The following is a 115,343-nucleotide window of genomic DNA, read 5'->3' as shown; positions in this document are numbered from 1 at the left end:
TTATACTTTTAGTACCTGTATATCCAATAAATGTACCAGCCAAAAGATAAAACCAAGGAAAATACTTCAGCAGGTGGAAGACAAGTGGCGAAAAAAGAAGTAAGAGAAAAAGACTCATGGCGATACCAACAAAAATTAAACTATACGTATCGGATACATTGGTTATCAATATGACCCCATCAATGGAAAGGAAAAAATCAACTACAAGAATCGTTCCAACTGTTTTAATTACATTTGTTCTTCTTCTTCGATCAACAGCAAATTGCTTTGTGGTCATTTTAAAGGCGATAAATAAAATAAATAAACCAATTAAAATATGAATACCGGGTATATTTGTTAGTTGATGAACAAAGGAAACATAGATCGTTCTATTTAAACTAAGTATTCCAACAAAAATGGCTATAAAAAGTATAGTTGGTTTTTTCTTCAAAAAATATAGATAGATTACAATATTATCTAAATCAGTTATCACACTTATTAAGAATATCATAAGTAATTCTGTATGCATTAACATCATCCTATTTTTAGTGTCATTAAGATAATATGCAAAATTATTAATAACTTGTCTAATTTCATAACTTCCTAAGTACGTCTTAAGTCGTATAATTTCGGATATTTTCTCCGTCTAAATCCGTAGATAATAATCCAACCTCCGTCAGATTTGGATTCTTTCGGCATTATATAAAATAAAAGTATAAATTATGATGATTTAATTTATCATTATATCTTTTTTTGATAGAAGTGAAGTTTATGAAAATGTATATCTTTGTCACTTTTATTTCTATATAATGGAAAGGCATATAATAGACTTTTAAGGTGGCATGGGGTAATTGCATGGTAGTAGAGAGTATGGAATTATATTTTTATAAAGAGGTGGATTAAATTGGGTGCAAGTTTATTAAAGAAAGTATTCATTATTGGACTTATTGTGTTTACTGGTGGAGTAGTTGCTTCTTTCGCCATGGGTTACAGTGTTTTTGGAGTTGGAAGTGCATCTGTACAGTCATCAGCAAATGTTGAACTGGACGGGGCAGAAATGGTGGATGTGGATTTAGATATGAGTGTGGGTGAATTAATCCTTCAAGGTGGAACTGATTTTTTGATGGAAGGAACGTTTGTATCTCAGACAGATCCGGCAGTTGATTATAATGTGAAAGGAAATCGAGGTTATTTGAACGTGAAAGAGAAAGGTTCAAGAACATTTTTTACGATGAATTTCGATTTTTTTTCGTCTAAGAATAATAGAAATGACTGGAATATTACATTAAATGAATCCATACCGATTAACTTAAGAGTGCAGACTGGAGTAGGTACTTCAGAAATAAATCTTGAGGGATTACAGCTTACGGATTTAAACATTGACACAGGAGTTGGGGAAACCATTGTTGATCTATCGGGAGACTGGGTAGAATCATTTGATAGTAATATATCTACTGGAGTCGGAGAAACAGTCATTATTCTGCCAACTGATGTGGGAGTGAGATTGGAAATAAACCAGGGCTTAGGGAGTATTTCTGTAGACGGATTAACGAAAGATGGTATTTACTATGTGAATGATGCTTATGATGGTGGAGATGTTGTACTGACAATATTCATCGATTCTGGTGTCGGTGATGTGAAAGTTCAATAAGGAAAATACATTTAATTATGGTGATCCCATAAATTGTAATTGGGAATAAGTTTGGGATCACCAAAGTGTAGTAACGAATTAGCTGTTTGCGATTAATGTAGTCCTTGACTTATCGTATAGAATACTTCATCTAGATTTTTGTATCCATGTAAATCAATATCATCAGCTTCCTCCGTTTCAATAGCCCATTCTTGTTTAAGTTTGCCTAAATTCCCCTCTTTATTTTTCTCATAAGGGAGGTGAACGATGAATTCTTTGCCATCTTTTAATACACGATATCCCAAATAATAGTTGTTACCTTGACCCTCTTCCTCGAAAATACCGATTTCCTCCAGGTCATACTTTTCAATAAGTGGCTGTAAGGTATGAATTAGGTCGTCTAATAATATTTCCCTTGGCTGGTATTCCATGGTCATTCCCCTTTCGCATAAGACATTTATAGTTAATATGCTTCTTTTTAGTCTGTACTATTATTTTTTGCACAATTTATATTGCAACAAAATAGGAGGGCACAGAAAAAGTATCTTACAACTTTTTTAGTGTCCTCGGAGGTACTATAGTCTTTCTGAATAGGAGTTGGGAAAAATGGGAGTGATCGAACGAAATGGATACCGTTTCGAGCCAGAATTCAGTGTCATAAATTAAAATGGGGCAATCCATGTCTATAAAGATGGGAAGTTCATGGAGGAATTGCCTTTTTCCTATTCAGGCAAAAGTCCGGAAGTCAGCAAGATAGAAGAAGTAGAGAAAACATATTGTGAAAAAAGGGAACTTAATTAGACAGATGAGGAGTTAGAAGATTCATACGGTCCAAAATTTATGTTAAAATAAAGCAGTATAATCTTTCCTTTTTGACCATTTAAAAACACAATGAGTAGAATGAAAACCTCGAAGGATAAAAGTAACAAAATTGCCTTAAAAATCACAGTAGTTTTTATAATTATGAGCTATGATGAGGTTATGAAATCTTCTAGGAGGGTTTAGAATATGAGTGATTTTAGCACGTTAAGTGTCAGTGAATTGAAAGAGATTCAGTCAGATTTAAAGGGCATATATGCTACATATCAGAAACAAGGATTAAATTTAGACATGTCCAGGGGAAAACCCAGTCCATTACAGCTTGACCTATCCAATGGCATGCTTGATGTGATTCAATCAGAAAGTAATCTTAAAGCTTCTGATGGAGCAGACAGCCGTAATTATGGTGGACTTGATGGCATTCCAGAAGCTAAAGAATTTTTTGCGGAGATTCTTGAAGTAAGTCCCAAGGAAATTTTAATTGGGGGAAATTCCAGCTTAAACTTAATGCACGATACCGTCATGAGGGCTATGATCTTTGGAGTTCAAGAAGGGGAAACCCCATGGGGGAAGATACCGAAAATAAAGTTTCTTTGTCCTAGTCCAGGCTATGATCGTCATTTTTCCGTTTGCGAACTTTTTAATATTGAAATGGTTGTAGTGGATATGAAAGATGATGGACCAGATATGGATGTTGTTGAAAAACTGGTAGCAGAGGATGAATCGATAAAGGGAATCTGGTGTGTTCCAAAATACAGTAACCCAGACGGAATTACGTATTCCGATGAAGTAGTGGACAGGTTGGCAAAAATGGAGACAAAAGCCTCTGATTTTAGAATATTCTGGGATGACGCCTATACAGTACATCACTTAACGGAGGATCCAGATCAATTAAAGAATATTTTAACTGCGTGTAAAAAATTTGGAAACCCGAACAGAGTCTTTATGTTTAGTTCAACATCTAAAATTACATTTGCAGGGTCTGGAATAGGTGTGATGGCATCCACTGAAGAAAACCTAAGCTATATTAAAAAGTTAATTTCTTTTCAAACCATTGGTCCTGATAAACTAAATCAACTTCGTCATGTACGGTTCTTTAAAGATAAAGATAACTTAAAAGAGCACATGAAAAAACATGCAGAAATCATTAAACCTAAATTTGATATGGTTTTATCTAAATTAGAAGAGGAACTTTCAGATAAAAATATTGCCTTTTGGCATGAACCGAATGGTGGTTATTTTATCAGTTTAAATACACTGGATGGTTGTGCTAAGAAAGTTGTTTCCATGGCAAGAGAAGCGGGTGTAACGTTGACAGGTGCCGGCGCAACCTTCCCTTATGGAAAAGATCCAAGGGATCGGAATATCCGAATTGCTCCTACGTTCCCATCTCTAGAAGAATTAGAAAAAGCAATGGATATCCTTTGTCTTTGTGTTCAGATTACAAGTGTGGAAAAGATTTTAGAATCAAAAGCAGTGGAACAGTAATTAAACAATCAGAAGGTGGACCTAAAAGCGATTGCTTTTAGGTCCACCTTCTTTTTTAAATCTACACTCGTGTTCATAGGTGCTTGCGCTTTTCTTAAAAGATAAGAATTAATAAGTTTTGGCACCTTCGGGCAAGTTGTCTAGCTCCATCGCCTACTCTCTACGGGGCACTTCGGAAGTGACAACCGAAGTCAAAGAGCGGACTTCTGTTGTCATTCCTCCACTGTCCTACGCTCGTGTTCATAGGCGATTACGCTTTTCTTATAGGGATTTCATTCCACAATATTCAGAAATTACCTTGTTTTTCAGCAATACTTTTATCATAAACTAACCTTGAATGGAGGAGGAGTTAAAAATGCGAAAACGACATGGACAAAGGGATGCTGTTCTAACAAATAATAAAACACCGAAGGAAAGTCTTCCTGATGTAAAAGAAGAATACACCCGAAGTAACCATAATCGTCCAAAAACAGGACCTGGTTCAAAGGGATAAAAAGGGGTATACAACCAATGGATGAAAAGAAACAAACGAAAGAAAAGAAAAAGATTCCAGAAATAGAGAAAGTGGATATTCCTGAAATTGAACATGAAACTCCACATCCAGGCCAGGGGGAGTATAGTCTCCAAGATGATCATTTTGCAACAGTGAATAATGAGTACCTAAATGAATATACGAAAAAAGGGGAAATAACATAAGAGGCCACTGAAAAAGTTTAAACAACTTTTTCAGTTCCTTTTATTTGTATGGCAATGGCTTCGCTCGTCGCTCGCTTGATAGGAGAAAACCGCTCCTATCAGGCTTTTTAACGATTGCGACGGCTAGACTCATTGCTTCGAGGGCACTGTAAAAGTGGAAAAGCACCACTTTTCAGTGCCTTCTAACATAACAAGTGTTTTTTGCAGGTTGTCCTAATTCTGGGCAACCTTATTTTGAATAGTATAAGAAATAGGGGAAAAAATAAAACTAGATTTTCATAAAATTGACATAATAACTAATGATCTTAAATATAATCAAACCATAATCAAAAAAAATGTTTCTATTCTGCGGGAGGATTAACAATGAAATATCAGCCAATATCCTATTTTGAAAAATTGGAAAATCTGTATGTACTAATGGAAACGAGGGAAATGCTACAAAAAAAGTTGAACGAAGTAGAGGTAACCGATCCAGGTTATGGAATGATCCAGGAAGATTTACAGAAAATAGAAAATGAAATGATGGAATATACTAATGGACAGCATATTGAACAATTCAAACAACCTCTCAACGATTCTCTTTTTAATCCAACAGTCATGTACGAAATGGAAGACTAGGCCCTAACTAATTCATTTCCACAATCTTATATTCAAGCCATTGACCATTCACTTTGATCAGAAGGATTTCATCATCCATACTGGTCAAAGTGGAATATATCTCTGTTCCTTCTGGGAGTAAGTTGGCCATTCCATTTTTGATGGAATCTTTATTACTATACAACTCAACGATTTCACCGATTTTTTTGTCGATAATTTCCTCGTGAACAATGTCCTCCAGATGGTATCCATTATTAACCCGTTCATATGTATGATCGTTAAATATAAAAATATCAGCAGCACGATTATTGGCAATGATTGTTTCTGCCAACAGCATGTCCGATGTAACATTTGTATCTTTACCATAATGACAACCTATTACAAATAGAAAAGTAATAACGGTAACTAGTAATTTCTTCACTGCCACGTCGCCCCTTTTCATGTAATAAATGTTTCTACTCTATATAAGACGAGTGGGTTAGTAAAAATGTTTCAAAATTTTGTAAATAATAATCTGATTTTTTAAAAAATATAGGCTCCAACTTCTTTTAGTGGGTGTGTTGGAACCTAGGAATAAATACACTTATTCTTCTTTAAATTCTGTAAAGAAATAGATAAATATGATTAAAGTGATTCCTAAGGCAAATGTTGCTTTTCTAGGAAGTTTAATAGGGGGAATATCAGTTAATGCCATTCACATTCCACTCCCTTCTTTATTTAAACGATTTCGGGTCGATATTAAAAAAACGACAAAGTACATCATGGAGATTATCATACTCAGATATTATCCGGGGAATCTTCGGTTGAGTTCTAGCGGTACCCAGCAAAGGGCCTCCACAGTTTATTGTAAATCCATTATGGGTTAATACAGTACCTGTAATACGGAACTGATCAATGATTAACATTTTAGCAATAGCGATATTAATGATATCAATTATCATATTTACTACTGGGTTATTGGTGACACTTTTTATCCGACTGGACCCGGTTAAAGGTCCAGCTAATGTCACACGAAAACCCCTTGGTGTTACGAATACACCTATAATGGATAACTGTCCCATAAATATGAGAATAGCTACAACAATGGCTAAATTCCGTTGTATTTCAAAGATTCGGGCTTCAAGTTTTTCTTCATTAATCTTTCTTGCCACCATCACCACACCCTCTAAAAATATCCTATTCGGAAATGGAAACTTTGTTTGTGATTTTAAGGATAAAAATCTCTCCTGAACTTGCGATATTAAATCCATCTAGAGTATGCCTCTGGCTAACATAGATTCAGGTCTATTTCAAAATCCATAATTTCTCATCATGTGGAGGCATTTATTTTAAATCAGCACTCTTAAGTTCTTAATAAAGAACAAAGGAGGCGCGTGTATACCAGTAAATGAAAGTGATAAAGATTTAAATATATATGAATATACCTAAATCAATTGAGTTTTACTTAAGGGGTGATACATTTAACTTGTAAGTAGTAACATTTCTTGTTATTCTTAATAACGAACAAGAAGAAAAGTAAAAAATGGTCATGGAAGTGAATATAGATGAACGATAAAAAGAAATATACACTAGTCCTCTTTGTTTTTCTTGCTTTATTCAATTTTCTGGACATGCTCTTTACAGGGATTGGACTTCATTTTGGTTTTATGGAAGAAAAAAATGTATTGATGAAATATTTATGGGAGTTCAATCCAATTTATTTTTATGGGCTCAAAAGTCTGTTATCAATTTTGTTACTAACTATAGGGAATTGGTTTGTCTGCTCTTTTCAACCGAGCAGACTTATTATGGGACTTACCAGTGGTGCAACCATATTATATAGTATCGTGATAATACTTCATGGAAGGATTTATTTCTCTCTATTATTGGGGTGGATTAGTATTTAAGATAAATGTTTCGACGATGGAAGCAACCCCTTCATTATCATTAGTATCTGTAACAAAATCTGCTTTTTCCTTAATATCATCTGGAGCATTTCCCATCGCAACCCCGAAACCTGCCAATTCGATCATTTCAAGGTCGTTGTAAGAGTCACCAACTGCAATGACCTCATCTATTTTTATTCCTAACTGTTTTATAAGTTGAAGTATACTCGTACCTTTGGAAACACCTAATTCAAGAAACTCTAGAAAAAATGGCTTTGAACGCATAATATTGAACCTTCCTTGTAGCTCAAGTTTCAACTTTTTCTCCACTTGAATAAGTTTTTCCGGTTCCGCACACATCAATAGTTTAACAACGGGATCCTTTACAAATTCTAAAAAATTTGGGACTTCTTTAATAGGGAGTTTATTTAATTTCCCTTCCACTTCAGTATAAGGGTTATTTTTTTCAGTAATGATGGTTTCTCCTACAAACGTATGTAGATAAACATTTTCCCTTTGACTAATCCTATATAACTCTTGGATGTTATCCAGAGATAATCTGCTACTGAACAGTTCTTCATCACTTTGACAATCAAATATTTCGGCGCCATTAAAAGCTAAAATAAAACTGCCATTTTTTTTCAACTGCAGTTCTTGTGCATATTTTTTCATTCCTGCAGGTGGACGACCCGATGCCAGAACGACTTTTACCCCTTTTTCTTGGGCTTTCAAAAGGGCATTTTTTGTGTGAGATCCAATTGTGTTATTACTTAAAAGTAGTGTATCATCCATATCTAATACAATCATTTTATAGTTCAAATGTAAAACTCCCTTTTTGATTCTTATTTTACTTGAAAATACTCCTATTGTGAAAGGGAGTGAATCGATTGTAGTTTCTTTATTTATTTTTTTGGATCTTTTTCGATGTCAGGATCTATTTCCTCTGAAAACTCTGTCTGTAACTGTTTCTGTAACATCGGTTTTGGTTCATATCTCCTCATATTCATCATCCTCGAAATTACGAATTCATGATAAAATACTTCCACAAATGTAATACTCAAGGCTGTAAAAACAGCTGCAAAAAATCCTGTTGCAGTCATGTCTATAAAACCAAAGACGACAAACCAGAAGTATAATGTGTATAAACCAAAGTCAGCTATTCCCGCAATGAGATGGCCAAATCTAGGAAAGAGGAACAAATCCCCAATAAGATAAGCAGGAACAACAACGATCAGAGTAATTGCCAGTACCCAGGCAGTAGATGCATTTAGAATCGTTAATGCAGAAAGAGTGACGAGGACGGCAAAGGCATACTTAATTAAAAATGCTTGTAAATGTTTCATATGGTAAGGGGTACTCCTTTCAGAACAAGTTATTCTATATTTTGTACATTACAGTATTTAATATAAGTTTAAATAGAATAAATGTAATAAATATAGTATCTTGGAAAACAAAGGAGAGGTCCTTATATTATCTCCTTACTAGAAGATGTTCCATTATCCTTTCGTAAGTTCCTTTATGAAAAAACCTGCTTTTCCTAAATTACCATCCAGGTCCACAATATAAATCTCTCGATTATTTTGGATCCAAGAAACATAAATGGAGTAATAAGGATGGTCTTCAGAAAAATACTGCTCCATGTCTTTGAAATCTTTGCAGATGTCGATTACCTTTCCTTTCCCTACATACCCTGTATATCCTTGCTTATTAACGATGACATAATCCCCAATAGTAATCAACATAATCACTCCAACGTTTTAATGGTAAATGCTTTGAATACTTCAACAATAGTATAGTGTGTATGATGACATGGTTCAAACAATATAAAGGTGTATTCCCTTCGTTTGTCGAAATATATAGGAAATCCTAAAAGGAGGCTTGGATGTTATGGATCAATACGAAAAAGATGCTTATTTTGAACTGCGAGATAAATTGATTAAACGTTTGCCCGAACCGGAAAAATCGGTTTATAGCCATTTTAGAAAATTAGAAAAAGAAAACCTTAAAAAACAAGGAAGGTTAATTGTTAACGGAAGATCTGCCATAGAATCCACAGCTGAGCATTTTATGATGGAGATTTCCGAAGTAAAAGCCATATGTTTGCGGGCAACTAATCAATTAAAGGAACTTGCGCAAAAGTATTAAAAACCTGATGCCAATTAACAAAATAGTTATCATCCAATCACATACAAAATATGGTATAATTTAATTTTAAAAACAAAGATGAGAGGCGTTATATACTATGGCAAAAGTGATTTTATTTGATCTAGACGGCACATTACTTCCAATGGACACAGAACAATTTGTACAACATTATTTAAAAGAACTTGCCCCAAGAGTGGCACACATGACCGACCCCCATGAGTTTATTAAGGCATTGTTAGCTGGAACCAACGCTATGCTTACGAATTTAGAACCTGATAAAACAAATGAACAAGTATTTGAAGCGACATTTTTATCACTCCTTCCAGTTAGCAGGGAGGATATTTGGCCAATTTTAGATGACTTTTATCAAACCATCTTCCCGACTTTTTCCTATCTTTGCCAACCAACAGAGACAGCTAGAAAAGTTGTGGATGCAGCACTTGAACAAGGGTTCCGAATTGCAGTTGCAACAAATCCAGTGTTTCCTAGAGCGGCTATTTACCACAGATTAACATGGGCAGGTATCCATGATGTCCCATTTGAAATTGTCACGGTCTACGAAGAGAGTGTGTTTACTAAACCTCATAAAGAGTATTATCAGTATATTTGTGACAAACTTTCCGTAGATCCAGAAGACTGTATCATGGTTGGGAACGATAAGCAGGAAGACATGTCTGCATCTCAGCTTGGGATGAAAACATTTTTAGTGGAAGGGAATGTTATTGATCGGGGAGAACCGAAGTACACCATTGATGACCAAGGAACACTGGAAGAGTTGTATGAAAAAATAATGAAGCGTGAAGGCCTATTTGCTTGATATAAGTATAGGTAACAACACCTATTCACAAATCGAAAAAGGACAAGGATTATTCCATGTCCTTTTTCTATTGAGTTACTATTATTTTATAAAATTCTTTAAGTCCATAATTGCTTGCATATGCATACCTTCATGAAAAATGGTCCTGATTAACACCTGTTCTAAAGTGTACATACCCATTTCAGTTGGGGAAAACTCCTCATCTAGTCTTTTTCCATACGTCTCTTTAATATGTGTAGGCTGTTCCTTAAGTAATTTTTTTAGTTGCTTCAATGTGGGGGTTTGATCTGTGAATGATGTAGGGTTCGTTCCAAAGCCAAACCATGTTAGAAATTCCTTTGGTACGAGAGTTTCTTCCTTTGTTAATGATTCAATCCATAAATATTGGTCCAGATATACATGCCCAAGATTCCAGCGTATATTATTATTGAACCCTGTAGGTATAATTTCCACTTCTTTTTCAGACAAATCTTCTATGAGACTCAACAATTCATTTCGATAAGAAGCAAGTTGAATAAATAATACTTCATGACGTTTCTCCATCTGAATACCACCTTTCGTTTTCTTACCATTAATTATTCGATGATTCCTTTCTCCACTCCTCCTTGGCACATAACTAATTTTCTATTGTCAATTCACGAACTGATTACATATAGTAATAGGGCGAATGACGAATTTTTAGCAAAAAAAATGTATTGGGGTTTTGCAAATGCGAAATATATTTTACAAAGCCGTTCCTGGTCTTTTCCGCAGAAAGAAAATAGTTGAGTCTGATAATCAATCATTCTATTACAACAATACGGTAATGGAATCTTTAAATAATTTGGAAGTAACGAATAAAAAATTGGTAAATAATTTAACTGGACTAAGTAAATCTACAAATCAAATTGGTGAGAGAACAAAGGAGCTATCTGAGGCTATCAGTATGGTTGAGCACATGCAGGCTGAGGAACTGGATAAGGTTGCAGATCAAATTAACATGCTGACAGACCGACAAGTGGAGGAAATGAACGAATTAAGGGAGCACTTTCAAAACTTGCAGCAAAAACATCAGGAAAGGTTAGGGAATCAGATTGGGGAATTGGAAATATCCCTTCGAAGGTTGAAGTCAGATCATGATGTAAACCACATAAACGTAAAAAATGATCATGAAATCTTAACTGTTTCCTTAGAAAGGTTATACCAGCGTTTAGAAGATATAAAGGATAAACAGGTGGAAGAGATTAAAAAGGTATCTGAAAAGATAGATGAAACACAACAGGAACTTGCAGAACAGAGTGATATTCATATGAACAATAATAAATTGAATGCTGATCTGTTATACAAGTTAAGAGAACATTATTTTGAATATGAAAATATATCTATCAAAGAACACGAAAGACTCGAAGGATTGATGATGGATCTCCATAACGAAGTGATAAGGATAAAAGAAATGATGGCAGCGGATAATTCACTTATAAAATAACATACGATACAATAAAGTCGAGAGACAGAAGCCACTGCGGAGGCTTCTGTCTCATTTGTATAACTAAATTCTAATAGAAAGGGAGGATTAGTAAAGTTAGGATGGAAGTATTATGGTATTGGTAAGCTGATACTAAAACATCCGACCATTACAAGGAGTTATTTTATGAAAAAAAAAACAATTACAAAGCTACAATATCTATTTTCAAGAAGAGTAGTCATTATATTAGGCATAATCTTCGTTTCCTTTAATTTAAGACCGGCAATTACTGCAGTTGGACCACTTGTAAGTGATATTCGATTAGATTTAGGAATCTCTAATAGCCTAGCAGGATTAATTACTACACTCCCTTTGCTATCTTTTGCCATTTTCTCTCTCCTTGCGCCAAAACTGGGGAACCGATTTGGAAAGGAGGTAATGGTATTCGCAGGATTAATTACGTTGATGTGTGGTATTCTCATTCGTTCCACAGGGTTTACCATCACGTTATTTTTTGGTACAGCGTTAGTTGGTATTGGAATTGGTATCGCAAATGTCATCTTACCGAGCATTGTAAAAAATAGTTTTCCAGAAAGGATTGGATTATTAACAGGCATTTATACAACTTCCATGTCTTCCTTTGCCGCACTGGGATCTGGAATAAGTGTTCCATTAGCAATTAATTTAAATTTAGGGTGGCAATATGCCCTTATTATTTGGTCGGGGTTCACCATAGTGGCAATAGTGATTTGGGTTCCACAACTACGGAAAAGTGAGCATCATTCAAATCCAAACGTAACAATGCCTGGAAACTCTATTTGGAAATCAAATATCGCTTGGCAGGTCACCATATTTATGGGACTGCAATCATTCTTATTTTATTGTATGATCGCATGGCTTCCGGAAATACTGAGCAGCAGTAATATAAGTTTAGCGGCGGCAGGATGGCTTGTCTCTGCCATGCAAATTGCAGGTCTGCCGATGACGTTCCTCACCCCTATATTTGCAAACAAGTTCCAGAACCAAAAGGGGATTGTTCTATTCATTGGAATTCTATATTTGTTTGGAATAAGCGGGATATTATTTGGAAGTAACTTAGGTGTATTGACTGCAGGAATTCTTCTTATAGGAGCAGGACAAGGTGCTTCCATTAGTCTTTCCTTAACGCTGATCGGCTTAAGGGCTGCGAATGGACAAGAAGCGGTGGAACTATCAGGAATGGCCCAATCCGTTGGTTATGCTCTTGCTGCACTTGGTCCTGTTTTAATGGGATACTTACTAGATTTAACAGGGAGTTCTACTGTTCTTTTGTATGTATTTCTTGCCGTTGTCCTAATTATGATTGCTGCTGGTTTTGGAGCAGGTAGGAACCGGACGGTGTTTAATGAATAATTGTATTATTTAACGTGTACTTAAAAAGCCCAATCCATCAATGTGGAATTGGGCTTTTTATCATATCGCCTTTTCAAATGCAGGCGCATTGGATGACGTAATTTGTAGTTCATGGACTGTTATCTCCGGTCTGCTTCCTACACGAATGTTTATTCCTGTTTGTCCAAGACCCTCACTAATATAAACAATTTTCCCTTTATAATGAATGAGCCCCTTAATAAGATTTAAGCGGACTAACTTACCAAATTTCATTAGATGATATGGCTTTGGCCAGCAAATTTGTCCCCCATGAAAATGACCAGACAACATATACTCAAAGTCGTAATCATCCATTTGAAATACAATGTTAGGATCATGGGTTAATACAAGACGATAAAAAGAATCGGTGATTCCTTCATAAGCTTTACTAATTTCATGTTTCTTTGAATGGTGATCATCAATGCCGATCAACTGTAAACCATTGGAGTTACCAATAGGAATCCATTTGTTCTCATTTCTTAAAATAGAAACCTTATATTTGTTTAAAGTAGTTTCAAGTTTGATTAAATGTTTTTTCCTTAGTTTATAATCATGATTTCCATATACAGCATATATACCGTACGTTGTATCTAATTTTTGAATAACTTGTAAATAGGATTCTAGTTTCGGAATGCTTTTCGGACGATCTAGAAAATCTCCTGTTATTGCAATAATATCGAATTTTTGGTTCTTTATTTTTTGAAATAATTTATCTGGTGTAATGGAGATATGTTCTAAATGCAAATCTGACAACTGTAATACTCTGATGTAATGTGTATTCGCATCTGTTGTGGTAAATGGTGTTGGTGAAATGGTGTTTAACTTAATTTGAAGTGTATTTTGATTTGCTTTGTATATGAAATAAGTAATGAATACTGATAGTATCAACAAAAAGTAAATAATTAACAAGCTTATCTCCTCCTCTGGGTGGGATTTATTCAGTATAGGAGACAAATGGAATTCTGTAAAATGTAAATGATGGATAATTACCACGGAGGTTTATATTTCACGTACCGTATTGGAGAGGAATTAAAGTGATTTTATGAAAAATACGAGAATAGAGGTTGAAATGTCATGGTTAAAAAAGATTTTTAAATTAAACAAGATTGATCTCACTAGAAAAAAAGAAGGGGATTGGTTGACAGTATTACTGCCAGAGAGACAATATTATTTTAATGTTGATCCTAAAAGTTGGGCGTTTGGGGGCAGAGGGAGGAATTCCTATTACATTTATTGCTTTAGAAAGGACTTCTCCTATAGCCGCCCGTTGGAAACTATGAATGATAGGTGCTGAAAACGAAGGATGAACTTTCCGGTGAATACTTTTAGACTATGTTTGAATGTTGAATATGAATAAAGACAATTCAAAATGTGGATTCATTAATGATGGAACTGGTCAAATGGTCTAATGATTCGGAAACAAGTTTTTTAAGAATCTTATGGATTGAACGCAATGGTCGATTAGGTCTGGAATGTCGTCAATCTGATCTTCATTAATCTTTCGGTTAAAATCTAAGGAAATTCTATTCACCATTGATCCTTTGACATCATAATTATAGGAAATAACTTGTTTGATCATTGGACGACTATTCCAAATTAGGTTCAACTGCTCTTTAATGTACGGGCACTCTCGTTTTACATCAGTTATTTTAGTGTTAAAAAAAATTTGAATTTCACAGCCAGCTTCCTTTGTATTACCGTGAATCATTTCGTCTTTATAATCATTAATTGAAGTAGACAATTTTATTTCCCCAAAACTATCTTCTTTACTACTCCCTCTTGTTTGAAACTCCATGGAGAACTCCCTTGACATGGAAGCTAGATCAAAAATATCTCTACGGTTCGTTATGAGTATCCGTCCACCTATATCTAATTCATAAAGATACCCTTCCAAAACCACTTTTAAATTATCGTATATGGTAGGATCGAACATACGAAGAAACCTCCATTTGACATATTTTAACTATTGTACTCTTCCGTACTTCCTATAAAGTCTAAGCAAACATGCTCCTATTAAAATAAAAACGAAACCACCACATACAACAAGGTTGTTATTGATGCTGCAATTAAAGCAGGCTTCAATTTAAACCGAGCGTAATCCATTACTTTTAAGTCTAATATTTTTGCGATCGTATTCGTGTCATCACTTAAAGGAGAAGCAAAAGCTCCAAAGGATCCACTTGCAAAAACTGCACCAATAATCACTGGTACAGAAACATCTGTCACTGCGGTTAAAGATATTCCGAGTGGCATTAACATCCCCCAAGTTCCCCAAGCAGAACCAATAAAATATGATATGGCTGCCCCAAAGACAAAAAGAAGCGGAACGATAAATGCCTCAGGAATCCAGTCCGTATAGGAAGTAACAAATCCTGAAAATCCTAGATCATCTGTTACGGAGGATAATCCCCATACAACTGATAGTAACACGATGACGGACATAAGATCATTACCTCCATCCACAAAACTTGCGATCAGTTCTCCTAGTTTAAAGCGCTGTACTAAAAATAAAATGATGGAAAGAAATACTGTTATGATTAGTGCAACCACCATTGCTTCCAATACATTGGCATTAATAAATGCCTCGAAGAAGTGATAGCCTTGTACACTTCCATCCCACCAAGTTAAAAATAATGTTAAACCGATTACCAAAATGATAGGTATAAGCAGGTTTAAAGGTTTGTTTGGTAAGTCTTTTGCGACTGCCGGATGACATTCGTGCCAATCTTCTTCCACGTCGGTATCCATTTCAGTAGGTGCATCGGTGTGGGAGCGGTGGAAAAAACTCAAATAGACCCCAAGCAAAATAATAACAAAGGCAAAAAAGTTAAACGGAATGCTCTGAATAAAAAGGGAATAGGGATCCGCGCTACTGCCTACGTTTTGAATTGAGATTTGAATAACGGAAACCATGTACCCTACAAATGCAGTTGCTACAGGTATAAGTACAATGATAGGAGTGGCTGTCGTTTCAATGACAAATCCCAGTTCCTTAGTAGACATCGGTACTTTCTTAAGTAATGCTTTCATGATTGGTGCAATAGTTACAAAGCGAAAAGTAGGGGCACTGAATGTCCCAATAGTGGATAAATAGGTTAACAATAATGCTTGTTTCTTCGTAGTAATCCTTTCGGCAGCAGTCTCTACAAATCCTTTAATTCCCCCGGTTATTTTTATCATTCCAATAAGTCCTGCAAAGGAATATAAGAATACAATGATCTTAATATTATTTTCGTCAATTAAGGCTTGTACAACATAAAAAAGCATTGTTTGAACCCCGCCGATTATCGTTGGGGAAACAATGTAAGATCCCACTACTAGTCCTGCAACCAATCCAGGAAGGACCTGTTTTGTATATATGGCAATAGGAATCACAACTAAAAATGGTAATATCGATAACCAACTGGCTTCCATAATCTTCACCTGACCTCAGAAAAATTAACTACTGCCTATTAGTTTGTGTGAAGATCATCGTATTTATGTGATTCTGTCCATCAAATTACTCCATTATCAAAGAGGAATTTGTAAATTATAACTTAATTAATGACAATAGAAACTTTCCTATGTGTAAATACGTCATTACTATTAGACTTATTAGAAAACAGGGAAAGCAGGGGAGGAAATGGTTCAGATTCAGAAATTAGTAAAAATTGCACTTATTTTTTTATTTATGCTATTGATTATACCGAATGAAATCGGATATGCCGATGGAGAGGAACAAATTACAGTTTCAATGAAAGTTGGTTTTGATAATAGTGTGAAGCGTAGCCAAGGTTTTCCGGTTGCTGTTAGCTTAAAAAATAATGGAAATGATATTTCAGGAGAATTGGTCATTGCCGTCTCACCAGGGTATCGGAATAATGGGACAATCGTTAGAGAAGTGGATTTACCGGCAAATAGTGAAAAAACTATTTACGTAAGTTTACCTGGATTATCAGACTATTATGGCTCCAATACAAATAGTCAGCATATTTATTTCTATGAAGGCAGCTGGCAAGATGGGAAAGAGATACCGTTGGGAGGTCAGACAAAACTGACCCCAAGTTATCTTGTTGATGATCAGTTAATTATTGGTTTACTTACACAACATCCTGACTCTTTGAATTATATGAGAAATGTACAAAGTCAATATGGAAATTCGTACACTAACCTTTCCTTGGATGCATTAGATTTTCCAAATGATCCCCTTGGATTGTCGATGTTTAATCTAATAGTAATTGACCAGTATTCGGTTGCAGAAGAACTTTCTTTAGACCAACAGGAAGCACTTAAGGATTGGATTTCAGCAGGAGGAAAATTAATTGTAGGTGCAGACCAAGGATTACAGCAAAAAACAGGAGATATTTTACCACTTCTCCCAATGGAAACAACCTTAACTTCTGAAACAGTTTCTACGGAGTTTTTTAACAACGGGGAACGTGAATTTCCACAGCCCTCCATCGAACTGTTAACAGGAGAAATGGGTGACGGCACAAAAGTATTGCAAAAAACTAAAGATGGATTACCAGTTGTTGTCAGTAAAGATGTAGGGAACGGTGAAGTTGTTCAGCTTGCTTTTTCCTTAAGTGGACAAACTTTTTCCAGTTGGGACGGTGCACCAGACTATTGGTTAGAAACATTACAGCCGATTATGCAACTTCAGTCAATACACTATGAATCTATTTATGAACGCCTTGGTTGGGGGATTGCGGAAACAACTAGTTTATTTCCGTCCTCGTTCCTGCCTTTCTCGACACTTGTTTTAATTTTTGTGGGATATACACTTGTTATTTTTCCGGGTATATACTTTTTACTCAGGAAAATGGATAAACGGGAACATTCTTGGTGGATCTTACCTGCCCTATCGTTAGTCGTTTGTTTGGGAATATTCGGTTTTGGTGGTAAAGATAGAATCGCACAACCTCAAATAAATGAAATGTCTGTTATCCAATTAGATGGACACGGATATGGACACGGATATGGGAGTATTTCATTGCTTAGTAATAAGAACGGTAATTATGAATTGAATGTACCAGTAAGTAATTTTTCTGCGTTTCCAATTGATCGAAACTATTATGGTGGAGACACACAGATGGAACCTAAGGGAGGTATTCGTCAACAGGGGGATCAAGTGGACCTACTATTTAAAGATGTGGAATACTGGTCCATTCGGAATGCTTCTGGCCCAATCTCAAATCTAGAAGTTGGTGCAATTGTTTATGATCTACATATAGACGATAAGAATGTTACTGGAACAATCACCAATACAACAAATGTTGAATTTGAAGATTTACTTTTTATGTCTGGTCGTCAGGAAGAATCGCTAGGTTCGTTAGGAGCTGGTGAAACAATAGAAGTGTCCTTTGAATTACAGGGGGCAATTCTTCAGGCACCGACGTGGAGAAATTATAACTATTCTCAACACCAAGATTTAGATAAACAAAGAAAAGAAGATTTAATGAGAATGATATATGAATTTAATATGTTTGATCGTGGGAAGCCTGCTTTAGTAGGACTGACCAGTGATGGAGTACTAAATAGTTCCCTTAAAGATTCCAATGCATTATATACGAGAATGAATGTTGTTATTCAATCTCTTCATCTTGCGGATACCATTGTAGGACCATATTCTTTAGAAACAGATGATTTCTCCCCTTCAGTTTATATGATGGAACATTCTTATGGTTATCTGGAAAGTGATCTGGAGATGGGTGGCAGAAATGTGTTTGCATCAGATGGGATTTATGAATTTGGATATACGGTTCCAGCAGAATTACAAGGTGAACAACCTACTTATTCTGAATTAGAGGTTCGAATTCGAAACACAGGATTTAAGTATGAAATTTTCAATGTGGAAACAGAATCTTATGAAACGCTTACTGATTCTAATTCTTTTGATAATCCTGAAACGTATATTACTGAGTATGGTTATATTGCTATTCGGGTGGAAAAGGGAGATACGCCAGAGCAACTTCCAGTTCCAGAGTTGTCACTGAAGGGGGAAGTAATAAATGATTGAGACCGTTAATCTGACAAAAAAATATGGTTCTTTTACAGCGTTAAATGACTTGAATCTTTCCATTTCAGATGGTACTGTTTTTGGTTTTGTTGGTCAAAATGGGGCTGGGAAATCAACCACCTTTCAAATATTGGCTACTTTAATGGCCCCGACAAATGGAACTGCTTTTGTAAACGGAGTGGATGTGACAAAAGATCCAGAGAAAGTGAGAAAGGTCATCGGTTACATGCCGGATTTCTTTGGTGTATATGACCAGTTTAAAACAGAAGAGTACCTTGATTTTTATGGTGCTAGTTACGGCCTGTCTGCTCGGGAGCGGGAAGAAGTGATTCCCCAATTATTAGAATTGGTAAACTTGTCCAATAAGCGTGACTCGTATGTTGACCTCCTGTCTAGGGGAATGAAACAACGTTTATGTCTTGCGAGGTCGTTAATTCATGATCCAAAAGTGCTGATCCTCGATGAACCGGCATCTGGGTTAGATCCAAGAGCACGAATCGAAATGAGAGAGATTCTCAAAGAATTGAAGACGATGGGGAAAACAATTATTATTTCATCACACATCCTTCCAGAACTAGCGGAAATGTGTGACGAAATTGGCGTCATAGACAATGGAAAATTAATTGCAACGGGGACAGTCTCAGAGATTCAATTAAAACTTCAGCAGCAAAAAGTCATTATAGTTATGGTAACAAGGGATATGGAAAAAACAATCCGCTTTTTTGAAGATGATCCAGATGTGATCAATGTCCAAAGGGGATCTAACGGGTCCATCCAATTTGGATATAAAGGGTCCGATGAAGATCAACAGATGCTTATTAAAAAAGCAGTGATGGCAGATATACCAATGCTAAGTTTCAAACAGCTAGAAACCAATTTAGAAGATGTCTTTATGGAAATTACCAAGGGGGTGGAAGAAGGATGAAATCAACATTAATTAACCCTGTATTAAACAAAGAAATTCGTTTACGCTTCCGTTCTTCCAAGAGCTATATTGGAATCGCATCTTATCTGGGAATATTGGGACTTATATCCCTTGGATTCATTGGGTTGACGTTAAGTTATGATTATATGGGAACGTTCCGTCCTGAAGAAAGCAGGAGCATGTTTTTACTTATCAGTATGTTACAACTTGCGCTTGTGATTTTTATAACACCTGGTTTAACCGCAGGAGTAATCAGTAGTGAAAGGGAACGGCAAACCCTTCCAATTCTACTTACTACTGCTCAATCATCCACAGCGATTATATTAAGTAAACTCATTTCATCTTTATCATTTTTATTATTAATCGTTTTTGCAACTGCTCCATTGTATATGATTGTTTTTCTTTACGGGGGAATATCTCCTTCCAACGTAGTGGCTAGTTTTTCCCTTTATGCTTTTGCAATGCTTGTGATTGGTTCATTTGGAATTCTTGCTTCCACTATAATTAGGAAAACAATTCTCGCAATGGTCACAACGTATAGTGTAGCCTTTTTTATGACAGGTGGTCTTGCAATAATTACGTTGATGCTCACAACCTTTAGTTACCAATTTTACAATCAGGGGACAGATTACATTTGGCCATTTCTTTTTGCATCACTAAATATCCCGATCATGTTTTTTTCAGTCTTTGAGCCAAGTGTGATGATGGAATTTCAATCCATGTCAGGGTTTGGGTTCTCCCCATGGATCATCTTTTTTAGTTTTTATAGTTTGTTTATCGTAGGATGTTTAATTATTGCTATCCGTAAACTCCGTCCTAATATGAAGATAAAATCAAAATCGTAATGGAGTTTAGCAGGCCATGGAAGTAATAAAGGACGTCATAGGTATTGCTGACCTCTGACCTCCCCTTTTTCCATGGCTTCACCAAGTGTAACAAAGCGAAAATACGTAATGTTGATGTTGATTCTTAAAATGAAAGGGGGAGGAATGGTGAATGAAAAAAAACAGTTCATACTCCTTATTGGCGAGCTGAAAAATACATTGATGAAACATCACCTTTTTAGATTTGTTCAATACAATTTCTTTTTTGTGATTACAACCGTATTTTTCCTGGCTATGGCGGGGAGATGGTTTGTTATTACAAATCTTTATTTATGGATGCTACTCCTCTCCTTATTTGTCATCACAGGTGCAAGTTATTATTGGTATAAAAAACGCCCAACCAATCAGGAAGTTGTCCAACTATATGACGAAACAGTAAAAGAAAACAGGGTGTTGACTGCCTTTTCGTTTCTTAGTGACAATCGGGAAATTTCTATTTTTCAAAGAAGAGATGCAGTTCGTAGAATGAAAGATTCAATTCAGCATATTCATGAAAAGCTACAATGGAGGATCCTTTGGAAAGAGCTTAGTATATCCCTCATACTACTAGCGGGAGTTATTCTATCTTTTCTCTATCCCAGTGAGCAAATGCTTGCTGCGAGTGACTTAAATACGAATAAAGAACTTCTAAACGAACTGGAAGAGGAAGTCGAATCGATAGAGGATCAGGTAAAGGAAGAACTTCAAGATCTTTTGGATCAGCTTCAAGACCAATTGAAGGGAGTTGAAGATACAGACGAAGCTTTACAGGAGATATTACTTTCAGAAGCTCGATTAGAAGTATTGCGACTGGAATTACTAGAAAAAGAACAAGAGTTGAATCAAATGGCGGATATGTTCTATGATGCGGGTCTTACTGAAATGGCTGAAGCATTAAAAAGTTTAAATGAAGAATCTGTCCAAGATGCTCTTGAACATCTCTTCTCTAACATGGATCAATTAACGGAGGAACAAAAGAAATTACTAGTTGAATGGATGAAGAATTTAGAGATGGATAATATTGGATCTTTGGAAGACTTAACATCAGAAGAAGTTGCAGAACTTCTAGAAAAAATTGAACAACAACTCAAGGAGTTAGTCACAGCTAATTTAGATCTGGAAGCAATACAGAAACTTCAAGAACAAATTCAACAAATAGCCCAGTCGTTAAACAGGAATATGGTGAATGCAGGGCTTTCAGAAAATACTTCTTTGTCGTTCACCAGGTCACCTTCTACAAATCAATCCTCAAATGGAAACGATTCTGGTCAACAGGGAGATGGGGATCCAAAGGGATCAGGTGATGCAAATAGTGGAAATCAAGCTGGAAATAACGGACAAAATCAAGGGGGAACTGGAAATGGAGACGGTAATGGAGTTGGACAATCTCCAGATGGAGGGCGAGGAGTTGGCAATGGAACGGGTCCCGGAGGCCAGGGAGCAGGTTCAGGACAAGGGTCTCGGGAGTTAGTGACGATTCCTGAACGCCTTACTGGGGAAACAAACCTGGAAACGGACAGTGGGGAATTAGGATTCGGAGAAGGGGAAAGACAGGAATCAGAGACTGCACCAGTCCTAAAAGGGAATGTGAGGCCTTACCAGGAAGTTCTTGGGCACTATGAATCCACATACAGGGAAAGTATTAACCGGATGCAGTTACCACATCATTTAGAAGATATTGTTCGTGACTATTTTAGTGAACTTCATATGGAAGAGGAGTGAATTCAGTGCAGGAATCTCAGATACAAGTAGCAAGAGAACAACTTGAAGCAACTAAAAATACTATTCAAACGTTCATCGTTGGACAAAAAGATGCCCTGAATCAAATATTATGGTCCATGGCTGCTGGTGGACATGCTCTATTAGAGGGACTTCCAGGTGTGGGAAAAACGATGATGATTCGGACCATTTCGGAAGCCATGGAACTGACTTTTTCCCGTGTTCAATTTACTCCGGACCTTATGCCTTCAGATATTACAGGGACAATGATGATCGAACCAAATGAAATGGGTAAGCAACAATTTATTTTTCATAAAGGACCTGTTTTTACCAATATTGTGCTTGCAGATGAAATTAACCGTGCAACTCCGAAAACTCAAAGCGCCCTTCTAGAAGCGATGGGGGAAAAAACGGTGACAGTATTCGGGGAAACTAAGGAACTTCCTGCGCCATTTTTCGTGCTTGCTACACAAAATCCTATTGATCTTGAGGGGACATATCCATTACCAGAGGCACAAATGGATCGTTTTATATGCAAAATTAATATTACTTACCCTACCAAAGAGGAGTTAAAAACCATTGTGGAGAGAACAGTAACTGATAATCAACAGGAAATTTCACCAGTAATTACTGGAGTGGAAGTACTGGAAATTCAAAAAGCAGCAGCTAATATTCTAGTGGCAGAGGACATCCTGGACATAGCAGTTACTTTCATTATGGCAACGCATCCTGATCACGAGCTTGCCCCTGAATCCATTAAAAATTATGTGCGGTTTGGAGCAGGACCAAGGGGACTTCAGAGTTTAGTGAAGATAGCCAAGGTGCGAGCTTTTATGGAGGGTAGATTCCATGTGTCCATTGGGGATCTAAAACAGGCAGCTTTACCAGTTCTGCGTCACCGAATATTTTTAAATTTTGAAGGAGAAGCAACTGGTATTACCACAGATACATTAATTCTCGATGTTATTGAATCAGTCACCAACGCTATACAACGGACATGAAGGTACTTCTTCCTTCACCACTTCGTATGCAATTAACTCGGTATCAGTGGCAGACTACCCAATTAAAGCGTGGCTTTCAAATGGGGACAAGGCGGTCCAGCAAATTCGGAAATTCCCTAGATTTTTCTGATTTCCGCCCTTACCAGCCTGGGGATGATGTAAGACAAATAGACTGGAATGTTTATGCGCGGACAAATCGTCATTTCATAAAACGATATTTAGATGAGCAGGAATTATCCATCACCATTTATTTAGACTGTTCCTCTTCCATGGGATTTGAGGAAGAAAAATGGAATATGGCAAAATCTTTGGCTGCTGCTATTGGATACATGGGGTTGTCTAATGAAGACAGGGTTTCAGTTGTTCCTGTTTCATCATCCATGAAGGCTTTTTCAAATAAAAAGGGGTTTGTATTTTCCAACGAGATGTTGCGACATATTGAGAACTATCGGGCAACTAACTCTAATAATAGTTTTTTTATAGATATGCCTAACTATCGAGTGCGTAAGTCTGCCCTTAGCTTTATAATCAGCGATTGTCTTGAACCTTACGATCATGTAGTGGAGCAACTGAAAGTAGTGCAAGCTAATCAGCAATTACGACTTATACAACTTCTTAGTAAAACAGAAGTAAATCCGGAAGTTACTGGTGATGTGAGACTTATTAATGTGGAAAATGAAGTGGATACCGTGCAAGTCAGTGTGAATCGAAAGGTCATACATGGATACAAACAGCGATTAAAAAGTCATTGTCTTCATATAGAAAAGGCTTGCAGAGAACGGGGAATAGGATATTTGCAAGTTAATACAAGCCAGACTTTGGAAGAGATACTGTTCCGGGAGATGGCTAAAAAAGGTTGGTTATCATAGACTGTAGCAGGATGGCAGGTGAAAACGATGGAATTTCTTTTTCCGCAATTTTGGGGGCTCTCTATTTTTGTGGTAGGGCTTATCATTTTTTATATGTTTCGAAAACAGTATGATGATAAGCTTGTTTCCTCGAATATTTTTTGGGTACAAGTCATGAACGAATGGCAGGCTACAAAATGGTGGAGAAAATTGCAGCGAAAACTCCTCCTGTTGTTGCAGATTTTAATTCTGCTGTTGTTAATGTTCACTCTGATCCGTCCCTACACGGATATAGAAGGGATTGAAGGGGAGCATATTATTTTATTATTAGATACCTCTGCAACTATGACCGCTTTTTCAACAGAGAATAAAACGAGGTTCGAGGAAGCAAAAAATTCGATGGAAGAACTTATAAATAAACTTCACCGTGATCAAACAGTTAGTGTCATTTCTGTAGGGGAGACCCCTACACTAGTTGTGAACCGGGAAGGGAATCATAGTCTAGTACAACATGCAATCTCTAATTTGGAAGTAACTTACGAACACAGTGATTTTCAACGTGCTTTTTCCCTTGCGAACGCTTTGAGCCAGCAGCAGTCTTCCAGTATTTATGTCTATAGCGATAGAATAACCGAAGACTTACTGACTACAGAATCGATCAACATGCCTTTAAATGTAATCAATTTTGGAGAGGAAACTGATAATAACGTATCCGTTAGAACATTTGGTATCCGCAATACGAGTGAAATGACTACGGCGATAGTTACTCTCCATAATGAAAGTCCAAGAGAACAATCGGGGAATCTATCTATTCTTGCAGAAGGAGAAGAAGTGTTTAAGGAAACGGTTGTTGTGGAAGAGCAAGACCAGACGTTTGTTTCTATTGATGGACTACCGTTCGCAAATTATTATCAAGCAATCATTGAATATGATGATGATGTTTACTCTTTGGATAATAATGCATATGCTTTTTCCGCCAATCATTCTAGTCCTGTAATTTACTTACTTGGTGAAATCAATCCGTTTGTTCACCGGGTTTTACACCAATTAGGCCTTGAAATAGTACAGGCTTCTTCATTGGAAAACACTTATGACTTGCCGCCAAATAGTTTAGTCATTTCAACCGGAACAGACTTGCCTGAGATAGACAAGCCAGTTTTATTGTTAACAGGTGAAGAGGGGGAAAAGGTTTCACTTCAAGAACCTAACGTTCTAAGCACAGGGGAAGAGTTATTTGAATTTGTGGAAATGAAGGACATTTACATAAGTGAGGCATTAGATCGTCCTTCTATAGATTCAGGGGTATCGATTCTTCAAAGTGGGGATATATCTTTGATTGAAAAGGGATACCATCTTGGTCATCCGTTTATACACTTACGTTTTGATATACAAGCATCTGATTGGCCGTTACATGCCCATTTCCCTATTTTCATTTATAATGCTTTGGAGTTTTTAAAAGGGGAATCTACCCATATAGGTTATCTTTCGCCGGGGGAAAATCGACCTCTGCACCTATCTACTGAAGGTACTCATGTGGTTTTTTCTGAGGCAGGAGAGATGATTTCAGAGTTTAAGGGAGACGAATTGTTTCAGGCACCAAGAGAACCAGGCTTGTACTATATTGAGGACAAAGAGGAGCAAATCACTTACTTTGCTGTCGCCTTGGATGATAGAGAGAAACAAACTCATTCTGCCGCTTCCTTTCAACAGTCTGGAACGGAGTCGACGTTAGAATCCGGGCTTGCAAAGTATGAATGGTGGACATGGCTTCTTCTTGCTGGACTGATTGTTTTGTTCATGGAATGGGAGGTGTATCGACGTGGAATTCGAACTTGAACAACCTCTTGTTTTACTTTTACTCATTCCTGTAATCGTAACAATTCTCCTTTTTATACGGACGAAGTTATCATTATCAAAGGGAGAAAAAGGAGTATTTGTTACACTAAGAACTATCATTTTTTTCTTGTTAATCCTAGCATTGGCGCTTCCAAATCTTGTTTATACAACATCTTCGGTCCATACGGTTTTTTTGCTGGATCGTTCAGATTCGATTACAAGTGCTGATGGAGACATGACAGCATTTGTTCGCGACGCTGTTGCTTCAAAAAATCCAGAAGATTCCTATGCTATCGTGTCTATTGGCCGGGATGCTACAGTGGAAAGAATGTTAACCACTCAATCGAGTTTCAGCAGTGATTGGAATAGGATTCCAGGAGATTATACAAATATCGAAGCAGGCCTCCAATTATCGTCGAGTTTATTATCGGATGTGGGAACAGGGAGAATTGTGGTTTTATCAGATGGAAACGAAAATGTGGGAGATGCGGTTCAACAGGCAGGTTTTTTGAGAGAACAGGGAATTACAGTGGATGTTGTACCTTTCTATCGTGATAGATTAAAAGATGTTTCCTTACAAGACTTTGGAGTCCCCAGTCACATTTTTAAAGGGGAACTCGCACCTTTATCTTTGACCGTAAGTAGTACGGAGGAAACGGAAACAACAATTCGAATTTTACTAAACAATGAAACAATTATACAAGAAACGTTGTTGGTCAAGGAAGGGATTAATTCCTTTCACTATTCCTTTCCACTCAATGACAGTGGGATGCATCGATTTCGGGCAGAAGTTCTAACAGATGGTGACAGTATATTAGAGAATAATCAATTATCTGCTCTGACAGTTGTTGGTGGTGATGCAAATGTTCTATTTGTGGAGGGAGCTAGAGAGGAACAAGGGAAAAATGGTTTATATGACGCTTTAGTTTCAAGCGAATTAAATGTTACTAGAATTTCTTCCACATACTTACCAACAGAGTTGAATGGATACCTTCAATATGATTCCATTATTTTCAGTAATGTATCTAGCACAGGTATTCAACCATCCCAAATGGAATTAATTGAAAAAGCGGTAAGAGACTTTGGAGTCGGGTTTGTTATGACTGGAGGTCAATCCAGTTTTGCCCTAGGAGGGTATCGTGATACACCGATCGAGAAATTATTGCCAGTAGAAATGGAGATTAATAGTGAAGAAGAACTCCCATCCCTCGGGATGATGTACGTAATAGACCGGTCGGGAAGTATGCAAGGGATGAGATTAGAATTAGCGAAAGAAGCAGCGGCGAGATCAGTGAATCTCCTCAGGGAAGGAGATACTGTTGGTGTTATTGCCTTTGATGATCAGAACTGGCAGATCGTCGAAACATCTGAGATGACAGATAGAGATGAGGTAATGGAAAACATCTTAGGGATTACAGTGGGTGGAGGTACAGATATCTATCCAGCGTTAGAGGAAGCGTATCATCAAATTCAACCATTTGAACTGCAACGAAGACATATCATTTTACTGACAGATGGAATTTCCCCGGAAACAGGAAATTATCAAATGTTGATCGGTGGGGGATTAGAAGAAAACATTACGATGTCTGCAGTTGCTATCGGTGATGGGGCAGATCATTTTCTATTAGAACAGCTAGCCGAATATGGAGCTGGAAGATTCTATTCCGTTTATGATGAAACTACTATACCAAGTATTTTGGCACAGGAGACTATGCTTGCCACCAGGACATATATTGAAGACGAACCATTCTACCCTACTGTGGTCAGTTCTATGGAATGGACATCTCATTTATCAGAAGGGGTGCCTGAGATGAATGCCTATATCGTCACTACACCGAAAGGTCGTTCCACTTCCGTTTTAAGAAGTGAAAAAGACGATCCAATCCTTTCTCGTTGGCAATATGGACTGGGAAAAACGGTAGCATGGACGTCCGATGTGGAAGGTGTATGGTCTGGAGATTGGGCTGCATGGGATAAATGGTCCCCATTATGGAATGAAGTGGTCACTTGGACTTTTTCTGTAGCTACTCAGGAACCATTTGAAGTGTCACAAAAACGGGAAGGAATGACAAGTATTCTAACATTTATATCGGAAGACAGTTACTCCATACCTCTCGATGCAATCGTCGTTAATGAACGGGGAGAAGGAATTGATACAAATGTCAGAATGACAGCACCAGGGGAATATGAAGTGTCCTTTGATGGAAATGAAGGGATGCATTATGTTCAACTGGTGGAAAGGGATGAGGATCAAACTCCAGTTTTCCAAACTGGAATCACTGTCTCTTATCCAGATGAATATAAGCTTAAACCTACTAACGAAGCATTTCTTGAATATTTAGCTGCTTCTGGGGAGGGAATTGTACTTGAAAGGGGAACGGGGCAGGAAAAAGAGGTATTTCGACCATTACGGGAACCGCCAATTTCAAAACAGAGTATTGCTCCATATCTCATTCTAATTGCTTTTTTGTTGTTTTTTATGGAGGTGGCAATGCGGCGGTTTGGCATTCCGCACCTGTCTATTAGAAGGAGAGTACCCGAAGATAGTGGAATTGGTAAAGGGGATAATAGAAGCAAGGGGAACAGTTATTTTAGTGACTTAACGAAGAAGACAAGGAATGAGGGGCGCACAGGTGGTACAATAAAATCTGCGGAATTAAGTATTACTAGAAACGAACATAAACACTCAGAAAAAAATGATGATTCAGATGGGAAGTTGTTCTCTAATTCTAGTGTTGAATTTCCTTCAAAACCGTCTACAAGTGGCCCTTCAGACTCGCAAGATCGTATGAAACGTTTATTGAAAGCCAAAAACAGGAATCGAAAATAGACTATAGACCAAGTTATAAAACAGGAGGGTAATTCCCCCTGTTTTATTCTATAAGTTTTGGCACCTTCGGGCAAGTTGTCTAGCTCCAGCGTTTTTCTTATGTGAGGAAGGAGGTCGATTCGATAGGCCCACTCCTCCATTTCATTTTTTCTTTTAAGGAAAAATCGGTACAATATAGTAAAGCGTAAAGATAATTAACAGTAGTGAGTAAATTCACTAATTTATCAAGAATAATAAATCAAATAAAGGATGAAACAAATGAACATGGGAAATACAACAACTTCCAAAACATATATTGTCGTAGGAGCGGGAATTCTTGGGGCATCTACGGCATATCATCTGGCTAAAGAAGGGAAATCGGTAACCGTAGTTGATCGGCAAGACTTGGGACAGGCAACTGACGCGGCGGCAGGGATTGTTTGTCCATGGTTATCACAACGGAGAAATAAAGCCTGGTATCGCCTTGTGAAAAATGGAGCCCGTTATTATCCAACACTCATAAAAGAATTAGAGAAAGACGGTGAAGAGGACACAGGTTATAAACAGGTGGGGGCGATCAGTCTTCATACAGAAGAAGGAAAACTGACTAAGATGGAAGAAAGGGCGTATAAACGGAGGGAGAGTGCCCCAGAAATTGGGGAGATTACCAGACTTTCCCCAAAGGAAACAAGAGCCATATTTCCACCAATTTCAGATGGTTTTGGTTCAATACATATTAGTGGAGGTGCACGGGTGAATGGAAGAGCCCTTCGAACCGCACTTCTTAATGCCTCAGTGAAACATGGAGCGACTTTGAAAGTGGGTAATGCTGAAGCGATTTTGAATAATAGGACTATTACCGGAGTTATGGTTAATGGGGAAATCATTAATGGAGATAAGGTTATTCTAACTGCAGGAGCTTGGGCAAAGGATTTTTTGAGCAAAATGGATATACCTTTTCAAGTTTTTGCCCAAAAAGCTCAGATCATCCACCTTCAGCTAGGGGAAGGGGAAATTGCTACTGGAAATTGGCCAGTAGTGATGCCCCCCAACAATCAATACATCCTTTCCTTTGGGGGAGGGAAAGTCGTAGTAGGTGCTACTCATGAAGATGATGTTGGGTTTGATTTGAGGGTTACAGCTGGAGGAATTCATGAAATCTTAAACAAGGCATTATCTGTCGCACACGGATTAGGTGATGGTGCTATAGAAGAAATAAGAGTGGGATTCCGTCCGATTACTCCAGGATTTCTCCCCGTATTCGGGTTTGTACCACAAGTGGATGGTCTTCTAGTGGCAAATGGTTTGGGAGCATCCGGATTAACAGCTGGACCTTATTTAGGTGCAGAACTTGCAAAACTGGCACAAAATCAAAAAACAGAACTTCAATTGGAAGATTATGATGTAAGAAGTGCAATGGAAGAGGATGATTGAGAAAAAAGAAGTTTGTCTGAGCATATTACTTTATATCACCTTTAACATAGTGTTAATATTACATTTCACAAATATATAAAAAAAGGAATACAGAATGTATTTCTAATGAGGTGTTTAAGGTGAATAAGGCAAAAATACTCATACGTTTTTCCGCAATCTATGCTGTCTTAGGTGCTTTTATTGGGGGACATATGGCTGGTGCCGGATCGCACATGTTTCGGTCCATCCACGCCCATATTCTTGTAGTTGGTTGGCTATCGCTATTCGCATTCGGCGTTTTTTATGCAATTTTTAAGATACCAAAGAGTTCTAAATTGGCATTAATACATATATGGACAGCCATTTTGGGAAGTTTTGGTCTCACTTCTGGAATGTGGATGTATTATTTCCAGCCTGATTGGGCCTTAGAAGTTTTTACTCTTATATATTTTATCGTTGGTGGAACAATTCTAATGGTAAGTTTTCTATTATTTTTGTTTATGACGTTTGTTTATGGAAAAAATATATCGGACCGATCTTAAGATAAAATAATACTTATCCCCTATATTTGCTAATAATTAGGGGCTTTTTTCAATAAAGTGTGGATGATAAATTAAGAGATAAAATAAAATGACAAATCTCACCTCATATAAATTTTTCCTAACCACTCATACTGAGAACCAAATCTAACCATACTATGCATAACATTCTAGTTATTAATGGAAATGGGGTTTATGTATGAAAATGAGAAAGAATGTTATCTACATCATTGGAACATTTATCTTCCTTATCTCAATCAGTGGAGCAGGAATATTTACAGAACAAGTTGGTGCTGAAGGAACGGAGGTAGAGGGGTATTCTATCCAAGACAGTAATTATGAGCGGGAAGGGATGAATGATGCCGGCTCTGAAGATGCTTACCGTGCCCACAATCAGCAAGGAAGGACCGGAACTGTAAGTGCAAAAAATGTGGACGATGGAAGAAATGCTGGAAGTATAATGACTCTTCTCCTATTTGCAATTACTGCAGTATTGGCCTATAGTTTATTTAAACGAAAGAAACAAGTGAATTAGAGGGAATATAGGTGCCACTTCCAGACAGGGAAATGGCACTTTTTAGAATGATATGAATGTATAAGTTTTGGAACCTTCGGGCATGTCTGTTTCCATCGCCTACTCACTACGGGGCACTTCGCTCGTAACCTTAGGCGAATTCGCTTTTCTTATTAAGTGCAGTGTAGATGGATATCATATAGCATTAAATACATTAAGATATTCATCCAACGGAGGTGTAGGAGGACTTGCAATTAACATCAAAGCAACAAACGAAATATCTTTATACATTTACTTTCTATGAAGAAGAACGCTTTCTCGCAAGTCTTGAACTGCGTTCCCTTTTTCCAGATGGAGAGCTGTTAGAAGGGAATATTATCCAAACCTATCGGAAGATAAATCCCAGTAGAAGTCCTTTTATCAAGGGGCGAATGGAGATATTATTAAAACGGAATTCACTGCCGAAAATGATGATGGATCTTGGGGAACTCCAGTTGGAGGACAATTCCTATAAAATAAAATATATAAAAAATCCCAGCCTTTCTAAATCAGAAGAACGTCATTTAGAAGACCGGCGTCAAATAGAGAAACAAATTGGCTTGTCAATGTACTCTAAACAAGGCCAAGTGGACTTACATCATCCCGATCAGATCTATGGAGTTATATGTCTGCAAAATGGAATCTGGTTGTTTGGTAAGTATAAAGAAAGCAAAGCTGAATGGCATAGTCATCAACAGAAACCAAATAATTACTCTACTGCTTTGAATACTCGCGTAGCAAGGGCAGTTGTAAATATTGCAGTCCCAGAACCAGCTGGAATCAAAGTAATTGATCCATGTTGTGGAATCGGAACGGTCTTGATTGAAGCTTTGTCGATGGGGATTAAGATTAAAGGGAGTGATGTGAACCCCCTCGTAATGTCAGGAGTTAGGGAAAACATTGCCCATTTTGGATTTTCTGCTGAAGTGAAATTGAAAGATATTCGGGATGTGGAAGGTAACTATGATGTTGCGATAATCGATATGCCATACAATCTATGTTCTGTCCAAGACCCTGTTGTGCAACTTGAAATGCTCAGGAGTACAAGGTCTTTTGCTAAAAAAATGGTTGTGATTACGATCGATTCAATTGATGATTTAATTCTTAAGGCAGGTTTTGTGATTCATGATCGTTGTATTGTTAAGAAAGGAAAAAATTTTCAAAGAGAGATTTTAGTTTGTTATTAGTAGAATGGAAACGAAAAAATAGAATATCTGGGTATTTTATCACGGAATATTCTGAAATTTCATACTAGATTACTATTTTTCCCCCATTTTTTATGATAATAGTAGCAGGACATTAGCCTTTTGAAATCGGTTTCGTTACTAGCTAAAATATTTACTGTAAACAACTTAATAGTTTTGTTTACAAGTTATCAACTATTGAAAGCGCTTTATTCTTGGTCATGCTGCATTCTCAAATTACTAAAAGGGGAGGGATAAATGTCACTACTATTCCAGTAAGATGAGATATTAAGGGGAAATGGTGTTCAATGTAATGTTTAGCAGAAAGAATGGAGGAGAACAAAATCTTTTTTTGAAACAAAACGAAACCGTTTTCGTACTTGTGTTTCCTAACACTTGAGCTGATGTACACAAATGAAAAAGGGTTAAATAACTGTAACTGAATCTAAGGAGGGTTAAAATGTTAAAAACCAAATTAGCACGTGGTATTAGTATCTTATTAATCTTATTATTAGTATTCGGAAACATGATGGCAGTAGTAGCGACAGATAATTCAGGGGATGATCCCTTACTAGGAAACGATCGTGTGAAGAAACCTTCTGTGGCTGGGGCTTTAAGTTTAGGATCACTGGATGGACAGATGACATTAGTGGATCAAAATGGAGATCCGATTCAGTTACGAGGGATGAGTACCCATGGTCTTCAATGGTTCGGTGAAATTGTAAATGAGAACGCTTTCGCGGCGTTGGCTAATGACTGGGAATCAAATATGATCCGGCTTGCCATGTACGTTGGGGAAAACGGATATGCAACGAACCCTCAAGTGAAGGATCTAGTTTATGAAGGTATTGAACTAGCTTTCGAAAACGATATGTACGTTATTGTTGACTGGCATGTTCATGCACCAGGTGATCCAAGGGCCGATGTCTATTCTGGTGCTTATGATTTCTTTGAAGCACTGGCAAATCACTACAAGGACCACCCGAAATTCCATTATATTATTTGGGAGTTGGCGAATGAACCTAGTCCTAATAACAATGGTGGACCAGGGATCCCTAATAATGAAGAGGGTTGGCAGGCTGTAAAGGAGTATGCTGAACCGTTAGTAGAAATGCTTAATGAAAAAGGGGACAATATCATCTTGGTGGGTAGTCCAAACTGGAGTCAACGCCCTGACTTGGCAGCGGATGATCCGATTGATGGGGACAACATTATGTACTCTGTCCACTTCTATACTGGAACACATGAACCGCAGGATGAAAGCTATCCACCAGGTACGCCTAGTAATGAGCGATCTAACGTCATGGGCAATGCAAGATACGCTTTAGAAAATGGAGTGGCACTTTTTGCTACAGAGTGGGGTACAAGTGAAGCCAGTGGGGATAACGGACCATTTTTAGATGAAGCGGATGTATGGTTGCGTTTTCTTAATGAAAATAATATCAGTTGGGCTAATTGGTCTTTAACGAATAAAAATGAAACATCTGGTTCTTTTATTCCGTTTATCCTTAACGAATCGGACGCAACTGACCTAGACCCGGGTCCAGATCAAGTTTGGTCTATGGAGGAGTTGAGTGTTTCTGGGGAGTATGTGCGATCCCGAATTAAGGGAATAGATTACGACCCAATTGATAGAACGCCAAGAGAAGACTTTTCGGTAGTGATCTGGGATTTTGATGACGGCACAACGCAAGGATTCGGAGTGAATAGTGATAGTCCTGTTATGGATGTTGTATTATCAAATCACAGTAACACCCTTATGGTATCCGGATTAAGTGCTAGCAATGATCTATCTGAAGGGAATTACTGGGCAAATGTCCGCCTTTCATCCGATGGATATAATCCTGGAATAGATATTTTAGGAGCTGAGGAACTCACAATGGAGGTATTGGTTGATGAACCAACAACCGTGTCCATTGCTGCGATTCCACAAAGCAGTGCTTATGGCTGGGCAAATCCTGAAAGGGCTGTTCAAGTGACACCAGCAGATTTTGAATTGCAAGATGACGGCAAGTATCTTGCTCTGCTAACAATTTCAACAGATGATGCACCAAACTTAGGCAATATTGGAATGGATCCTGATGGAAGTATTTTAACAAACATGATTCTTTTTATTGGAACAGAAAATGAGGATGTCATTTACTTAGACAATATAAGTGTTTCAGGCAATCGGGAAGCGATTCCAGAACCTGTAGAGCATGCCGATCTTGGAGTAGCGACTCTCCCGTCTGACTTTGAAGATGGAACACGTCAAGGATGGACATGGAACAGTGATTCAGCAGTAAGAACAGCACTAACGATTGAAGAAGCAAACGGTTCAAATGCCATTTCGTGGGAATATGCCTATCCAGAAGTGAAGCCTGGTGATAATTGGGCGACCGCACCGAGATTGGACCTATGGAAAGAAAATTTAACACGTGGTAATAATGACTTTGTGATCTTTGATTTATATATTGATCCCGTCCGCGCAACAGAAGGTGCAATTGCCATCCATGGGGTATTCCAACCACCTGGAGGAGGATTCTGGCAACAGTCTCCTGAATCCTTTAACATTGAAATGGAACAATTAGCTAATGCTGAGGTTACAGCTGAAGGCTATTATCATTACGAAGTGATAATTAATATCCGTGACATGGGTGGTATTACTGATGACATGGAACTGAGAAATATGATGTTTGTTTTTCAAGATGTGGATAGTGACTTTGCTGGCAGAGTGTTTTTAGATAATATCCGTTTTGAACAAGAACCAATTACACCGGAAGATATTCATGGAAAAATCAATGGGTATGTTGATGATGGATCCATGAGACACCCTGCAGGTGTACAGTTAACGAATACGTTGACAACAGCTGAACGTCATTTTAATGCTGGTAGACATTCTCAAGCTCAAACCCATTTGGATAAACTTTACTCCATACTAGATAGTAAAATAATGAGTAATGTATCTGAAGAGGTAAAAGATTCTATAAGGATAGATGTAGAACGATTAAGCAGCCGATGGTTTGAATAAACATAGTTTTGAGAAGAGGCTGGGACATCATTAAAGTTTTTATTGCAACCTCTTTTCATACTATAAAAGAATAGTAGAATAGAAAAGGGCACCAGATGCATATCCTGATCTGGTGCCAATTTCTAAAATACTTTTTTCCACAATATGAAATTGATAATAATTAATATACCCCCATAAATGATTGTCCCGTAATCAATAAATGATAATCCAAAATGAATTCCGAATAATCCAACGAGTGGGAGAAAAGATGCGAAAATCAGCCATCCATCTTGCTGTTGTGCCATTTCGAAACGTTCTGCGAAAAACATTCTTCCTCCATTTACCATCTTGAAACATATAATAACATGGATGGACGATGAGAACCAAACTACAATGATATCCCAAATAATATTTGTGGAAAAAATAAGCATTAGCAGAATACTCATTATGGTGAACATTGGAAGATAAAGATGGATCATAAATGCTTTTAAAGTTCCTTTATAAATCGCACCTGTATCTTTGATTGGTATGGCCTTATAAATCCAGGCCCCTTTTGCGTACTCGGAATATCGTAGCATTAGTATGATGGTAGAAATCATCAGTGTTGATAAATAAATTGAAAAATAGGTTCTGCCTTGCCCAATCTCTTCCAAAGATCTCGTTCCAAGCTCTGTTAAGATAATTAGAAAAGGAAAGATAATTGAAAATCCAAAAGACGGATATACTTTTAGTTTAAACTGTCTTTCATTTTTCATCATGGTTCTTGCAAACTGATAAAAAGTTCGTTCTTCCCTTGTGGCACAAACGGTTTTGGCTAACCATCTTGAAATTGGACTAAAACCTTTCTTTTTCGAGGAAGATTGGTTCGTCAGTTTTTCTAAATTCCGTTCAAATGCCGGAATGGATTTAATGTAGATAAAAATAGAAACGAATGGTAAAACACAAGCTAAAACGGAAAATAGAATAAAGTATTCACTCATATTTCCACCGAAAAGTAATTCAAATAAGGCACCATACCAAATGGGTGGGATGACAATATGCCACCATACAGGATCGAAAATAATATCCAGATCAACTATTCCAAACGATCGGATGACAACTTGATAACCAATCACAATGGAAGCAGACAGAAGTATTTGAACATAATTAATGATATCTTTTAGTTTTTCTCCATCAAAAAAACGAAGAATAAGTAAATAAAGGAGAGCAGTGGCCACTACAATTAATAAGTCCACAAGAATGATTTGACCTAATAATAAAAGGAAAAATAGTATGCCCCTTGCAAATAGACTGACAATAAGTGGAATTGCTGTAATTGTAAAGGTTAACAGAAACATGTATATACTGATATGAACTATCTTCGCTGCATTAATGGTCCGTTTATCAACCGGTTTTGAACTTAGTATGTTTTTATCCCTAATATCAAGGAGAACCTGTGAGAAATCAGAAATCATCGAAGTCATTAAAATAAACATTAGAATACCAAAAAAGATACTGATGGAAAAAATATAACTATCTGTTATGAAAAGAAACGGAATGAGAATAAGCCCGATTAAACCATATACCCATAGGGATTTTATAAACTGATTAGAGTCATCCTCTTTCTTTTTCCCGAAGTCGTTAAAGACTGTAGGTACTCGACGTCGATCCATCGTTAATTTTAGTTGGAGGATTTTTCTCATGACAGGGTAGTTAATCCCAAATTTTAAAAAGAGAGATTGAAAAGAATCTAATATACGGAGTGTCTTAAAATCATGCATGAATTATGTCACGTCCCTTTGAACCACGGAGACGAATTCTTCTGCAATTGCTTTGTGTTTATCAAAACCCGTGAGTTGGTTGAAGATCTCCTCAAGAGAACCTTCCATATTCTTTTCTCTTAATTCTTCGAAACTACCATCCGCAACAAGTTTTCCGTCTGCTAATAGAATGATTCGATGACTGATTTTTTCCACAACCTCCATAATATGAGAAGAGTAGAAAATTGTTTTTCCATCTGCAGCTAGTTTTGCCAAAATCTCTTTCACTACCATGACACTATTGGCATCTAAACCACTTAATGGTTCGTCAAGGAACAATAGGTCCGGATTATGTATCAGACTTGAAATGATTAATACCTTTTGCTTCATCCCTTTTGAAAAAGAAGATATTCTGGAATGATAGACATCCTCAATTCCAAATAATTGAACCATCTTTTTTGCTTTTTGTTCCACTATTTCTGGTTCAATCCCATAAAGTTCCCCTATAAATGTGATGTACTCTTTTGCAGTCAAGTTTTCGTAAAGGTCGGCAGTTTCTGGAACATAGCCTATCCGTCTTTTATAAGTGGAATCACCGTTCGCTATATCTTGTCCAAAGATGGATACATCTCCAAAATAATCATCAATAAGGCCTAACATTATTTTCACCGTGGTACTCTTGCCAGCACCGTTTGGTCCAATATAACCGATGATCTCACCCTCATGGACTTTTAGATCAACACCTGTTAAAACACGTTTACTTCCGAAATCCTTTGTTAAGTTTTTCATTTCTAGAATGATTTTTTTCTCGTTTATGATGTGACTCACCTTCTAACGTATAGAGTATGATTATAATTTTAACACAGGAAAAAACAAATGTGGGTCTTGTGTTAGAATAGGTTTTGAAAGTTAATATTATAATGAGGGAGGTTAATGTTGTATGAAAGCAATTGTGATAAAAGAAACAGGTGGATTAGAAACCTTAGAATACAAAGATGTTCCACAACCGGCAGCGAGTTTTGGCGAAGTAGTGATCCGATTAGATTTTGCAGGTATGAATCGCAGGGATATTTTCGTCAGAAAAGGTCAGTACCCAGGTGTGAAATTTCCTGCTATACCAGGTTCTGATGGAGCAGGTGAAATTGTAGAAATTGGTGAAGGTGTTGAGGGATTAAAGGTTGGTGAGGAAGTGGTGATTAATCCAGCTTTAAATTGGGGAGATAATCCTAAATTCCCCGCAAAGGAATTTACCATTCTGGGCAACCCGGTTGATGGAACCCATGCTCAGTACATAAAAGTACTTGCAGAAAATGTTTTCCCTAAACCAGCTTATTTGAGTAGTAAAGAAGCAGCAGCAATTCCTTTAGGTGGGTTAACAGCGTATCGTGCCTTGTTTACTAGAGGGAAGTTACAATCGGGAGAGACGGTGTTGATACCGGGAATAGGAGGCGGTGTAGCCACTTTTCTGTTACAAATGGCAGTTGCAGTTGGTGCTCGTGTTTTCGTAACTTCAGGTGATGATAAAAAAATAACAAAAGCAATGGAACTTGGTGCAGAAGGTGGAGTAAATTATCGGACCTCGGAAAATTGGGGGAAGGAATTAAAAGAAATGATTAATGGTGGCGTTGACCTTAGTGTGGATACGATTGGGGGAGATACCTTTAATCAGTTAATCTCCTTAGCGAAACCAGGAAGTAGAATTGTTACTTTCGGAGCAACGACAGGATTGGTACCTAATGTATTAATGCCTATCGTTTTCTTGAAGCAATTGGATATTTTGGGGACTACGATGGGAACACCACGGGAATTTAATGAAATGCTGGATTTTTACGAAAAATATGAAATTCATCCAGTGATTGATCATGTATTCCCACTTAGTCAAATTTCCGAAGCCCATGAATATATGGAAGCGGGAAACCAATTTGGAAAATTAGTATTAGAGATTCCAAAATAACTATTATGACAGTAACTTCTAAGTTGTTTCCATACCCATAACACTTCTTCATATGATACAATTACAAATTAAGAGTGATGATTTTCATGGGATGATTGTGTTGGAGTTAGAGCAAAATAAATAGAGTAAACAAAGTCCTATAGAGTACATAATGTGTTTAAGTTTAATTTTATATCGGAGGGTTTCAAATGTCTTCATACAAGAGTACCTCGAAAATGAAGGTTTTTTCATTGAATTCCAATGTTCCATTAGCCACTGAAATAGTGAAGAATATAGGAATAGAGATGGGGAAAAGTTCAATTAAAAGATTCAGTGACGGTGAAATTCAAATGAATATTGAGGAAAGTATCCGCGGTTGCGACGTATACTTAGTTCAAACAACGGCTCAGCCAGGGAACGATTATCTCATGGAACTCTTGATCATGATCGATGCCATGAAACGGGCATCTGCAAAGACAATAAACTGTGTCATTCCTTATTTTGGCTACTCCAGACAAGACCGGAAAGCACGTTCCCGGGAACCAATTACAGCGAAATTAATAGCAAATTTACTGGAAACTGCAGGGGCTTCACGTGTTATTACCGTTGATCTTCATGCGCCACAAGTTCAAGGTTTTTTTAATATTCCTGTGGATCAACTTTTGGCCATTCCAATTTTGTCAAAGTATTTTATAGAAAAACAATTAGAAGATGTGGTAGTTGTTGCTCCTGAGAATAATGGAGTTGTCAGGGCGAGGAAGTTGGCAAATATTTTGGATGCCCCGATCGCCTTAATAGACCGTAACCGCAGATCAGGGTCAAATTTCCATGATTCTACAGATATCATGGGAGAAGTGGCAGGAAAAAGGGCTATTATTATAGATGATATGGTGGATACAGCAAGAACAGTTACGACCGCATCCAAAGTGTTAATAGAAAAAGGGGCAATTGAGGTGTATGGTTGCTGTACACACCCCGTCTTATCTGACCCGGCGGCAAAACGTATTCAAGAATCGCAAATAAAAGAACTTGTTACCACTAATACTCTACATCTTCCAGAAAGTAAAAAAATTGAAAAGATCACTACCCTTTCTATTGCACCACTGCTTGCCGAAATGATCATGAAAGTACAAAATAACGAATCAGTTAGTACGTTGTTTTAATAGAGGAAATAAATAGTTACTTTAAAAACTGAGATTTTTTGAGGCTGGGACACAAATAACGTGTTTAATTGAAAATCCGAACAATAACAATCACAGCGAAGGATATTTCCGTAGCTAATGATTGCATTACCTATCATTTCGTTGGGATTTTTCATTGAATACCACTTGTGACCAGCCTCTTTCAGATTATAACTATCATTTATACTAATTATTCCGCTTTTTTGCAGGAAAACTCTTTTCTATGTTGAAAACTATAACAAACACTTATGTTGTATTCCAACGATTATACTGTACTGGACATATTTTACGTGGGGAGGAGAATCACTTGACGGATGACACTACAAAGTTGTTGGTTCAAACACAGCTCGGCAACTTTATGGAAAGTATGTTATTAAGACGAAATATAAATGCTGATCGCACGTGGTACTACGCTATGGATCGATTTTTTCAATATTTATCTACTTCTCAATCAGAGAATTATTCAGATTATAATGAAGAAAGTATAAATGATTATATTAATCAACTTTCCTCAAACAATCAAAGTGCAGCTTCTATTAAAAAGTTTGTAGATATTTTATTATTGTTTTCCGAATTTATTGAAAAGAATGTGGAGAAGGAAAAACTGAAGATCCCAAAGGTATTTTTGGATGAAGTACCCCATGTGGAAAATGAAAGTGACTTAATACATACAGAAAACGTACTTTTTCTAAAAGTGAAGGAGTTCTCTGAAGAACTTGATTTACAGACAGAAGTAACATCTTTAGAAGATTCTTCACAATTACCATATGATAAATTAAGGGATTCATGGAGAAATTACTTGTTGTTTAGATTACTGGCAGAAACGAATTTGGATGGTGAGGATGTCATTCACTTAAATCTTAAAGACTATCAGGGCGGGACACTAAATGTGGGAAAAAAAGAAGTTTTACTTTCTGAAAATTTGGCTTCAATCCTCCAAGAATATTGTAATTACAGGGAAAAATATGATGCATTCATCTATAGTCGAAGAATGATGAATGAGATTAATTTTGCCGGGAAAGGGATTAATGAACTTCTTTCAGATAAAGAAATGAGAGAGTTTCTAAATCTAGGGCTTCAAGAGAAACTGGAGAGAATTGAATCCCTATTGTCTGAGCAATTAGGTATAGAGGATAAAATCCAGCAGATTGAGTTGAATGGGGAAGAAACTGAGGAAGAAATAGTGGAAGATTTGGAAGAGGAAGCCGATGCAATTGCCAGAAAGATTACTGAGTGGAAGAAGATTATGGTGTTTGAAAGAAAAAGAGGCGACTATGGATTTAATGAAGCGATGTTTGTTACGGATAGTTATCTCCGCATGACACCAAGTGCCCTTCAGGAAGTGATGGTAAGGGAATCATTTCCCGTAGAGACTCTAAAAAATACTGAAATAATTAAGTCTGGCTTCCATTTCAAAGATAGAAACTTTTTTTAAACGACTAATATGATTTTTTTTCAGGAGGATCAAAAGAATGAATAATCCACACTATGTAGCTTTATGGATAGTAATTGGTCTTTATATTTTAAGTGAGTTATTTTTATTACGATTCCCAAAGTATGTTATTTTAAAATACATCCCTAGTTTATTAGGGATTATTGGAAGTGTTTTAGTGGCAGTATGGAGTTATCAAAATATCATGCTGTTTGACGAGCTAATTCATTATATATTCTTCTCTATAGTTCTGTTTTGTCTGTCAGGGATTATCTTTGTGATTATGTCAGCTAGAAAGCCTTTCCGGCGAAAGAAAAAGAAGATGGTAACAGAAGATGAGGTTGAAGAAACGGAAGACGAGGTTGAAACGGAACCTAGTGACAAAATAGAGGAACCTGAAACGATTGACGAAATGTCTGAAAAGGAACAATCTGAAACAATTGACGAAATGTCTGACATGGAACCCTCTGCTGAACCAGAAGGAAAAGCAGATGATGAAGTGGTGAAACCAGACATAATAGGAGAAGAAAACCAAGAAGATAAATCCTCAGGATCAAATAAAAATGAGGGGTCTTCATAAGTAAAACACCTTACTTTCATTATTAACGGGTTTACTTCAGAGGTGCAAACAGTAACCATTCGCAAGCAAAATCACATGCGATTTTACAACAGAAATACATGTGATTTTTTCTTGTTATATCAGTGTTTTATTGTTAAATAGATGTGAAATCACATAGTAAGTCACAGCCCTATTCACATAGGTGGAAATAAATATTTTTCCCTTGTGATTTTGATGTGAGTTGCTATGTGAATTTTAGTGTGAAAGGGAAGGAATTGGATAATTAGAGTAAAGTAAATGATAAGACATATAAAATCTTTCATACAATGTCATGAAAGAAACGAGGAGAAATAATCAATGGAATAAATAAACGGAGAAATTCCACTTATTTAATAAATGGCACGAAAAATAGTCTGAATAGACGGACAAATTCCGCTTATTGATTAGAATCTATTTAAAAAGGAGGAATTTTCTAGGCATAAGCGGAAAAACTACCCTTATTTGCCGCCAAATTAGGTGAATTTTGATTTTAAAAGGAAATTTTCCGCTTATTTTATTTCTCTGCTGGTAAGGATAGGGATACATGGACTTGGCGATGAGCCAAGTTTATCTAATAACCAAATTTACAAGAAAAGCTCATTTACTTCAACAAACGATTCGTGAAATAAGCAAATATGAAAACAAAGGCACGAAGAACTTCATGCCTTTTTAATATGGGAATTACAATGTGAATTTAGTTACGAAAGATGTGTGATTTATCGTGTGAATTTGTCTGCGATTTGACGTTTTGCACCTGACAAGTAAACACCTTACTTTCATTATAAATGGGTTATTAAAAAGAGGCTGGGACAAAAGTGTTTTAATCAATGAAAAATCCGAACGAACTGATAATTGATCCAATCATTAGCTATGGAAATATACTTCGCTATCGTTGTGTATTGTTCGGATTTTCAATTAAACACTTTAGTTATGTCCCAGCCTCTTCAATTAGCTTCGATCTGTTATCTTAATCCATACCTTGATTCATTAAATTAATCCACTATATTTTTCGCATAGACGGCCTCACCAAACAAGTCTTGCACATCTTGAGAATAGTGAACGATACCGACTAAACCGACACCCTCTTCAAAATACCTGTTTTCTTCCCTGTCATCATATTGGACTAAGAGAGCATCTACACTGGTATCATCAGTCTGGAGGGCAACGACATGGGTATCCATTATAACCGCATCATCCCATGTTGTTCCTGGTTCAATAGGACCTTTTATTAAAACAAAATTCATGTTGGAGTTATCAATAGCATAAGTTATTGCTTCATCCATATTTCCACCTGAGACGTAAGCTTCAATATCTTGATACTCAGCATGTTCTTCATTAGCTTCGAATAAGATTACCGCTTCTTGATCATTAACTTGATAGAGACGGTAGAATCCCATGGCTGTGGATCCTCCAACAGCCAAAAAGTAGTCATTTTGAGCTCCAATCACTTCCACATATTCTCCAAAGCCATCGGGAACATTTCCACCAACATTATGAACATACCCAACTTCCATTGGTAAATAAGATTTTACTGAAATTCCTTCAAAAGGTTCATCGTCATTACTGGAGGTACCATTATCATTAGCGTCACCATTGGTATCGCTTGGATCATCTCCAGAGTCACTTCCATCTGTACCATCATCGTCTATTCCATTTTCATCACCATTGGTATCTGTTCCATCATCATTTGTACTGTCATCTACACCATTGTCATTTCCGTCATCCTCAGTTCCCTGTTCCTCAGTTCCCTGGTCATTTGGACCGTTAACATTAATTTCTATTTCACAGCCTGAAAAAACAAGCAAAAACATAAGAAGAAACAGAATTCTAACTGCTACTTTCATGATTTCCTCACCCCATTTGAAAAGTTATTCAGCTCTCACTAAATATACCAGAACATTTTAAAGGGGTATATTATACCTTCGTATGATATAATCAGATTTTCCATTTTTTGTGAACAAATCTTAATACTTCACGACGATATTTTTTTATAATGGTATAGATCAGAAAATAACAAACGACTCCAAAAAGGATCATGTTTACGACCATTCCTACAAAAAAAGCCTGTCCAAGTACTAAACCGGCTTCAATGACAACCTCTGCCACCACTTCTGAATCTACTTCACCTGCTTCTTCCACCACTTCTTCAATGGTTTCTGCAATTTCAATTGGGAGCAATTTTTCACCAACTTTAATATTGAAGAGAAACAGAATGGGAAAGGCCCAAAGGAATGAGAGGCCGCCGATGAACCCGGCAATTGCATTTCCCCTAACCACTTTAGGACTGACGGTAGATAAAAAGGGGCCAAATCCAAAGGTTGGTACAAAATTCATTAATGCCCCTATTGTAAAACCTCGGGCAACACTGTGCGCTTTATCTTTTATTCTAAGTAATCTAATGATTAGATATTTTATCTTTCTTATTTGCCTCTTAATGTCCGATCACCAACCGTGAAAAAGTAGTCTAGTCATTAGAATAACTCTTTTTTAAAATTAGTTCAATGACAGAGAATACATATGACATTATAGTAATCAGATGACAAGATTGATTATTTTTGAAATAAAGTAGAATCCAACAACAAACAGTGCAGATATTTTAAAATTATCCCTTGCCGCAAACAAATAGGAAACGAGAAAGAGTCCAATATACAAAAAGGACATTGCCAAAGAACTAAATAATGGATAAAAGGAAACATTGTAAAGCTGTAAAATGATGGTGATGAAATAGAAGATCATTGGATAGAACATTACAGAACCTAACTTCTCAGAATAATAAGCCAAACTTCGCCTATCAATTACTTTCGTCGCTACCCAATTCATAAGAAGCATTATTCCCCCTAATGGAATGGCAATAGAAACTGTTAAAGTAATACTTTCATATAACTCCCGCAGGTACCAGGGATCTTCATTGGCATAATCAAGACCTTCCAAGAGTTTGTTTGAAAAGATGGCAAGAATAAGAATGATCATATTGAAAAAACCATATTTATGAAATCCTTTATAGTCTTTTGTGATAATCTCATCTGGATTTTTAATTAATAAAAAGGAATATTGAAAATAATTTAATTGTTTTTTTTCTTCCATCGCATTAATCTCCCTTAAGATTCATTATTTTTTTCTTGTTCCGTCCAAGTAGTATAGTAGATTTATATACTCTTTTAACTCTATTTATTCTTAATAAATAGAAGATTTATGGAAAGACTTCATGAATAACCAAGTCTGAAACATATGAAACTACTATTTACGTATTAACGTCTAAAAAAGGTAATTATTTGATCGGAAAAAAGGAGTGAAAAGCTATGATGTCATTGGGGCTAATGGGACTACGTTTTCTTCTGGAAGTTTTTTCAATAATCATATTATGTGTATGGGGATTTCAGAGCAACAGTAATCAATTAATTAAACTGCTTTTAGGTATTGGAGCACCTGTAGTATTAATTGTAGTTTGGGGTTTATTTGGGGCACCCGCTGCTCCGTATTTATTGGAGGGTTGGAACCATTTTGTACTGGAAGTGGTGATTTATGGTCTTGCTACCCTAGCTCTATTAAAGATAGGCTACCCGTTTCTGGCGATCGCCTTTTTCATTGTGGCTGTTGGAAACCGTATATTACTTAATTGGTTTGGACTGTAATATGGAAAAAAATTTGGTAAAAAACCAATAGGGATTTTTCCCTATTGGTTTTTTATGTAAGTGTTTTGTTCTCTATATATAACAAAAATGAGGATAAAGAACTACATTTAATTCGACAAAATAGCTTGATTTAGGTAAAAAAACTATGTTTAATAATATATAGAGACAAAATGTGCGATATAAAGGATAATAGAGTTAGATGAAAACTATTTGAAGGAGTTTTTCCTAATGAGAATATTATATGTATCGGAGCAGGTCCCGTTTGTGCAAGCAGAAAATGAACAAGTACGTGCATATTATCAAATTAAGAGTTTAATAGAAACAGGTGTTCATGTGGATTGCATTTTCTTTCACGAGAATTTTATCTATTTTTTACCTGGAACTGATGTCATTCAAAAATCTTTCAATCAGAAAAATATTAAAGCACAAAATAGAAGTGGACAGAAATTCCATTTTATCTTCAGTTTACTAAAAGGGCTTCCTGTTACTGCAGCTAGATTTTCAGCACCGGAATTACGAACCATGTTGAATGAGGTCGTGGAGTCTGAGTCTTATGATCTAATACAGATTCAAAGTAAACTAGTGCATAATATTAGAAAGACAGAGGGACTGCCTCCAATTGTCATTGATTATGTGGAAGGGGAATGCTGGAGTATTAATAAAGAATTAGACTCTTGCGGACATTCGTTTAAAAAGATTATCTTATTGGATAAATTGCGTCGGACAAAACGCTATGAAACTAAACTACAGAAGAAATATCCAATTGGAATTGCTCAGTCATTAAGGGATCGTCAACGTCTCCATAGAATTAATGTCGTTTCCAATATATTTGATTTTGCAATTTCGAAGGGCAACAATGTGATACATTCACGTAAGGCACTTGTCTTTTACGGTAGTCTTAAAGAAAAACATGCTATTGAAGCTGCAAAAATGGTTGTGGAAGATATGTTTCTTCCATTGAAGAATGAGTTTCAAGATTTACAGTGTTTTATAATTGGCGGGGAACCTCCTATTGAAGTGGAGAAACTAGGAGAGACAGACGGTGTGACGATCACTGGTTATGTGGAAGATATCACCCCATATTTAAGTAATGGAGAAATTTTGATAGCTCCTTTTACATATGGAACAGGAATGTTACATCACGTACTTAGTGCTGCTAAAATTGGGGCGCCAATTCTATTAAGTAAAGAAACAAACAGTAACATTGGATTTAACCATGGTAAAGAAGCAGTTATCTGCAATAAGAGGGAAGAGTATTTAAGTAATGCCCGGCTTATCCTCGAAGATGAAAAACTTTTAACTAAACTATCAAAAAATGCTGCTGCTTTTGTACTGCAAAAATATAACAGAGAGATTGCCATACGTTCTTTACTCTATACGTATGAATCAATTTTAAAAAGAAATATAAAACTAGAAGAAACTAACCTAATTCAAACAATGGAAGTGGTGAAAGTAAAACAATCCACTTCGACTTCTTCCGATTACTTAAGTGAGAAAATGGTTTCTAATAAATAAAATACGGAAGTGCCTGTCAGGATGGCAGGCACTTTGTCTTTTATGAGATGAGATAAGTTTAATTATCTTTTTCTATCTTCAGCGACGAGCGTTTACTTCAGTGACAGCACGCGAGAGATGCTGCCCTTGAGATAGTTTCCAGTTGTGTAGACGGACAGGAGGTCCTAATATCGGGCATGCCACAGGACGTGGCGCTTTGCCCGATGGACGGACAGGAGGTCCTAATATCGGGCATGCCACAGGACGTGGCGCTTTGCCCGATGGATCCACTTCTTTTAAATACGAGTAGAGGAAGACACATAGAGGCTTGCGCTTTTCTTATATCCTTGCTTGGTGAACTTTCAATTGTTTCCCTTTTATTGTTTTGTTTTTCATTTCCTTTAAAACAAAATCCCCTTTACCATTAAGAATCTCCACAAACGTGGACGTTTCCTGAATCGTGATGATACCAATATCATCAGCAGAGATTCCTGGCAAACTGGATATGGTTCCGACAAAATCAACGGCCCTCAGCTTTTTTCTCTTTCCTCCATTAAAAAATAACCTCATAATATTTTTATTTAGATTATCACTTTTGTCCTTCTTAATAATGGGAGGAGCATGCTTTTTGGCTTTAAATGCTGCCATACTTTGCTCTATCATTTCTTTGGAAGGACGATCTCGTTTTACTATTGAAAATCCCAAAAAACTCTCCAAATCTGTTAGATATTTTTTTTCTTTGGAAGTGATAAATGATATGGCATTTCCACTTTCCCCTGCCCGTCCAGTTCTTCCTGTCCGATGAACATATGTTTCTTCTTTGAAAGGAATATCATAATGAATGACGAGATTTATTTTTTCCACATCTATCCCTCTAGAAGCCAAATCAGTTGCAATAAGATAGCGGTACTTCCCACGCTTGAAGTTATTCATTACAGAAAAGCGCGTTTCTTGAGGGAGTCCACCATGCAATTTATCACATGAAAAACTTTGCTTTATTAACAATTCGTATAATTGATCAACATTTTGTTGTGTCCCACAAAAAATAATACAAGAATCGGGATTTTCGATGATTAGAACCTCTTTTAATAGTTGGTATTTAAACTCTTCCTCTACTTCATAAAAGTAATGTGTGATCCCACTTGATTCTTGCTCTGCTCTGGTAATCTCAATTTTTAAGGGATGATCCATATATTTTTGACTAAGTTCCTCCACTTCTTCCGTAATAGTTGCAGAGAATATGGAAGTGATTCTTTCCTTTGGCAAAGCTTCAATAATGTCTTTCACTTGATCAATAAATCCCATATTCAACATTTCATCTGCCTCATCGATAATTAAGTATTCTAGTTTATCAATAGGTAGAGTACCTTTTTGAATGTGATCTAATAATCTTCCCGGTGTCCCCACAACAATGTGATTTTTTTGCTTTAATTCTAATTTCTGTTTATGAAAAGGTTGTTTTCCAAAGATAGCGATTCCTTTAATTCTTTTAAATCTTCCAATATTGCTTATATCTTCTTTTACCTGGACAGCAAGTTCCCGTGTTGGAGTTAAAATTAATGCCTGAGGTCGATTTTCTTCCCAATTCACTTGCTCACATAAAGGGATAGCAAAGGAAGCAGTCTTACCACTCCCTGTTTGTGATTTAACGATAAGGTCCCGTCTCCTTAATGCATGTGGAATAACTTTCCGTTGTACTTCTGTGGGTTTGATATATTGAAGTTCAGTTAGCGCAAGTTGAATCTCATTACTAAGTGGGAATTGGTGAAAACTATCGATTGTCATCTGTATAACCTCATTTTTTAATGAATGTGTATTCTTTTTAATATCTTCTTTATGATGTTTATTGTGTCCATTTGATGGGGAAAAAGTCAAGAGTTTACAGGAAAGTAGACAATGTCACTTGACTAAGAGTAATTTATGGTAATATGGACATTAAAGGCATTTAATTAAGGAGAAATAGATACATGACTCGTTATCAATGGAATATTATTATTGCTTTACTTATTGCTACTTTTTTGGCAGCGATTGAAGTAACAGTTATCAGTACGGCGATGCCTGTGATCACACGTGATCTAGGAGGACTGGATCTCATCAGTTGGGTATTTGCAATTTACTTGTTGACTTATGCTGTAATGACTCCTATATTTGGAAAACTGGCAGATATATTTGGAAGAAAGAAGATATTTTTTACAGGGGCTATACTTTTCTTACTTGGATCTGCCTTATGTGGTCTATCTCAATCCATGGAACAGCTCATTCTGTTTCGCGCTGTGCAGGGAATTGGAGCAGGAGCCTTATTGCCAATGACTTTTACGATTGTAGGAGATGTGTTTTCCTATGAGCAGAGGGCAAAGGTCCAAGCCATTATAGGTTCCATTTGGGGAATAGCGGGCATTTGTGGTCCCTTGGTGGGCGGCTTTTTTGTGGATTTTATGACCTGGCACTGGATTTTTTATATTAATATTCCATTTGGTCTAGTTTCATTGTTTCTAATAGGCAAGTATCTTGAAGAAACAATTGAAAAGCGCAAGAGATCAATTGATTATGCAGGAGCATTCACTTTCATAATAGGGATGGGGACATTACTGTACGCCCTCTTATCGGGGGGGAATGAAATTGCATGGAATGACACGTTGATGTTTATCCTGTTGGGAATCTCTACGATCTTTATAGGTCTGTTTATCGTAATTCAATTTAAAGTACCAGACCCCATGGTGCCATTCCACTTATTTAAAAACCGACATCTGTTAATCGCAAATGGATGTGGATTATTAATGGGATCCATTCTTATTGGACTGACTGCTTATTTGCCACTTTGGGTACAGGGGGTCCTTCTGATGGCAGCAACAGCATCTGGCTTAACGTTAATTCCAATGTCGATTGGTTGGCCGTTAGGTTCATATATTAGTGGACAACTAATCGTTCGAATGGGGACAAAACCTCTGACGTTGACAGGAGTTTCTCTTATTGCACTCGGCACCTATTTCCTCAGTTTTATTTCACCTGAAACATCTAATGTAGTTTTAGTTATGATTATGTTTTTTATTGGATTAGGCTTTGGATTGTCTATGACCGTATATACTGTCATTGTCCAATCTTCTGTAGATTGGAATAATCGTGGTACTGCAGCATCTGCCAATGCCTTTATAAGGACGTTGGGTCAAGCCCTTGGAATCACAGTATTGGGAACCGTTTTGAATCAGCACATTAGTGGACATACCAACAATGGAACAGAAGTTGCTCCGGAACTTCTCTCCACAGGACTTCATTCTGTTTTTATTATATTGGCGATGTTAGCCAGCCTCTGTTTAATCGTTGCTCTCTTTTTGCCAAGAGAACAACCTGAGTTTGCAAAGGAGAAGGCATGATAGACATTAAGGTTTGATTAATTTAGGAAAGGGTCAATCACGGGAAATTTAAGTATATTATTAGTGATTATTTTTTATGAAAACTGTCAAGTTTCCAAAAGTACTGGGATGAAGGTCTACACCGATTGAACTAAGTAGTGATAAACCGGTATAATTAATTCATCGAACTCCATTTTTAACAGATAGATCGTGGAGTGATTTTCTTCCTTATTACTTGTGATACTGAGGTTGAGGTTTATGGTGGAAAAAGTGTTGATTGTGGAAGGATTAAATGATCGTAAACGGGTAAAGGAAGTTCTAGATGAGCATGTGGAGATAATTTGTACGAACGGTCCGTTAAGCGATGAAAAACTGGAGACTATGATTTTACCTATTGAATTTTTGGATGTCTACATCCTCGTGGATGAAGATGACGCAGGAATAAAGTTGAGGAAGCAGCTGAACAGGGAGTTGCCTAATGCTACCCATCTCTATACTCTTAAGGGATATGGGCAGGTTGAAACAACTCCCCACGATTATCTTACTCAAATATTAGGAGCATACTTTAAAGTGAGAGAAAAGTATTAAGAGGGATTGTACCTCTATAACTTCCATCTAAGATGAATTAACTTCTTTTTTCAAGTATTACGTTTATCCCCCCTTTTGGCCTTAGGGTTATGAGAGGTTGCGCTTTAATTGTCTGGTTTGATGGTGTCAGTTTTATTTTGAAATGGCGTGCAATACAAACTAGTACCAGTACGGCTTCCATTAGGGCGAAATGGTTTCCAATACAAACCCTTGGTCCCCCTCCAAATGGGAAATACGTATATGGGGGAAGTGTATCTGTAAATTGGTTTTCAAATCTTTCCGGAATAAAGTTATCAGGTTGGTCGAAATATTCCCTTCTTCGATGCATGACATATTGACTAATTAAAGTCATATCTCCCTTATTTAATTGAATTCCCCCTATGTTTACGGTTTTGTCCACTTGGCGTCCTATAACATATGCTGGTGGATAAAGACGAAGAGCCTCTGAAATAATGTTTTGAGCGTACGTTAATTCCTTGTAATGGTTAGGGGATAAAGGGTTACTCCCGATGACACTGTCAATTTCCCTGTGTAATTTTTTCTCCACTTCCGGATGTTGCGCCAATAAATAAAATGTCCATGACAATGCATTTGCTGTCGTTTCATGGCCTGCCAGGAATATGGTCATGAGTTCATCCCGCAGTTGTTGATTTGACATTACTTCTCCGTTACTATCATCTTTTGCATCCATTAAAACACCTAGTAAATCTTCAGATTTTCCTTTATGCGAACGACGGTTCTCTATAATGGAAAAGAGAACATGGTCAAGTTCGTCAATTGCCCTTTTATAATTACGATTCGTTTTTGTTGGGATCCAAAGGGGAAGTTGTGCTAATGACCTCATTCTTTTTACAGCGAGCTTCATAACCGTTTCTATTGGTGGGCCTATAACATCGTAACCTTCCTCCAAATTCATGTTGAACATCGTTTTCGAAATAATGCCTAGAGTGATATTCATCATGTCTTTTGATAAGACTCTTTCTTCCTTCTCTTTCCAACTCTTCATATATTCTTCGGTCGTTTTAATCATATCTTCGCCATAGGAGCGTATGTGTTCCCTTTTAAAATGTGGTTGAATAAGTCTTCGCTGTTTTAGATGATGTCCTTTTTCGCTTGTTAGAAGTCCTTCACCAATGATCGGTTTTAAAATGGTCAAATCTCTCGACTTAACGAAATTCTTTTGTTTAGTAACAAGTACTTGTTTAATCAATTCTGGATTGGAGATTAAATAGACGTCTTGAAATGGACCAAACTTGAACCGTGCAATCTCTCCATAGTCTTCTGCTAACTTTTGCATAAATTGAAGGGGATCTCTTTGGAAGTCTTTTAAATGACCAGAAATGAGATTTCCCTTTGGCCCTAGTTTTTCTGTTTTCTTCATTGACATTGGAATTCCCACCTTTTAAACCTCGAATCAATTATGTTAATTGACTTAAAAGAAGTTTTTCTGCCACTATCTTATGGTGTGATAAAGAAACTGCATGGGACAGGCGTGGAAATAGCCGTGAAATGGGGATTTTAATTGATTTGTTTAACCTAAGAATCTTTCAACATATGAAAGGCGAAGATATCATTTTTCGAACGGATGGATTTCAAATGTATATAAATATAGTAAAGCAATGGATTGGAAGATGGAATGATTATAGAAGGGAGAACTGGAGGATGAACAAAAAGAATCGTGGAATGAGTGAAAAATTAACATTACTTGGAATAAATTCGGAAGACTATATCAATCAAAATATTAAAGAATGGTTAAATAACGAGAAGGTTTTGGAGGTTACAAATAAAGGAATCCAAAGACATACTAAATTTGTGAAATTGATAAGGGAGTATATCGATCTTTTAGCCTTTCAATTAAACTTGCCAACGAAAAATGACGTGGCTAATGTGGCCAAATTGGCTGTTCAAATAGAAGAGAAAATAGATAATTTAGAAGAAAAATTATTAATCTTAACAAAGGAATTTAATAGGGGATCCGACTATGAAGAAAAGGAAGAGTTGCTGGAAGGGGATCATACAAAGAACACTGAGAATACTAACATGGAACTTAGACGAAATAGGGAAAAGATCAAACACAAATTACTTTTCAATAAATTAAGTGAAGAGGAGATAAAAGAGACATTAAGCACATTAGTCAGGAGGGGGGAGGGACGTGGCTACAGGTGGAAAATCTAATAGTAAGTGGGAGGTAATTCAATCAAAATTAACAACTCCAATGCCGCCAACTGGTCTAACAGAGAACGAAATCATTTGGAAGAAAAACAAAGCAAGACTATGTTACTATCCAGCCAAACAGAAAAAGTTCAAAACTCCGCTTTTTCTTGTTTACTCTTTAATAAATCAATCTTATATTCTTGATTTAGCACCTGGAATGAGTATGATTGAGGCATTTGTTGAACTTGGGTACGATGTGTATTTGCTAGATTTTGGGATACCTGGATTAGAAGATAGTGACACGTCTCTAGATGATTATATTGTGAAGTATATTGAAAAAGGAGTAAAAAGAAGCCTCTATCATTCCGGTGCTGAGGAAGTAACTCTTGTTGGCTACTGTCTGGGTGGTACACTGGCAACCATTTATGCCACTATCACAAAGACACCAATAAAAAACATTGTTTTATTTGCTCCACCACTGGATTTTGGACAAACACCTATTCCTTCTGAATGGGAGAAAGCATTAAGGTCTGGCGAATTTTCACTGGATTCCGTTATTGATGAGTATGGCATCATACCTCCGAAGATTGTGGAGCACGTGTTACGTCTTACAATAGCCCCTATCACCTATAGCTCCTATATATCTCTCATAAAAAGGGCAGATGACGAAGAGTATATAAAAAAATGGAAGTTATTTAACCGTTGGTTGAAAAGTCATATTCCCTTTGCTGGTGCAACTCTAAAACAATTGATTACCGATTTGGGTATAGATAATAAATTGATCAAAAATAAACTAATTATAGATGGAAAGTTAGCGGATTTAAAGAACATTAGTTCCAATCTTCTAGTAGTTTCCACAACAGATGATAAAATTGTTCCAGAAGAATTAACAAAATCAATTATTCCTTTAGTTTCCAGCAAAGATAAATTGTATAAACGGGTTAAAGGTGGTCATGTAACTCTCGCCTTAAAGGGAAAAATTCCAAGCTTTTTGGAGGAGTGGTTAGGGGAGAGGTCATCATAAGTTATGATCTATCATGGAACCGCGTTATCTTTTGATACTTTATCGTTTTCCGAAGTCTCATCTACTTAGAACAGCTTGCAAGAGCGGTTGAGTGGTGGGTAATTCAAGTATCTAACGTTGTTCCTTTTTTTTTGAGTAAAACAAGGAAAGCGCTTTCCAATTGTCGAATTTAATGATCAGGTAATGAATTATTTTAAGATAACTATTATAAGCAATCAAAAAACGAATAAAAAGGGGCAAAAAAATGGATAAGAATCTATTAGGTAATAATGTTATTGCTCAAATTGGAATTTTAGTTCATGATATTGAAAAAACATCACAAGTTTATGCTGAGTTTTTCGGGATGATGAAACCTGAGTGGAGTTTAACAGATGCAGTTGACAAGGCGAAAACAGAATATAAAAGTGAACCGACGGAGGCGCGGGCAAAACTGGCATTTTTTGATATGGGGTCACTGCAGTTGGAGTTAATTGAACCGGATGAGCACCCGAGTACATGGAGAGAACATCTAAATGAACATGGTGAAGGACCTCACCACATTGCTTTCTTCATTAAAGGTATGGAAGAGAAGGTTAAACTGCTTGAATTGAATGGAATGGCATTAACACAAAAGGGTGAATATACAGGCGGAAGATATGCTTATATGGATACGTTTAAAGAACTAAAGGTGATGGTGGAACTATTGGAGAATGATAATTAATATTATTTTAACCAACTCCTATCACATAAATGGAAACTGGAACCTTCCCTTTAGATAGGTTCCAGTTTTAATTAAAGTTTAAGCCTTCTGTTGTAGTTCTGCTAGGATAGTTGGGTATTGTTTATCTAATTTATACATCCATAGAAGAATGGCTTGAAGGACAGTTAGAAGTAAAGGAAGATGAATGTTTAGCACCATAATCATCTGGGAAGCAGAGGCAGCTTGTTCTGCAAGGCTACCTACGTAACCTCCAAATGCTAAAAGCCAACCAATGAGTGCTCCTCCGATGCCTGTACCCACTTTCATCCCGAAACTTGCTGCACTATTAACGAGGCCTGCTGTTCGGAATCCAGATTTCCATTGACCATATTCCGTTGTATCATTAATCATGGCATATAAAAACGTAATAATAGGTATAAGTCCAAAGCCTTGAATGACATTCCCCAATAAATAAATGGTTAGATTTGTAGGGTCAATGAGCTTAACAAGGGGACCGATTATGGCTACTAATGATACATAAAGTGCAATATTTCGTTTGCCATATTTTCCGACGAGCTTTCCTACAAAAAAGAAGCAGATTATGGTAGGGACAAATAAAGTGAGTGCAAATAAAGAAAAATAACTGCTGTTTCCTAAAACATAGGTAGCATAATATATTCCAGCACCAGATAATAAAGCGTTTAGGGTGTATGCTATAACACAATAGATTGTAATAATAACCCAATATTTATTTGTTAATAGTGCTTTAAATTCTGTTTTAAAAGGAACTCTTTCTTTAGGTTTATCAGTAACGACATCGACTCTTTCTTTTGTGGAACGAAAAGAAGTAGCGCAAGTAATTATGATGATCGATGCAATACCGATGGAAACAGCAGTCCATCCAAAACTGCCACCAATGGCACTGGCTATCGGTTCTGCTAAAGTCATTACTAAAATGGTACTTAACATGGTAAATACACCAGTGTAAATGTTTATCATAGATCTGCCCTTTTGGTCCTGCGTCATCAGACCGAGAAGAGTTTTATAAGGTATAGAAATGGCAGTATAGGTAAGGATTAGAAAAATATAAGTTACATAGGCATAAATTATCTTTCCAGTCATACTAATATCCGGAACTGCAAATAGGAGTATTCCAGAAATTGCAAATGGAAGACCCATCCAAAGGATCCACGGACGCGCTCTTCCGTGTTTTGTTTTCGTTCGATCAACAACAGATCCCATCCCAATATCCGTTATTCCATCTAAAAGGCGTGCAACAAGCATGAGCGTTCCCACAACTCCCGCAGAGATTCCAGCGAAATCTGTATAATAAAATGTCAAGAACGTACCTACCATTGTCCAAATCAAGATAATCCCAAAAAAACCTAGGCCATAATTCAACATTTCCATGTGACCTGGGGTTTCTTGTTGGAAAGGTTTTCTTTCTTTATTTAGCTGTGAATTATTTACTCCCATAACTTTACCTCCCTATTTTTGATAGCGCTTCCATAATTGTTTATAGTTGCAGGTATAGATGTGGTCTTAAAAGATGAGATTGCAGGTTATAACGTATTATATTCTATATGTTCTGAAAATTCAATAAACTAATTAAGGTATACGTCTTACGGAAAAAGGATTAAAAGGGTGAATAGAAGTTTCTCTAGTTTTAGAACACATAACTGGGGATTCTTCTTAAAAATCTTCGAGTTAGTAGAGTAATCAAGTACTAAAGTGGGAGAGACGTGTTAGCTTATTCAGGAAGATTTAATCTTGCAGGAAATAATGAGTTAACTAAAAAAATTAATTAATCTTGCACAACGTAAAGCACAAAAACTGCCCTTCAAAAGGCAGTTTTTGTGCTTTTCTTACTTATCTCTGCTCCAGTCTCGCAATGCGCTCATCTAAATCAGGATGGGATGAAAAAAGCTTTGAGATACCGCCTTTTCCACTAATCTTCATTGTTTGAATGGCAGCATCATCAGTACGGTCGCCGGAAACACTTGCACGGTTAACATGTGTTTTTAACGAACGAAGAGCATGTGCCATTTTGTCGCGTCCTGCTAAATCCGCACCTCCACGGTCTGCATGAAACTCCCGATGGCGCGAGTAAGCCATGACTACGATACTTCCAAGGATAGAGAATAAAATTTGGAAGATAATGATAGCGGCAAAACGAACAATCATCTGCATTTCGGAACGGACTAATCTTGATACAAGAATGGCAGCAATTCTAGCAAAAAAGACAACGAATGTATTCACAACACCTTGTAATAGTGTCATTGTAACCATATCACCATTTGCCACATGGGCAACTTCATGTGCAATAACGCCTTCTACGGCATCATCATCCATTGAGTTTAATAGTCCAGCTGAAACAGCAACGAGGGACCGCTTTTTAGAAGGACCAGTTGCAAAGGCGTTGACTTCAGGAGAATGATATATCCCAACCTCAGGCATGTGTGATAAACCAGCAGCACGGGAAAGACGGTGTACTTTTTCCACCACACGACGTTCCTGACCAGTTAATGGTTTATTTGGATCAAGTACTTTTACCTTCATCATTTTTTTGGCAATCCATCGGGACATAGCCAGGGAGATAAAAGCCCCCGAGAAACCGACAATAATACTGAATACACCTAAGGCAACCAGGTCAATTCCTAATCCAGGGCCACCAATGTCAAATTGAGATCCGACCCCTGTGTACATTGTAATTAAGGACCAAACGATCATGATTGTCGTCATTACTAGAATATTTGTTAGAATAAAAAATAATAATCTTTTTCCCATCTTACGCCTCCATTTTTCTAATATACTAATCTATTTTAACATGAAACAATTAAATAGAATACTGTTCCTTGAAATGAAAAAAGTAAAGGAAACATTTTACCTTTCTTATAGGATTTTTGAGCCTCCTAAAATTATATAAGGTAAGTGTTTGTACAAGACCATTGAGCTTATGGGTATATTCGTTAATGTTAAGATTTTATTAATTTTGGGGAATTGTTGACCCTATAAACGTAAAACGAAAAAATAAGAAATAAAGACTAATAGATTCCTGTTATTGGGAAACAACTCCTTGTTTTTTCCAATATATAGTTATTTAGGTGCGGAATAAAAGTACTGTTTTTTCGGTAGTTTCCTAATATTGTGGATGGTTTTCTAACATAACATTCGAAAATTCGGGAATTTAGAGACCTGATTTACATTATCAATTAAAACTTAACTTTAAAAACCGAATGAGGTCGTGCTATCCTTTTACTAGTTTCAAATACATGTTAATGGAGGTTAACAAATGAAAGGAACAGTAAAAAGCAAGAAATTATTCTCATTACTGCTAATTTTCACTTTATTTTTCTCATCATTCGGTAACATGGCCTATGCTTTACCTAATCATGTCCCAGATCAAGCAAAAAACAACGCCGCCAATCAAGTTAGGGATGTGGTTGTCACTCCACAGGAACTTGGTATAGCGCTGGGGGAATCGGCTCAGCTCGAAGCAGAAGTAACCTATTCCAATAATAAGACAAATACAAAGGTTGATTGGTCCAGTGAGGATACTGCCATTGCAACGGTTTCAAAAGACGGTGTTGTACAAGCATCCGGAACCGAAACAGGTATTGTCAATGTGACGGCAACAGGATCCAGGGGAAGAAGTGAAAAATCCGTTGACGTTCAGGTGTTTGTCTATGATCCGGAATCAAGCATCAGTGAATCTCGTACAAAAATGGGAGAAACGGTAACTGTCAAGGGAATTGTCAATGTGGACAACTATCAACTCCAAGCTGGTAATTTGAATGTTTATATTCAAGATCCTACTGGAGGAATCCAATTATTCAACTTCAACCCTCAAATTTTTCCAGATCTAAACGAAGGGGACTACATAGAAGTTACTGGAAGTGTGGGGGATTATAATGGTGTTACACAACTTACTGTTGATAATATAACCGTTTTAGGAACTAATAAAACGATTATACCAATAGAAGTTACAATTAATGATCTTATGGATACAGAAGTGGCAGAAGCGCTCCAAGGTCAATTAATTACATTTGAAGGATTTTTCCAGACGGTACCCACATACTTTAACGGAGGTGCCAACATTTCCGCTGTTGATGAGGATTTTAACACAATGGTGCTTCGGGTATGGGAAACCACAGGGATCGTTTTAGAAAACTTTGAACCGGATAACTGGTTTGTGAATACAGGCATCTTAAGTAAATATCAAGATATGTACCAACTGTTACCTCGAAAACAGAATGATATTGTGCTTTCAGAAGAGCAGAAGGATAAACCAACAACGAGAGATCGTGAGTTCGAAGTGACGGTTGAACGGGTTGTGGACGGGGATACGATTCGTATTGTGGAACCGGTATTTGGTGCCACTAATGTCCGTTTTCTCAACATGGATACGGCAGAAACATATCATGCTGTGCGGAATGATTTAGACCAGCACCAAATGGATCAAGGCATTCGTGCAGGTGAATATTTGAAAAATTATTTGAGCGACGGAGACCGTGTCATTGTCCGTCTCGGCGAAGAACCATTGGATACGTATGGCCGACTTCTTGCTGAAGTGATAACTCTAGATGGTGTAAATACAAATTTGGAAATGGTTCGACAAGGACAAGCACCAACATACTTTATTTATCCATTCGAAGATGAAAAAGTAGCAGAATATGCTGCTGCCGCGAAAGAAGCACGGGAAAATGAGCGCGGGATCTGGAATCCAGAAGACCCTCTATTGGAGGCACCGTTTGTATTCCGTGCCAGAGAACGGGGAGATGCAGGATTAGCACGTTATGTTGGGGATTTTGAAACGAGAGAATATGTCTTACCTGATCAATATGCAATTATTCCGTCTGAAAACAGAGTTTTCTTTTCAGAAGAGGAAGCAATTCATTTAGGATATACAAAGAAAGAACTTACAGGTGCAGAGCTTGCATTTGTAGATAAGAATTATGTCAAATTGAATGTACTGGCAAATCATAATATTACAAGACTAGTGGATGATATGACATTACCTGCTACGGGGCTGTTTGGTTCAGAAGTCGACTGGGAAAGCAGTGATCCAGATGTGATAAGTCACGATGGTGTGATTAATAAATCCCTGGAGGAACAATCGACCGTTACGTTAACAGGAACGCTTTCAAACGATGGTGCAGTAGACGTTCTCACTTTAGAAGTGACGGTTCTAGAACCGATTATTAACATTGTAAGATGGGATTTTGAAGATCAGTCTGAAGTTGCAGATGGAGGCCTTCCAGCGAATGCTACCCGGTCCATTTCAAGGGAATCTACAGTTAACCCCACATACCCGCAAGGAACAGGGGGTAGTGGCACATTTGCTTTGAATACAAATGGTTGGCATGACGGGGCAGACGCGAAATACTATGTAATAGACTTTGAAACACTAGGCTTTAAAAATATTAAACTCTCCTCTAGACAAATGGGTTCCAATACTGGACCAAGAGATTTCCAACTTCAATACAGTCTCGATGGAGTAAATTGGGTTGAGATAGGTCAAGAAATTACAGTTGCTAACAATTGGAACTCTGCTGTAATTACAGATCTTGAACTGCCTACCGAAACAGAGAACCAAGAGAATGTTTATGTTCGCTGGTTAATGACATCCAATACAAGCATCAATGGCGGTACGGTTGGATCTGGTGGAACTAGTAGAATTGATGACATTGTGATCACTGGTAATCCTACACCTCTCTCTGATGAATTAGCTGCAGAATTGGATAGCCGAAATCTAGAAATCGTCTATCAAGGGTCTGACGATAATACAAATGTAACACAAGATGTTTTACTTCCTGACACTGGGATAAACGGTTCAAGCATTAGCTGGTCTTCCAGTAATAATGCAGTTATTTCCGACAGCGGTGTTGTGACACAGCAAGAATTAGACACTGTAGTTATTTTGACAGCTGTAGTGACAAAAGGTTCTGTATCCGTAACAAAGACGTTTGAATTAACGGTTGTGGGGGAAAGTACATCACCACCTGTAGTAGTAGAGCCACTAATTGGTTATTGGGCGTTTAATACAAATGGATTTTCTAACATACTCACCAGTGGTCAAGATTTGGAAGCAGATGAAGGACTTGCGTTACTCAGAACAAACTTCACGAGTATCAGTGAATTCGCAGGAACAACCATAAATGCATTAGGGGGATATCCTGCCGGGGGGTCCTTGTCTTTAGTTGGGAATGCTAACAACAACAACTATGTGGAATTGGAATTTTCCACGCTAGGTCTGGAAGGGATTGAACTTTCCTTCGCCACAAGAGGTACAGGAACAGGCTTTAATGAGCATCAATGGATGTACTCCTTAGATGGGGAAAACTGGGTTGAGTTTGGTGAGAATACAGCTACTAGAAATACATCATTTCAATTAGAGACTTTGTCCCTCTCAAATGAGGTGAATAATAAAGAAACAGTTTTTGTAAGAGTGTATTTAGATGGTGCAACAAGCACGTCAGGTAATAACCGAATTGATAATCTTCAAGTTAATGGAACGGTGATCGAATAACATTTACAAAGCCCTCAAGTCGTAATGACTTGGGGGCTTTATTTAAATTCTCTATTTCCATTCAAACACATAAAAGGAAGAAGTATCAGTATCTACGCAGAAGATAAGTCTAAAAACAGAAGTAAATCCACCACTGTCATTGTAAAGTAAATACTGACGCTTCCACCCTCACCCCTGAAGTTGTGGGCTTTCCCGCTCTTTGAGTTCTGTTTAAATTGTTGGTGAAAAAATGAATATCTAGAGCCTGGATCCAACTGAAACCAAGCTTGTTTTAAAAGGAAATGATAAGTTTTGGTACCTTCAGTCATGTTGTCTATCTCTGGCGCTTTTACTATCCGAAATAAAAGATAATAGATAAATGGTAGAATGAGCAAAAATAAAGAGGATTCTTTTGTGCAATGAAGAATTAGTTCGAGAGGTTAGAAACGGAATCAAAAACTACTGGATGAATTGCACAAGAACTAAGAGTCTATTATCTAGTCTGTTTTTATTATTATAAAGGAGATTGATAAGTAATGAATGATAATAAAATAGTAAAAGTGGGGGTAATCGGAGTAGGGGCAATTGGTAAGGGGATGACAGAAGTGTTTAATGAGCATCGGCACACAAAAGTTACTGCTATTTGCGACGTTGCTCAAGATATAGTGGAAAAGAAGGCCAAGGATTTAGGAGGAATTTATTGGACAACGAACTATAAAGAACTGCTGGAACAAGATGTCGATCTTGTATACGTTGCAGTTCCCCCTGCACTACATTATTCCATCGTAATGGATATATTGGACAGTGGAAAACATGTATTATGTGAAAAACCCCTTGCTAACTCGTTGGAGGAAGCTGGGGAGATGGTAAAAAAAGCAGAAATAACTGGCCTTGTGAATGCTGTCCACTATCCACTTAGTTACATCAATAATATCAAAGCCTTATCTCAACGTATGGAAGAGGGATATTTAGGGAAAGTGAGAAGAGTGGAATTAGAGATGCGCTTTCCTCAATGGCCAAGGAAATGGCAACAGAACAATTGGATAGCAACAAGGAAGCAAGGTGGATTCGTTTTTGAAGTTGCAGGTCATTTTATCCAGCTTATTCATCAGTTATTTGGCAGATTAACTGATATTGAAAGTATAATGGAACTACCAGAAGACCCAACTGCCTGTGAGACAGGTATTATTGCACAGATGAAGTTGGAGGATGGCACACCAGTATTAGTGAACGGAATCAGTCAAATTGCTGGTGAACAGGAACAAAGTATATCTTTGACAATTTATGGAACAAAAGGAACACTTGCATTAGTAGATTTAGATAAACTGTACGGTGGAAAAGTAGGGGAAGCCTATAAAGAACTGCCTGTAAGCAAGGATAAATCATTCTGGGATGAATTTATCCAAAACCTTGTGAATGCTATAAATGGAGAATCAGCTGAAATAATAGATTTTTATCAAGGGTATGAGGTTCAAAAAGTGTTGGAATCGCTGAGGAAAACAAACTATTGATTGTTGTGGAGAATGTTAGGTGGGGTGGGGTTCTGTCCTGTCGACTGGACCATGTTAGTTATTAACTTAAAATAAAAAAGTAAGTAGCATGTTAAAGGATTATAGAAATGACACATTAAAAAAGGTGCCCAAAATACCAGGATTTATCTTGGTATGAGCACCTTTTCTTTTTTTAATACACTTTATCTCCGTTAAAAATGGAGTTCTTTACGACCACATAATCCACGTGGCGAATTGCATCCAACTTATTTCCCCCAGCATAGGATATGGAAGACTGAAGATCCTGCTCCATTTCTATCAATGTATCCTTTAAAGAGCCTTTGTGCTCCACAAACATTTTCTTTCCTTCCACATTTTTTCTTTCCCCTTTTTGGAACTCGGATGCGGAACCGAAATATTCCTTAAAGCACTTGCCGTCTTTTTCAACGGTTTCTCCGGGAGATTCTTCATGTCCTGCAAAAAGGGAACCAACCATGACCATGGATGCCCCAAATCTAACGGATTTTGCAATATCACCATGAGTTCGGATTCCTCCGTCTGCTATGATTGGTTTACTTGCTGCTTTAGCACACCATCGGAGAGCAGCTAATTGCCATCCACCAGTACCGAATCCAGTTTTAATTTTTGTTATACAAACTTTTCCAGGTCCAATCCCAACTTTTGTGGCATCTGCACCTGCGTTTTCTAATTCTCTGACTGCCTCTGGTGTTCCCACATTTCCAGCAATGACAAAACTGGCAGGTAATCGTTTTTTAATATACTGAATCATATCAATAACTGCGTTTGAATGTCCATGCGCAATATCGATGGTTATAAACTCAGGTGAAAGATTTTGATCAGCAAGATCTTGGACAAACTGGTATTCACCTTCCTTAACCCCTACACTGATGGACGCGATTAATCCCCGTGCTTTCATTTCTTTAATAAATACTGTTCTTTTTTCCGGTTGAAAGCGATGCATGATATAAAAATAACCATTTTCAGCTAAGAAGATTGCGATTTTTTCATCAATGATCGTTTGCATATTCGCCGGGACGACAGGTAACTTAAAGGTATGACCTCCGAACGCTATACTTGTATCACATTCTGAGCGGCTTTTAACAATACTTTTTGCAGGAATCAATTGAATATCTTCGTAATCAAATACGTTATCCATGTACTACACCCCTAAATACGAATAATTAAATATAAAATGAAATAAAATGTTCGCCCTTCGGTAATTTACATTATTTCTTCTAGTATGTCAATATTTTTATCTATGTACCCATTTATAACTTTCACATCTAAAACATTTACCATCTGATAATGAAAGTGGAAACGGGTCATACTAAATTTAAATTAACATCGGTGGAGGGATTAAGGTGAGTACAAAAGAAGAGGCTTTATCGGTATTTGCCCTTGGTGGATTACATGAAATTGGTAAGAATATGTATGCGATACAATATGGAGAGGATATTGTAATTATAGATTGTGGTAATAAATTTCCAGATGAAAGCTTGTTAGGAATTGATTTAATTATTCCTGATATTACATATTTATTAGAGAACAAAAATAAAGTGAAAGCATTAATTGTTACACACGGACATGAGGATCACATAGGTGGAATACCATTTTTCTTAAAAAAATTAAATATTCCGGTCTATGCCACACGTTTTACTCTAGGGCTTATTGAATTAAAACTAAAAGAACATAAGATTTTTCGTGAATCAGAATTAAATGAAATAAATGCCAAGTCTAAGCTGACTTTTAATAATATTTCCATTGATTTTTTTAAAGTGACACACAGTATTCCAGATTGTTTAGGTATCGTTTTCAGAACACCAGAAGGAAACATTGTACATACTGGGGATTTCAAGTTTGATTATACACCTGCGAAGAACGAGCATTCCGATATTCATAAAATGGCTGAGATCGGAAAAGAAGGGGTACTTCTTCTTTTGTCGGAAAGTACGAACGCGGAAAGAAGAGGGTCAACACCAACAGAACAAATTGTAGGAGAACATGTGGACGAGGCATTTATAAAAGCGGACAGGAAGGTAATTTTGTCAACATTTGCATCAAATATTAGCAGGGTTCAGCAAGTGGTGGACGCAGCTCAAAAAACACAACGTAAGCTTGCACTTCTCGGTCGAAGCATGGTAAATGTCGTTCAAGTGGCAATGGAACGGGGGTACTTAAGTGTACCTGACGGAATGTTAATTGACCAGAATCAAATCAATGATCTTCCTCCTGAAAAGGTGGCCATCTTATGTACTGGTAGTCAAGGAGAACCAATGGCAGCACTTTCCAGGTTGTCAACGGGAAATTTCCGTGGTGTAGAAATATTAGCAGGGGATACGGTGATATTAGCAGCAGGTCCTATTCCTGGAAATGAAAAAGCAGTGACTCGAATTGTAGATAATTTATTTACCATAGGGGCAAAAGTAATCTATGGTTCCGGAAGTTCATCGGGGATGCACGTATCTGGTCATGGTTATCAGGAAGATTTAAAACTGATGTTAACATTAATGAAACCAAAGTATTTTATCCCAATTCATGGAGAGTATCGAATGCTCCATCATCATCGGCTTTTAGCCGAATCAGTAGGTGTTGAACTAGGAAATACTTTTATTATCAATAATGGTGATGTAGTAGATATTAAACATGGAGAAGCACGGCAAACAAGGAAGGTGGAAACAGGGAATACGTATGTGGATGGAATTGGTGTTGGTGAGGTCGGTGATATCGTTTTACGTGACCGGAAACAATTATCGGAAGACGGAATGCTCATTATGATTTTAACAATGAGTAAATCAGAAAAGAAACTTGTCTCTAATCCAGATACTATTTCCAGGGGATTTATCCATATGAAAGAATCGGAAAAGCTGTTAAATGACATCAACGATCTTATTAAAAAGACAGTAAACGAACTTCCAGAATCAAGTAGAAATGAGTGGCATGTCATTAAAAAACATCTTAAAAGGACAGTGGGGCAATACATCTTTTCACATATAAAGAAAAAACCTATGATTTTGCCTGTCATTATTGAGGTTTAATAATATAAGATAGGAGTGTAAACTTGCAAAATCATTATCTGGAAAAATGTTTGTAACCTGAAGATAGGCTGAATACAATGCTTAAGCAATTGTTTATAGTAGTAAGACCTCCAGTTCTATATGAACCTGGAGGCCTTTTGACATTTTACAATTCTAGTCTTCACGTATTTTAGTACGAATTAATAACTGTTCGAAACCTTTACCTGAAACAGGTTTTTGAAAATAATAGCCCTGTCCAAGGGTACAATTTAATTTTTTGAGCGTTTCTAACTGACAATATTTTTCTACTCCTTCTGCAACTATTGTGAGATTTAAATTCAAACCCATTTCTATAATAGCTTTCACCATAGATTCGCTAGTATGCTCTTCAAGGTCATCAATAAATGATTTATCAATCTTTATAGTATCTATAGGCATTTTTTTTAGAATATACAAAGAGGAATATCCAGTTCCAAAATCATCGATGGCAGTTTTAACTCCATATTCCCTTAATTCATTTAGAACGTTTGTGGATGTTGTTACATTTTTCATGATACTTTCTGTTATCTCCAATTTTAAAAACGGAGGATCTAGGCCTGTTTGTTCAATAATCGTTTTAATTGTATGAACAAAATTTCTGTGTTCAAACTGAAGAGGTGATACATTAATAGATAAAACTGTAGTTGGAAAGCCCATTTCATGCCAAACTTTTGTTTGTTTACATGCTTGTTCTGTAACCCATGTTCCAATGGAAACAATCTGGCCTGTATCCTCTGCAATTGGAATAAACTCTGTTGGAGAAACGGAACCTAATGAAGGGTGGTTCCAACGCAACAAGGCTTCCATTCCGAAGAGTTCACCTGAATCAATATGAAATATTGGTTGATAATAAAGAGAAAATTGTTTTCTTTCAATAGCTTTTCGAAGTTCATTTTCAATGTATAAATTCCGAGACATTACTTTATTTACGTCTGAATCATGGAATTCATAATTATTTCTTCCCTTTTCTTTTGCGATGTACATTGCAGCATCAGCGCACTTTAATAGCGAATGGATGGAATCCCCATCTTGAGGATAGGTACTGATTCCAATACTTGGGGTTACAGTAATTTCATGATTCCCAATGTAAAAGGACTTTGAAAATTTTTCAATAATTTTTTCGGATGTTTCTATACATTCTTTGCTAGAACTTTCGGTAAGAACGATAACAAATTCATCACCGCCGATACGGTAGATTTGATCCGTGGTTTTAAGAGATGACCTTAGGCGTCCTGCTGCCTTTTTTAGTAACCGATCTCCTACATAGTGTCCGAGTGTGTCGTTCACATTTTTAAATCGATCTAGGTCTAATAATAAAATTCCCACCTGGGTCTCGTTTGATTTCGCATATTCCAATGCTGTTACTAAGTTTGTTTTGAAACTTGTCCGATTTGACAACCCGGTCAATGGGTCATGATATGCTAGTTCTCGATATTTTTCCATTAATGTTTTGTTTCTTTTTATAATGATACGGTGTCTTGTTATGATCATAAAAAAGATACTAGTTAAACCGATACTCAGTACGTTATATTTCCATTCATAGCTTTTAAATACCATTATGAACAGAATAATCGTACTTATGTATGGGATGTAAGTTTCCGATCCTGATACATGTTCTTTTATTTTCCATTCAGATTGTCTTGATGAAAAGGATCCAGCAAGAGTACCAGTTAATCCAATAATCATCATAGATAAAAACCAGAAAAGATCAAAAATAGATCCTAAATAGTATATATTGTTTAGTGCCAAAATGGAAAAACCAAAAACTGCAATAATATGAATCATAAAAGAAAACACTAAAATATGAATTACTTTTCTTTCCATACGGCTGCTATAGCGTGATAAATAATATAAATAGGTGATAAAAAATAAAATACATAAGTTAATGATCTGTGAAGACAAACTTAAGAACGTAATATAAAAAGAGTTATACGTAAGCCTCATAATTGGTTCCACAAGATAGTAGATACTAATGACAACAGCTGCACCCATTAATACAATGATGTCAAAAAATTGAGGGTTATTAAAAAAGGAGATACCTGTAAGTTTAGTTTTATATAACAGCGAACTCAAAAAAAAGAAATACCCAATAACCCATAATGTGAAGGAAACGACTGAGGGCTCCATAGAATTATAAAGTAAAAGGGATAAAAACGATGTTACGTAACCCGAGATATAAACAAGTATGCCCAAACCTAACTGTAACCAAAACAATCGAGAACTATCTTTAGTTGATTTAAATGCTCTATAGGTCCACTGGAGTGCCACTAGCCCTCCTAAAAATGAAATCAAGGAAACCCCAATCATTCTCCACCAAGCGCTATCATGAAAAGCAACCATCCAAGAAACTAAAAAAATGACAGATATAAGAATAAAAAGTTTTGCTGATTTATAGGAGTGAAACATTGACGTCCCTCACATTAATAGATTTTTAGTATCATCGATGAAAATGATAAAGCAGTTATATATTACCATTTGCTTCTTAGGATAAATAGTGCCTTTTCTCTAAATTTTAGCTAACATGGAGGTTTTACTACAAAAATGATAAATAATTATTGCACAAGGGGAATCTATTTGATATATTATAACCATCGGTTAGTAACCGGTGGTTACCGTTAAATATAGAGGAGAGAGAATCATGAAGATAAAGAAAATATCAGAAAATGTTTGGAAATTAAGTATTTGGATGATACTTCCAATGAGTGTTTGGATCGTAAGGGAAGAAGATGGGGTTACCTTGATTGATTGTGGATTAAAGTCGATGACGAATCGAATTTTAAAATTTATTGATTCATTAAATGCCGGGCCACTGAAGAGAATTCTACTTACTCACGGACATTCTGATCACATAGGTGCTCTTCAAGGAATATTAGAAAAAAAATCGGTTAATGTTTATGTCCATGGTTTGGAAATCCCATACATGGAAGGAGAACTCCCTTATCCAGGAAGAAAAAAAGCAACAAAAGTAGTGATGGATGGAGTGCTAAAAGCATTAGAGGAATCGGATAATAAAATGGAGATTATTGGTGACTTAGTTCCATATCATACACCTGGTCATTCACCTGGACACGTGGCATACTATCATGCAAAAGACAATATATTAATAAGTGGTGATTTATTTACCTCTAATTCAAATGGAATTAACCGTCCCATACCAATGTTTACAGCAGATATGAAACAGGCTATTATAAGTGGAAAAATTGTAAAGGAACTTAAACCAAAATTAGTTAGTGTTTGTCATGGAATGGATGTCAGTGAACCGGATAAACAATATGATGCATATGCCACTAAATGGCTAAAAATGAATGAAAAAAAAGGTGCCTTAATGTAGTAACGGAAGGATAGAATTAGAATGATAAACAAGAATCAGCAGAAGTCTACCCTAACAAAAGAGAGAATATTAAATGCAGCAAAAAAATTATTTGCTGAGAAAGGATTTTCTTCTGTGACAATCCGGGAGATTGCCAAGGAGGCAGGATGTTCACACACTGCAATTTATATTTATTATAAAGATAAAGAAACACTACTTGAGAAGATATCCATACCACCTCTGGAAAGTTTATATCATGGGACAAAGAATATACTAGAAAAAGAAACGGATCCTCTTCTTGCTCTCAAAGTGACATGTTCTAAATTTGTAGAATTCGGCATTTCAAATCGGAATATGTATCTTCTTTACTCCACAACCAGGGGGGAAAGGGTAGACCTGGAAAAAACAAGGTTAGAGGTGAATCAATTAAGGAATCAAATATTTAATCTATTGAGGCTTTCATTGAAACAGGTGCTGATAGAGGTAGATGAACAGGAACTTCTTACCATCTCTAGAATCGTTTTTTATCAGGTCCACGGTGTGATAATGACTTACATTGAAAGTAATGAGCCAGTGGAATCTATCCTAGAACGGATTTATCCCGTTGTTTCCAAATCAGTTGAACTGATCGTTCGTGGATTCGAATCTTTTCAAAAAGATGGGGAATAATTTTAATTCAAATCCAATGAAGAACCGATGATATTTGCATCGGTTTTTTTCTTTAGCATGTACTTCCTTCCTGTAGTATCAAAGCAAGGTTTATTTAGTAAATATATGATAAACTAGATTACGAGAACGAACAGTGAAAGGTTGTGATTAGGTGTTTAATCGTTCCACATTACATATCAAAAAGAAAGCAAAAAAATACAAAAGCTGGATAGAAAAAGTATCCATTTATCCGTATCCCTATGAGATATCCGGAAGGAACTATTATTTAGTTGATTATATAAGGCTTAACCAGCCAGTTGCTTCTGCTGTGATCTCAGACGTGGAAGAAGTGTTTCATGATGCAAAAAAGGCGCACAAGTATTTATATCAATTCTATCGTTTGTCAGAGAAAATACTGGAAGAAGGACGAATGCGTGCTCACGTAAACCTGGATTTCTTTCGGGTCCCATTGGCAAAAATGGATGATCATCCAAACCCCCATTGGGGTGATGGCTATAAGTTCATTAAGAAACTGCTTGGATATCAATTGACGTTGCGTAAGACATATGAAGATTTTTGGGATCACATAAAGGACAGAAAAGAAAAAAACCTGCCATTAGCAGAAGCTGAACTTGAACTTGCGATATATACAGCTGCAAAATTAGAAACGATCCAATTTCATGTTGTTTTTGAGTTGTCACGCAATATGGATGTACTTCTTCAATGGAAAGAGAAAATGGAGGAAACAAGTCTATGGAAGGATTTGAAACGAGAACAACAGGTGTTTTATACACAGTTAATGCAGAACGATGAATTTTTAAAAAACGAAGCCAAAAAAGTTAAAAGTGAGAACTTGGATGAAGCGTTAAAGATCAACAAAAAATCAATGAAATATTATATGTTAAAGGAACAAAAATCAGATGAAGAGATACTGCGTTTTCCTTAAGCCCTCCCATATTTCAATAAACAACCTAAATAATACTGTTTATCATAGGGAACAATGGTCATAAAGTAACCTTGTTTTTCACAGTTTTATGTAAGGTGGTCTAATAATGAAGTTAAGAATTGAAATATCTTATAAAACACCAAAAGGAACGGAGACAAATTTTGTTTCAGATGAGATGACCGCAGACACAGCACTTTTGATCAGTGATGATTTACGACGAACTGGTCGTATCAAAAATATGATCTTTTTAGATGATTATGATAGTTCATGGACACTAAAAGAACTGAAGAAGTATGTAGAAGAAGTGGAGACGGAGCCCCATAACATTTTTGTTTATTTTGATGGTGGGTTTGATATCGAGACTAAAAAGTCTGGTTTGGGGTGTGTTGTTTTTTATGAGAAGAACGGGAAAGCATTTAGACATCGAAAAAACCGCTTAGTGAACTCACTTGATACAAACAACGAAGCAGAATATGCTGCACTGCACCTGGGAATACAAGAATTAGAAAATCTAGGTGTCCATCATATGCCAGTAATGATTATTGGCGATTCCCAAGTTGTAATCAACCAATTAAATGGAGAATGGCCTTGTATGGAAAAAACACTTAACGGTTGGGCAGACAGAATAGAAGATAAAATGAAGGAAATGGGGATTACTCCAGAGTATGAACTTGTCTCAAGGAAACAGAACCAAGAAGCGGATCATTTAGCGTCTCAGGCGTTAAAAGAAATAGAGATAACCAGTACAATCGAAGTGAATGATGAAAAACGTAATTAAGGCAATACATAAAATATTAAATGGGAACGTGTCATACTCGCATTATAGAGACCATTGGAAATAATCCCGTTGACAGATTTATCTCCGGTTTTTCTCAAATTTCTAATTACTACTCAATAAGGTATACCGTTTTTGGTATACCTTATTGAGTATAATAATCATTAGGATTCCGATTAATCTATGAAACTCATCAAAAAGTGGGGATAATATGAAGAAAACTATAATCATTTCAATTATTGTTACTGTTGGTATACTAGTAAGCTTCTTTCTTTATACTTTTTATAATCAGGAAGAACCATTTCAAGAGGACGAAGAGATTAGTCAAGATGAATTTGCAATTGAAGAAATGGTTATGGATGGAGAGGTTGAGGCTGAAGAAGAGCCGAATCACCCGGGTACCTCTGCTGATGAAGTTGTTGAAGAATTTCCTTTAGATTTACCAGAGCACGCAGTGCAAAATTATTTACACTATATGAGTCATCAAAAAGTCTATGCTGAGCAAAAATGGGGACACATGCAAATAACACCCGAACGTGTTGAGCGATTACTAGAAGTGGTAAATGCCAATTCTTTCAAACATGAAGCGGTCTATAAAGACATTTTAAATCGCTGGTCAAATGGTGATTTTAGTAAAGCGGTAGAAGACCATAACGCGATTTGGGATCTTCAAAATGGAACTATTGGAAAAGCCACCAGGCTAATGACTGAAGAAGAAGAGAGAGCTTACATTGAAAGGCATTTTGAATAAGAGAAAAAGAGCAGGGTGAGTAAATATTCACCTGCTCCTTTTAAAAGTTAATTTAAATGTTTTGAATGCCACACACGTGACGTTTTGCCCGATGGACGGATCCACTTCTTCGAAACACGAGTAGAGGAAGACAGAAAAGCGCTTGCGCTTCTCATTTAGTTTTTAGTTATCATTATAAACCCTGTCATATTAAATCCATCAGGCCCTCCGAATGCGGTTAACGTAACAGTTACTTCAACTCCATGACCCTCTGCTTCCCATCCGGCAGTACGTTCTCCTTCTGTTCGGTCAGGAATGTCCTCTGAAACAAGTGTCCAACCATCGGTTGATAGTCGTTCAGAGAAGAATTCAATTGCATCTGGATAACTGACACCAGGTTGATACATGATACTGTATGTGTTTCCATCCTCATGTTGGAACGCAATATGAGCTTCGGCTGGTAGTGGCAAGTGTGATTCAACACCATTTGGTAACTCAAGACCATGATCTGATGCAGTTTCTTTGGATCCTCCGCAACCACTTATAAAAAGTAAACTTGCTACACTAATAAACAGAAATAACCCAATTTTTTTCATCCATATATCCTCCAGATTCGTTTAATGATTACAATACCACCATTGTTGAACACCAGTATAAATTATCTATTCTGAAATAAACATTATACGAAAGTATATATTTATTCCTTTGTTAGAACGATAAACAGAGGATTTTCTAGATTGCTATTTTGAAATAAAAAAAGAGGATGAACAATAATTTCTTCCCCTTCTGTAATCTTGTATTCAAAAAAAGGACCTTTTAATTCTCTTCAGATTTAATTTGAATCTATCATAGTAATTATTTATTCCGTAGTTAGGATTTTTTTGTCCAATGGCCAGTTGACTGTTAATAATCGGATCATTCTCCTTTACTTTGACATAATGATAAACTCCATATCTGTCTTGATAACGGGCTTTAACATTATCTGATAAGTAAAGGGCAAGCCAGTTTTTTACTCTTGCCTTTAAGTTAGTTTCTAGGATAGGAAAAAGTATCTCTATCCGATTCTCCATATTACGTGTCATTAAATCGGCAGACGAAAAGAAAGTTTTTTCCTCTCCCATTTGGTAAAAATAGTAGATTCTGCTATGTTCCAAAAATTGCCCTACAATACTTCGTACGGTTATATTTTCACTTACTCCCTTTATTCCAGGACGTAAGCAACATATTCCTCTAATAATAAGGTCTATTTTTACACCCTCACAAGAAGCATCATAAAACTTATCGATAATTGCTTTATCGGATAAGGAATTCATTTTTGCAATAATACGCCCATTTCCATCTTTTTTGTGATATTCTATCTCTTTATTAATTAAATCTATAATGTCATTCCTGATATCAAAAGGGGCAACAGAGAAATGATTATAGGTAGGTTTTTCTGAAAAACCACTAAGATAGTTGAAAAAGTTGGTTGCGTCCTCAGCAATCTTTTCATTGGTTGTAATCAAGCCCACATCTGTATATAGTTTTGCAGTTGTCCCATTATAATTCCCTGTTCCTAAGTGAATAAATCTTTCAATACGACCATGTTTGCGTCTAACAACGAGTGTAATTTTACTATGAGTTTTTAAGTTGGTCATTCCATAAATAACGTGACACCCTTCTTGTTCTAACTCCCTAGCCCAACTTACATTGTTCTCCTCGTCAAACCTAGCTTTTAACTCAATTAAAACTGTCACTTGTTTCCCTTTAGCCGCTGCCCGTTTTAAAGCTTTTATGATAGATGAATCACCACTAACCCGGTATAGTGTTTGTTTTATGGCAAGAGTATCAGGATCGTCTGCTGCCTTAGATATAAATGAATTCACTACTTCAAAAGTATCATACGGATGGTGAAGTAAAATATCTTGTTTCAAAGCACGTTCAAATATATCTTCTTCTTCTGGCAGGTCTACCGGTTGTTGCGGAATAAATGGAGCGTCCATAAGGTTTTTATGTTTTTGCCCAATTATTTTATAAAAAGAAAATAAAAAAGTTAAGTCGAGCGGGCCTTCTAAGAAATAGATGTCTTTTACATGAATATCTAGACGTTGCTGAATGTAATCAACAACATTCTTATCATAAGATGCCCCTTCAATCTCAAGGCGTATCTCTGCACCCCATTTTCTTTTTTTAAGCTCCTTTTCAATTTCAATCAGTAAGTCCACAGCCTCATCTTCATGTATGGTTAAATCAGCGTTTCTTGTTATACGAAACGGTGTTACACTTTTGATAGAACGCCCAGCAAATAACGTGTGAATAAACAAAGAAATGAGATCTTCAAGCAAAATAAACTCTGTTTTACCTGTTTCACTTGGGATTTGGATAAACCGGTCCAATACAGCAGGTACTTGAACGATCGCAAGTTTTCCTGATAAATTGTTAATCTCTTCTTGCCGATTTTGAGGATCTTCCACTACGATTGCCAAATTAAGACTTTTGCTTAAAAATTGAGGAAAGGGACGATACGCATCTATTGCTCTAGGAGTTAATACAGGGTAGATTTGATCTTCAAAATAGTTTTCCAAAAAAACCAACTGCTTTACAGTCAAATCCTTTGATGGTGTAATTCGAATACCATTTTCATTTAATAAAGCAAGTAATGATCTGTACGTGTTGTATGTCTGTTTGACTAATTCCTGTGTTTTTCCAGAAATCTGAGTTAATTGTTCCTTTGGTGTCATCCCCGCTTTATTCTCTGGTTTATTGAATCCTGCTTTAACTTGATCCGTTAACCCAGCCACACGTACCATGAAAAATTCATCTAAGTTAGAACTGAAGATAGCAAGAAACTTAAGTCTTTCCAAAAGGAGGTTTCGATCGTCCATAGCTTCTTCTAAAACCCGTTGATTAAATGCCAACCAACTTAGTTCACGGTTGTTATAGTTAGCTGTTTTCCAGAGCATATTTTTATGTTCCATTCTTAATGCCTCCACAAAGACGGTTTGAATTTTTTCTATATCGTCTCTACTATAACTAACTATTTTTTTGTTAATATGAATGTTTTGTAAAATTTTTGTAAAAATATGACGAATCGTACATATTTGGACATGTTGCTAACTTAAAAGTCCAGATCGGGAACAAAATCTTCTAACGGAATGTTTAAGACTGGATAGTTTTTTGCGTTCGAATCAGCAAAATGCCACCATTCCGTATTTATAGTTGTAAAACCGCTCTCCACCATAATTTTTGTTAAATATTCCATGTTCTTTTGTGCCTCAGGAGTATTACTCTGGTAGTTTCTCCAGGCATTTGGAGAAAAGTCATCAAATCTAGTAGGCATCTCCAGTTCATTACCGTCCTGATCTACTAAAGTGACATCCACAGCAGTTCCCCTGTTGTGATCGGATCCTAGGGCAGGATCTCCCACATAACTAGGGTCAGGTGTAAGCTCCCAAAATACTTTTTGAACGTCATGGGGGCGGTAACCATCCCATATTTTTATTTTTAATCCATCTTGCTTAGCCAATTCGTTTGCTGCCTTTAATTTCAATGCGGTCTCTAGTTGGAGAAGACATAGTTCAATGGAATATACTTTTTCACCTACAAAGTTATTTGTCGTTGCATAGGGCAAATCGATGATAATAGTATCATCAATATCCTTAAGATTGACTAGCCCTGTTTCATCCATCAACTGAGTAATTCGTTGATTCTCCATCTTTTCTAGTTTTGCAACGAGTTTTTTGTTTTCCACTTCCATTTTAGCGGTGGTTCCTAACAACCGATTCTTTTCTTTTTCTAATAATCCTGTTGTATCTTCCAACGAAGAGATGGTCTCTTCGAGAATGGCATTTTCATACTCAAATTCTGACATTTTGATTTTCAGCTCTTCTAATTCATCCAAATGCTCTTCCATTGTAATATCGGATTGGAAACAACCTGATAGGAAGGGATAAAAAAGAAGTAGGACTAAAATGAAAAAAGGTTTTGTGTTTTTATTCATATTACCCTCCAAAAAATATAAGTTATGATAATGGATATTATATCATTACCCTTAGTTGGTTTATTGTATAGTGCTTTTCATGAAAAGAGGATAGTACCTTTTATTCAACATTTTATGTTAAAATGCAATCACATGGATGTTAGGTTAGTACAAATTATTTTACTAGATGATAAAGGTACAGCCTTTTTAAAGAGGTGTGCTTTGTGGTTAGTTACTTATGAAAGGGGTTTCGTAAATGAATTCACAACCAAGATACATTACAGTTAATCAAATCGGATACCCGAAAGATGCAAAAAAAGTGGCAGTATTTTCTGAACAAAATGGCCAATTTCAAGTCGTTTATGAACCGACTGGAGAAGTGGCTTTCGAAGGGACAACAAGTGAACCGTTTTTTGACGAATTGAGTGGGACATATGTTTGTCATGCTGATTTCACGATGGTGAATGAAGAGGGACCATATTATATCAAGTGTAATGAATCAACTTCTGCAACGTTTACTATTACCAAATCTCCATATAACGAATTACATACTAGTCTACTTAAAGGACTCTATTTTTTACGCTGTGGAATGGATTTAGAAGAAGAGTTTGCTGGGCCATGGAAACATGAGAAATGCCACTTAACAGAGGCTATCGTGTATGGGGAAGAGAACCTTCGAATAGAAACGAGCGGTGGCTGGCATGATGCTGGGGATTATGGAAAGTATATTGGTCCGGGGGCAAAAGCGTTAGCGGACTTATTTCTTGCATATGAACTGTATCCTAAGGCATTTCAAGATTCTACACCCATTCCAGAAACGGATGCCATTACACCTGATGTACTGCATGAATGTCGGTACGAATTGGAATGGATGCTAAAGATGCAGGATGTTAGATCTGGCGGGGTATATCATAAATTAACAACACTTGAATTCCCCGGGTTGGATGTGATGCCAGAAGATGATCGTGATGATCTTTACCTATCTCCAATTTCTGCAACTGCAACTGCGAGCTTTTCCGCTGTCATGGCCATGGCAGGGAGGATATATCGGTCTTTCGATCAGGCTTTTTCGAAGAAATGTTTACATGCTGCAGTTTATGCTTGGGACTGGTTACAGCAACACCCTGAGATAAGTGGGTTTAAGAATCCACCTTCCATCAAAACCGGAGAATATGGAGATGGGCAGGACATGGATGAGAGGTACTGGGCAGCAGCAGAATTATATCGAACGACAGGAGAAATTACGTATCATGAATGGTTCCAGACCTATGCCAGTCAGTCTTTCCCGAAGTATGAGTTTGGATGGGCAGATAACGGTGGTTATGGGACAATCTCTTACCTTTTGAATAAGGAACATCCAGTCATCGATGAACTCTATATGGAGTTGAAGACTGGAATGTTAAGGGAGGCAGATAAGTTAGTATGTGAAGGCAAAACGGATGGCTATCTTCTTTCCTTAAAGGAAGAAGAGTATATTTGGGGTAGTAACATGATTGTTATGAATCACGCCATGATTTTAATACTTGCTGCTCATTTTTCTGAAAAAGAAGAGATCTTTTCTTCCGTTGCCTTAGATCATGTGCATTATTTACTCGGTCGAAATGTATTGGACATATGTTATGTCACTGGTTTTGGAGATCGGCCGGTAATGAATCCGCATCATCGGCCATCTATCGGTGATAATGTGAATGAACCAGTGCCTGGTTTTGTATCGGGAGGACCAAACAAAGGAGTACAGGATGAGGCTGTTAAACATTTAATAGGACTTCCACCGGCTCAATGTTTCCTTGATCATATGGATAGTTATTCAACAAATGAAATAACTATCTACTGGAATACTCCTGCTGTGTTTGTATTATCTAACTGGATCCATAGGGATTTTTAAGTCTTAAGGTTACTAATATTATGATAAAATAAAACCAGTAATCCAAGGGAGTGTGCATTATGATGTACTTATTGGCAATTGTTTTACCTCCAGTTGCAGTGTTTTTTTCAGGAAAACCCATTCAGGCTTTATTAAATTTGATTTTAACTCTATTTTTTTGGCTGCCAGGTGCCATCCATGCCTGTTTAGTAGTGGCGGACCGAAAAGCAGATAAACGGATGAGAAAGCAAGTGAGACTCGAATCGAGGTTAAATCGACGATAATAAATGTTTTGGCAACCAAAATGCCTCAGGACAGGTTAGTTCTCAAAAAAGGAAGTGTATAGGATGGAAATTCGTCTTTCCAATAAGATGAATCAGTTTCAGACATCAATTTTTAATGAACTATCTTACTATAAGAAACAAAAACTAGAGAGCGGCATGGAGATAATAGACTTAAGTATCGGCAGTCCTGATTTGGGACCACCAGAACATGTGATTGAGGAATTATCGAATCAGGTAAAGGATGCAGGTCAATACGGATATTCCTTGACTGGAACTGGGGAATTTTATGACGCTGTATCGGATTACTATGGCAAAAACTACGGTGTATTAATTGATGCTAGGAAGGAAGTCCTGATGACAATGGGTTCCCAGGACGGTCTTGTACATTTCCCTATGATTTTGACCAATCCCGAAGATGTTATCCTTGTGCCTGATCCTGGATATACGGCATATTCTGCGGGTATTTCCTTGGCTGGAGCTAAACCATATTCCATGCCCTTGAAGGAGGAAAATCAATTTTTACCGGATTTAAGACAAATACCGGAAGAAGTTTGCAAGAAGGCGAAACTCATGATCTTAAACTTCCCTGGTAACCCTGTTCCCGCTTTAGCTACAACAAAATTTTTTGAGGAAGTAGTCCGGTTTGCGGAAAAATATCATATCACTGTTCTCCATGATTTTGCCTATTCTGAACTATATTATGAAGATAAACCAATTAGCTTTTTATCCATAGATGGGGCAAAAGAAGTTGGGATCGAATTTAATTCCTTATCAAAAAGTTATAATATGGCAGGCTGTCGGATCGGATATGTGGTGGGAAATCCTACTATTATAGAAGCATTTAATAGATTTAAGTCTAACCTTGATTATGGTGTATTCCTTCCAATTCAGCGTGCGGCCGTTACTGCTTTGCAACACTCATCTGTTTTCAGTGAAAAATTGAGAGGTGTTTATCGAAAGCGGAGAGACATTTTAGTGGAAGGATTAAATGGGGCAGGGTGGAAGGTAGACGCACCAGATGCATCCATGTTTATCTGGGCGAAAGTTCCAGAAGGGTTTAACTCCACCTCGTTTGCTTATCAACTAATTGATGAAACAGGTGTGGTCGTCACTCCAGGAAATGCGTTCGGTGAAACTGGTGAAGGTTTTGTACGCATCGCCCTAGTACAAGATAATGAGGTACTAAAAAAAGCAGTACAAAAATTAAATGATTGCGATTTATTTAACTCTTGATTGTTATTAAACCTCCAGTACACTAAAAGTCTGTGCTGGAGGTTATAATATGGTAGCTAAATAAGCCATCAGAGGAATTGTCATCAAGGAAAGCAATGTGGAAAAAGCTATTGTCGTTACTGCTGTTTCTTCATCATTTGTGTAACGGGAAAATAAAATCGCAGATAAGGTGAACGTAGGCATAGCAGTTAAAATAATAACAATATTCTTTAATATACTATCTAGTTGTATAAATGACAAAACAGTCATCATCAATAGCGGGAAAATCAATAGACGTCCTATCAACGGAAACCAAATTTGACGGTATATCGAAACACCATTTCGTTTAAAAAGATCCTGTAAGAGCATTCCGATGTACAGCATAGCCAATGGTGCAGCTAATCCTGAAAGGAGTCCCGTTAATTGTTTTAAAAAGGCAGGTGGCTCAGCACCTGATATTGCTACCGTTAAGCCAATGATAACAGCAATAAAAGGAATGTTTATGAACGCCTTTAATAACTGTCTGACTTCTAATCCTTTTCCAGACTGAAGCATATATACTCCTATGGAGAATAAGATAACATCAAGTGCCGCATCAAAGATTGCAGCTAACAAACCTCCAACAGGACCGAAAATCGTGGCACATAAAGGAATACCAATAAAGCCTGTGTTCCCAAGTGCAGTGAGCAATGCCATTTTCTTTGCAAATAATGATTCAAATTTAAATAACTTTGCCATTGCCAAGGCAACGAAAATTGCTATGATATGATAGAGGACTGAGATGATAAAGATTAAGATGACTTGGTGAAGTAATTGATCAGTGACTTCCGTATTAAAAACACCATTTAAAATAATGGATGGAACAGCAATATTTAATACTATTAATATAATAACTTGTTTCGCATCTTTAGTTATGGTTACCTTATGGGCGAGGAATGCGCCTATAATGGTAATTAACCCCATAACCACGATGGAGGTTGCAACAACAGTGACATCCATGTTTAAGAATCCTTTCCATATCTACTAGGTTTAGCTTACTCACTTTTTAAAAATCTGTAAATGATTTTAGCTTGTTAACAATAAGTGATATATAAGATTTCCCAACGCAATTGGGGAGGGCACTGAAAAAGTGGTTTTATACTTTTTCAGTGCCCTCTAGTAGGGTGGTATATTTTTATTTTTCTTAACATTTCGTGTTTTTAAAAACCGTTGTTTATGGTAGTATAAATCTAAAATGTTTATGGCAGGGGAGCTAGGAAGGAAAGTATTTTTATGAATATGACAAGTAAGAAGATACAAATTGAAGATATCATTAAGGCACACCAGGCTTTAAAAGACATTGTCATGAAAACACCGCTTCAAAAAGATGAGATATTGTCTGAGAGATATAGTTGCAATGTTTTTTTAAAAAGGGAAGATTTACAGGTTGTCCGCTCGTTTAAGATCAGAGGGGCCTACAACTTAATGCAAAGTTTGTCGGAAAAAGAATTACATAATGGTGTCGTGTGTGCCAGTGCCGGGAATCACGCACAGGGTGTGGCATATTCCTGTAAAGCTCTTGGAGTTAAAGGCAGAATCTTTATGCCAAGCACCACACCGAGACAAAAAGTCTCCCGTGTCAAATTTTTCGGAGGAGACTATATTGATGTTGTGCTCTCTGGGGATACGTTTGATGATGCCTATTATGAAGCCAAAGATTACTGTGAAAAACATTCCATGTCTTTTATCCATCCATTTGATGATTATTTGACAATTGCAGGTCAAGGAACGATTGGGATGGAAATTTTAGATAATATTGAAGTGCCCGTTTCCCATGTTTTTATGGGAGTTGGAGGGGGAGGTCTCATTTCTGGAGTGGGATCGTATTTTAAGAGCATAAGTCCAAGTACAAAAGTTATTGGGGTGGAACCTTCTGGAGCGCCTGCAATGAAGAGGTCATTGGAGAAGAATGAAGTGGTTACTTTAGAGCGGATTGATAAGTTTGTGGATGGTGCTGCCGTTAAACAAGTTGGAAATATAACCTTTGAAATAGCGAAGGATATTGTTGATGACGTAGTTCTTGTCCCAGAGGGGAAAGTATGCACGACACTCTTAGACTTGTATAACGAAAATGCTATTGTCGCGGAACCGGCAGGGGCTCTTCCGTTAGCAGCGCTCGACTATTATAAGGATCAAATTAAAGGGAAGAACATCGTTTGTATAGTGAGTGGCGGGAACAACGATATTGATCGGATGCAGGATATGATGGAACGGTCTTTAATCTATGAGGGATATAAACATTACTTTATCGTTAATTTTCCGCAACGGGCTGGTGCTTTGAGAGAATTTATGAGTGATGTTCTCGGGGAAACAGATGACATTACCCGTTTTGAATATACGAAGAAGAACAATCGGGATAAAGGGCCTGTCCTTGTTGGAATTGAATTAAAGCATAAAGAAGACTATGAACCGCTTATTGACAGAATGGAAAAAAAAGGTTTTTCCTATATGGAAATTAATAAAGATCAAAAACTGTTTAATTTATTAATTTAGGCTATATTGAAGGATACTCGTGGGCTTTCGATTCAAATTATAAAAAAGATGCCAGTATTCAGTACAAAAGTACTGGAGACTGGCATCTTTTGATAGAAAAATTTTTAATTATGGTACTTTAGGTCATGTGTCTATCTCCATCGCATACTGGCTTTAGAGCACTTTAGAAATGACTACCGAAGTCGAAGAGCAGGCTTCAGGTCTACTTTTTCGAATTCGCTGTCCAACGAGTGTTTACTACAGTGGCAGCACGGGAGCGATGCTTGTAGAGTAAGAGGCACTGTCCTACGCTCAGCTGACGCTTTTCTTAGTCTTTTTGTTTAATCGGGCAGGCTTATAGCCGTTTGGATACAAAATACCTTCCCCAATTTCCAGTTTTTCCACAAGTTCTCCATGACTAGTTACTTTATGATGCATACAGGAATGGAGATAAACTTTGGCAGCGACAATAGCATCTTCTAACGCATGATGATGTTTAAATTGGATTTGTAAGTGTTCTGCAACATTATTCAACGAATAGCTATGTAATCCATGCCATGTTTTCTTGGATACGTTAACCGTACAGTTATAGGCAAAGGAAGGGTAATCCACTCCACACTCATCTAATGATTTTCTCAAGACAGACATGTCAAAACTGGCATTATGGGCAATGACGAGGTTTCCGTCTAATAAATGGGATATTTCCCCCCATACCGATTGAAAGGAGGGAGCATCCTCCACATCCGTAGCGGTTATTCCATGAATTCGAACACAGATGGGATCAAAATAAAGATCACTTGGTTTCACTAACTGATAATACTCTTTCGTGATTTTTCCTTCCTTAACGACAACTAATCCTACGGAACAAACACTAGAGCGGTTTTGATTAGCAGTTTCAAAATCAATCGCAACAAAATCCATGATCTACCCCCTATTAAACCTCATGTATAATCCTATTAAATTCTTAATTATCTTTTGTTTGGTTTCTATTATAACGTATAAGAGAGTAATTCATAGAGAATATATTTTCTTTAATGAGAAAACAAATTACTTATAATTCAGATAAAGTCAAGTTTATCTATAAAATACAGTAATATAATGTTTTTTTTGTGAAAAAATAGCAAAAAATCTATTATTGTTACAAAAATGCAATACTACTATTACATTACTGATATGTTAGTCTGATAAGGTTGGTTAAGATAGTTTTGCTTTTTTAGCAAATAGATTTAATAGATATTAGATTAGCCACTAATAACTCTTAGGGGGAAGACGGTGTGCAAAAGAAGTTACTAATTCTAATGATGTTCATCGGCTTGGTTCATATATTTGTTGGTGGTACAGTGTTTGCCACAGATGCCTTAGAAAATGACCAAAAGCAAATTCAACAGGAACGGAAGGCTATTAAGCTAGAACTTTCGGAAGCAGAAGTTAAACTCGTTGAATTAGCGGAAAAGCTGAATGAATTAAATGAAGAACTTTCTACTCTCAATGACGCTATTGAAGAAAATGAGGAAAAGATCATTGAGACAGAAAAAAAGATGGAAGAAAATAGTGAAAAGGTCAAAGAATTAGAGGTGGAAATTGCACTTCTTCAAGAAGATATTGATCAGCGTATTGAATTATTAAAAGACCGGGCAACCACGTATCAACAAAACGGAATTGACAATATTTCATATATTGAGGTTATTTTAGGTGCAGAGAGTTTTGGTGATTTTATTAGTCGAATTTTGACCATCTCTAGAATCGCACAAGCAGACAGTAATTTTATCGAACAAACAGAGCAGAAGCAACAAGAACTAGAGGATGTACAACAAGTATTTGATAAGATTCACCAAGAACTTGATGAACAAGTAATATCCCTTGAGGTTTTACACAATGATCTCAAGGAACAAAGGGAAAAAACAAATCAAGTTCGAGACGATTTAAAGAGGAATGAATCGGAGCAAAAGGCTTTGATTGCCCAATTAGTTGAAGAGGAATTGGAATTGGCATCTCAAGAAGAGGATATCCGTAATCGGATTGCTGAAGAGGTCCGACTTCGTGAAATGGCACGTATAGAAATGGCACGTCAAGAAGCGGCAAAGAAAGCAGCTCAGGAATCTCAACGTGCACAAACCTCTAATCCAAGTAGTGCTGGTTCCAACAATAGTTCAGGATCTGAACCTTCTAATTCAAGTTCACCCACAACAGAAGGAAGTTGGGAAACGTTTAATGCGACTGCCTACACTGCGTACTGCGTTGGTTGTTCTGGGGTAACTCGATTAGGAATTGACTTAAGGGCGAACCCTGATGCGAAGGTTGTTGCTGTTGATCCGAACGTTATTCCCCTTGGTTCACGTGTTGAAGTAAAAGGATATGGAGTATTCTTAGCAGCAGATACTGGAGGAGCAATCGTAGGAAAGAAGATAGACATTTTTATGCCTAATCGTTCTGATGCTTTAGCATTTGGAAGACGGTCTGTACAGGTTAGGGTTCTTGATTAATCTTTGAAAAAAAACATATGCCTGTCATATAGTATATAATTACTGTATGACAGTTTTTTTTACCCTACGCTCTTTTTTATAGTCGACTGCAGTTTTCTATTTACATCCATGAAAATGATAATTATAAAATGGGTGGCCACTGAAAATGTATCTTACAACTTTTTCAGTTCCTTTTATTTTTATGGCAATGGCTTTGCCCGAGGCTCGACTGATAGGAAAAACCGCTTGTATCAAGCTTTTTAAAGTTTGCGACAGTTACGCTCATTGCTTCGGGGGACTGTAAAAGTGGAAAAGCACCACATTTTCAGTGCTCTCATAAAACGGAGGTTTATTTATGGAATATCAGTTTCCGGAAATAATTTTTTTAAGACCAATATTTATCGCGTTTATTATTATTCTTGTTGCAAATATGACAATTACTATTTTTCAAAAAAAGCCTTTGGTTACCTTGTTCTCTGTCGTAAGTATTTCTATTATTGCTGCAACTATATCAGGTTTATCACTCATTTCACTAGGTTATATGGCAGATGAGTATAACTTGGGAGGGGATTCCACATCTTCTATACTTTTCTTAGTAATTTTAGGGTTATCCGTCTTGAATGTCCTAATATACACTTTTATCACAGGAATTAAAAAGAAACCGATTTACTAACGCAGATATATTGACTAACTTGTTTATTTAAGAGATGGTAGGATAAAATTTCTAAATTACATACTGAATATTTTTTTCACATGGACATACCTTTTAACAGGGGGGTGTTCCTTAATGAAAAAAAGATTAATACTAAAAATAAACGGTCTATTTATAATGGCCATTTTGATTGGGACTTCATTAGTTTTTGCTGGATCCAATCAAGAAACCTCTACCTTTGAAGACAGAAAGCGATTGGAAGTGGAGGATAGGAGGACATTAGTAATAGCATTATCTGACGGTCTTTCAAATGTTGGTGGAATTAAAAATATAACGATTCAGCAAGAATCCATAACTATAAAAACTTTCCTGGAAATTGATGAATCCATTACATCGACTTTAGCTGCGAAAATGACAAAGACTTTGGAAAGCCTCTTGCTGTCAGAAGATCTAAAACATATCCCGAATATTAGCTCTTATGAAGTTTTCATTGAAGATAAGGATGGAAACCTAATTAATAGATAAAGAATAGAAGTGTCTCTATTCGTGGAAACACCCCAACGCATTTTCCCATTAATGTCGGTGTGTTTATAGTTTAGTTTAACCCTTCTTTTTTTGAAGAAAAACTCTTTAAGTCTTCCCAGCCGTAAGCAATTTCCTCTAGAGTTTTTCCCCCGATAACTGTCTTTTTCTCATAGACATTTTCTGCGCCAAGTTTTTCGAAAATGGGGCAAGAAGGGAGTTCTTTAATGGTCCATAAAGCCATCGTAGGGAAATCTAAAGTAGAAAAGTATTCGGCAACACTCTCCAACAGTTTTTTCCCAATACCTTCGTTTTGGACTTGAGGATGTACATAAATCCCGTAAACTTCACCGATGTACCGAATTCTTAATCGGGGATCTCGCATTGTTCCTCCTAAGGCGAATCCTACAATTGCTCCCTGTTGGTCTTCCACGACATAGGTCATTGTTCCTCTTCGGATTGCTTTAGGAAGGTCATTTTTCCAACGTTTTTCCCGATTATCATATGTAAATTTATCTAATATTTCTGGAGGTAAGACTCCCTGGTACGCCGTGTGCATGCAATCCACATGGACACGAGCAATCCCTTTCCAGTCGTCACTTTTTGCTTTTCGTATGATCATGGTGCCTCCTTTCATGTAGAGGTTACTATAATATGTGAACTTTCTTACATCCATTCTTGAGGAATAGGGTTATTTTCAGCAATTTTAAATGCTGCATTAGTAATGGCCTTTGGTAATGTTTCTCCTGTTGCATATATGTTGTTGATGTAAACCTCATTATCGCTCTTTTTTGTAACTTGAAACCCAAAGCATTCCAACCTCTCCACAATCATCATGGCGTGTTCAAGATTATCCTCCGGCTGGAAATTAGGAATGAAGATACCCTCTTCTGGATTATACCATCTGTCACTACGATTTAATTTCCATCCGAGAATTCGGCGGGCAATTATTTCAATTTTGTCCATCTTCAAACGCTCCTTTAGTAATGTTCGATACTTAAATAATACCATAGGGAAAGGGGAAATTGGCCATATGTATATCTTTTAGTCAATTAATTCCACTTTCTTAAACAAACGAGAGCGAATGAGCAGTGAAATAAGTTCCTACAAGTTGGTCGAAAAATATCGATAAAAGTCCTATTTTTGGATAATTACTCTTAAAAAAGAGGGTACTGAAGTCATTTGTAGAATTGATTAATTTAGAATAATACTAATTAGACTTCAACGTTCAAATACCATGTATAAATCCGAGAATCAACTAGTCCAAAAATATAATGAGTTTTTTGTCACTAAGGGGGAGATAAACAAATGAGTATTCGGAATAGATTAATTATTGTTTGTATTGTACTCGTACTAGGCCCAATGCTAACGCTTGGGTTTATTAGCAATACACTGGCAGAAAAAGAATTATTGAAGCTAACAGAGGACTCGCTCAAGAATGACATTAATCTCACTATACGTGTTATAGATGAAATTAACAAACGAGTAGAAACCAATGAGATCTCAAAGGATGAAGCGATCGAGGAAATTAACCAGTTTATCTTAGGGGAAAAATTGGCTGATGGAACAAGACCAATTTCAGAAGAAATTAAAATCGGAGAGAGTGGATATATTTTTCTGATAGATAAGGAAGCTAATGTACTCGGTCATCCAGTACTAGAAGGTGAAAATCTTTGGAGCGTGGAAGATCCAAATGGGATATTAGTAGGTAAAGGACTGGTGGATGCAGCGACAAAAGGGGATGGATTCTTCCTGTATGAGTGGACATTACCAAATCAAGAGAATACATTTGAGCCTAAAATTACTTACACCGCATATTATCCTTCCTGGGATATTATCATTGCTGCAGGATCCTATGTGGATGAGTTTACGAATTCATCTGGTTTCTTTATGACAACCATTATCACAAGTAGTATTGCATTGGCGGTTACTACTGTGTTTATTCTCCTATTTTCAAGTAAAATAACAAACCCTATTATATCCTTATCCAATCAATTATCTGAAATAGCAAATGGTAATTTATTGATTCAACCTGAGGTTAAGAATAATGATGAAGTTGGTAAATTGACTGCTGCAAGCAGTAAAATGGTTCACTCGTTACGGACAATTATTACTCAATTAATAAGTACTAGTACTAACCTTGCGGAATCATCTAGGCAGTTAAATACTAGTACGGAACAATATACCCATTCCACAAGACAAATTGCTTCAAGTATTGAAAATGTCGTTGAAGGTTCCGAAGAACAACTTAAAGTAGTGAATACAGGTACGGATGTGTTAAAAGAAGTTAATGAAACGATTATTCAAATAGCACAAAATGTGGAAAATGTCTCTACCCTTGTGGAAGAAACGCTCACATTGGCAACTGATGGATCAACTGAGATTAACAAATCCACGGAGCAAATGAAGATAATTGAAGGAAAAATTGCGAATCTGAATCAATTAGTAAATAATCTCGGTGATCGTTCAAGCAGCATTCAACAAGTGGCAAACATGATTACAGATATTGCTGAGCAAACAAATCTATTAGCTCTAAACGCTGCGATTGAAGCAGCAAGGGCAGGGGAACACGGGAAAGGATTTGCTGTTGTAGCAGATGAAGTACGGAAACTTGCGGAACAGTCAGCACTATCTGCAAAGGATATAGGAAAATCTATTCAAGCAATTGAAGCAGATGTAAATGAAGTAATATTATCAATGGAAGAGGGGATTAAAGAAGTTACTACCGGAAAAGAGTTAGCATTGGCAGTGGGTTCTAAATTTGCAACCATTCATCAATCTGTTTCCGATGTGGCTAAACAAACAGAGGATGTTAACCATTCCACAAGAGAGATGATTCAGAGCAGTGCCCTTTCGGATTCCATGAAGAACATTAAGGTACTTGCGGAAATGAATGCTTCATCCACCCAAGAGGTGAGTGCCTCAACGGAAGAACAGTTAGCGATTGTTGAGGAAATTCAAGTTTCTGTTGATTCATTAGGGAAAATGGTAATGGATATAGAAAATATCTCAAAGCAGTTTCGATTAAAGTAATTTCCCTTTATACATAATACAATAACCATTTTAATGATCCGTCTGGCACACGACAACAAAACGTCGTCAAAGGTCAGGCGGTTAATTTTGTTTAATCATTTACTAAAAACGTCCTTATGATTGCAGAGTTTCTAGCTTTAAACAAGGAATTAAGCTCCAAATGTCGAATAGTACCCATTAATCAGATTATTAAAGGTGGGGAGAATTCGATGGCCAGAATGGTTCCAGATTGTTTACCGGAAACAATACAAAACCAAGGGGAACGTCTATTTTATGAAAAGGCACGGGAATTGCCTGATTCCTATACGGTATTTTACTCCTATAAGTTTGCACTTGATGATGCTCGGCAGGATCCATACGGTTTGAGAGAGGCGGATTTTGTAATCGTCCATCAAAGTTATGGATTTGCTGTAGTGGAGGTGAAAGAAGGGGATGTGCATTACTTTAATGGAGTATGGCAGGAAATGAAAAACGGGCAATATAGAGAACTTTCAAAGGACCCAATAAGGCAGGCAAGAGACGCCATGTTTTCTATCTTAAATCGATACAAAAATTTAAGTAACTCTGATTACCCTCTCCATTTTCGTTATGCACTATGTTTTCCTGATACTTTAAAAAGGGCTGGATTCTTACCGGAAGACTTAAATGAGAAGAGTTGCTGGTCCCATGAAGAATTATTAAATTTGGAAGAAAGTTTTAAGGGTTTGTTCGCAAACATCGATAGAAGTTCTCCTTACGAGGCAACAAAAAACCTAATAACAAAGGTTTTATCGCCTTCTTTTCGCGTGTTTTCAAATTTGGATGATAAATTGACTATGCTCCGTGACCGTTCGGAGATCATTTTAACGGAAGAGCAGGACAGAATTCTAGAAGAAACGGAAGAAGATCATCGGAAGATTTTCTTTGGAGCAGCAGGTACTGGAAAAACGTTTATCGCTATGAAAAAAGCATTGGATTTAGCATCAGTTGGGAAAAAAGTATTCTTAACATGTTATAACAAGCAACTAGTTACATTATTAAAAAAACATTGTGAACATGAAAATATTTCGATTACAAACTTCCATGATTTTTTAGAAAGTATTAAAGAAGAACATTCATATGTACTCGAAATGCCCAAAAGTCCCGATCTGATTAACAAATATTATAGTGAGACACTGCCAAATTACATTTATGAATTGTACTCCATCAAAAGTGAAACAGAAAAATTTGATGCTATTCTCGTGGATGAAGGGCAGGATTTTAAAGAAAACTGGTTCATCTGTTTAGATGAAATGGTGAAGAAGGATGGACATTTTTATATATTTGCTGATCGACATCAAAACTTGTTTGGAAATGGATTGGACGCATTAAAGGATTTCGAAATGTCAAAACATAAATTAACCATTAACCTTAGGAATACACAAAAAATAAATGAGTGGACACAACCTTTAATCGAAAACAATCGGCTACGATATAAAATCGTAGGCGGGTTGCCTGTGGAGTATATACCCTGTAAGGATCCACAAACCGAAAAACGGCTATTGGAAAAAGAAATTAATAAGTTAGTCAGCCAAGGGTTGTCTCCTCATCGTATTACGATTTTATCCCCACATAAGAAAGGGAATAGCAGTTTAAAGGAAGTGGATAGAATTGGACAAGGACCTTGGCTCATTTATGATCTTTCAGAAGGAAGAAAAGACGGGATTGCCTTTAGTACGATACGAGCTTTTAAAGGTTTAGAGTCAGATGTCGTCCTGATAATTGGAGTTAAGAAAAACAGCAAAGTTTGTACACCTACAGACCTGTATGTTGGAGGGACGAGAGCCCGGTTTATCTTGAAAATATTTCATCAGGAAGAGTGGTCATTTAAAGAAATGACTCGGAAAATAGGGGACGTGGATCAATGTGAGTGAAGTCAAAACGGGATTACGATTACTGGCTTTAAAAGCAATCTTTCAAAGGGAAACGGATGAAAACCACGAGCTTACACTTAAGGAGCTTGTGGAGAAGTTAAAAATAGATATTCCAGGTTGCACTGCAGACATCAAAGCAGTGAAAAGATACATTGTCACACTACAATCATCCGGTTTTGATATCATAGAAAATATTGGGAAACACGGGGTAAAATACTATAGTCATCAAGACCGATTATTTGAAAGTTATCAATTACGTTTGCTAATCGATCCTATTCTTTCAGCAAGATTTATTACAGAAAAAGAAAAAAAGAATATCGTAAACAATGTCAAAACATTGACAAGTAAAACAATTGGGAAATCGCTCCCTGATCCAATTATCTATCAGCAATCGATCAATCATGATTATCAACTAATACGAAACCATATTGATCAAATTCATGAAGCAATATCAAGGGGTAAATTTATTAATTTTCAATATGGGGACTACGATATCCAAAAGATATTCCAGTTAAGACATCAAGGTAAATCTTACCATGTGAAACCAATTGCTTTAATTTGGGAGAAAGACTTTTATTATTTAATTGGAGAAGATATGAACCATAGGGAAGAAAATAACCCAAGAAATTACCGTTTAGACCGAATGAGAAATGTAGTAGTATCAGTTGACAGTTTTAGTAAAGAACCTAAGGATATAAGTACCTACATTCAGAATTCGTTTCACATGTTTGGAGGACAAGACGAATGGATTAAACTCCAATTCATTCTAGACCAAAATGTGTTAAATGGTGTCATTGATAAGTTTGGCATTGATGCAGATATTAAAAAAGGGGTAGGAGATACCTTCGTCCTAAAGGCAAAAGCAAAACTAAGTAAAGGTCTTAAAGGATGGATATTAGGCTGGGGTAATCAAGTTAAGGTATTATCCCCGAAATCGTTAGTGGATGAAATTCAAGAAGAAGTGTTGAATATGATGGAGATTTACCGAAAATAGTGTACTAAAAATAGTTTCTTTCGTTTTCATTCAATTAAAGGAGTTAAAATAAAATGGGTCAGAGAGCCATTATTATTGGTGCTGGAATAGGTGGTCTTTCTACTGCCATAGCATTATATCGTATAGGGTGGGAAGTAAAGGTATTTGAAAAAGCGCCCATTCTATCAGAGAAGGGTGCAGGGATTGTTATGGCAGCAAATGCTGTCAAAGCTCTTCAGTATTTCGGATTGGAAAAAGCCATTAGTGTCAAAGGGGCGAGAGTAGAAAAAGCAGAAATTCGCAGTTGGAATGGAAAACTATTGTTGAATATCCCAACAGTTAAACAAGCAATGAAATTTGGAACATATAGTTATTTAATTCATCGGGGTTCATTACAAAGAATATTATTAGAAAAGCTAAAATCATTTGGAGTGATACCACAGGTAAACAAAGAGTTTCTTTCCATTAATGAGAATTCCAATATAGTGAAGGTGACATTTACGGATGGAAGTGTAGCGGAAGGAGATCTTCTTATTGGGGCTGATGGTGTTCACTCAAAAATAAGGCAACAACTCATTGGCGAGGACCAACTTTGTTATTCAGGTTTTACCGCTTTCCGTGGAATATGTTCATTAAAAAATGACTTAAATTCTGTTAACGTTGGTGGTGGGTTTGAGGCGTGGGGGTTTGGGAAAAGATTCGGGCTTTCCCAACTTGGAGAAGGACAAACCTTTTGGTTTGCAGCGATAAATTCTCCAAAAGGAATGGATATTTCTTTAATGGAAAGGAAATCATTTTTACTTAGACAATTACAAGGATGGTATCCGCCAATACAAGAGGTTATTAATGCTACGGAAGATACGAAAATACTGCATCATGATATTTATGACCGAAAACCATTAAAGAAGTGGAGTTATAATCGAATTACATTACTTGGTGATGCAGCACATTCTATGCTACCAAACCTAGGTCAAGGGGGAGCACAGGCGATGGAAGATGCCATTGTATTAGCCAGGAGCCTCAATAAAAAAATCGTGGATATTCCAGATTCATTACATACCTATGAACAACAACGAATTTCCCGTACAACCAAAATTATATTACAATCAAGAAAAATGGCACGAATGGTTCAAATGGACAATCCGTTACTTACCGCTGGAAGAAATTCCTTATTACGTATTCTACCAGCTAACTTTTTTGTGAAGAGACTGAAATGGATACAAGGATTTGACATTTAGAAATTACGACTTGTTTGTTAACGAACAAAAATTAATTGGGAATAGGGACTTTAATACCCTATTCCCCTTTTCACTTATTTTGTTAGTGCCCAAGATATTTTTTCAGCTAACAACCGATTGATATTTTCGTTTAACATACCTTCTTTAGTATGTGCAGGTGTAAAACAGCATACTTTTCCTTCTCCGAATGGATGTTTCCACCCTGCAAGTGAATCTCCATCGGCACCGGTACTCCACAGATCTACCTCTGTGTTTACCACATCACAATGGACAAAATATTGTTCATCTGAAAGCGTGAACGTATTTTCACCACTTGTTTCGTCTTCTTTCAGCATATACGTTACTTCTTGAAGCCCTGGGGGATGATAGTCAAAGTATCCTCGCAGTAATTGTATATAATTGCTATCGGTTTTATATCCTGCCATCCCTGCATGCCACGCTATTGCACTTCCACCATTCTCTACATAAGAGACGATCTTCTTATCCAGTTCATCTGTTAACCAAGTATACACTTTATCATCAGTTGGGTTTAATTGGTCGATTTTTCCATTAATAAATAGATCTGGTTGCTCGTTAAGTACTGTTAATACTTCTTCATGCGTTATGTACTGAAGATTGATATTTTTCCTGTTTGGTAATCTGGAAACTGCTGATTCTAAACCAGCCATAGCATCTTCTGCATTATGCCAGTAGTCACCAAGTAATGCTACGATTGTTATCATTGATATCACTCCTTACCAGTTCATTTTATTCCCTTGATAATCAATATACATATGTTCTTCGATAGGTGGCGCCTTCAAAATTTCTTTCACAATTCCAGTTGCTGACTCCATGGCGTCAATGGTTGCTTCATGATTAAACTCACCCATTATATATGTTTTTACATAACCTGGGTGAATGGCTAAAACCTTTACCCCATAGTTCTTCAATTGGTTTTGTAAAATCGTTAACTGCATGTTTAATGCTGCCTTGGACATGGAGTAACCGTACTCCTTAACTCTCCAGGAATCCGCCAAACTTCCTGCTTCCGAGGAAATATTGGCTAACACTTTACTTTTACCTTTTATCAAAAGCGGAATGATCGACTTAGACACTTGCAAAGGCCCAAAAACATTTGTTTCATAGAGTTTCATCATATCGTCATAATGAAATTCACCAAAGATGTCAGTGGAGCGGTCTTTGAATATAGCAGCATTATTGATAAGAATATCTAAATGACCAGATTCTGTTTCGATAAAATTAGCTGCCTGATCAACAGACTGCTGGTTCGTAACATCAAGAGAAATAATGTCTAAATGTTTGTTATTTTCCTTTTTTAGTTCATTTAACTCCGGCCAGTCATTCATGTATTGTCCAGCAAAAACATGAAATTCCAATTTAAGAAAAACTTTTGTTAGTGCAAGGCCTAAACCTCTATCTGCCCCTGTAATATAAACTGTTTTTTTCAAGGATGTTTACACCACCTAGCTTTTTATAGTTTAACTATATGTTCTTCATTATTGCTTCATTTCCTTTATGAATTTCTAATGGTGTTTGTCATTTTCAGTAAAAAAAGAATACCTCATTCCAAATTCCTGTTTCTAGTATGATACTTTAAGAAAATGGAAACCATCAAAATAGACTGATTTATAAGAGGTGCTAACATTGGATTACAATCAGTATTGGGTTGAAATAAATCATAAATCGAATGAGGTTAATTCCCTTGTAAGATCTTATTGGCATGACTATTCGCACACAGGTACATGGCAGTTTTGGTTTTCACTAATCTTATTAGTTTTGCCTGTAATAATACTATTTTTCACGGTGGATCGAAAACGGGTTTTTGAACTCCTATTTTACGGATATACAGTACATATACTTTGGACCTATATTAGTATCCCACTAGAAAGGGGTGGCTACTTTATCCATACTTATTTTGTATCCCCACTTTTACCTTTTTCACTTAATATGACAGCTTCCGTAATACCCGTTTCTTACATATTATTATATCAATACTGTACAAATAGAAAGAAAAATTTTTACTTATATGCAATTATAGTTGGGGCAATATTTGGCTTTGGTATTTCATCTATTGAAGCGGCACTAGGATTGGTTGAGTTTGGTGATGAAATGTCCCGATTTTACCTTTTCATTATTTGTTCTTCCATCACCATTTTTGCCTATTGGGCAACAAGATTTGTTCTTTGGTTTAAGCATCGATAGAGAGTCTTTACGTTATTTAAGATGTGATATTAATTTTTTTAGTGTATTATTTGACCGGCGAGTTAAAGAAAGGATGAGGCGTTGTCCGCCCCATGTGTATATCCTGAAGTAAAGCCAACAGAGAACGTTTATCTGTCAAATAATGGAGTTAATACGACGAGTGCATATTTTATGATACTTCTTCCTTTTTATTCTCTTTGTCAGTGTCCATTGTTATATTTAAATATCCATAGGCTGCCACAATAATTGGCGTAAGCCAACAAACGATGGCATATGGAGCAAAAGCAACTGGACTGACAGATAATACGGAAAGCATAAACATACCACTGCTGTTCCATGGAATTAAGGGAGCTGTTAACGTACCGCTACCTTCCATTGCTCTAGAAAGGTTTTTTTGATGAAGATTCTTCTTCTCAAATGATTCCTTAAACATTTGTCCAGGAATAATAACAGCCAAATATTGATTGGCGCTGAAAATATTGATAAAAATCCCTGAAGTAAGGGTAGTTGAAACTAAATTTCCAGTACTTCGAACAAAACGCATCATCCCTGTGACAATGGAGTGCAGCATACCACATTTATTCATGACACCACCAAAACCAAGTGCAATCATGGCTAATGCAATAATCGAGTACATATCAGACATTCCACCTTGGGACAAAATATTGTCCATTGTTTCTGAACCCGTATCAATACTGTATCCTCCGTAAAGAGTTTGCAGCATGTCATTCATATTAGCCCCTTGAACGGAGACATACATTATACTTCCAAGAATTACACCAACAATCAGACTAGGAATGGCCGGCATCCGGAACAGAATCATTGTAATGACTGCTGCAGGGGGTAAAATAAGCCAAGGTGAAAAAACAAATGTCTCGCCTAATAAGCTTTGAAGTTCATAAATATCACCGTTAGAATTCTGTCCACTAGTCATCCACATTCCAAGGACGAAGAAAAAAACGAGACCTACTAGAAATGCCGGTAAGGTAGTGTAAAGCATATGTTTGATATGTTCGTAAAGTTCTACCCCAACAATGGAAGGTTTTAAGTTTGTTGAATCGGATAATGGTGATAACTTGTCTCCAAAAAAGGACCCCGATACTACAGCACCAGCAATTGCTTCCACTGGTACACCCATTCCTTGCCCGATTGCAATACAGGCAACACCAGCGGTACCTGCCGTAGTCCATGAACTACCTGTTACAATGGCTACAACACTACAAAAAACTAAAACTGCAGGCAAAAATAAAGAGGGAATCATAAAATCAAAGCTGTAATAAATTAGACCAGGTACGACCCCACTGGCAATCCATATACCAATGATCATCCCTATAATAAGCATGATGATTAAAGCAGGGATGGCCGTTTTGATAGCATCAGTAATTCCATCTTCAATGGATTTCCAGCTATTACCTAGTGCTAAAGCTACTATAACCGCAACCGTTCCCCCTAAAAATAAAGCCATATGTGGCTCTGCATCATAGACAAATATACTGAGTCCAAGAAAAATTCCTATTGCTATAATTGGAATAATAGAAACTGTGAAACTGGGATTTTTTACATCTGACATAAAACACGATCCCTTCTTTTGTAGATTAAAATGTCCTATTAATTATTTTGTTACCCGAAACTTCAAATGATTAACCAGGGAAAAAAAATAACAGAAAGAGGCTGGGACAAAAAGAAAGTGTTTAATCGAAAATCCGAACAACACACAATCATAGCGAAGTATATTCGTAGCTAATGATTGAACCAACTATCATTTCATACGGATTTTTATTGATTAAAACACTTTTAACCCAGCCTCTATCGTTAAGTGGAAGCAAATTAAAAGGGAAAAAACAGCGGTAATAATAAAACAGCAACAACAGCAATTACTATTTGTAAAGGAATTCCCACACGAACAAAATCAAGGAATGTGTATTTTCCTGCAGCCATAACCATCGCATTCGGTGGAGTGGCAACAGGTGTGGCAAAGGCCATACTGGAGGAGAAGGCAACAGCCATCACCATTGGGATAGGGCTCACACTCATTTGTTCTGCAGTTAAAATAGCTACAGGAAACAACAATACGGCGGTTGCTGTATTACTGATAAATTGACTGAATAAAGAAGTAATCCCGTATAAACCTGCAAGTACTGCAATGGGACCTAATGCTCCTAAACTGTTAATGAGACCTTCTGACATAAATGTAACTCCACCAGTTTTTTCTAAAGCAGTAGCCATCGGTAACATACATGCTATCAGTACCACTGTCTGCCAATTAATCGCCTTGTAAGCCTGATCTGTATTCCTCACACAATCTGTTAGAATCATGAGAACTGCCGCAACGGCAATAGATACCACAGCAGGAACCCATTCAAGCACCATGGCTATTAGCATTGCCATAAGAATGATCCCTGCAATCCAGCTTTTATTTGTTTGATTAGCTAGGTCAGTATCCTCCGCAGCAGATTTTAACACGACCGTATCGTTTTTCTCCGAGGAGAGCAAATTGATATCATTCCATTTTCCATGAACTAAAATCGCATCCCCATAGTGTAATCGATCATCCGCATTCACTTTTTTCGCCTCAGTGAATTGGTGTTTTAAAGCGAGAACTGTTAAACCATATTTCTCTCTAAAGTTAACATTTCGTATCGTCTGGTTAATTAGCCGTGATTGTGGAGTTAAAATTACTTCTGCAAGATGTGATTCTTCAAGTTTAGGCGGTTCTCCAAGAAGGTGAATCAGTCCAGTATCAGCAGTTAGTTTCTTCAGTGCATCCCTCTCTGCATAAATGAGAAAGATGTCGCCTTTCTCGACTATATAACTAGGGCCCACAGTTATTGGATGAATTAGTCTTCCACTGCTAAAACGCTTTAAAGAAGTGGAACTTTTTTCCTTTATTACTTCCAAAACAGTGATATGATATGTACTAGCTAATTGTAGCTCTTTTATCGATTGACCAACAATACTGCTGTCTTCTGGCGTTTTCAAGGTATGAATGTAATTGGAAATTCTGTATTGCTCCACTAGTTCTGCAGCATTAAAATTAGTCACCATGCCGGTTTTAGTCTCAACAGGTTTATCGAGCATTCTCCGACCAATAAACCACAAGTATAAAATACCGATAATTAGCATCGTGAGACCTATTGGGGTAAAAGCAAAAAAGGAGAGGGAACCATAACCGGAATCAGCCAAACTTTGACTTGCAATCAAGTTTGGAGCAGTTCCTATCAACGTTAAAGCGCCACCCATACTGCTAGCAAAGGCTAATGGAATCAGCAGTTTCCCAGGGTGAATTTGCATCTGTCGGCACAAACTCACCACGACAGGAAGCAAAATAGCGACCGTTCCAGTATTACTAATAAAACCACTTAACACCGCAACTAAGAGGAGCATAAAAACAGTCAATTTCCATTCCTTATTACCAGTTTTCTTAACAAGGAGATCCCCAGCTTTTTTTGCTAACCCACTTTGAAAGACACCTTCACCAACGATGAAAAGGGCAGCAACCATAATAACAACACTATTTGAAAAACCAGCGAATGCTTCCGGTACGGTGACGAGCCCAGTTAATAACAGTGCCAGTAGAGCACATGTTGCCACCAAATCGGCCCGAAACCTTGGAATTAAAAAGCAAACGGTCGTAATGATTAATATAAGAAAAACTAATTGCATATCTGTAATCATAGTTGGAGTATCCTTTCAATAATGTTCATGATTAACAAGTTTAATTAATAAAACCTGTTCCATTAATTATTATTGTGTACGTTCTGGAAATTTTTATAAAAGTAAAGGCAATGTTAAGGGCTAATATTGATATTAATCACGATTTATAGATATTTACAACTCTCTTTCTCTGTAAGGATTACCATGCTGTTTTATCCGTCGCACAAATTGCAGAAAATTTAAGTACTACCTCTGTGCATTTAATAACTTTTACACTATAATAATTTTACTAATGATAAATTTAAGATATAATGTCCTAAGGAAGAAACATCATTCCTTTATTAAATATAGAACCGTATTACAGAAGGGAATGGAATCACTACAATGACAAATCCAGCAAAAAACACAATAAATCATTCGATAAGAATAAAAGTCCGAAATCTTATTGAACATTCCTATTTTCAACCGATCGTGGTAGGAATTATTTTATTTAATGGATTAATTATCGTGTCAGAGACATACTTTACAGGAAACGTGTTTCTATTAACAATTGATAGATTGATTGTTTGGGTGTTTATCATAGAATTACTTTTGAAACTAGTGGGACTTGGTGCAAAAGGGTATTTTAAAGATCGATGGAATCTATTTGATTTCATGATAGTGGCTAGTAGTATTATATTTTACAGTACCCCATTTGTTAGTGTCCTAAGACTAATCCGGGTATTACGGTTAATCCGTATGATTCCGGCAATCCCAGCTTTACGAAAGATTATTGATTCATTAATGAAATCAGTTCCTGCGTTAACAGGGATATTAGGACTGTCTGTGTTAATCTTTTCGATTTATGCAATCATTGGAACAACCTTTTTCAGCGAGGTTCTTCCATATGAATTCTTTGGGAGTTTTCATACCTCACTCTTTACTCTAATGCAGGTTGTCACATTTGAATCGTGGGCCAGTCAGGTGGCAAGGCCGGTGATACATGAAATTCCTTGGGCGTGGGCTTATTTTGTCTCATTTATTATAATCGGAGCTTTAGTTATATTAAACTTGGTTGTTGCTGTAATCTTAAGTTACTTAGGTCAGGATGATGAACTGAAACGGGAAGAACAGATGGCACAACTTCACAAAGAAAATGAGGATTTGAAGAACGACTTGAGGGAGATAAAACAATTAATTCTTGATTTAGATCGTAATCGTGATCCAAGCCCGAGTGCTACTCAAGACAATTCTCCTAAAAGAACTCGAAATGAGTCTGCTTAACGGCTAACTTGTTCTAAATAGTGCATAAAAAATACTATGTTTTGAATGTTGATGATCCGAAAAGTGCTTTGTCACTTCGTCTGCTAAAATAGTATGATGCGAAACAGGCAAAGGAAGTGACAAGCAAGTTTTTAAAATGTAAATCACCATGAAACGATACCGACTATTATGAAACGCTAGTATCTACTCTTGAATACTCTGATATTATATTATCTATTATTGTCTGAACAGGAAGAATGTCATTGATTTCGTCTACTCTCGAACCACTAAATACAAGACCTTCTTCGGCATCACCGCCACGGGATGTCAATAATGAATCGTAGATACAAAAACGATGAGAGCATTTCTTAAGGCATGAGTAGCACTTAGCAATCTTTACTTTTTTATCGTCACTTATTCTATCAGTGAATGCATTTCTAATTGCACGCCCTTGTAAGCCAACGACAGATTGAATAAGTGTTGTATCACCTTTTTTACTGTTAATATATTTTTCTTTAAACGTAAGCGGAGCATCACACTCAAGACTAGCAACAAACCTAGAACCCATTTGTACACCCGAAGCACCCATTTCAATCGCCCTTTTGACATCTGTCCCATCAATAATTCCACCTGCAGCAATGACTGGGATATCTACCGCTTCTACGACTTCCGGTAATATGTCAAAAAGAGGACGCTCTGTCCCCAAGTGACCACCAGCTTCAAAACCCTCTACAACTACTGCAGATGCACCAAGCCTCTGTGACATTTTTGCAAGTTTTGCGGATGAAACGATCGAGATAACCGGAATATTATATTCTTTTCCCCAAGAATACATATCTCGCGAAATTCCGGCCCCTGAAATAATAAAATCAACCTGTTCTTCCATTGCTGCTTTCATTGTTTCAGCAAAGTTTGTCATTGCATAAAGGACATTTACACCAATATACCCAATTCCATTCGTTAGTTCCCGAGCCTTTCTAATATGTCCCCTCATTTCATCAATAGGAATTCCTGTACCGGAAATGATTCCTATTCCCCCGGCATTTGCAACTGCTGAGGCCAGACCGCTTAAGGATATGCCAACACCCATTCCCCCTTGGATAATTGGCAGTCTTGGCTTCATATGTGCAATGTTCAGTTGTGGTAACATCATTAACTCTCCCTCATTTCATCAGTAGTAAACTAATATTTCTATACGAATCAATCGTATCAATTGAAAAATCGAATTACAATTGACATATGTCATGTGTTACTAGTATTAGGTCATAATATATGAAGTCAGAATGTAAACAAATATCCCTAGATCCTCTCCTAACAGGGGAGAAGCACTAAAAAGAGGCTGGGATACATCTAACCCAGCCTCACATATGCTACCTAGCTAATATCAAAGCAAGCCATTTTGCTCAAATAAATACGAATATGGAATATCAATAAATAAATACGATCCATCCTCGAGGGGATATGAATACGTACGTATCATTTCATCCTTTTCAATATCTGTATACAAATCAGACAGAATACCCCGTTTTTCAAAGTCCATTCTTACAATATTTTCAATAAAGTATGGTCGCCAACTCCAGTTTTTTTGGCGAGTATCTTTTACAAGTTCCCATGAGGAACCTTCAGTTGACTTTTGGGCATTGGAAGAAAGTTGAAACCCATCATGATCGCAAATGTATACTCGGAAAGTAAACGATGACAGTGCCTTGGCAATCGTAAGTACAACCTCATCAAAATTATGGTCAATATTAATAGATTTTAACGTATTCTTCAATGCAGTACTTAGTTTTTCCGTTAACAAGAGCTGTGCTTCGATTTTTATCCGTTCATGTTCAATAAAACGGTGAAATTCTTTCTTGATCGTCTCTTTACAAAAATTAGCATCCACAAATGTAGGTTTCGGGCTTCCTAAATAAAACCCCTGATAATACCTTGCTCCATTTCTCCAAGCGAAATTAAGCTTCGTATACTTATCAATTCCTTCGAACATTAACGTAGACCCAAGCTTTCGAGTTAATAGGGATAATGAATAGAGAACATCCCGATAAAGTTCAGGAAACGTATCTCCCTCCAAGAATCCCACATTTACCTTGACAATATTCGGATTGAGATTTGCCAAACGCTCCAGATTGCTCGATGAAATACCAACTTCACCAATAGCAATATTAACACCTGTACTTTGAATATATGTAATCAAGTGCTTTAAATCAGTATAATTTGATGTATAGTCCTTTTCTTTGATTTCCAAAACAACCCGCTTTATGGAAAGACCTTTGTTTTGATAGGTAAACAATTTATCCATAAATCGCTCTCCATTATCCTGTAACAGCGAGTGTACATTCATGTTCAGTACGAGATAGAGATCTGGATAGTCAAGGAACTGCTCCAACGCAAGCGTCTGAACATGGTCATCAATCTCATCACGGTATTCTTCCGGAATAGTATCATCATTAAAAAACGCCCCAAGACTTAACGGACCATCCTTTGTAATCATTCTTGAAAACACCTCATAACCCACAACCATCTGTTTATCCGCACTGATGATAGGTTGATAATAAGGAACAATTTGCTCTTTATTTAAGAGAATATCTAACGGATCCAAAGAGACACCTCCAAACATCATAAACGAAAAAGATTGTTTAATTATACCACAGCTTTTTCGAAACTCCCGCCTCAAATTTTGTTAGAAATTAAGTGGCGGGAGTACTCATTGTTGTGACACTTGAAGTGAATGCCAGTGGAGAGGATGGAGTTTTGCAATGCTTATAATTATTGTGGGGTTCGTAAGATATATGTAAATCATGTCATTTCGAGGTTTTATACATTTATGAATTTTTTAAATTCTTATGTATTCTGCTAGTGTTGGTGTAAAATTGGAGCAGCAATACTCGTCGCAAGAGCAAGATAACATCTAGAAGATGCCAAAGCACGTACTTATAAATTCTGCCCTTCATAGAAAAATCCCTCCTGAGAGGGACTTGACTATTACTTATACTATTCTTCACGACCTTCAAGTTTACCAGCTCTGGAAATTGTAGTCCGTTCTTTTCCGTTATTAGGCTGTGCCGCATCCTTACTTTTAATCATATTACGTTTCGATTTCGAACGTTTACTCACAATTGCACCTCCATTAAAATCAAAATAATTTCCCAAACATATTTTGGATGTTCTGAAGATAAATTATTCTCACAAACCATTATTCCACATTGCCTTCAATTCGGCGCATAAATTCTTCGGCGGCACTGTAGCCCTGTTTCTTTAAAATCCAATTATGAACAGCGGCTTCAATTAACTCCGCCACATCACGTCCAGGCTGGACTTGTATCTCCAGAGTCGGAATACTGACTCCCATATACTCCACAAATTGAGGTTCATGGTCTAATTCATTATTCAATGCGTCTTTTTCCCATTTCGTTAAAAGGATATCAAGGGAGATAGGCGTTTCATCCTGAAATGATTTTCTTCCATATAAACGGACAACATTTAATAAACCGATACTTCGCAGAGCCAAAAACTCTTTCGTCTTTTCATCATGTGTACCAAGAATGGTTTGTGGACTGATTTTTTTGAGAACCACAACATCATCAGCAACCAAACGGTGACCCCTAAGAATTAATGTATGAGCTGTTTCACTTTTACCAACACCTGACTTTCCCCTAAGCAAAATTCCAATTCCTGAAACATTAACACAAACACCATGTATCGATATTTCAGGTGCCAGTACATTAGACAGATACGACTCTAATTTAGATATAAATTCAGAAGTGGATTCTGGTTGTTGTGTGATTAACAATGGAATTTTCTCCTCGATACAATGCCGTGTTAAGTACGTAAGCCCATCTTCCTCTGCTGTTACGATAAAACATGGTGGATGATAATGAACAATATTACCGATTCGCGTTTTTCGTTCTTCCTTACTTAATTTATGTAAATATGTCACTTCCTTTTTCCCTAGGGTCTGTACGCGCTCTGTTGGGAAAAAATCAAAATAACCAACAAACTCCAGGCCCGGCCGATGTACCCTTGTCTTTGTCACTTTTCTCTGTAAATGTTTTTCTCCCGCTAACACTTTTAATGAGAACTTATTTACTACATCTTGTACAGTTATCGCTTTCATTTCTCCTCACCATCCTAATCTATTTAAATCACATACTTATGTATCTAGGAAGTATTCCTTTCTGTCTTTAACAACTTATTAATACTCTTTATAACATACTCTTTATAACATACTCTCTATAACATACCATACTATCAGCAAATCAATATTGAAGATTCAAAGAATATTGATATGGATTCAATCTAATTTTATATTCCTTTCTTTTAAATACTATTGTAAGAAACTATATTATGGGAATTGCAACATGTGGATTTTTTTGTATTGCTTTAGGTAAGAAACTAAATCCCATTCAATTAAATTAATAAAGATTTTTCAGAATATTGATGCTATAGTATTACTAATACAAATTTTTAATCAAATACAGCAAGCATGGATATCGGAGATTTGTAAATAACATAAAAGGGGGGAACAACATTGCGTGATGTTATGGAAGTTGCAAACAGCGGGGTCATTTGGATATTTGCACTTTTGATCATTGGATTAGTAGTTACACAGGGGTTGCTTTTCATTCGATTAGCTTCACGAGCAAGTAGCGCTGTTGGGATGAGTCCTACCGAAGTAAGGAGCGCATTAAAAACAGGAGCTATAAGTGCCATCGGTCCATCCCTTGCGATCATGGTTATCGCCATTTCCCTTATTACATTTTTAGGGGATCCATTAACACTGATGAGAATTGGGATTATTGGATCAGCTCCAATTGAAGCGTTAGGGGCGAGCATCGGTGCTGATGCTTACGGTGTGGAGTTAGGATCATCTAGTTTTTCCCCACAGGCATTAACAACAGTTGTTTGGACGCTATGTCTTGGAGGAGCCACCGGACTTTTCGTTGTGGCAACATTCACAAAATCATTTGGACGTGCGGAGAAAAAAATTACAGGCAAAAGTAAAAGTGGCAGTAAGATGATAATCGCAGTCACAACTGCAGCATTAATTGGAGCATTTAGCTTCTTTGTAAGTGGTGAAGTGGTAAAAGGACATGTCCATACTTTTGTAGCTATTGGTGCTGGATTGTCGATGATCATCATGATGCGAATTGCAAATGAGAAAAATATAACTTGGTTAAAGGAATGGTCACTAGGACTGGCCATCCTTGCTGGTTTACTTGTGGGATATGTTGTCACAATAATATAAGGAGGGTTCCATCCAATGACTATTAACGAAGAAACGAATCTAAAAGAAAAAAAAGCTGTTCAAGGAATGGATGCTTATTATGATCAGGCCCACCTTTGGGGACGGTTAACGATTTGGATGGTCATTATTTTGTCCGTTCTTCTTCCCCTGTACCTATCGTTTATTCTCGGTTTTCATCCAGGATGGGGACCAATTATTGCAGCGTATATTGCCTATGCGGCATTGATGGGGTTAGCTTGGACGATGGAGCCGATTTTATACTTCCCCACTCTCGGAGTTTCTGGTACATATTTAGCTTTTTTGACTGGGAACATCTCCAATATGTGTCTGCCTTCTGCTGCGGCTGCACAGCATGCTATAGGAGCGGAACCTGGAACTAAGAAAGGGGAGGTGGCTGCCACACTGGGGATCGGAGCAGCATCTCTGATGAATATCGTTATCTTAATTCCGATTATTTTTGGAGGATCTTACCTTCTCTCGGTGTTGCCAGAAGAGGCACAATCAATGCTCCAGTATATCTTACCCGCCATTTTCGGGGGGATACTTGGTCAGTTTGCCATCAAAAAGCCAAGGTATGCTGTGATTGGATTGGCAGTAGCCCTCAGCATCATGCTCTCACCCATTGGTGCACTGAAAAATATATTTGTTGCTATTTTAATCACGGTTCTCGTTTCCATATATTTGGACAAAAAAATAATAAAAGCCTAGAAAGGAAAAGGTAATGGACAAGACAATACATGAAAAACCAGAAGCTATTCTTCAAAAACTGATTCAATTTAATACCACTAACCCTCCAGGACATGAAAAAGCTTGTGTGGAATATATTAAAGACTTATTAACAGAATACGATATTCCTTCCGAAGTAGTATTTCTCCATGAGGACAGGCCAAATTTAATTGCCAGATTAAAAGGAAATGGAGATGCTCCTCCCCTTATGATGTACGGGCATGTGGATGTTGTGACAACTGAAAATCAAAAATGGACACATCCCCCGTTTTCAGGTGATATCATTGACGGTTATGTATGGGGGAGGGGTGCCCTTGACATGAAGAGCGGGGTTGCGATGATGATTGCAGCACTTCTAAAGGCAAAAGTGGAAAACGTTTCTTTACCTGGTGATGTCTTATTAGTAGTAGTAAGTGATGAGGAAAATGGGGGAAATTATGGGGCTAAGTATTTGGTCGAAGAACATCCTCACTTATTCGCTGGAGTGAAATATGCATTAGGGGAGTTCGGTGGCTTTCCAATGGAGTTGGAGAAAAACCGTTTTTATCCTATTATGGTGGCCGAAAAACAATCCAGTTGGGTTAAATTAACAGTAAGAGGTCAGGGAGGACATGGATCGATGCCAGTAAAAGGTGGTGCGATGATGAAGTTGTCACAAGTACTGGACAAACTGAATCAACCGCTCCCGGTCCACATCACACCTGTCGTCAACGAGATGATTCAAGCTATAACAAAGGAATTTCCATTACCTAAAAGAATTGTATTAAAACAATTACTAAATCCGAAACGGACAGATAGAATTTTGAAACTAATGGGGGATAAGGGTAACACATTTAGCAGTCTGCTTCACCACACCGCCTCTCCCACTGTCATTCATGCCAGTGATAAAATTAATGTAATACCTAGTGAAATTACCTTAGAGGTGGATGGCAGAATTCTGCCAGGGTTTACGGAAGGGGAATTTGAAAAGGAGTTAAAGGAATTAATAAATGATGATTCTGTTGAGATTGAGTTTATTCGTTCTGATATTGTAAAAACAGAACCGGATATGACACACTTTAATACACTTGCACAGATTTTAAAAATGAAAGATAAAAAAGCAAAACCAATTCCATTTGTATTGCCAGGTGTTACAGACGGACGGTTTTTTTCAAGTCTTGGAATCCAAACATATGGTTTTACACCTATGAACCTTCCTTCTGACTTTAACTTTATCAAGAACATTCATGCTGAAGACGAACGAATTCCGGTGGAGTGTTTATACTTTGGAACAGAGGCATTGTTAGAGGCAATTCAAAAAATCGGAAAGTGAATAGAGCACTGGATAAAATAGGTTAAACCAAGTATATAACCGCACCAAAATAATGAAAGGAAAAAGAGAAAGAGTAATTTCGGTGGTACAGGATATACCACTTTAAATACATTTTCATTACGTAACCTGTATTGTCAATAGAAGAGAGCAGTTTAAATGTAAATGTGAATATCCATTTCAAATGCAAGCACACCCTTTTTTTCTTAGTGTGCCTCAATCGTTGGAAAATTATGTATCTTAACTGAAAATAATTCTTTTTACTTATCTTTGGTCACAGTGATAGAGAAGGCGGGTTGGAAAATATTACGTTTGACTTTCTTTATTTTGATCACATATTTATCTTATTTTGCTGAACAATAACGGTATACAATTGAAAGGAGGAATTCAAAGTGGCAAATAACAATCAACTTTTAGTACCTGGAGTACAGCAAGCTCTAGATCAAATGAAGTATGAAATTGCGCAAGAATTCGGAGTTCAATTGGGTGCTGATGCTACATCCCGTGCTAACGGATCTGTTGGTGGAGAAATTACGAAACGTTTAGTACAAACTGCTGAGCAACAGTTTGGCGGCACGAAGTAAAGTTTTTTCACACCTCCAATAACTAAATACACATGGCTTAGAGCATGAGATTTTCTCATGCTCTTTATACATCATACATGTTTTAGAAATGTGAAAACTACTTTTAGTTCGTTTTTGAATGTTTAAAGAACATTTAAAACATAACTTGTATTCTAAAAATACTGTAATATACTTAACATGTAAGTGTTGTTAGCGCATACAAAATTAGGAAATCTAAGAAGGAGGTTTAAAATGAAGTACGGTTATTTTAATGATGAAACGAAAGAATACGTTATTACAAATCCTAAAACACCGACTAAGTGGATTAACTATGTTGGAAATCTGAAATTTGGAGGATTTGTGGATCAGACAGGTGGTTCATTGATATGTAAAGGAGACCCAGCTTTAAATAGAATTGTGAAATACTTACCTCAGCTTCCTAACTATGAATTTAATGGAGAGACAACTTACATAAGAGTGAAGGAAAACGATAGTTACACAATTTTTTCTCCTTACTTTGTTCCTACTCTTGATAAATATGATCTTTATGAGTGCAGAGTAGGATTGGGTTACTCCAAATACGTCTCTGAAATCCATGGGATTAGAACAGAAGTAACTGTTTTTGTACCTGATAATGAACCAAGACTTATTAGAGATATTACTGTAACCAACTTAAGGAAAACTCATGTAGAATTGGATATTATCCCTGTTGTGGAATATACCCATTTTGATGCATTAAAACAGTTTACAAATGCGGACTGGGTTCCTCAAACGATGCAATCAAGACTCGTGGAGGAAAATGATGGCTTAAAGGTTTTAACTCAATATGCCTTTATGAATCGAGATACAAGAATAAATTACTTTACTTCGAATTATCCAGTTTCTTCTTTTGAATCTGATCGTAAACTTTTTTTAGGTGAAAATGAGTTTGGGACTTGGGCAAAACCACAGAGTCTACTAAAAGATGAATTAAGTAACTATGAATCCCATCGAGGAGATAACATAGCCGCTCTAATGCATCATTTAGGGGAACTTGCACCAGGGGAACAGAAGAGAATTATTACTCAGCTAGGACAAGGTAGCAATATTTCAGAGGAAAAAGCTGCAATTCAAAAGTATAGAAATGAGAAAAATGTAGATGATGCTTTCAACAATTTAGCAAGTTTCTGGGAAACATATTTATCCAAACTGCAAGTTGAAACTCCTGATGAACAGATGAACACATTACTTAATATTCACAATCCAAGACAGTGCTACATTACAAAAAACTGGTCAAGGGATCTGTCCTTATATCAACTTGGTTTTGGAGGACGTGGTATAGGATTTAGAGATAGCTCTCAAGATGTATTAGGCGTTATACCAAACTATCCTGAAGATGCACGAGAATTAATTGAAAAATTACTGCATACACAAAAAAGAGATGGATCTGCCATGCACCAATTTTTCGCTTCAACGATGGAAGCGAATGAAGGGGATTCTAGAGAAAGGCCAGACAGACCAGATTATTATGGTGACGATCATTTGTGGATTGTTCAATCTGTTTGTTCATATGTGAAAGAGACTGGAAATACAGATTTCTTAAATAAAGTCATTCCTTTTTATGATAAGGATACTTCTGGCAACACAATCGAAAGCGGTACCGTTCTTGAACATATAAGGAGATCAGTTGAATTCACCAAGAACGATACTGGTGCTCATGGTTTACCACTCTTGGGATTTGCAGACTGGAATGATACGATAAACTTGCCGACTGGTGCTGAGTCTTTTATTAATGCACATTTGTACGGGAAAGCATTACAAGAATTAATTGAGTTAATGACCTTTATGGGAGACAAAGAATCTGCAGATACTTATGAAACTTGGTATGCTGAGATGAAAGAAGTAGTAAATAACGTTGGCTGGGATGGAGAATGGTATATCCGTTACTTTGATTATAATGGAGAACCTTTAGGATCCCACAAAAACGAGCACGGTCAAATTTATGTCAATGGACAAACTTGGGCAACAATCGCTGGCTTCGCAACAGAGGATCGGGCCAAAACCGCTTTAGATTCTGTTTACAGAATTCTTAATACGAAAAATGGGATTAAACTAAGTGCTCCAGGTTTCAACGGTTTTGACCCTGATAAGGGTGGTATTACGACATACCCTCCAGGAGCGAAGGAAAATGGAGGTATATTCCTACACACCAATCCTTGGGCAATGATAGCAGAAACTATAGTAGGAAATGGAGACAGGGCATTTGAATATTATTCTCAAGTAAATCCTGTTTATAAAAACGATAAGATTGATGAGTATGAGATTGAGCCATATGTGTATCCCCAAAACATTCTGGGAGATGAGCATCCTCAGTTTGGTTTAGGAAGGAACTCATGGCTTTCTGGTACATCTTCATGGATGTATCAGGCTGGTACAAAGTATATTCTAGGTATTATGGCAGCCTATGATGGGCTAATTATCAATCCTTGTATACCAAAGGAATGGGATGGTTTTAAAGCAACAAAATATTTCCGAAATGCTACCTATGAAATTGAGGTTAGGAACAAAAACCATATTAATAAGGGAGTGAAATCAATCTCTGTTGATGGGGAAGTCATTCAAGGAAACAAAGCCCCAATCTTTAACGATGGACAAGTTCACAAGGTTATTGTTGAAATGGAATAAGTTAATCAAATAGTGAGTAAAGACTGTCCCCACAAGAATCTTTTGAATCTTGAATATGGGGGCAGTCTTTTTATGAAGGAAATTTGGAAGTACCTGCCCACGATGAAGTATCAGCAAGTTGGGGACAGGTGGTTTTTTAGAAGGACTTGGGCGTAGTCAACAAGTAAATGGATCGAGAATGACTATCTTTTTCTACCATCCAAATAGGATGAGACAAATATATTTTGATTGTATACGGGCTTTTTATTTCTTTTTTTCTGTGGAGACTCGCCCAGGAAATTATAGAGAATAGTTTTTGCAGCATCTAGTCTCATGTGGATGCGGGGATTCTTGAGGTCATTGTTTATTTTACCGGTGTGTTTGAGTTGGGAATCACCTTTTTCGGCTATCGTATGAAAATAAAACTGATATTCACTTTCAGGAGTTCCAACTTTAACAAGGACGACAGAACTTTGTAATCCTTTACTTGGATTTGTACTATACTCTCGACATACTTTCTCTGCAAGATTCTGTGTCTCGAGTTTTTTTAATGATTTCCTTTTTAAATAATATAATTCAGAAGAATCAAGTGCTGTTTTGGCATGTCTGTTAATGGTATATAATGCGACTTGAATAGAGGTTAAATCAGTAGAACTGATGTTATCTTTCATAATACCCTCCTTAGCTTTAATATACTTCCATTATACCCTTTTATAAGAATTTTAATAGTTTTACCTCTAAAGGAGAAGAGTTAATTTGGCTCATGAAGAATGTAATTAAAATAATAAAATTTGAAGTTCTTTGAAGAAATATGTTTAATATTGTTATGAAAAGGAATGGGAGTACTGTACCGTTACTAAAAAAGGAGGAGTTAAAGATGAAAAAGACAACAAAAATTATAGCACCTGTAGTAGGTCTTGGACTATTGGTTGGAACATCAAGCATCTCTGCTCAATCCTCAGTAACAGTGGAATCGGGTGATACGTTTTGGGGAATAGCACAAGACTATGATGAACTTTCAACGGAAGAGATTGTGGAGGCCAATAATTATGATCCATTAGAAATTCCCGTTGGAGCTGAAATCATAATACCAGTGAACGGTGAAGACAGTTTTGATGGTGAAACGGTTACCCACGTTATTCAACCTGGTAATACGTTGTCAAGTATTGCATCCGTCCACGACGGTGTGACAGTGGATGATTTATTGGAGTTAAATCCAGGAATTGACCCATACTCTCTAACTATTGGATCAGAACTTGCTGTTGTATCCTATGATAGAGAAGAAGGAGAAGACTATCTTTACCACACGGTACAACCAGGAAACACTTTCTTTGAAATAGCCAGTGTTTATGACGGTGTATCTGTAGAGGATTTACAAGATGCAAACCCTAATGTTGACCCATATGAGTTAACGATAGGTTCTCAGTTAGTTATTCCACTTCAGTAAAATAATTGTCATCACTTTAAGCAAGGCGTGGGATTATCCCATGCCTTGTTTGTTTCCATTATATAAATTGGGGGTCACATTAAAGTGTAAAATCACTTTTTCAGTGCCCTCATAAATTGGCGATATCTTTTTCGTATAAAAGATTTTTTCAAGGTTATCTTATTAATGTTTAATTACTGCCTGATAATATAAACAGGCTACATAGGAGGAAGAAACGATGGGAATTAAAAGGTATTTAAGTTTGGTTTTAGGTGTACTACTAGTAAGTGGGTTGTTAGTTGGTTGGAATCAAGGGTATGATCAGAATGTGAATACTAATGAACGGGGAAATGTATCAAAAGAGGAACAAGAAATTAATAAAGTAAAATCAAAAGTGTTAGAAGAAATAATTAAATTTGAATTAGAAATTGTTGATGTAAATGATCTGGAGATGGAATGGGAATATGTCAAAGAAAAGAAAAAAGTTACCGCAGAGATTGAACGTGGGGATGAAGAAATAACTGGTGCTGAAGCGGTTAAAGAGATGGAAAAAATTCTATCTCAAATAAAATTAATGGAAGGCATGAAAGAAAAAGCGATCGTGACTCATATTTTAGAAGTCACAGCAATTAATCCAAAAGATGTAAAGTCATTGGAGCTTGATATAGAGTACGCTAACGGGACTAAGTTTAGAATTAATTGAAACAGATATTATAAATCTTTAAAAGAGGACCAAGAGGAAAAGAATTCTTCTTTGGTCCTTTTATTTCTTACCACCATATTAGAGGAGGAAGGGATGATCTCAAACGTAATAGGAGTAAAAAATACCCACTGGATCATCCAATAAGATGTATTTTGATGTTATTCTCAATTTACTTTTTGTTAATCCTTAAAGTGATAACATGTTAACTAAGTAATTTGATCATCCAAGAAATAGACTTGCACCCAATTTCCAAAGGCTCATATATTAACTTCTGTGTGAGATTATTTTTCAGGGAGGAACTTTGAACAATGAAGGATTATCAAGGAATAACATTAACCAGGAAAGATTTTCAGACTGGAAGTAACGGGTATAAAGTGGTTAAAGTAGAAGTGTCGGTACCAACGGAGAATCTATATGCCGTCTGCACTCCGGTAAAATTGAAATAAGAGAACAAAACCAAAAACCACCTCTTTATTATACATAAAAAGAGGTGGTTTTTGTTATACAGAAAAGAACTTGAGGTGCAATATGATGAAAATGGGTGTTACTTATTTTGATTATTCCCGTCTTATAAGATAAAGGAAGAACAATTCGTTGTTAAAGTCTCGTCAACAAGAGATGTATCCAGATAACTTCCTCAGCAAATAATGCATCTAAGAATGTAATTTTAACTTGAATTTAATGATATAACCAAAAGAATAGAATATTGTTTTTCCTATTTAGACTAAAATAGGAGGTTTATTAACATGAAAGGTCTTATTAACGGTTGGATAATCGTAGTTTCCTCAATATTAGTTTTCACTGCGTGCAATCATGAACCAATGGAATCCCTAACTAATAATAGTTCAGATTTAGCAGAGAAAGAAGATACGATTGGAAGTAAGGACACCACTGTTGCAGAGGAGAACGAGGACTTAATTCCTGATCCGAGAAAAGTAGTGATCGAAAATGATGCATTTAAGATTTTTGAACCAGCTCCTCACACCGTAGTAGAGGATAGGATAGTTGTTCAAGGTTTAGCAATGGTTCATGAAGGAACCATATTTTATGAAGTGGAAGATGGTCACTTTATATATGATAGTGGTTATACTACTGCAAGTAGCGGAGCACCTGATTGGGGTGAGTTTGAGCTAACAATAGACATTAAGGAAGTTCCAAATGGCACCATTACTCTTTTCCTTTATGAAGAAAGCGTAAAGGATAGATCCAGACAGAATGAATTAACTATCTCGTTAGATGTGGTGAAGGATGAATTCGATCAAGGGTTTGTCGCAGAGAATGAGGCCTTTAAAATTTATTCTCCTGATCCCAACACGGAAGTGGAAAATCAAGTGATTGTCCATGGATTTGCACGAGTATTCGAAGGAACAGTGCATTATGAACTGGAAGATGGTCATTACCTATTTGATAGTGGATTCACGACCACTAGTGATGGGACACCGGAATGGGGTGAGTTTGACATAATAATAGATTTAGGGGAAGTACCAAATGGTTACGTAACCCTTATACTATATGAAGAAAGTGCAAAGGATGGCTCGAGACAAAATGAGATAAGTATCCCGTTAAAAGTGATGAATGAAGACAACACAGCTAAAGATCCAGAAGAAGATCAAGTAGTTGCAGAAAACAAAGCTTTTAAGATTTTCAGCCCTCCTCCACATGAAGAAGTGGCAAACCAGGTGATTGTGAGTGGGCTTGCTAGAGTTTATGAAGCAACGTTTCATTACGAATTGGAGGATGGTCATTACATCCTGGAGAGTGGTTCTACAAATGCAAGCGATGGGGCCCCGGAATGGGGAGAGTTTGAGATTATCATTGACATTGATAAGGTATCGAACAATTCTTTAACCCTTATATTATTCGAGGAAAGTGCAAAGGATGGGTCAAGAATGAATGAGTTAATGATACCAATTAAAGTGAAATAAGAAAAGCGCAAGCGCCTATGGTCACGAGCGTAGGGCAGTGCCTCTTTCTCTACAAGCATCGCTCTGAAGTTTATCCGTCCATCGGGCAAAGCGCCACGTCCTGTGGCATGCCCGATATTAGGACGTCCTGTCCGTCGAGGCAACTCGAAGCATCCTCGTGAAGTAAACGCTCGTTGGACAGCGAATTCGAAGAAGTAGCTAGAAGTCCGATCTTTGACTTCGGTTGTCACTTCCGAAGTGCCCCGTAGC

At 36.9% G+C, this 115,343-nt stretch carries 103 protein-coding genes and 1 pseudogene (1 of these 104 running past the window's edge); 66 read left to right on the top strand and 38 right to left on the bottom strand.

Annotation, left to right across the window (positions count from 1 at the left end; all coding sequences use genetic code 11):
• Positions 1-508: the 5' portion of a TerC family protein gene (locus KS419_RS15450; RefSeq protein WP_217067296.1), read on the bottom strand. Its footprint begins 158 nt before the window's first position; 508 of the gene's 666 nt are visible here — the first part of the coding sequence; the start codon lies at positions 506-508; its stop codon lies beyond the left edge, outside the window.
• Positions 509-883: 375 nt separating this feature from the next.
• On the opposite strand from KS419_RS15450, the gene KS419_RS15445 reads away from it, so the two are divergent.
• The gene (locus KS419_RS15445) at positions 884-1,630 is read left to right on the top strand and encodes a toast rack family protein (RefSeq protein WP_217067295.1); all 747 of its coding nucleotides are present in this window, start codon (positions 884-886) and stop codon (positions 1,628-1,630) included.
• A gap of 92 nt (positions 1,631-1,722) precedes the next feature.
• Here KS419_RS15445 and KS419_RS15440 read toward each other — a convergent pair whose 3' ends face one another.
• Complete coding sequence (locus KS419_RS15440; protein ID WP_217067294.1) at positions 1,723-2,040, bottom strand: DUF5634 family protein; 318 nt, start codon at positions 2,038-2,040, stop codon at positions 1,723-1,725.
• Between the two features lie 175 nt (positions 2,041-2,215).
• Here KS419_RS15440 and KS419_RS15435 point away from each other — a divergent pair.
• From KS419_RS15435 to KS419_RS15415, 5 genes and pseudogenes are all read left to right on the top strand, one after another.
• Positions 2,216-2,410, top strand: a pseudogene (locus tag KS419_RS15435) (YbxH family protein).
• A 207-nt stretch (positions 2,411-2,617) separates the two neighbouring features.
• A complete protein-coding gene (locus KS419_RS15430; protein ID WP_217067293.1) occupies positions 2,618-3,916 on the top strand; it encodes an aspartate aminotransferase type Ic in 1,299 nt (432 codons plus the stop codon).
• Between the two features lie 355 nt (positions 3,917-4,271).
• Complete coding sequence (locus KS419_RS15425) at positions 4,272-4,409, top strand: hypothetical protein (RefSeq protein ID WP_217067292.1); 138 nt, start codon at positions 4,272-4,274, stop codon at positions 4,407-4,409.
• A 17-nt stretch (positions 4,410-4,426) separates the two neighbouring features.
• On the top strand, positions 4,427-4,612 hold the full coding sequence (locus KS419_RS15420) for a hypothetical protein (protein WP_217067291.1): 186 nt from the start codon (positions 4,427-4,429) through the stop codon (positions 4,610-4,612).
• A gap of 363 nt (positions 4,613-4,975) precedes the next feature.
• Positions 4,976-5,230, top strand: a complete 255-nt coding sequence (locus tag KS419_RS15415; RefSeq protein ID WP_217067290.1) for a hypothetical protein — start codon at positions 4,976-4,978, stop codon at positions 5,228-5,230.
• Positions 5,231-5,237: 7 nt separating this feature from the next.
• On the opposite strand, the gene KS419_RS15410 is transcribed toward KS419_RS15415, so the two are convergent.
• Both KS419_RS15410 and KS419_RS15405 read right to left on the bottom strand, forming a co-directional pair.
• A complete protein-coding gene (locus KS419_RS15410; RefSeq protein ID WP_217067289.1) occupies positions 5,238-5,630 on the bottom strand; it encodes a hypothetical protein in 393 nt (130 codons plus the stop codon).
• A 292-nt stretch (positions 5,631-5,922) separates the two neighbouring features.
• A complete protein-coding gene (locus KS419_RS15405; RefSeq protein WP_217067288.1) occupies positions 5,923-6,360 on the bottom strand; it encodes a hypothetical protein in 438 nt (145 codons plus the stop codon).
• A gap of 393 nt (positions 6,361-6,753) precedes the next feature.
• Between KS419_RS15405 and KS419_RS15400 the strand changes: the two genes are divergently transcribed.
• Positions 6,754-7,095 (top strand): DUF5658 family protein, encoded by a 342-nt coding sequence (locus tag KS419_RS15400; protein WP_217067287.1) that lies wholly within the window; start codon positions 6,754-6,756, stop codon positions 7,093-7,095.
• On the opposite strand, the gene KS419_RS15395 is transcribed toward KS419_RS15400, so the two are convergent.
• The 3 genes from KS419_RS15395 to KS419_RS15385 all read right to left on the bottom strand — a co-directional run bounded on the left by KS419_RS15395 (position 7,072) and on the right by KS419_RS15385 (position 8,813).
• Positions 7,072-7,893 (bottom strand): Cof-type HAD-IIB family hydrolase, encoded by an 822-nt coding sequence (locus tag KS419_RS15395; protein ID WP_217067286.1) that lies wholly within the window; start codon positions 7,891-7,893, stop codon positions 7,072-7,074. The genes KS419_RS15400 and KS419_RS15395 overlap by 24 nt on opposite strands.
• A gap of 83 nt (positions 7,894-7,976) precedes the next feature.
• Positions 7,977-8,417: a DUF2512 family protein gene (locus tag KS419_RS15390; protein ID WP_217067285.1), complete on the bottom strand. Its 441-nt coding sequence runs from the start codon at positions 8,415-8,417 to the stop codon at positions 7,977-7,979.
• A 153-nt stretch (positions 8,418-8,570) separates the two neighbouring features.
• A complete protein-coding gene (locus KS419_RS15385; protein WP_217067284.1) occupies positions 8,571-8,813 on the bottom strand; it encodes a hypothetical protein in 243 nt (80 codons plus the stop codon).
• A gap of 148 nt (positions 8,814-8,961) precedes the next feature.
• On the opposite strand from KS419_RS15385, the gene KS419_RS15380 reads away from it, so the two are divergent.
• Both KS419_RS15380 and KS419_RS15375 read left to right on the top strand, forming a co-directional pair.
• Positions 8,962-9,219 carry a hypothetical protein gene (locus tag KS419_RS15380; protein ID WP_217067283.1) on the top strand — a complete coding sequence of 86 codons (258 nt, stop codon included), beginning with the start codon at positions 8,962-8,964 and terminating at the stop codon, positions 9,217-9,219.
• A gap of 97 nt (positions 9,220-9,316) precedes the next feature.
• A complete protein-coding gene (locus KS419_RS15375; RefSeq protein WP_217067282.1) occupies positions 9,317-10,036 on the top strand; it encodes an HAD family hydrolase in 720 nt (239 codons plus the stop codon).
• Between the two features lie 81 nt (positions 10,037-10,117).
• Here KS419_RS15375 and KS419_RS15370 read toward each other — a convergent pair whose 3' ends face one another.
• The gene (locus tag KS419_RS15370; protein ID WP_217067281.1) at positions 10,118-10,579 is read right to left on the bottom strand and encodes a DinB family protein; all 462 of its coding nucleotides are present in this window, start codon (positions 10,577-10,579) and stop codon (positions 10,118-10,120) included.
• 166 nt (positions 10,580-10,745) lie between these two features.
• On the opposite strand from KS419_RS15370, the gene KS419_RS15365 reads away from it, so the two are divergent.
• Together KS419_RS15365 and KS419_RS15360 are read left to right on the top strand one after the other, a co-directional pair.
• Positions 10,746-11,501: a hypothetical protein gene (locus KS419_RS15365; RefSeq protein ID WP_217067280.1), complete on the top strand. Its 756-nt coding sequence runs from the start codon at positions 10,746-10,748 to the stop codon at positions 11,499-11,501.
• Positions 11,502-11,666: 165 nt separating this feature from the next.
• Positions 11,667-12,872 carry a CynX/NimT family MFS transporter gene (locus KS419_RS15360; protein ID WP_217067279.1) on the top strand — a complete coding sequence of 402 codons (1,206 nt, stop codon included), beginning with the start codon at positions 11,667-11,669 and terminating at the stop codon, positions 12,870-12,872.
• Between the two features lie 60 nt (positions 12,873-12,932).
• Here the strand turns inward: KS419_RS15360 and KS419_RS15355 are convergent, their stop codons facing one another.
• From KS419_RS15355 to KS419_RS15345, 3 genes are all read right to left on the bottom strand, one after another.
• Positions 12,933-13,799, bottom strand: coding sequence for a metallophosphoesterase (locus KS419_RS15355; protein WP_246594199.1), 867 nt, complete (start codon positions 13,797-13,799; stop codon positions 12,933-12,935).
• A gap of 496 nt (positions 13,800-14,295) precedes the next feature.
• Complete coding sequence (locus KS419_RS15350; protein WP_217067278.1) at positions 14,296-14,823, bottom strand: hypothetical protein; 528 nt, start codon at positions 14,821-14,823, stop codon at positions 14,296-14,298.
• 80 nt (positions 14,824-14,903) lie between these two features.
• On the bottom strand, positions 14,904-16,304 hold the full coding sequence (locus KS419_RS15345; RefSeq protein WP_217067277.1) for a Na+/H+ antiporter NhaC family protein: 1,401 nt from the start codon (positions 16,302-16,304) through the stop codon (positions 14,904-14,906).
• Positions 16,305-16,512: 208 nt separating this feature from the next.
• Between KS419_RS15345 and KS419_RS15340 the strand changes: the two genes are divergently transcribed.
• The 13 genes from KS419_RS15340 (at position 16,513) to KS419_RS15280 (ending at position 35,588) form a co-directional block, all read left to right on the top strand.
• Complete coding sequence (locus KS419_RS15340) at positions 16,513-18,888, top strand: DUF7408 domain-containing protein (protein ID WP_217067276.1); 2,376 nt, start codon at positions 16,513-16,515, stop codon at positions 18,886-18,888.
• Positions 18,881-19,813: an ABC transporter ATP-binding protein gene (locus KS419_RS15335; RefSeq protein WP_217067275.1), complete on the top strand. Its 933-nt coding sequence runs from the start codon at positions 18,881-18,883 to the stop codon at positions 19,811-19,813. The genes KS419_RS15340 and KS419_RS15335 overlap by 8 nt, the downstream gene beginning before the upstream one ends.
• Positions 19,810-20,658 (top strand): ABC transporter permease, encoded by an 849-nt coding sequence (locus KS419_RS15330; RefSeq protein WP_217067274.1) that lies wholly within the window; start codon positions 19,810-19,812, stop codon positions 20,656-20,658. Before KS419_RS15335 ends, KS419_RS15330 begins: the two co-directional genes overlap by 4 nt.
• Before the next feature lie 147 nt (positions 20,659-20,805).
• On the top strand, positions 20,806-22,398 hold the full coding sequence (locus tag KS419_RS15325; protein WP_217067273.1) for a hypothetical protein: 1,593 nt from the start codon (positions 20,806-20,808) through the stop codon (positions 22,396-22,398).
• Positions 22,399-22,403: 5 nt separating this feature from the next.
• Entirely contained in the window at positions 22,404-23,396 is a 993-nt protein-coding gene (locus KS419_RS15320) for an AAA family ATPase (RefSeq protein ID WP_380085874.1), read from the top strand.
• 80 nt (positions 23,397-23,476) lie between these two features.
• A complete protein-coding gene (locus tag KS419_RS15315) occupies positions 23,477-24,265 on the top strand; it encodes a DUF58 domain-containing protein (protein WP_217067271.1) in 789 nt (262 codons plus the stop codon).
• A 27-nt stretch (positions 24,266-24,292) separates the two neighbouring features.
• A complete protein-coding gene (locus tag KS419_RS15310; RefSeq protein ID WP_246594205.1) occupies positions 24,293-26,080 on the top strand; it encodes a vWA domain-containing protein in 1,788 nt (595 codons plus the stop codon).
• Positions 26,064-28,910 (top strand): VWA domain-containing protein, encoded by a 2,847-nt coding sequence (locus KS419_RS15305; protein WP_217067269.1) that lies wholly within the window; start codon positions 26,064-26,066, stop codon positions 28,908-28,910. The genes KS419_RS15310 and KS419_RS15305 overlap by 17 nt, the downstream gene beginning before the upstream one ends.
• A gap of 264 nt (positions 28,911-29,174) precedes the next feature.
• Entirely contained in the window at positions 29,175-30,323 is a 1,149-nt protein-coding gene (locus KS419_RS15300; protein WP_217067315.1) for an NAD(P)/FAD-dependent oxidoreductase, read from the top strand.
• A gap of 119 nt (positions 30,324-30,442) precedes the next feature.
• Positions 30,443-30,844, top strand: coding sequence for a hypothetical protein (locus KS419_RS15295; RefSeq protein ID WP_217067268.1), 402 nt, complete (start codon positions 30,443-30,445; stop codon positions 30,842-30,844).
• A 196-nt stretch (positions 30,845-31,040) separates the two neighbouring features.
• Positions 31,041-31,376 carry a hypothetical protein gene (locus tag KS419_RS15290; RefSeq protein ID WP_217067267.1) on the top strand — a complete coding sequence of 112 codons (336 nt, stop codon included), beginning with the start codon at positions 31,041-31,043 and terminating at the stop codon, positions 31,374-31,376.
• A 227-nt stretch (positions 31,377-31,603) separates the two neighbouring features.
• Positions 31,604-32,581, top strand: a complete 978-nt coding sequence (locus tag KS419_RS15285; protein ID WP_217067266.1) for a TRM11 family SAM-dependent methyltransferase — start codon at positions 31,604-31,606, stop codon at positions 32,579-32,581.
• Between the two features lie 457 nt (positions 32,582-33,038).
• Positions 33,039-35,588 carry a carbohydrate-binding domain-containing protein gene (locus KS419_RS15280; RefSeq protein WP_217067265.1) on the top strand — a complete coding sequence of 850 codons (2,550 nt, stop codon included), beginning with the start codon at positions 33,039-33,041 and terminating at the stop codon, positions 35,586-35,588.
• A 122-nt stretch (positions 35,589-35,710) separates the two neighbouring features.
• Here the strand turns inward: KS419_RS15280 and KS419_RS15275 are convergent, their stop codons facing one another.
• Both KS419_RS15275 and KS419_RS15270 read right to left on the bottom strand, forming a co-directional pair.
• Positions 35,711-37,327, bottom strand: coding sequence for a hypothetical protein (locus KS419_RS15275; RefSeq protein WP_217067264.1), 1,617 nt, complete (start codon positions 37,325-37,327; stop codon positions 35,711-35,713).
• Between the two features lie 3 nt (positions 37,328-37,330).
• On the bottom strand, positions 37,331-38,095 hold the full coding sequence (locus KS419_RS15270; RefSeq protein ID WP_217067263.1) for an ABC transporter ATP-binding protein: 765 nt from the start codon (positions 38,093-38,095) through the stop codon (positions 37,331-37,333).
• Positions 38,096-38,246: 151 nt separating this feature from the next.
• On the opposite strand from KS419_RS15270, the gene KS419_RS15265 reads away from it, so the two are divergent.
• The 4 genes from KS419_RS15265 to KS419_RS15250 all read left to right on the top strand — a co-directional run bounded on the left by KS419_RS15265 (position 38,247) and on the right by KS419_RS15250 (position 42,432).
• Positions 38,247-39,260 carry a zinc-binding dehydrogenase gene (locus tag KS419_RS15265; protein WP_217067262.1) on the top strand — a complete coding sequence of 338 codons (1,014 nt, stop codon included), beginning with the start codon at positions 38,247-38,249 and terminating at the stop codon, positions 39,258-39,260.
• Positions 39,261-39,448: 188 nt separating this feature from the next.
• A complete protein-coding gene (locus KS419_RS15260; RefSeq protein ID WP_217067261.1) occupies positions 39,449-40,402 on the top strand; it encodes a ribose-phosphate diphosphokinase in 954 nt (317 codons plus the stop codon).
• A 325-nt stretch (positions 40,403-40,727) separates the two neighbouring features.
• Positions 40,728-41,855 (top strand): hypothetical protein, encoded by a 1,128-nt coding sequence (locus tag KS419_RS15255; RefSeq protein ID WP_217067260.1) that lies wholly within the window; start codon positions 40,728-40,730, stop codon positions 41,853-41,855.
• 37 nt (positions 41,856-41,892) lie between these two features.
• Entirely contained in the window at positions 41,893-42,432 is a 540-nt protein-coding gene (locus KS419_RS15250; RefSeq protein ID WP_217067259.1) for a hypothetical protein, read from the top strand.
• A 1,010-nt stretch (positions 42,433-43,442) separates the two neighbouring features.
• Here the strand turns inward: KS419_RS15250 and KS419_RS15245 are convergent.
• The 3 genes from KS419_RS15245 to KS419_RS15235 all read right to left on the bottom strand — a co-directional run bounded on the left by KS419_RS15245 (position 43,443) and on the right by KS419_RS15235 (position 45,534).
• Positions 43,443-44,294 (bottom strand): hypothetical protein, encoded by an 852-nt coding sequence (locus KS419_RS15245; protein WP_217067258.1) that lies wholly within the window; start codon positions 44,292-44,294, stop codon positions 43,443-43,445.
• A 91-nt stretch (positions 44,295-44,385) separates the two neighbouring features.
• Positions 44,386-44,865 (bottom strand): DUF2062 domain-containing protein, encoded by a 480-nt coding sequence (locus KS419_RS15240; RefSeq protein ID WP_343215076.1) that lies wholly within the window; start codon positions 44,863-44,865, stop codon positions 44,386-44,388.
• A gap of 117 nt (positions 44,866-44,982) precedes the next feature.
• Positions 44,983-45,534: a hypothetical protein gene (locus KS419_RS15235; protein WP_217067257.1), complete on the bottom strand. Its 552-nt coding sequence runs from the start codon at positions 45,532-45,534 to the stop codon at positions 44,983-44,985.
• Between the two features lie 215 nt (positions 45,535-45,749).
• Here KS419_RS15235 and KS419_RS15230 point away from each other — a divergent pair, with 215 nt between their 5' ends.
• The 3 genes from KS419_RS15230 (at position 45,750) to KS419_RS15220 (ending at position 47,886) form a co-directional block, all read left to right on the top strand.
• Positions 45,750-46,082: a YrdB family protein gene (locus KS419_RS15230; RefSeq protein WP_217067256.1), complete on the top strand. Its 333-nt coding sequence runs from the start codon at positions 45,750-45,752 to the stop codon at positions 46,080-46,082.
• Between the two features lie 228 nt (positions 46,083-46,310).
• Entirely contained in the window at positions 46,311-47,597 is a 1,287-nt protein-coding gene (locus KS419_RS15225; RefSeq protein ID WP_217067255.1) for a glycosyltransferase, read from the top strand.
• 142 nt (positions 47,598-47,739) lie between these two features.
• Complete coding sequence (locus tag KS419_RS15220; RefSeq protein WP_217067254.1) at positions 47,740-47,886, top strand: hypothetical protein; 147 nt, start codon at positions 47,740-47,742, stop codon at positions 47,884-47,886.
• Positions 47,887-47,915: 29 nt separating this feature from the next.
• Here the strand turns inward: KS419_RS15220 and KS419_RS15215 are convergent, their stop codons facing one another.
• Complete coding sequence (locus KS419_RS15215) at positions 47,916-49,361, bottom strand: DEAD/DEAH box helicase (RefSeq protein ID WP_217067253.1); 1,446 nt, start codon at positions 49,359-49,361, stop codon at positions 47,916-47,918.
• A gap of 182 nt (positions 49,362-49,543) precedes the next feature.
• Between KS419_RS15215 and KS419_RS15210 the strand changes: the two genes are divergently transcribed.
• Both KS419_RS15210 and KS419_RS15205 read left to right on the top strand, forming a co-directional pair.
• Positions 49,544-50,947 (top strand): MDR family MFS transporter, encoded by a 1,404-nt coding sequence (locus KS419_RS15210; RefSeq protein WP_217067252.1) that lies wholly within the window; start codon positions 49,544-49,546, stop codon positions 50,945-50,947.
• Between the two features lie 237 nt (positions 50,948-51,184).
• Positions 51,185-51,514 (top strand): toprim domain-containing protein, encoded by a 330-nt coding sequence (locus KS419_RS15205; protein ID WP_217067251.1) that lies wholly within the window; start codon positions 51,185-51,187, stop codon positions 51,512-51,514.
• 37 nt (positions 51,515-51,551) lie between these two features.
• Here the strand turns inward: KS419_RS15205 and KS419_RS15200 are convergent, their stop codons facing one another.
• Complete coding sequence (locus tag KS419_RS15200) at positions 51,552-52,901, bottom strand: cytochrome P450 (protein ID WP_246594198.1); 1,350 nt, start codon at positions 52,899-52,901, stop codon at positions 51,552-51,554.
• A gap of 275 nt (positions 52,902-53,176) precedes the next feature.
• Between KS419_RS15200 and KS419_RS15195 the strand changes: the two genes are divergently transcribed.
• The 3 genes from KS419_RS15195 to KS419_RS15185 all read left to right on the top strand — a co-directional run bounded on the left by KS419_RS15195 (position 53,177) and on the right by KS419_RS15185 (position 55,392).
• The gene (locus KS419_RS15195; protein ID WP_217067250.1) at positions 53,177-53,689 is read left to right on the top strand and encodes a hypothetical protein; all 513 of its coding nucleotides are present in this window, start codon (positions 53,177-53,179) and stop codon (positions 53,687-53,689) included.
• On the top strand, positions 53,667-54,692 hold the full coding sequence (locus tag KS419_RS15190; protein WP_343215075.1) for an alpha/beta fold hydrolase: 1,026 nt from the start codon (positions 53,667-53,669) through the stop codon (positions 54,690-54,692). Before KS419_RS15195 ends, KS419_RS15190 begins: the two co-directional genes overlap by 23 nt.
• A 244-nt stretch (positions 54,693-54,936) precedes the next feature.
• Complete coding sequence (locus KS419_RS15185; RefSeq protein WP_217067249.1) at positions 54,937-55,392, top strand: VOC family protein; 456 nt, start codon at positions 54,937-54,939, stop codon at positions 55,390-55,392.
• A gap of 78 nt (positions 55,393-55,470) precedes the next feature.
• Here KS419_RS15185 and KS419_RS15180 read toward each other — a convergent pair whose 3' ends face one another.
• Complete coding sequence (locus KS419_RS15180; protein WP_217067248.1) at positions 55,471-56,847, bottom strand: MFS transporter; 1,377 nt, start codon at positions 56,845-56,847, stop codon at positions 55,471-55,473.
• A 393-nt stretch (positions 56,848-57,240) separates the two neighbouring features.
• Positions 57,241-58,158, bottom strand: a complete 918-nt coding sequence (htpX, locus tag KS419_RS15175) for a protease HtpX (protein WP_217067247.1) — start codon at positions 58,156-58,158, stop codon at positions 57,241-57,243.
• Between the two features lie 505 nt (positions 58,159-58,663).
• Here htpX and KS419_RS15170 point away from each other — a divergent pair.
• Positions 58,664-61,900 carry an immunoglobulin-like domain-containing protein gene (locus KS419_RS15170; RefSeq protein ID WP_217067246.1) on the top strand — a complete coding sequence of 1,079 codons (3,237 nt, stop codon included), beginning with the start codon at positions 58,664-58,666 and terminating at the stop codon, positions 61,898-61,900.
• A 515-nt stretch (positions 61,901-62,415) separates the two neighbouring features.
• Positions 62,416-63,390 carry a Gfo/Idh/MocA family protein gene (locus KS419_RS15165; RefSeq protein ID WP_217067245.1) on the top strand — a complete coding sequence of 325 codons (975 nt, stop codon included), beginning with the start codon at positions 62,416-62,418 and terminating at the stop codon, positions 63,388-63,390.
• 172 nt (positions 63,391-63,562) lie between these two features.
• On the opposite strand, the gene guaC is transcribed toward KS419_RS15165, so the two are convergent.
• Complete coding sequence (gene guaC, locus KS419_RS15160; protein ID WP_217067244.1) at positions 63,563-64,546, bottom strand: GMP reductase; 984 nt, start codon at positions 64,544-64,546, stop codon at positions 63,563-63,565.
• 205 nt (positions 64,547-64,751) lie between these two features.
• On the opposite strand from guaC, the gene KS419_RS15155 reads away from it, so the two are divergent.
• The gene (locus KS419_RS15155; protein ID WP_217067243.1) at positions 64,752-66,425 is read left to right on the top strand and encodes a ribonuclease J; all 1,674 of its coding nucleotides are present in this window, start codon (positions 64,752-64,754) and stop codon (positions 66,423-66,425) included.
• A 153-nt stretch (positions 66,426-66,578) separates the two neighbouring features.
• On the opposite strand, the gene KS419_RS15150 is transcribed toward KS419_RS15155, so the two are convergent.
• Positions 66,579-68,849 carry a putative bifunctional diguanylate cyclase/phosphodiesterase gene (locus KS419_RS15150; RefSeq protein ID WP_217067242.1) on the bottom strand — a complete coding sequence of 757 codons (2,271 nt, stop codon included), beginning with the start codon at positions 68,847-68,849 and terminating at the stop codon, positions 66,579-66,581.
• A 232-nt stretch (positions 68,850-69,081) separates the two neighbouring features.
• Here KS419_RS15150 and KS419_RS15145 point away from each other — a divergent pair, with 232 nt between their 5' ends.
• The 5 genes from KS419_RS15145 (at position 69,082) to KS419_RS15125 (ending at position 72,873) form a co-directional block, all read left to right on the top strand.
• A complete protein-coding gene (locus tag KS419_RS15145) occupies positions 69,082-69,774 on the top strand; it encodes an MBL fold metallo-hydrolase (protein WP_217067241.1) in 693 nt (230 codons plus the stop codon).
• A gap of 21 nt (positions 69,775-69,795) precedes the next feature.
• Positions 69,796-70,422, top strand: coding sequence for a TetR/AcrR family transcriptional regulator (locus KS419_RS15140; RefSeq protein WP_217067240.1), 627 nt, complete (start codon positions 69,796-69,798; stop codon positions 70,420-70,422).
• 151 nt (positions 70,423-70,573) lie between these two features.
• Complete coding sequence (locus KS419_RS15135; protein WP_217067239.1) at positions 70,574-71,347, top strand: hypothetical protein; 774 nt, start codon at positions 70,574-70,576, stop codon at positions 71,345-71,347.
• Between the two features lie 106 nt (positions 71,348-71,453).
• A complete protein-coding gene (locus KS419_RS15130; protein WP_217067238.1) occupies positions 71,454-72,125 on the top strand; it encodes a ribonuclease H family protein in 672 nt (223 codons plus the stop codon).
• 208 nt (positions 72,126-72,333) lie between these two features.
• Entirely contained in the window at positions 72,334-72,873 is a 540-nt protein-coding gene (locus KS419_RS15125; protein WP_217067237.1) for a DUF6241 domain-containing protein, read from the top strand.
• A 155-nt stretch (positions 72,874-73,028) separates the two neighbouring features.
• Here KS419_RS15125 and KS419_RS15120 read toward each other — a convergent pair whose 3' ends face one another.
• The 3 genes from KS419_RS15120 to ddpX form a co-directional block, all read right to left on the bottom strand.
• Entirely contained in the window at positions 73,029-73,448 is a 420-nt protein-coding gene (locus tag KS419_RS15120) for a hypothetical protein (RefSeq protein ID WP_217067236.1), read from the bottom strand.
• A gap of 204 nt (positions 73,449-73,652) precedes the next feature.
• Positions 73,653-75,809 carry an RNA degradosome polyphosphate kinase gene (locus tag KS419_RS15115; RefSeq protein WP_217067235.1) on the bottom strand — a complete coding sequence of 719 codons (2,157 nt, stop codon included), beginning with the start codon at positions 75,807-75,809 and terminating at the stop codon, positions 73,653-73,655.
• A 140-nt stretch (positions 75,810-75,949) separates the two neighbouring features.
• Positions 75,950-76,831 (bottom strand): D-alanyl-D-alanine dipeptidase, encoded by an 882-nt coding sequence (gene ddpX, locus KS419_RS15110; protein ID WP_217067234.1) that lies wholly within the window; start codon positions 76,829-76,831, stop codon positions 75,950-75,952.
• Between the two features lie 235 nt (positions 76,832-77,066).
• Here ddpX and KS419_RS15105 point away from each other — a divergent pair, with 235 nt between their 5' ends.
• The 3 genes from KS419_RS15105 to KS419_RS15095 all read left to right on the top strand — a co-directional run bounded on the left by KS419_RS15105 (position 77,067) and on the right by KS419_RS15095 (position 80,191).
• Positions 77,067-78,695 carry a glycoside hydrolase family 9 protein gene (locus KS419_RS15105; protein WP_217067233.1) on the top strand — a complete coding sequence of 543 codons (1,629 nt, stop codon included), beginning with the start codon at positions 77,067-77,069 and terminating at the stop codon, positions 78,693-78,695.
• A gap of 59 nt (positions 78,696-78,754) precedes the next feature.
• On the top strand, positions 78,755-78,958 hold the full coding sequence (locus KS419_RS15100; protein WP_217067232.1) for a YqaE/Pmp3 family membrane protein: 204 nt from the start codon (positions 78,755-78,757) through the stop codon (positions 78,956-78,958).
• Positions 78,959-79,021: 63 nt separating this feature from the next.
• Complete coding sequence (locus KS419_RS15095) at positions 79,022-80,191, top strand: LL-diaminopimelate aminotransferase (RefSeq protein WP_217067231.1); 1,170 nt, start codon at positions 79,022-79,024, stop codon at positions 80,189-80,191.
• A 42-nt stretch (positions 80,192-80,233) separates the two neighbouring features.
• Here the strand turns inward: KS419_RS15095 and KS419_RS15090 are convergent, their stop codons facing one another.
• The gene (locus tag KS419_RS15090) at positions 80,234-81,169 is read right to left on the bottom strand and encodes an AEC family transporter (protein ID WP_217067230.1); all 936 of its coding nucleotides are present in this window, start codon (positions 81,167-81,169) and stop codon (positions 80,234-80,236) included.
• 273 nt (positions 81,170-81,442) lie between these two features.
• Between KS419_RS15090 and ilvA the strand changes: the two genes are divergently transcribed.
• Positions 81,443-82,702, top strand: coding sequence for a threonine ammonia-lyase IlvA (gene ilvA, locus KS419_RS15085; RefSeq protein ID WP_217067229.1), 1,260 nt, complete (start codon positions 81,443-81,445; stop codon positions 82,700-82,702).
• Between the two features lie 291 nt (positions 82,703-82,993).
• On the opposite strand, the gene KS419_RS15080 is transcribed toward ilvA, so the two are convergent.
• Positions 82,994-83,602 carry a 3'-5' exonuclease gene (locus KS419_RS15080; RefSeq protein WP_217067228.1) on the bottom strand — a complete coding sequence of 203 codons (609 nt, stop codon included), beginning with the start codon at positions 83,600-83,602 and terminating at the stop codon, positions 82,994-82,996.
• 353 nt (positions 83,603-83,955) lie between these two features.
• Between KS419_RS15080 and KS419_RS25540 the strand changes: the two genes are divergently transcribed.
• From KS419_RS25540 to KS419_RS15065, 3 genes are all read left to right on the top strand, one after another.
• The gene (locus KS419_RS25540) at positions 83,956-85,164 is read left to right on the top strand and encodes a PcsB-like coiled-coil domain-containing protein (protein WP_217067227.1); all 1,209 of its coding nucleotides are present in this window, start codon (positions 83,956-83,958) and stop codon (positions 85,162-85,164) included.
• Positions 85,165-85,498: 334 nt separating this feature from the next.
• A complete protein-coding gene (locus tag KS419_RS15070; RefSeq protein ID WP_217067226.1) occupies positions 85,499-85,816 on the top strand; it encodes a hypothetical protein in 318 nt (105 codons plus the stop codon).
• A 114-nt stretch (positions 85,817-85,930) separates the two neighbouring features.
• Positions 85,931-86,320 carry a hypothetical protein gene (locus tag KS419_RS15065; protein ID WP_217067225.1) on the top strand — a complete coding sequence of 130 codons (390 nt, stop codon included), beginning with the start codon at positions 85,931-85,933 and terminating at the stop codon, positions 86,318-86,320.
• A gap of 70 nt (positions 86,321-86,390) precedes the next feature.
• Here KS419_RS15065 and KS419_RS15060 read toward each other — a convergent pair whose 3' ends face one another.
• Both KS419_RS15060 and KS419_RS15055 read right to left on the bottom strand, forming a co-directional pair.
• The gene (locus KS419_RS15060; RefSeq protein ID WP_217067224.1) at positions 86,391-86,939 is read right to left on the bottom strand and encodes a GNAT family N-acetyltransferase; all 549 of its coding nucleotides are present in this window, start codon (positions 86,937-86,939) and stop codon (positions 86,391-86,393) included.
• Between the two features lie 44 nt (positions 86,940-86,983).
• Positions 86,984-87,283 (bottom strand): BC1872 family protein, encoded by a 300-nt coding sequence (locus KS419_RS15055; RefSeq protein WP_217067223.1) that lies wholly within the window; start codon positions 87,281-87,283, stop codon positions 86,984-86,986.
• Between the two features lie 342 nt (positions 87,284-87,625).
• On the opposite strand from KS419_RS15055, the gene KS419_RS15050 reads away from it, so the two are divergent.
• From KS419_RS15050 to KS419_RS15035, 4 genes are all read left to right on the top strand, one after another.
• Positions 87,626-89,350 carry a methyl-accepting chemotaxis protein gene (locus KS419_RS15050; RefSeq protein WP_217067222.1) on the top strand — a complete coding sequence of 575 codons (1,725 nt, stop codon included), beginning with the start codon at positions 87,626-87,628 and terminating at the stop codon, positions 89,348-89,350.
• Between the two features lie 209 nt (positions 89,351-89,559).
• Entirely contained in the window at positions 89,560-91,242 is a 1,683-nt protein-coding gene (locus KS419_RS15045; protein WP_217067221.1) for an AAA family ATPase, read from the top strand.
• Positions 91,235-92,236, top strand: a complete 1,002-nt coding sequence (locus KS419_RS15040) for a helix-turn-helix transcriptional regulator (protein WP_217067220.1) — start codon at positions 91,235-91,237, stop codon at positions 92,234-92,236. The genes KS419_RS15045 and KS419_RS15040 overlap by 8 nt, the downstream gene beginning before the upstream one ends.
• 53 nt (positions 92,237-92,289) lie before the next feature.
• Positions 92,290-93,453, top strand: a complete 1,164-nt coding sequence (locus tag KS419_RS15035; protein ID WP_217067219.1) for an FAD-dependent monooxygenase — start codon at positions 92,290-92,292, stop codon at positions 93,451-93,453.
• Positions 93,454-93,527: 74 nt separating this feature from the next.
• On the opposite strand, the gene KS419_RS15030 is transcribed toward KS419_RS15035, so the two are convergent.
• Together KS419_RS15030 and KS419_RS15025 are read right to left on the bottom strand one after the other, a co-directional pair.
• Entirely contained in the window at positions 93,528-94,175 is a 648-nt protein-coding gene (locus tag KS419_RS15030; protein WP_217067218.1) for a ThuA domain-containing protein, read from the bottom strand.
• A gap of 12 nt (positions 94,176-94,187) precedes the next feature.
• A complete protein-coding gene (locus tag KS419_RS15025; protein ID WP_217067217.1) occupies positions 94,188-94,901 on the bottom strand; it encodes an SDR family NAD(P)-dependent oxidoreductase in 714 nt (237 codons plus the stop codon).
• Between the two features lie 187 nt (positions 94,902-95,088).
• Here KS419_RS15025 and KS419_RS15020 point away from each other — a divergent pair, with 187 nt between their 5' ends.
• Complete coding sequence (locus tag KS419_RS15020) at positions 95,089-95,655, top strand: hypothetical protein (RefSeq protein WP_425514161.1); 567 nt, start codon at positions 95,089-95,091, stop codon at positions 95,653-95,655.
• A gap of 169 nt (positions 95,656-95,824) precedes the next feature.
• On the opposite strand, the gene nhaC is transcribed toward KS419_RS15020, so the two are convergent.
• Positions 95,825-97,225, bottom strand: coding sequence for a Na+/H+ antiporter NhaC (gene nhaC / locus KS419_RS15015; RefSeq protein ID WP_217067215.1), 1,401 nt, complete (start codon positions 97,223-97,225; stop codon positions 95,825-95,827).
• A gap of 257 nt (positions 97,226-97,482) precedes the next feature.
• Positions 97,483-99,330 (bottom strand): SLC13 family permease, encoded by a 1,848-nt coding sequence (locus tag KS419_RS15010; protein WP_217067214.1) that lies wholly within the window; start codon positions 99,328-99,330, stop codon positions 97,483-97,485.
• A 363-nt stretch (positions 99,331-99,693) separates the two neighbouring features.
• On the opposite strand from KS419_RS15010, the gene KS419_RS15005 reads away from it, so the two are divergent.
• A complete protein-coding gene (locus KS419_RS15005; RefSeq protein ID WP_217067213.1) occupies positions 99,694-100,572 on the top strand; it encodes an ion transporter in 879 nt (292 codons plus the stop codon).
• Between the two features lie 166 nt (positions 100,573-100,738).
• Here KS419_RS15005 and KS419_RS15000 read toward each other — a convergent pair whose 3' ends face one another.
• The 4 genes from KS419_RS15000 to hprK form a co-directional block, all read right to left on the bottom strand.
• On the bottom strand, positions 100,739-101,704 hold the full coding sequence (locus KS419_RS15000) for an NAD(P)H-dependent flavin oxidoreductase (protein ID WP_217067212.1): 966 nt from the start codon (positions 101,702-101,704) through the stop codon (positions 100,739-100,741).
• Between the two features lie 231 nt (positions 101,705-101,935).
• A complete protein-coding gene (locus tag KS419_RS14995; protein ID WP_217067211.1) occupies positions 101,936-103,153 on the bottom strand; it encodes an EAL domain-containing protein in 1,218 nt (405 codons plus the stop codon).
• A gap of 392 nt (positions 103,154-103,545) precedes the next feature.
• Positions 103,546-103,668, bottom strand: coding sequence for a hypothetical protein (locus tag KS419_RS25270; protein WP_281419821.1), 123 nt, complete (start codon positions 103,666-103,668; stop codon positions 103,546-103,548).
• A gap of 79 nt (positions 103,669-103,747) precedes the next feature.
• A complete protein-coding gene (hprK, locus tag KS419_RS14990) occupies positions 103,748-104,668 on the bottom strand; it encodes an HPr(Ser) kinase/phosphatase (RefSeq protein WP_217067210.1) in 921 nt (306 codons plus the stop codon).
• Positions 104,669-105,082: 414 nt separating this feature from the next.
• Between hprK and KS419_RS14985 the strand changes: the two genes are divergently transcribed.
• From KS419_RS14985 to KS419_RS14965, 5 genes are all read left to right on the top strand, one after another.
• A complete protein-coding gene (locus KS419_RS14985; protein WP_217067209.1) occupies positions 105,083-105,799 on the top strand; it encodes a DUF5058 family protein in 717 nt (238 codons plus the stop codon).
• Positions 105,800-105,814: 15 nt separating this feature from the next.
• Positions 105,815-106,507, top strand: coding sequence for a small-conductance mechanosensitive channel (locus KS419_RS14980; RefSeq protein WP_217067208.1), 693 nt, complete (start codon positions 105,815-105,817; stop codon positions 106,505-106,507).
• 13 nt (positions 106,508-106,520) lie between these two features.
• On the top strand, positions 106,521-107,837 hold the full coding sequence (locus tag KS419_RS14975) for a M20/M25/M40 family metallo-hydrolase (protein WP_217067207.1): 1,317 nt from the start codon (positions 106,521-106,523) through the stop codon (positions 107,835-107,837).
• A 389-nt stretch (positions 107,838-108,226) separates the two neighbouring features.
• Entirely contained in the window at positions 108,227-108,418 is a 192-nt protein-coding gene (locus KS419_RS14970; protein ID WP_217067206.1) for an alpha/beta-type small acid-soluble spore protein, read from the top strand.
• 231 nt (positions 108,419-108,649) lie between these two features.
• The gene (locus KS419_RS14965) at positions 108,650-111,061 is read left to right on the top strand and encodes a glycoside hydrolase family 94 protein (protein WP_217067205.1); all 2,412 of its coding nucleotides are present in this window, start codon (positions 108,650-108,652) and stop codon (positions 111,059-111,061) included.
• A gap of 182 nt (positions 111,062-111,243) precedes the next feature.
• On the opposite strand, the gene KS419_RS14960 is transcribed toward KS419_RS14965, so the two are convergent.
• Positions 111,244-111,711 carry a YkyB family protein gene (locus KS419_RS14960; protein ID WP_217067204.1) on the bottom strand — a complete coding sequence of 156 codons (468 nt, stop codon included), beginning with the start codon at positions 111,709-111,711 and terminating at the stop codon, positions 111,244-111,246.
• A gap of 206 nt (positions 111,712-111,917) precedes the next feature.
• Between KS419_RS14960 and KS419_RS14955 the strand changes: the two genes are divergently transcribed.
• From KS419_RS14955 to KS419_RS14940, 4 genes are all read left to right on the top strand, one after another.
• Entirely contained in the window at positions 111,918-112,487 is a 570-nt protein-coding gene (locus tag KS419_RS14955) for a LysM peptidoglycan-binding domain-containing protein (RefSeq protein ID WP_217067203.1), read from the top strand.
• Positions 112,488-112,704: 217 nt separating this feature from the next.
• A complete protein-coding gene (locus KS419_RS14950; RefSeq protein ID WP_217067202.1) occupies positions 112,705-113,169 on the top strand; it encodes a YusW family protein in 465 nt (154 codons plus the stop codon).
• A 308-nt stretch (positions 113,170-113,477) separates the two neighbouring features.
• Positions 113,478-113,615 carry a hypothetical protein gene (locus tag KS419_RS14945; RefSeq protein WP_217067201.1) on the top strand — a complete coding sequence of 46 codons (138 nt, stop codon included), beginning with the start codon at positions 113,478-113,480 and terminating at the stop codon, positions 113,613-113,615.
• Between the two features lie 300 nt (positions 113,616-113,915).
• A complete protein-coding gene (locus tag KS419_RS14940) occupies positions 113,916-115,094 on the top strand; it encodes a Gmad2 immunoglobulin-like domain-containing protein (RefSeq protein ID WP_217067200.1) in 1,179 nt (392 codons plus the stop codon).
• The last annotated feature ends 249 nt before the right edge of the window (positions 115,095-115,343 follow it).

This window comes from Evansella tamaricis, from assembly GCF_019042215.1.
Classification (GTDB): Bacteria; Bacillota; Bacilli; order Bacillales; family Salisediminibacteriaceae; genus Evansella; species Evansella tamaricis.
This window is presented reverse-complemented; position numbering and strand designations above follow the sequence as displayed.

Coding starts and splice junctions, on each gene's coding strand:
- guaC (WP_217067244.1), bottom strand. CDS start 64,546: ATGGATAACGTATTTGATTACGAAGATATTCAATTGATTCCTGCAAAA.
- KS419_RS15290 (WP_217067267.1), top strand. CDS start 31,041: ATGAAAATGAGAAAGAATGTTATCTACATCATTGGAACATTTATCTTC.
- ddpX (WP_217067234.1), bottom strand. CDS start 76,831: ATGAATAAAAACACAAAACCTTTTTTCATTTTAGTCCTACTTCTTTTT.
- KS419_RS15005 (WP_217067213.1), top strand. CDS start 99,694: ATGACAAATCCAGCAAAAAACACAATAAATCATTCGATAAGAATAAAA.
- KS419_RS15375 (WP_217067282.1), top strand. CDS start 9,317: ATGGCAAAAGTGATTTTATTTGATCTAGACGGCACATTACTTCCAATG.
- KS419_RS14975 (WP_217067207.1), top strand. CDS start 106,521: ATGGACAAGACAATACATGAAAAACCAGAAGCTATTCTTCAAAAACTG.
- KS419_RS15330 (WP_217067274.1), top strand. CDS start 19,810: ATGAAATCAACATTAATTAACCCTGTATTAAACAAAGAAATTCGTTTA.
- KS419_RS15380 (WP_217067283.1), top strand. CDS start 8,962: ATGGATCAATACGAAAAAGATGCTTATTTTGAACTGCGAGATAAATTG.
- KS419_RS15230 (WP_217067256.1), top strand. CDS start 45,750: ATGATGTCATTGGGGCTAATGGGACTACGTTTTCTTCTGGAAGTTTTT.
- KS419_RS14940 (WP_217067200.1), top strand. CDS start 113,916: ATGAAAGGTCTTATTAACGGTTGGATAATCGTAGTTTCCTCAATATTA.
- KS419_RS15235 (WP_217067257.1), bottom strand. CDS start 45,534: ATGGAAGAAAAAAAACAATTAAATTATTTTCAATATTCCTTTTTATTA.
- KS419_RS15095 (WP_217067231.1), top strand. CDS start 79,022: ATGGAAATTCGTCTTTCCAATAAGATGAATCAGTTTCAGACATCAATT.
- KS419_RS15125 (WP_217067237.1), top strand. CDS start 72,334: ATGAAGAAAACTATAATCATTTCAATTATTGTTACTGTTGGTATACTA.
- KS419_RS15415 (WP_217067290.1), top strand. CDS start 4,976: ATGAAATATCAGCCAATATCCTATTTTGAAAAATTGGAAAATCTGTAT.
- KS419_RS15065 (WP_217067225.1), top strand. CDS start 85,931: ATGAAAAAAAGATTAATACTAAAAATAAACGGTCTATTTATAATGGCC.
- KS419_RS15180 (WP_217067248.1), bottom strand. CDS start 56,847: ATGGGAGTAAATAATTCACAGCTAAATAAAGAAAGAAAACCTTTCCAA.
- KS419_RS15390 (WP_217067285.1), bottom strand. CDS start 8,417: ATGAAACATTTACAAGCATTTTTAATTAAGTATGCCTTTGCCGTCCTC.
- KS419_RS15430 (WP_217067293.1), top strand. CDS start 2,618: ATGAGTGATTTTAGCACGTTAAGTGTCAGTGAATTGAAAGAGATTCAG.
- KS419_RS14960 (WP_217067204.1), bottom strand. CDS start 111,711: ATGAAAGATAACATCAGTTCTACTGATTTAACCTCTATTCAAGTCGCA.
- KS419_RS15265 (WP_217067262.1), top strand. CDS start 38,247: ATGAAAGCAATTGTGATAAAAGAAACAGGTGGATTAGAAACCTTAGAA.
- KS419_RS15370 (WP_217067281.1), bottom strand. CDS start 10,579: ATGGAGAAACGTCATGAAGTATTATTTATTCAACTTGCTTCTTATCGA.
- KS419_RS15425 (WP_217067292.1), top strand. CDS start 4,272: ATGCGAAAACGACATGGACAAAGGGATGCTGTTCTAACAAATAATAAA.
- htpX (WP_217067247.1), bottom strand. CDS start 58,158: ATGGGAAAAAGATTATTATTTTTTATTCTAACAAATATTCTAGTAATG.
- KS419_RS15070 (WP_217067226.1), top strand. CDS start 85,499: ATGGAATATCAGTTTCCGGAAATAATTTTTTTAAGACCAATATTTATC.
- KS419_RS15260 (WP_217067261.1), top strand. CDS start 39,449: ATGTCTTCATACAAGAGTACCTCGAAAATGAAGGTTTTTTCATTGAAT.
- KS419_RS15195 (WP_217067250.1), top strand. CDS start 53,177: ATGAACAAAAAGAATCGTGGAATGAGTGAAAAATTAACATTACTTGGA.
- KS419_RS15250 (WP_217067259.1), top strand. CDS start 41,893: ATGAATAATCCACACTATGTAGCTTTATGGATAGTAATTGGTCTTTAT.
- KS419_RS15275 (WP_217067264.1), bottom strand. CDS start 37,327: ATGCATGATTTTAAGACACTCCGTATATTAGATTCTTTTCAATCTCTC.
- KS419_RS15215 (WP_217067253.1), bottom strand. CDS start 49,361: ATGACAATCGATAGTTTTCACCAATTCCCACTTAGTAATGAGATTCAA.
- KS419_RS15105 (WP_217067233.1), top strand. CDS start 77,067: ATGAATTCACAACCAAGATACATTACAGTTAATCAAATCGGATACCCG.
- KS419_RS14965 (WP_217067205.1), top strand. CDS start 108,650: ATGAAGTACGGTTATTTTAATGATGAAACGAAAGAATACGTTATTACA.
- KS419_RS15225 (WP_217067255.1), top strand. CDS start 46,311: ATGAGAATATTATATGTATCGGAGCAGGTCCCGTTTGTGCAAGCAGAA.
- KS419_RS15400 (WP_217067287.1), top strand. CDS start 6,754: ATGAACGATAAAAAGAAATATACACTAGTCCTCTTTGTTTTTCTTGCT.
- KS419_RS14945 (WP_217067201.1), top strand. CDS start 113,478: ATGAAGGATTATCAAGGAATAACATTAACCAGGAAAGATTTTCAGACT.
- KS419_RS15145 (WP_217067241.1), top strand. CDS start 69,082: ATGAAGATAAAGAAAATATCAGAAAATGTTTGGAAATTAAGTATTTGG.
- KS419_RS15420 (WP_217067291.1), top strand. CDS start 4,427: ATGGATGAAAAGAAACAAACGAAAGAAAAGAAAAAGATTCCAGAAATA.
- KS419_RS15300 (WP_217067315.1), top strand. CDS start 29,175: ATGGGAAATACAACAACTTCCAAAACATATATTGTCGTAGGAGCGGGA.
- KS419_RS15080 (WP_217067228.1), bottom strand. CDS start 83,602: ATGGATTTTGTTGCGATTGATTTTGAAACTGCTAATCAAAACCGCTCT.
- KS419_RS15140 (WP_217067240.1), top strand. CDS start 69,796: ATGATAAACAAGAATCAGCAGAAGTCTACCCTAACAAAAGAGAGAATA.
- KS419_RS14980 (WP_217067208.1), top strand. CDS start 105,815: ATGACTATTAACGAAGAAACGAATCTAAAAGAAAAAAAAGCTGTTCAA.
- KS419_RS15270 (WP_217067263.1), bottom strand. CDS start 38,095: ATGAAAAACTTAACAAAGGATTTCGGAAGTAAACGTGTTTTAACAGGT.
- KS419_RS15340 (WP_217067276.1), top strand. CDS start 16,513: ATGGTTCAGATTCAGAAATTAGTAAAAATTGCACTTATTTTTTTATTT.
- KS419_RS15165 (WP_217067245.1), top strand. CDS start 62,416: ATGAATGATAATAAAATAGTAAAAGTGGGGGTAATCGGAGTAGGGGCA.
- KS419_RS15150 (WP_217067242.1), bottom strand. CDS start 68,849: ATGTTTCACTCCTATAAATCAGCAAAACTTTTTATTCTTATATCTGTC.
- nhaC (WP_217067215.1), bottom strand. CDS start 97,225: ATGTCAGATGTAAAAAATCCCAGTTTCACAGTTTCTATTATTCCAATT.
- KS419_RS15360 (WP_217067279.1), top strand. CDS start 11,667: ATGAAAAAAAAAACAATTACAAAGCTACAATATCTATTTTCAAGAAGA.
- KS419_RS15035 (WP_217067219.1), top strand. CDS start 92,290: ATGGGTCAGAGAGCCATTATTATTGGTGCTGGAATAGGTGGTCTTTCT.
- KS419_RS15365 (WP_217067280.1), top strand. CDS start 10,746: ATGCGAAATATATTTTACAAAGCCGTTCCTGGTCTTTTCCGCAGAAAG.
- hprK (WP_217067210.1), bottom strand. CDS start 104,668: ATGAAAGCGATAACTGTACAAGATGTAGTAAATAAGTTCTCATTAAAA.
- KS419_RS15170 (WP_217067246.1), top strand. CDS start 58,664: ATGAAAGGAACAGTAAAAAGCAAGAAATTATTCTCATTACTGCTAATT.
- KS419_RS15115 (WP_217067235.1), bottom strand. CDS start 75,809: ATGGAACATAAAAATATGCTCTGGAAAACAGCTAACTATAACAACCGT.
- KS419_RS15315 (WP_217067271.1), top strand. CDS start 23,477: ATGGGGACAAGGCGGTCCAGCAAATTCGGAAATTCCCTAGATTTTTCT.
- KS419_RS15200 (WP_246594198.1), bottom strand. CDS start 52,901: ATGTCAATGAAGAAAACAGAAAAACTAGGGCCAAAGGGAAATCTCATT.
- KS419_RS15350 (WP_217067278.1), bottom strand. CDS start 14,823: ATGTTCGATCCTACCATATACGATAATTTAAAAGTGGTTTTGGAAGGG.
- KS419_RS15130 (WP_217067238.1), top strand. CDS start 71,454: ATGAAGTTAAGAATTGAAATATCTTATAAAACACCAAAAGGAACGGAG.
- KS419_RS15000 (WP_217067212.1), bottom strand. CDS start 101,704: ATGATGTTACCACAACTGAACATTGCACATATGAAGCCAAGACTGCCA.
- KS419_RS15030 (WP_217067218.1), bottom strand. CDS start 94,175: ATGATAACAATCGTAGCATTACTTGGTGACTACTGGCATAATGCAGAA.
- KS419_RS15100 (WP_217067232.1), top strand. CDS start 78,755: ATGATGTACTTATTGGCAATTGTTTTACCTCCAGTTGCAGTGTTTTTT.
- KS419_RS15055 (WP_217067223.1), bottom strand. CDS start 87,283: ATGGACAAAATTGAAATAATTGCCCGCCGAATTCTCGGATGGAAATTA.
- KS419_RS15310 (WP_246594205.1), top strand. CDS start 24,293: ATGGAATTTCTTTTTCCGCAATTTTGGGGGCTCTCTATTTTTGTGGTA.
- KS419_RS15210 (WP_217067252.1), top strand. CDS start 49,544: ATGACTCGTTATCAATGGAATATTATTATTGCTTTACTTATTGCTACT.
- KS419_RS15335 (WP_217067275.1), top strand. CDS start 18,881: ATGATTGAGACCGTTAATCTGACAAAAAAATATGGTTCTTTTACAGCG.
- KS419_RS15045 (WP_217067221.1), top strand. CDS start 89,560: ATGGCCAGAATGGTTCCAGATTGTTTACCGGAAACAATACAAAACCAA.
- KS419_RS15205 (WP_217067251.1), top strand. CDS start 51,185: ATGGTGGAAAAAGTGTTGATTGTGGAAGGATTAAATGATCGTAAACGG.
- KS419_RS14950 (WP_217067202.1), top strand. CDS start 112,705: ATGGGAATTAAAAGGTATTTAAGTTTGGTTTTAGGTGTACTACTAGTA.
- KS419_RS15010 (WP_217067214.1), bottom strand. CDS start 99,330: ATGATTACAGATATGCAATTAGTTTTTCTTATATTAATCATTACGACC.
- KS419_RS15060 (WP_217067224.1), bottom strand. CDS start 86,939: ATGATCATACGAAAAGCAAAAAGTGACGACTGGAAAGGGATTGCTCGT.
- KS419_RS15120 (WP_217067236.1), bottom strand. CDS start 73,448: ATGAAAAAAATTGGGTTATTTCTGTTTATTAGTGTAGCAAGTTTACTT.
- KS419_RS15050 (WP_217067222.1), top strand. CDS start 87,626: ATGAGTATTCGGAATAGATTAATTATTGTTTGTATTGTACTCGTACTA.
- KS419_RS15185 (WP_217067249.1), top strand. CDS start 54,937: ATGGATAAGAATCTATTAGGTAATAATGTTATTGCTCAAATTGGAATT.
- KS419_RS15345 (WP_217067277.1), bottom strand. CDS start 16,304: ATGGAAGCCAGTTGGTTATCGATATTACCATTTTTAGTTGTGATTCCT.
- KS419_RS14955 (WP_217067203.1), top strand. CDS start 111,918: ATGAAAAAGACAACAAAAATTATAGCACCTGTAGTAGGTCTTGGACTA.
- KS419_RS15245 (WP_217067258.1), bottom strand. CDS start 44,294: ATGAAAGTAGCAGTTAGAATTCTGTTTCTTCTTATGTTTTTGCTTGTT.
- ilvA (WP_217067229.1), top strand. CDS start 81,443: ATGAATATGACAAGTAAGAAGATACAAATTGAAGATATCATTAAGGCA.
- KS419_RS15440 (WP_217067294.1), bottom strand. CDS start 2,040: ATGGAATACCAGCCAAGGGAAATATTATTAGACGACCTAATTCATACC.
- KS419_RS15090 (WP_217067230.1), bottom strand. CDS start 81,169: ATGGATGTCACTGTTGTTGCAACCTCCATCGTGGTTATGGGGTTAATT.
- KS419_RS15280 (WP_217067265.1), top strand. CDS start 33,039: ATGTTAAAAACCAAATTAGCACGTGGTATTAGTATCTTATTAATCTTA.